The following is a 115,343-nucleotide window of genomic DNA, read 5'->3' as shown; positions in this document are numbered from 1 at the left end:
TGTTCCCGAGAAGGAAGACCGCATTCCCAAAACTCTGAACTGGGATTTGTTCACCGGTCCTGCCAAGATGAATCCGTATAACGAAATCTATCATCCCTGGAACTGGCGCGGATGGTGGGATTATGGTACGGGTGCTTTGGGCGATATGGCTTGTCACATCCTGCACCAGCCGTTCAGAGCTTTGAAGTTGTTGTATCCTACCAAGGTAGAAGGTTCGTCTACATTGTTGCTCAATGCCTGCGCTCCGCAAGCACAGCACGTGAAGCTGACTTTCCCCGCACGTGAAAATATGCCGAAGGTGGCTATGCCCGAAGTGGAAGTTCACTGGTATGATGGTGGCATGATGCCCGACCGTCCGAAAGGCTTCCCCGAAGGAAAGCAACTGATGCAGAGCGGTGGCGGTCTGACTATCTTCCACGGAACGAAGGATACGCTGATTTGCGGTTGCTACGGACAGAACCCGTGGTTACTTTCTGGCCGCGTGCCCAATGCACCGAAGGTTTGCCGCCGTGTACCGAAGGCTATGAATGGCGGTCATGAGATGGACTGGGTACGTGCTTGTAAGGAAAGTCCTTCCAGCCGCGTAATGCCTAAGTCTGACTTCTCCGAAGCAGGACCGATGAACGAAATGGTGGCAATGGGTGTATTGGCCATCCGTCTGCAGGGCCTGAACAAGACACTGGAATGGGACGGAGCCAACATGCGCTTTACCAATATTGGCGACGACGAGACATTGCGTACAGTCATCAAGGACGGCTTCAAGATACACAACGGCCATCCAAGCTTCGACAAGACATGGACAGATCCGGTAAATGCCAAAGCTTTTGCAGAAGAGCTCATCAAGCATAACTACCGCGAAGGCTGGAAATTGCCTGATATGCCTAGATAAACATTAAAAGGGGCATCAGAACTTGTTTTCTGATGCTCATAAACGAATACTAATCATTTAATTTTTCAGATTATGAAGAAAATATATTATCCTTTGGCTTGTTGCCTTATCGGAGGTATGCTCGCCTCTTGCGGTGGCGGTGCAAAGAAATCGAACGCTACGGAAGAAGCCACAGCTCCTACTACTACTGCGGTGTCTTACTCCAAGTCTTTGAAAGCGCCTGAAACGGACAGTCTGAATCTGCCGATTGATGCGGACGGTTATATTACTATTTTTGATGGAAAGAGCCTGGACGGATGGCGTGGATACGGTAAGGATAAAGTGCCTTCCAGGTGGATTATTGAGGATGGTTGCCTCAAATTCTGTGGAACCGGTACCGGTGAAGGACAGACCGGTGAAGGTGGTGACTTGATTTTCGCCCATAAGTTCAAGAATTTTGAGTTGGAACTGGAATGGAAAATTTCGAAAGGTGGTAACTCCGGTATTTTCTATCTGGCTCAGGAAGTTACTTCAAAGGATAAGGACGGCAACGAAGTGCTGGAACCCATCTATATCTCTGCTCCTGAATTCCAGGTGTTGGACAACGCCAATCATCCGGATGCCAAGCTGGGTAAGGACAACAACCGTCAGGCTGCTTCCTTGTATGATATGATTCCTGCTGTTCCGCAGAACGCCAAACCTTTCGGTGAATGGAATAAGGCCAAGATTATGGTATACAAAGGCACTGTAGTTCACGGACAGAACGATGAAAATGTACTGGAGTATCACTTGTGGACCAAGCAGTGGACTGATATGCTCCAAGCCAGCAAGTTCAGCGAAGAAAAATGGCCTTTGGCTTTTGAACTGTTGAACAACTGTGGTGGCGAAAACCATGAAGGCTTTATCGGTGTACAGGATCATGGTGATGATGTTTGGTACCGCAACATCCGTGTAAAGGTTCTCGACTGATTCCTTCTAAAAAGATAGTACTATGAGAATCAAACATATGATGATTTTGTCAGCACTGTGTTTATCCATGATGGCCACAAGCTGTAGCAGCCAGAGTAGGGAAACGACGCCGGAAACGACGAAAAAGGAAGTTGCCATACAGCTCTACTCTGTGAGGGACTTGGTGAAGGACGGCAGTAACCTCGACCAGATTCTGAAGGATTTGGCTGATATGGGCTATACCAGTGTGGAGGCCGCCAACTACAATGACGGTAAGTTCTACGGCAAGACTCCCCAGGAGTTCAAGCAGATGGTGGAAAAGAGCGGTATGACCGTGCTTTCTTCGCACACTACCCACGGGTTGTCGGACGAGGAACTGGCTTCGGGCGACTTTACGGAAGCCTTGAAATGGTGGGATCAGTGCATTGCTGCCCATAAGGAGGCCGGTATGGAGTATATCGTGACTCCGTATCTCTCCGTTCCCAAGACATTGAAAGATTTGCAGACCTACTGCGACTATTACAATGAAGTGGGCAAGCGCTGCCAGGCTGCCGGTTTGAAATACGGTTACCACAATCATGCCCATGAATTCCAGAAAGTGGAAGACAAGGAGCTGATGCTGGACTACATGCTGCAACACACCAATCCCGAATATGTATTCTTCCAGATGGACGTTTACTGGGTAGTGCGCGGCCAGAACAGCCCGGTGGATTACTTCAACAAGTATCCCGGACGCTTCACCATGCTCCATATCAAGGATCACCGCGAGATTGGGCAGAGTGGTATGGTAGGTTATGATGCTATCTTCAAGAATACGGATACTGCTGGCGTGCGCCACATCGTAGCTGAGATTGAGAAATACAGCTGCCCCGTAGAAGAGAGTGTGAAGCAGAGTCTTGACTACTTGCTTGATGCTCCTTTCGTGAAGGCATCGTATAGCAAATAAAACATGATGGCGGCTATTCATTCATAAGCTCGGCCGCATCATTTTCTTGACGCGGGCACAACCGGATGAAGAATCCAGGGTGCTCGCGTTTTTTTACTTCCTTCCGAAGTCGGCCGGAATTTCCCCCCATTGCTTTGTCTCCCATTTTAGGATGCGGGTGGTGTAGGTGTTTTCGCGCAACCACTTCTCCGCACGTTCTATTAGGTGGAAAAGCTCTTCGGTCTTGGCGTCACGCGGCAGTTTGGTTTTGCATTTTTTCTGTTTTATCCAGTTGATGGCGTTTACGCTGTCACTGTAGATGGACATGTCGAAACCTTTCTGTTTCAACAAGGCAAGTCCGTGGACAATGGCGAGGAATTCGCCGATATTGTTGGTTCCATACATCGGCCCGAAGTGAAAGATTTCCTGACGGCTGGCGACGTGTACTCCCCGGTACTCCATGGCACCGGGATTTCCACTGCAGGCGGCGTCTACGGCAAGGCTGTTTTCTGCGACGGCGGCAGGAAGGGGAGCGTCGGCGCCGGGAATAGTCTTGGCAGGAGAAGGGGCCGACCGCTTGATGTACGCGTACGGCGAAGAGGCAAAGGCTTTTTCCGCTTCCTCGCGTGATTCGAACGACTTGTATTTTGCTCCTTCGTAGCCTTTGGTCTGCAGTTGGCAGTCTGTCCAGGAAGTGTAGATACCCGGGCTGACTCCCGCCCATACGACGTAATATTTTTCTTTCTTCATAACTGCGGACAAAGGTAAAAAAGAAAATCCGAACAACTTAACTCTTTCATTTGTTTCTTTGTATGGCGGATATAAAATAAAGAAGAGAAGACTCAATAAAAAAAGAAAGGACAAAAAATGAAGAGAACATTTGCAGAGGCCATGGCGCATCGCTGTAGTTATTACTCTATCGGCAGCGATTCGCCAGTACTGGATGAAGAAATAGTACACATTATTCGTGAAGCCGTAAAGAATGTGCCGTCAGCTTTCAATTCACAGTCTACAAGAATTGTATTGCTGCTGGGCGACGAACATAAGAAATTGTGGAACATTGTGAAGGAAACCCTGAAAGCACGTATCTCTGCCGAGGCTTTTGCCAAGACGGAAGCCAAGATTGACGGCTGCTTTGCCAGCGGACACGGTACTGTGCTCTATTTTGAAGACACTTCTGTAGTCAAGAAGCTGCAGGAAGCATTCCCTTCCTATAAGGATAATTTCCCCACTTGGTCACAGCACACCTCCGCTATGCACCAGTTTGCCATCTGGACTATGCTGGAAGATATGGGGTTGGGCGCCTCCCTGCAACACTATAACCCCTTGATTGACGACGAGGTACGCCGCACCTGGAACCTGCCCGGCGACTGGATGATGATTGCACAGATGCCCTTCGGTACACCCACCGGTGAACCGGGAGAAAAGGAATTCGAAGATTTAAGCAAGCGTATCAAAATTTTTCTCTGATACAGAGGCGTTTTCAGCTTGGAATTGCTACCTTTGCAGGAAACCTGTAACTCGTAGCAGATATGATGCGTATTTTCTTGACCGGCTACATGGGAGCCGGTAAAACTACTTTAGGAAAGGCTTTTGCCCGCGAAATGAATGTGCCGTTCATTGATTTGGACTGGTACATCGAAGAACGTTTTCACAAATCAATCCGTGAATTGTTCACCGAGCGGGGAGAAGCCTCTTTTCGTGAATTGGAGCGAAACATGCTGCATGAAGTAGGGGAATTTGAGGATGTCGTGGTTTCTACCGGTGGCGGTACTCCTTGTTTTTTTGACAATATGGAATATATGAACGGTTGCGGGCAGACGGTGTTCCTGGATGTACACCCCGATATTCTGTTCCGCCGGCTCCGGGTGGCGAAGCAGCAGCGCCCCATCCTGCAAGGCAAGACGGACGAAGATTTGCGCACCTTCATTGTGGAGGCGCTGGATAAGCGTGCGCCTTTCTACTCGCAGGCCCGTTATCGCTTTGATGCCGGTTATCTGGAGAGTCGCAGCCAGATTAGCGAATCCGTGCAACGGTTACGCCAACTTTTAGGACTTTAATCCCTTGTAAATGTGTATTTTTCAGTCCGATGAGCTGGATGTATTAGATTTATGTGTATTTTTGTCGCCCCTTTTATAAAACACACTATAGTGGGAAAATAGTAAATTGTAAATAGTCTAATAGTAAATGTACTGATGAGAAAATGGCGTATTGAAGATTCAGAAGAGCTGTACAACATAACTGGTTGGGGCACTTCGTACTTTAGTATCAATGACAAAGGTCATGTTGTGGTGACACCGCGTAAGGATGGGGTTGCCGTCGATTTAAAAGAGTTGGTGGACGAGTTGCAGTTGCGCGATGTAGCGGCTCCGGTATTGGTGCGTTTTCCCGATATTCTGGACAACCGAATCGAGAAGGTGTCCTGCTGCTTCAGACAGGCCGCCGATGAGTATGGGTATAAAGGAGAGAACTTTATTATCTATCCCATCAAAGTGAATCAGATGCGTCCTGTGGTGGAAGAGATGATTAACCATGGGAAGAAGTTCAATCTAGGTCTGGAAGCGGGTTCAAAGCCGGAGTTGCATGCTGTGATAGGGGTCAATACAGACCCGGACTCCCTCGTGGTCTGTAACGGATATAAGGACGAGAGCTTCATTGAATTGGCACTGTTGGCGCAGAAAATGGGCAAACGCATTTTTCTTGTTGTAGAGAAACTTAATGAGTTGAATCTTATTGCCAAGATGGCGAAGCAATTGAAAGTGAAACCCAACATTGGAATTCGCATAAAATTGGCTTCCAGTGGAAGTGGCAAATGGGAAGAAAGTGGGGGAGATGCCAGCAAGTTCGGACTGACATCCAGTGAACTGCTTGAAGCGCTGGACTTCCTGGAGAAAAAGGACATGAAGGACTGTCTGAAGCTGATACATTTCCATATCGGCAGTCAGATAACCAAGATACGCCGCATCAAGAATGCCTTGCGTGAAGCTTCGCAATTCTTTGTGCAGCTGAACAAGATGGGATTCAACATCGAATTCGTGGATACCGGTGGCGGTATGGGAGTTGATTATGACGGTACACGTTCTTCAAGCAGCGAAAGCTCCGTCAACTATTCCATCCAGGAATATGTCAACGATGTGGTGTCGACATTTGTTGATGCTGCCAACAAACACGGCTTTCCTCATCCCAATATCATTACCGAAACGGGACGTAGCTTGACTGCCCATCACTCCGTGCTTATCTTTGAAGTACTGGAAACGGCTTCCCTGCCCGAAATGGATGACGACTGGGAACCGGGAGAGGATGCCCACGAACTGGTGAAGGAACTGTATGACATCTGGGACAACCTGAGTCAGCGCAGCATGCTGGAACCCTGGCACGATGCACAGCAGATACGCGAAGAGGCACTCGACCTTTTCAGTCATGGCATCGTCGACTTGAATACGCGCGCGCAGATAGAGAAACTCTATTGGAGTATCTGCCGCGAAATTAACTCCATTGCCAGCGGCATGAAGCATTGCCCCGAGGAATTCCGCAAGTTGAGCAAGCTGCTTGCCGACAAGTATTTCTGTAATTTTTCGCTGTTCCAGTCATTGCCCGATTCCTGGGCCATCGACCAGATGTTCCCCATCATGCCCATACAGCGGCTGGATGAAAGACCCGACCGCGAGGCTACTTTGCAGGATATGACTTGCGACTCTGACGGTAAAATAGCTAATTTCGTCAGCTCGCGTGCCGATACGACGACCCTGCCGCTGCACTCGTTGCGCGACAAGGAGCACTATTATCTGGCGGTTTTCCTCGTAGGGGCCTATCAGGAGATTCTGGGAGATATGCACAATCTGTTCGGTGATACGAATGCTGTGCATGTGTCTGTCAATTCCAAAGGCTACACCATTGACCAACTGATTGATGGAGAGACGGTGGCAGAGGTGCTGGACTACGTGCAATATAATCCTAAGAAACTGGTACGTACGCTGGAAACTTGGGTGACGCAATCCGTCAAGGAAGGGCGTATCTCTGTGGAAGAAGGAAAGGAATTCTTGTCTAATTACCGTTCCGGACTGTACGGATATACTTATTTGGAATAAAATGGAGAAACTGACTGTAATAAAGGTGGGTGGCAAGATTGTAGAAGAGGAAGCCACCCTCTATAAGTTATTGGATGACTTTGCAGCCATCGAAGGCTACAAGGTCTTGGTACATGGAGGCGGACGCTCAGCTACGAAGCTCGCCGCCCAACTGGGGATTGAAAGCAAAATGGTGAATGGCCGTCGTATCACTGATGCCGAAACGCTGAAAGTGGTGACAATGGTGTATGGCGGGCTGGTGAATAAGAATATCGTCGCTGGCTTGCAGGCGCGCGGTGTCAATGCACTGGGCTTGACGGGAGCCGATATGGATGTAATCCGTTCGGTTAAGCGTCCCGTGAAGGAGGTGGACTATGGGTTTGTGGGCGATGTGAAGCAGGTGAATGCTGCTTTTTTGGCAGACCTCATTCATAAGGGTGTGGTTCCCGTGATGGCTCCGCTGACGCACGATGGAGAGGGGCACATGCTGAATACGAATGCCGACACCATTGCCGGAGAGACTGCCAAGGCTTTGGCGGGCTTGTTCGATGTTACTTTGGTATTCTGCTTTGAGAAGAAAGGGGTGCTGCGTGACGAGAACGACGATGATAGCGTGATTCCACAGATAACACCGGAGGAATTCAAGCAATATGTAGCCGATGGAGTGATTCAAGGTGGCATGATTCCAAAATTGGAGAACTCTTTCGAGGCGTTGAATGCGGGTGTGTCCGAAGTCGTAATCACTTTAGCATCAGCCATCAACGGGAACAGTGGAACCCGTATCCGAAAATAATTCAAAAAAAACGGCAATAGGCTGTAACTTTCTGAATACTTAACCGTCAATTTATTAGAGATGCAAGAACTCAGCTTTCGCAATGACATTCTCCCGCTGAAGGATAAGCTTTTTCGGTTAGCCTTAAGAATTACGTTTGATAGGGCAGAGGCAGAGGACGTTGTGCAGGAAACGCTGATAAGGGTTTGGAACAAGCGTGACGAGTGGTCGCAGTTTGGTTCTATTGAAGCCTATTGCTTGACTGTGGCAAGAAATCTGGCGATAGACCGTAGCGAGCGAAAAGACTCCCGTACCGTGGAGCTACTCCCCGAAATGGAGCAAGTCTCCGATGCATCGAGCCCTTACGAAAAGCTGGTGAACAAGGAACGGATGGCGTTGATACATCGGTTGATGAGCAAGCTTCCCGAAAAACAGCGGTTGATTATGCAGCTTAGGGATGTGGAAGGTAAGAGCTATAAAGAAATAGCAGCGGTCCTGAACTTGACCGAGGAGCAGGTAAAAGTGAACCTCTTCAGGGCGCGGCAAAAAGTAAAACAAACGTTTATTGATATAGAAGGTTATGGACTCTAAATATATAGAACAACTCTTGGAACGCTACTGGCAGTGCGAAACTTCTTTGGAAGAGGAAGCATGCCTGCGTGCTTTCTTTAGCGGTAACGATGTTCCCGGACACTTGCTTCGCTACAAGGACTTGTTCGTATATCAGCAGCTTCAGCAGGAAGTGCATTTGGGTGAGGATTTTGATGCCCGGGTGCTTGCCGAAGTAGAAGTTCCGGTGGTCAAGGCAAAGCGCATGACATTGACCGCACGTTTCATGCCGTTGTTCAAAGCCGCTGCAGTAGTGGCAGTGGTCCTTTCTATGGGGAATGTGATGCAACATTCATTTTTCTCGGATGTAGAGGAGGTGGCCGCAGCCGATACTATCGGTAAACAGATTTCCGCACCGTCGGTAGCTCTTTCGGGAGATGTGCCCGTGTCTCATGAAAAGCAGGTAATGGATAGCCTGCGTCGGGTGGACAAGGGTCTGGAAATCAGTGAATAGATATTTTCATTTGCTTTTAAAATAACATTTTCATTTGCTTTAAACATAATAGTTAGTGTGCTTTATTAAAACAACTTGAGGCTGTGAAGTTTCAATTCTCTCAAAATCTTATAAAAACTAACTAAAATAGAAGGGACGCTGCGTGATGCAGCGTCCCTTTATTGTTTGTACGCCCAGCATGGGTGGATGCACAAAGAACGAAGAACTTCCTCGCGGGAGTCCTTCGTCATCTTTATAGGTAATTATTTGAGAGAGAATTTAGTTTAGGTTCATTAATCTTAAAGTCTATATTTTCCAATGTTAAAGCTTATACAGTCCTTTTTTCGGATAGTCCAGTTCCGGATTACCCTTGTAGCCCACACTGCCGCTTCCGCTAGTGCGTACTTTTAGGAAATCTGTGGCATGGCACTTGATGTCGCCTGAACCAGCAACACTGGCGGATGCTTTCTTGGCAACGAAATCGGAAGCAAACAAATCACCCGAACCTGCCACGCTGTATTCAGCTTCTTGGGTGCTGCCGCTCAGGATGGCGGTACCCGAACCGGCAACGGATGCTTTGGTGAAGTTAGCCGTTACGTTGTTCAGCTTCATGTCACCTGAACCTGCAACGGATACTTGGAGGTCATTGCAAGTGATGTCGCTGCTGTTGATGTCTCCTGAGCCTGCGATGGAAATATCGAGGTCTGTGCAAGAGATGTTGTTCCCATTGATGTCACCCGAACCTGCCACAGAGATTTTGAGGTTGTCTGTCTTCAGTCCGTTTTTCAGTTCCACGTCTCCCGAACCTGCAACAGCAATGCCGTTCAACTTTTCTGTGGACACACGTACTTCCAGTTTATTATAGGATACGTTGACATTCTTCTTGAAGCCGATGTAGAGGGTATTGTCCTTGACACGGATATCCAGTAAGTCTACAATGTTGTCCGAGGTGTATACTTCCACTGTCGGTTTGCCGGACTTCTGTGTGTAGGTCACGTCGGGGCTGCCGGCTACACTCAGCTTGGTGAAGTTGTCCACTTTTATGTCTTTGGTTACATAGTTCTTGCTTGCCTTGACTGTTTTGCTGCCGAAGCCTCCGGAACGGTATGTGTGTTGTTGTGAACAAGCGGTTGTACTGAATGCCAATAAGGCGATTGCGATAAATGTTGTTAGAGCTTTCATATTCTTTTGTTTTTTGTGATTTAGTGTTTATCAGTTAGACGTGAACTGCCTTGAAAAAGTTGCATGTAGAAATGCTTTTTTCAAAAGAAACCAGTTCAGCATACTTTAATCAATTATTGTGCCATAAGTGTAAAATGGTGATTGTTAAAGGATAGCCGTTTTTGTGCAGTGTTCATTATCGGACACTCCGTCCGCTTTTGTCAGGTATTTGCTTGCGTTTTTGGATGATTCTTTGTTCATTTGCAAAGCCTCTTCCCACCCCTTTCCTATGGGAGAGGCTTTGATTTATGACAGTAAACTGCATTATAGAAGATAAAGAGCTTGGCCCTTTGTTTGTCCGGGTCAATGCCCGGGCACGGCGTCTTACTTTCCGTACAAAGGAAGATGGAATTTACGTGACTGTGCCTCCCCGGACTTCTCTTGCCGAGATAGAGAATGCCATCGAGCAGCTTCGTCCGCGTCTGAAGGCTGCCAGACAGAAGCAGGTCAGAAAGCTGATTGATTTGGATTACCGCATTGATACGGAGTTCTTTAAACTGACATTGGTCAGCGGACAACGGGAACGGTTTTTGTCTCGTTCGGAATTGGGGGAAATGCAGATAATCTGTCCTCCTGATGCCGATTTCTCGGATGAGAAGTTGCAGGCCTGGCTACGCAAGGTAGTTGAGGAAGCTTTACGGCGAAATGCGAAAATTGTTCTTCCGCCCCGTTTGTATATGCTTTCCATGCAGCACAACCTTTCTTACAAGAGTGTGAAGATAAATTCCAGCAGTGGGCGTTGGGGAAGCTGTTCGGCACAAGGCAATATCAACCTTTCCTATTATCTGGTACTTCTTCCCAAGCATCTGATAGACTACGTGCTACTGCACGAACTGGCACATACCCGCGAGATGAATCACGGGGAGCGTTTCTGGGATTTGCTCGATCGGATGACTGATGGAAAGGCACAAGCATTGAGAGCGGAGCTTCGGAAATATCAAACGAAAATAAATGATTAGAGATTAGTATGGGTGTATCACGGTAAGTAGTTCCTTGTTTTGCAGACAGTGATACTGCAAAACCACTGCATACCTTTTGCACTGTCACTGCACTCCTTTTGCAGTGCTGCTGCAACACCTTTGCAGTGACACTGCAACTGTTTTGCAGTAACGCTGCAAAAGGTATGCAGTATCGCTGCAGTGTCACTGCAGGAGTTGTGTAATGTCTTTGCAGTGCCACTGCAAAAGTTATGTGGTGTCTTTGCAGTGGCTGTTGGTAAGCCAGGAAACAGCTTGTCGACTCCGAAATATGAGAGCAAAATGCCTCAAACTTTTTATCCCTAATTTTTTGCTAACTGCTTTACCTCTTCCCCTTCCTTCTCGAACCGGTATTCTCCTCCTTTTTCGCTTAGCTCAAATAAGGAAAGCTTTTCAGTTGCATTGTTTACAATCATGAGTGCGTTTTGCTCGGCAAAGCGTTTCACTTCGATGGTGAAAGGTTCTTCTGCAATGGTACGGTTCACCAGCAGGCTGTCGTTGATGAATATGGAAGTGGAATCTCCGGCAAATCCTTTCGTCAGTGTGATGGTGTATGTCTCAATGAAGTTGCGTTCTCCTTCTTTTCGTTGTTGCAGCCTCATGCTCATGTAGACAAAGATGACAACTACAAAAATCACGGCAAAGGCAAGGATGCCGTTGCCTATCATAAACTGTTTGTTGGTGTTCAGTCGGTGTGCCATGGATAAAAAGGTTTTTTAAGAATGGTACAAATGTAATGAATAAATTTGAACCGACCGGCTTTTTACTTGCTGTATTCGCTCGGACTCACACCGAACTGTTTCTTGAAGCTTGTCGAGAAATGGGACAGCGTACTGAATCCCGTCATGTCCGCTATCTCTGAAATAGTGTATTTTCCTTCTTTGAGCAATTCGGCGGCACGGTTCAGCTTGTAGGTCTTGAAGAATACGCTGGGGTTCTCACCCGTCAGCCCCTTTACCTTATAATAGAACTTGGTACGGGAGATTTTCAGTAGCTCGGTCATGCGCGCCACGTCCAGCTCCGGATTGGAGAGTTCGTTCTCCATCAGGTGGTAAAGCTCGGTCATGAAAGTGTTGTCCTGCGGCGAAAGCACATTTCCCTCAATCTTATCCGTTTGGGTGGACTGGCTCAGGAGGCTGCGCACTTTCTCGCGGTTTTTCAGTTGGGATTTGATAAGCGCCAGCAGGTAGTTGGGCTCGAAAGGTTTCGTCACGTAGGCATCTGCACCGGTATTCAGACCTTCCACCTGATTCTCTACAGTAGCTTTGGCCGTTACCAGTATCACGGGGATGTGGCATAGTTGCAAGTCCTCTTTTATCTGGCGACAGAGGTCGTAACCGTTTCTTCCGGGCATCACTACATCACTCAGTACGAGGTCGGGCGCTTCTTCGTTCATGGCTTTGAAGGCGCTGTCGGCATCGAAGCGGCAGACGATTTTGTAGATGGGAGAAAGCAGGGCTTTCAGGTAGTGAGCCACTTCCGTATCGTCGTCTACTACCAGAAGAGTTTGCTTTTGCTGCCGGATGCTCTCTGTATTTTCCAGTTGATATTGTTCTTCCGTTTGTATCGGAAATGCCTTGTTCTGTTCCTCTTCGGGGAGATTGCATTCTTCGGGGGTATAAGAGAGGTCATTCACCGGTAGCAGTAGGGTGAAGACGGCTCCGTTTCCTTCGGTACGGTTGCCGGCTTTCAGATAGCCATGATGCAGCAGCGCCAGGCTACGGGCATAGTACAGACCGATACCGGTTCCCCAGTTATAGGTACCTTTGGATTGATTGTCCAGTTGGTAATAGCGTTCGAATACTTTCTCCAACTGTTCCTCGGGGATTCCGTGGCCACTGTCTGCCACGGCAACTTTGACGTACTGTGTGTCGATGTCTTTGTCCGTCAGCGTAAAGAGGCGTGCAGCCTCTTCGCGGGTAATGACGTCGAAGCACAGTTCCACTTTTCCGCCGTTCGGAGTGAACTTCAAGGCGTTTGAAAGCAGGTTTCCTACAATCTTGTCCAGCTTGTCCACGTCCAGCCACATGAGGAAAGTATCCTCCAGGCCATAAGTGTTCAGTGCGATGCCTTTCTCGTTGGCGTTGATGCGGAAAATGTCTACAAAACGTTGCAGTTGCGAGATGATGTCGGTCCGTTTCACCCGCAGTTTTAGGGTGTCATTCTCCAGCTTGTTGAAGTCCATCAGCTGGTTCACCAGACGGAGCATGCGCCCCACACTGCGTTGTACGATGTAAAGCAGTTGTTTGTTTTCTCCCTCTATTTGGGGACTTTCGCAAAGTTGTGTTACCGGACCCGAAATCATGGTGAGTGGGGTGCGGAACTCGTGCGAGATGTTGGCAAAGAAACTCATGTTCATGCGGTTCACCCGTTGTTCCTGCTCCTTCTCAAGTTTGGCGCGTCGGGCGGTTTCTTTTTCCTGCTTAATGCGTAGCCAGGCACGGATGAAGATACCGATGATGGCGGCGGCAATGAGCAGATAGGTGCACCATGCCCACCATGTTTGCCAAGGGGCGGGCTTTACGATGACGCGTATGGAATTCTCCCTTTCTACAATGCTCTTGTCGTTATTGGTTATTTTAACTTTGAAAGTGTAGGTACCGGCAGGCAGATTGGCATAGTAGGCCTCTCGGTTGTTGCGGGCATCAATCCAATATTTGTCGAAACCATCCATCTTGTAATAATAATGTACGCGTTCGTATTCGCAGTAGTCCAGTGCGGCAAAGGAGATGCTGAAACCATTCTGATTGTGGTCCAGGCAGATGTCCGGCCGGTAGGAGAGGTGCTTGTCTACACTTTTGCTGTCTTGTGGGCGTGCCAACCGGTTGTGTATCTTCAAATCCTCGAAGAGCAGTGGAATTTCCCGTTTGGTACTTACGTCCATAGGGTTGAAGAAAGTCAGCCCGTGCGTACCGCCAAAAACCAGTGTCCCGTCGGGCAAGCGGCATGAAGAACGGTCGTAAAACTGATTGCCGCCTATGCCGTCGGCGGCATAGTAGTTGGTAAATTTCCCTACGGTGCGGTCATATTTGCCCAGCCCGTATTGTGTGCCTGTCCATATATTGCCTTGTGCATCTTCCTCAATGCAAGAGATGTCCCGGCAGGGTGTACCCTCTATGGTCTTGATTTTTCCGGTGGCGGCAGAATAGTGCAGCAGTCCGTTGCTGACGGTTCCAATCCACACATCTCCACGACTGTCTTCGAAGATGTCGGTAGGGATGAATACTGAACGTTGGATACAAGCTTGCCAGTCGGTGTTCTCGAATGGTACTTCAGCGCTTTCCCAATTGTCGGGATTGATTTGCATAACTGGGTTCATGAAGGCAGTGGCCCACATCTTTCCGTTGTTGAGTGGAAGGAGTCCGGGTATGAAGGTTCCTGTCCAGGAAAATACTTGTGTTTGGACAAATTCTTTTTCTTCACGCCTTTTGGCATAAAGTTTAGGGCTGTATGTACCCACCCAAATTGTTCCACGGCTATCTTGTGCAAACGACAGCGGTAGGAAGATGTCATGAATAGCCTCTGTCTTCAGTATGCCGTTTTTATAGCTGCATTTCATCACCTTGCTCGCATAGAGGGCCGCCAGCCAGATGTAGCCCTCGTCATCTACGAATACGCGTGTGATGTCCGGTTTGTCGGTAGCGCTTTTCCCCGGAAGTCCAGGCTGGTCCACTTCTTTCACTTCGTGGCTGTCCATGTTGTAAACGTACAGCCCGTCTATCATGGTGGCCATCCAGAGATTTCGCTCCTTGTCCACTGCCACGGACAGCACTGACTTCCGGTTCAGGTATGAGCTGAGATGGTTGTTGGTGTTGAAACGTTCTTTGTAGTTATAGCGCACGACATACCCTTGGTCTACAGAGCCTATCCATAGGTTTTTCTGTGAGTCGGTAAACATGGTGCTTATCTTGAAGTGAGGTACTTCGAAGGGAAAACCGTTTTCGCTTTGATGTATCATGTATTCTTCCACGTAGTTGTAGAGGAACATTCCTTGTTGGTCGGTATTCAGTAGCAGGCTGTTGCTGCCGTAGGGATGGATGTAGTTGACGTTGGCATGCAGCAGCAACGGATGGCTTCGGAGGGCTTGGGGTGTTTCCTTGAATTTGTGCGTATGTGTGTCGTACAGTGCTATCTGGCGGTTTCCTGCCAGCCATAGGATTCCGTTAGCCTGCATGAAGAAGTAGGTGGGAGAAAAGCCCTGCATTGGGATGGAGTCTTCCAGCGCCAGTGTGGAGGAGTTGTAGCGGCGCAGAGACAGCGGGGTCACTGCCCACAGTTTGTTGCTCTGGTCTATGAAACAGCGGTTGTTGAAGGTATAGTTCGGGTCAAATATCTTGATGGGTACGTCAAATTTGTGTGTTTGTGGATTATATACGGCAAGGCTGTGCATCATGTTCAGAAAAATCTTTCCGTCTTTGTTCTCGAATATTTGGATGCCGTTTTTATTAGGGAAGTCCAGTGGCATATTTTGGAAATTATCCTTGTCTGTGTATAGGCTAGTCCCATTTACGGTGACTACCCACAACCGGCCTTGTGAATCGCGGAAGAGGTCGTTGATTTGATTATCGGGTATATCCAGTGAGTCATCCGTACAGTAATACTGATGATATTCGTGTACATTATATTTGTTTACCCCTCGTGAAGTTCCTATCCAAATGTGTCCTTGTGCATCTTCGGCAAAGGCGGTGACCTTCTGGTTGGAGAGGTCATTGGTGATGACAGGGCTTTCGATGCTGCCTTCCGGTGTGGGCTTTGTGTCCGACGGATTGCATGCGGTGATTAAACACAATAGAAGTAAATATTTAATGTATTTCATAATATATAGTGTAGACTAAAAGCATTGGCATGTGCCATCTTTTTGTTTTGGCATTACGATGCGAAAATACTCATAAAAATTGAGAGAGAGACTGCTGGAGAGCATGTTTTGAACAAATCTGCAAACATTTGAACATTGGAGAAAGCTGTTTTGAACATCGGGGAAAGCCGTTTGGATAACGTAGAAAATCCTTTTGGGGAGAATGTGCTAATATTGCAATCATAAAAACATAAAACTAATACATAATATGAAAAAGCAATTCTTGTCAGTGTTAGCATTCTCCGCCATCCTACTTTCCTCGTGCGGAGGGACAGCTAAAATGGAGAGAGTACCTGCTTGCGGGCAGAAGGGGGAGATAACGGCTTCCTCTACGGTTGCTGTTGCCGAAACCGAATCGGGCAAAGTAGCCGGATATGTGGAGAACGGTATCTATATATATAAAGGTATTCCGTATGCCAAAGCCGAACGTTTTATGCCGCCCGTGGCAGTTGACAAATGGGAAGGTGTCCGCAGCAGTCGTGCCTACGGCCCTACTTGTCCGCAAGGCAAGCGCATGGGATGGTACAGCGACGAACAGGCGTTTGCCTTCAACTGGGATGACGGTTATCCTGACGAGAATTGTCTGCGGGTGAATATCTGGACACCGGGACTGAAAGACGGGAAGAAACGCCCCGTCATGGTGTGGCTGCATGGTGGAGGTTATTCCGCCGGCAGTGGTCAGGAGCTTCCTTCGTATGACGGAACAAATCTGGCAAAGAAAGGGGATGCAGTGGTTGTGACACTGAATCATCGTCTCAACGTCCTGGGTTTTCTCGACCTTTCCGCCTATGGTGATAAATATGCAAAATCGGGCAATGCCGGACTGCTTGACTTGGTGGCGGCACTGCAATGGGTGAATAAGAATATAGAATCTTTTGGCGGAGATGCCCGGAATGTTACCATTTTCGGTCAGTCCGGTGGGGGAGGCAAGGTCTCTACGTTGCTTGCCACACCGTCGGCGAGAGGCTTGTTCCATAAAGCCATTGTACAAAGCGGATCTATGCTTCGTACGATGGAGCAAAAGTATTCTCGTCGCATTGGCAGTGCGGTTATGGAGGAGCTGGGACTGAATGCTTCGCAGATAGATGAATTACAGAAAGTACCTTACGACAAATTGCTTGCCGCAGGCGAAAAGGCCGTTGCCAAAATGCGTGTAGAGGCTGATAAAGAAGGAGTGGCTTCTTTTATCTTTGGCTGGGCTCCCACGGTAGATGGCGATGTGCTGCCAGCACAGCCTTTCGACCCTCAGGCTCCGGTGCAAAGCAAGGACATTCCGGTGATGATAGGCACTACCCTGCACGAGTTTACCGCAAGCACTTACTTCCCGCCTTTGCGGAGCATGACGAAGGAGCAGGTTGTGGAGCAGATTAAAAAGAAATATGGTGAACGTACGGATGATTTTCTGAAAGCTTTTGAGCAGGCCTACCCCGGTTATCAGCCCAAGGACCTGGTGGATGTGGACTTCATTTTCCGCCCTGGCGCAGTGGAGCAGGCCAAACTGAAGTCGGCACAGCAAGGTGCACCGGTCTATATGTATATGTTTGCTTGGGAATCGCCCGTGATGGACGGAATACTCCGCAGCACGCATTGTATGGAGATTCCTTTTGTGTTCAACAATGTCGTGCGTCATGCTTCGATGACCGGAGGCGGAAAGGCGGCACAAGTGCTGGCGGACAAGATGAGCAGTGCGTGGCTGAACTTTGCCCGTACGGGGAATCCCAATACTGAAGGTTTGCCCGAGTGGGAACCTTATACAGCTGATAAGGGAGCAACGATGATTTTCGATAATGATTGTGGCATGAAGTACAATCATGACAAGGAACTGCTTGAGGTGGTGATGGCCTTTCCGGTACGCGGTTTCTGATGCAGGTATCCGATGAAGAATGAATATAACCCTTTTATTAATAAATCTAATTAACAACTAATGAAAAGCATTATGAGAAACAATGCAGTGAAAAGGCTGGCGATGTCAGCACTTTTCCTTTTGGCTGGGATGCCTTTCCTGCTGGCACAGAACCAGATAAAGGTGTCGGGTAAAGTGACAGATGACCTGAAGGAGTCTATGATTGGTGTAAGTGTATTCGAAAAAGGTACAACGAACGGTGTGATTACCGACTTGGATGGTAACTATATGCTGTCCGTCAAGGAGGGTGCTGTTATCGTTTATTCCTATATCGGCTACGTTACACAAGAGAAGAAAGCCGTGCCTGGAGTGATGAATGTCACATTGAAGGAAGATACCAAGACATTGGACGAAGTGGTGGTAGTGGGCTACGGTGTACAGAAGAAGAGCTCCGTTACGGGTGCCATTTCCCAGGTGAAAACCGAGGATATGCAGAATCGTACCATTAGTAATGCGCCTGCTGCCTTGCAGGGCAAGACTGCTGGTGTGCAGGTTATCCAGACCTCTGCCGCACCGGGCTTCTCGCCTACGGTACGTGTGCGCGGCTACTCGTCCAATGTGTCCTCCAATCCGCTTTATGTGGTGGATGGTGTCCGCCTATCCGACATTAGTGGCATTGATCCTAATGATATTGCCTCCATGGAAGTGCTGAAAGACGCCGCTTCTGCTGCCATCTACGGTGCTGAGGCCGGCAATGGTGTGGTACTTATTACCACGAAAAAAGGTAAGTCCGGCCAAGGTAAAATTACGTACGATTTCCAATTCTCCTCCCAGTCACTGGCACGTGTACCCAAGATGCTGAGTGCTGAACAGTACATAGACTACATGGTAGAGGCGAATACCTTCACGGAAGATTATCTGTTACAGAATTGGGACGGTGTGACCAATACGGCCTGGACTGATGTAGCTTTTGAAAACAGTCGCATGCAGAAGCATAACATTGCGTTTACTAATGGCAGTGACAGAGGGAACTATTATCTCTCCCTGACCTATCTGGACGATAATGGTATCGTGAAAGGTAATGCCGATACTTATAAGCGCTTGACTGCTACTATCAACTCTGAATATGAAATCAAGCCATGGCTGAAAGTGGGAACCACCAACCAGATAGAAAAATACAACGTACGGAGTGTCTCCACCAATAATGAGTATGGCAGCTTGCTGACTTCCATATTGCAGCTCGACCCGCTGACTCCGGATACTTATACATACGAAAACCTGCCCACCCATATGCTGACCGCCCTGAATAGTGGCAAGCACTTGTTGCAGGATGACAATGGAAACTATTATGCTGTTTCCAAATTTTTTGCAGGTGAGCAATATCATCCTATGATTATGCGTGACAATAACATTGGTAAGAACAGTGGTTTTAACGTAAACGGTTCTGTGTATGCGGACTTCAAGCCTTTCAAGGGATTCACTTTTACTTCCCGTTTCGGTTACCGCTTGTCTGGTACCCGTAGCTCTACAACAGACCTTCCTTTCTATGGCAATGCCACGCAAAGCCGTGACTATGTCGGTCAAAGTAATACTTCGTCAACTACTATTTATTATCAGTGGGAGAACTTTGCCAATTATATGAAGACCTTCGGACAGCATACGGTGACGGCCATGGTGGGTATGTCATATCAGGAATCCACTTATGACTACGTAAACGGCAGTCTTTCTCCCAATGAAGAGGATGCACTGAAAAAAAATGATCCGTTGTTCTACTATTTGAATTATGCTTCAGCTTCTGCCATTAAAGGGGTGGGTGGTGAGAAGACGCGTTCAGCCAAGCTCTCTTATTTCGGCCGTGTAGGTTATGAGTTTGCAGGACGTTATTTGTTGCAGGCATCTCTACGTGCAGACGCAGCCGACCTTTCTCTGCTTCCTGCCACGAACCGTTGGGGGTATTTCCCCGCAGTATCCGTAGGGTGGACGGTTTCCGAAGAAAAGTTCTTTGCACCTCTGAAGGATCATGTCAGCAGTCTGAAACTGCGTGCCAGTTGGGGACAGAATGGTAGTTTGGCTGCATTGAGCGGATATGCTTATAGTACTGACATGGCATTGGGAGGCCTTTATCCTTTTGTAATGGGGAATTCGTACATTACCAGTGCTGCTCCTTCCACAATGGGCAACGATGAGTTGAAGTGGGAAACCTCCGAACAAATAAATGTGGGTATCGATGCACGTTTTTTGAATGACCGTCTGACCTTCAGTATGGATTATTTCGATAAAAAAACGAAAGACCTGCTGGTGTCCGGCACTACTCCATCATTGATTATCGGTGGTTCAACCTCTCCGATGAATGCCGGTAATGTAAGCAATAAAGGCTGGGAGTTCGAGTTGGGATGGAGGGACCGTATCGGTAATTTCAACTATGGTGTGCGTGCTAATCTTGCAACTCTGAAAAACAAAGTAACCTATATAGACCCATCCATCACCCGTCTTTCGGGCGTGAATTTCCACACCAGTACCATTACTTATTTTGAGGAGGGATATCCGGTATACTATTTCCGTGGATACAAGTTCAAAGGCGTTGACCCGGCAACCGGTGATCCCACATTCTATGACTTGGATGAGAGCGGTGACCTGAATGATGGTGACTTGGCATATATCGGTGATGCCATTCCTGACTTTACTTATGGTATTACTTTGACAGCCGGATGGAAAGGCTTTGACTTGACTGTGTTCGGAACGGGCTCGCAAGGTAATGACATTTTTAATTGTATCAACCGGCCTGACTTTGCCGCTTCCAATAAAATGAAAGAGGTGTTTTATGACAATCGTTGGACAGCTTCCAATCCCAATGGGTCGGTACCCCGTGCCGGTGCCACCAATATGGATAAATATCAGATTTCTGATGCATTGGTCTATGACGGTTCTTTCTTCAAAATCAAGCAGATTCAGCTGGGATACACATTCCCAAAGAATTGGATGAAAAAACTTTGTGTCGGTAATCTTCGCATCTATGGTTCTTTGGATGACTTCTTCACGTTCACCAAGTACCCGGGCTTTGATCCAGAAGCCGCTGCCAATTCTACTTCAGGTATGGGAATCGACAAAGGCTCTTATCCTTGTTCCAAAAAAGTGGTGTTAGGCTTTAACATTGAATTTTAATAAACCTCAAATTGATACTGATAATGAAAACTAAATATGTTTATATACTGATGCTGGGGTTACTTTCCGTATTCAGTACCGGTTGTGAAGATCGCCTTGATATAGCAAAACATGGAAATATGGGTAGTCAGGAAGATTTTTATAAGACTGATGACGATGCCATACAAGCTTTGGCTTCTCTGTATAGTAGTTGGGGAGGCAATTACTATAACTGGTTTTTCACAAAGAATCTGTTGGCCGATGATGTTTGGGCTGGAGGTGGCTCGCGGGGTGACAACTCTCAAATGGAACAGTTGAATGAATATACATTTGACACGGACCATGGCATGGTACAGGGGCTGTATTCGGGTATGTACGGCATAATTTATAAGTCGAATCTGATTATTGATTTGTTGGAGCCGGATACGGAAGTCAAGAAACGTGCTGTTGCCGAAGCCAGGTTTTTCCGTGCATGGTCGAATTTTGAACTGGTCACTCTGTTTGGTACGGCTCCGGTGGTGGACCATTTGTTGACTCCGGGAGAATATCGCCTCGGCAACAGTACGCCGGAGGTTATGTGGGCATTGATAGAGAGCGATTTGACGGAGGCTATAAATTCTAATGCGCTTCCTTCCAAATCGGATGTAAACGACAGTGAGACGGGTATTCGGATTACGAAAGAGGTGGCGCAGGCCATGTTGGGTAAAGCTTATTTGTTTCAAGGGAAGTATGGCGATGCTGCCGGTATTCTGGATGAAGTCATAGAGTCTGGTAAATACGCGCTCTATACGGGTGATTATGATAAACTGCTGCACGTTGCTGCCAATGGCTGTTGCGAGTCTATGTTGGAAGTGCAGAAACGCAATGACTCTGAGCAGGCCTGGAACCAGATGACAATGACCTTCATTATGCAGGGGTGGCGTACGGAAAAACTGACACTGAGTAGCGAGGCCTCTTCCTACATTGCTACGGGTACTTATGGTTTCATGAATCCGACAAAGGATTTATATGAAGCTTTTGTTGCCATGGAAGGTGAAAATGGCTATCGTTTGAACAGCTCCATCCGTACGGCTGCCCAATTGGAGAATCTTGGTATTTCTTTGCAGGCAGGAGCGAACCTGGTGGGACACGAGGGGTATTTTATGTGGAAGAATCGTGCTCTGAAAGAGGACTGTGTATATGATGCTTCCTACTTTCAAGCCTTGCAGTACATTAACCTGCGCGTGATGCGTTATGCTGAAGTGTTGTTGCTGGCTGCTGAAGCACATGTGCAGAATGGCAATAGCGGTAAAGCATTGGAATACGTCAACCAGATACGTTCCCGTGCCCAACTGAACGGTCTGACTTCTGTAACATTGGATGATGTGAAGAAAGAAAAACGTCTGGAACTTTGTCTGGAGAGTGTACGCTTTCAGGATTTGGTGCGTTGGGGCGATGCCGAAACAGTAATGGCCAATCAGGGTAAAGAAATACCGAGCTATTCTTCCAAGGGTACGGAATTCCAGTACCGGAATTCCACTTATGGCTTCAAACCGAAGCATAAGTTGTTGCCTATACCGCGCAAGGAGCTTGAACTGAATCCGAATATGGTGCAGAATGAAAATTGGTAGGAAAAGAAACTGATATATATCATGACAAAAGAAATCATAAGTTTTTATTTTTGCATAACCGTTTCTGATACCTTACCCTTGATGTATCATAAATATGAGAAACATTAAAATCTAAAATACCATGAAGAAAGTCTTATTTACTTTTCTGGCTATTTTCACCATGCTGACGGCATATGCACAATTCTCCGGTTGGGGACCGCAGAGCAAAGTGGTGACGGACAGTATCTACAGCAAGATATTGGATGCAAACCGGCAGTTTACAATTTATTTACCTCAAAGTTATGAGGTGGATGCTACGAGAAAATACCCGATTCTCTATCTACTACATGGCATGTCGGGGGTGAATACCAGTTGGTTTACAGACCAACGTGTGAAGGACGTGATGGACCAGTTGGTGGCATCGGGCGAGGCTTGCGAGATGATTATCGTCAGCCCTAATGCCGGAGGTAATCCAGCTACTTGCTGGAACGGCTACTTCAATATGCCGGGCTGGGCTTACGAAGATTTCTTCTATAAGGAGTTCCTTCCTTATATAGAGAAGACCTACCGGGTGAAAGGTGATAAGCAGCATCGTGCCATTGCCGGACTTTCTATGGGCGGAGGCGGAACGGCAAGCTATGCACAGCGCTATCCGGATATGTATTGTGCCGCCTATGCCATGAGTGCTTTGATGAATATCCCCGTCAGTGGTGAGGAGGCGGGAAAAGATCCCGACCCCACAAACAAGATGGCTGTGCTGACGCGTTCTGTGCAAGAACATAGTTGCATCAGGTATGTGGCCGAAGCGGACGATGCGCGTAAGGCACAGCTTCGTACAGTACAGTGGTTTGTGGATTGCGGAGACGATGACTTTCTGCTGGATCGTAATATCGAGTTTTTCCAGGCGATGCGTAATGCCGATATCCCTTGCCAGTTCCGTGTGCGGGATGGCGGACATACCAGCGAATATTGGCATTCGGCGCTTTATATGTGCCTGCCTTTTGTAAGTCGTAACTTTGCTAAATAATAAAAATCTAATTCATTCAATATAAGAAATTATGAAAAGATTATTAAGTTTGGCAGCTATGCTGCTGGTCTGCTGTGTCACCCTTTTTGCACAGCAAGCTCTTTGGGGAGGTGCGGCAGTTGTCTCTCCTGATATTCATGAAGACAACACGGTTACTTTTCGCTTGAAAGCTCCTAAGGCTGTAAGGGTGCAGATTACCGGTGATTTTCTGCCTCCACAAACTATTAAGACCCCTCGTGGCGATTATGATGCACCGGGCATTGCCGATTTGACAGAGGGGAAGGACGGCGTTTGGGAATTTACTACTCCCGAACCGTTGAAGCCGGAACTTTATGGATACTCCTTTATTGTAGACGGATTGAGAATGATGGACCCGAGCAATGTTTACATGATTCGGGATGTGGCTACCGTGACCAATGTATTTATCATCGGTGGGGACCGTGCCGATTTGTATAAAGTGAATAAGGTACCTCATGGAACGGTAAGTCGCATGTGGTACAATAGTCCTTCGCTGGGAATGGACCGCCGTCTGACGATTTACACTCCGGCTGGTTATGAAACCAGCGGCAAGCGTTATCCGGTATTCTATCTGCTTCATGGTGCAGGTGGTGATGAGGAAGCTTGGATTGCTCTTGGCCGTACTTCGCAGATATTGGATAATCTTATCGCACAGGGCAAGGCTCAACCTATGATTGTAGTGATGACCAACGGCAATGCTTGGCAAGATGCTGCTGCAGGTGAGTCTCCCAAGGGGTTTGTTGCCCCATCCATGCGTCCCGACGAAAGAGCGAAAGTGGCAGAAGGTGCTTTTGAACTCTCGTTCCCCGAAATCGTGAAGTTCGTAGAGAAGAATTTCCGCACTCTTGCCAATAAGAAGAACCGTGCCATTGCCGGGCTTTCTATGGGTAGTTTCCACTCTTGCAATATTTCCAAGTATTACCCGGACATGTTCGACTATGTAGGTCTTTTCTCCGGTGCAAGTACCGGAAACGATAAATCAACTTGTCCGGTCTATACCGACTTTGAAGGTAAGCTGAAGACTCAGTTTGCCAAGAAACCGGCCCTTTACTTCATCGCATGCGGCAAGACGGACTTTGTTTATAAAGGTGTGGCCGACTTTCGCAAGTTGCTTGATGACAATGGTTATAAGTACGAGTATCTTGAAACGGGCGAGGGCCATATCTGGAGGAACTGGCGCATCTATCTGACGGAGTTCGTGCCGAAGTTGTTCAAATAAGAGGATTCGGTATAACTAATTGAATAACAAAATAACATACGTATCATGAAAAGAATTTCTATTTTGTCAGCTCTGTTGCTGATGTGTGCGATGACTTTCGCGCAACAAGCTCTCTGGGGAGGCGCTCCTGTGGTCTCACCTGAGATACACGACAACAATACAGTAACTTTCCGCTTGAAGGCGCCGAAAGCCGTAAAGGTGCAAGTAACCGGCGACTTCCTGCCTACGCAGAAAATCAAGACTCCTTTTGGTGAGTTTGATGGTCCGGGTGTGGCAGATTTGAAAGAGAACAAGGACGGTGTGTGGGAATTCACTACTCCCGAACCGCTGAAACCAGAACTCTACAGCTACACTTTCCTGGTAGACGGACTGAAGATTAACGACCCTGCCAACGTCTATATGATTCGAGACGTGGCAAGCGTGACGAATGTATTCATCATCGGTGGTGACGAGCGCATCGATCTTTACAAAGTGAATAAAGTTCCTCATGGAACGGTGTCTAAGGTATGGTACAACAGCCCTACGCTGGGTATGGACCGCCGTCTGACTGTCTATACGCCTGCCGGATATGAGACAAGCGGCAAGCGCTATCCTGTCTTCTACCTGCTGCACGGTATGGGTGGCGACGAGAACGCATGGAGCGAACTGGGACGTACGGCACAGATTCTGGATAACCTCATCGCCCAAGGCAAGGCCAAGCCGATGATTGTAGTAATGACCAACGGTAACGCTGCGTTGGAGGCTGCTCCGGGTGAATCGTCACTGGGTTTTGCCGCTCCCAGCATGAATCTGCCCAAGACGATGGAAGGTTCTTTCGAAACGGCTTTCCCCGACGTGGTGAAATTCATTGATAAGACTTACCGTACACAGGCCAACAAGAAGGGGCGTGCCATTGCTGGTCTCTCTATGGGAGGTTTCCACTCCATGCACATCTCCAAGCAATATCCGGACATGTTCGACTATGTAGGGCTGTTCTCGGCTGCCATCATGCCCAACAAAGATGTGAAGTCTCCGATTTATGACAACCTTGAAGCCAAACTGAAAACCCAGTTTGCCAAGAAACCGGCACTCTATTACATCGCTATCGGTAATAAAGACTTCTTGTTCCAGGCCAATAACGACTACCGCAAGATGTTGGACGAGAAGGGTTACAAATATGAATATTATGAAACCGGAGAAGGTCATATCTGGAAGAACTGGCGTATTTACCTGACTGAATTCGCACCGAAGATATTTAAATAAGATTATGAAGAAGAATATCATATCCATGGCAGCAGCAATGGCTGTTTTGTCAGCTTGCGGACCGGGTGTGCCGCAGCTTGGAAAGTCCTCTCTGGATGAGGTGATTGGCGCCATGACCTTGGAAGAAAAGGCGCATCTGGTAGTGGGTACCGGTATGGCAGGTTTCTCGGGTGACAGTGCCGTAATCGGTGCAACGAGAAAGCTGGTGCCGGGTGCGGCAGGAACCACATATCCGATTGAGCGCCTCGGCATTCCCGCTGTGGTGCTGGCTGATGGTCCCGCTGGACTGCGTATCGACCCCAAGCGTGAGGGAGATTCTGCTACGTACTATTGTACTCATTTCCCTATCGGAACTTTGCTCGCCTCTACCTGGGACCAGGAACTGGTGGAAAGTGTAGGTCAGTCTATCGGTAACGAAGTGCTGGAATATGGTGCGGACGTGCTGTTGGCTCCGGCGCTGAACATTCACCGTAACCCGCTTTGCGGACGTAACTTCGAGTATTATTCCGAAGACCCGTTGGTGTCGGGTAAGATTGCCGCCGCCTACGTACGTGGTGTGCAGAGCAACGGTGTGGGTACCAGTATCAAGCACTTTGCTGTGAACAACCAGGAAACCAACCGTATGGCTACGGATGCGCATGTATCTCCACGCGCCTTGCGCGAAATCTACTTGAAAGGATTCGAGATTGCCGTGAAGGAATCCGCTCCTTGGACCGTGATGTCCTCATACAACTACCTGAACGGTGTCTATACTTCGGAAAACAAGGAGTTGCAGACAACGATGCTGCGTGACGAATGGGGCTTCAAGGGTATGGTGATGACCGACTGGTTCGGTGGTAAAGATGCTGTGGCACAGATGGTGGCGGGCAACGACATGTTGCAGCCCGGTCTGCCCAAGCAGTACGAAGCCATCGTGAAGGGTGTGCAGGACGGAGCGTTGGACGAAGCCATTCTCAATCAGAATGTGAAGCGCATTTTGGAAATGATTCTCCAGACTCCCCATTTCAAGGGATATAAATATTCCAACAAGCCTGATTTGAAAGCACATGCTGCCGTTACCCGCCAGTCGGCGACAGAAGGTATGGTATTGCTGAAGAACGATAACGGTGCTCTGCCACTGGCAGCCGACGTGAAGAACGTGGCACTCTTTGGTTGTACTTCCTATGACTTCATTGCCGGAGGTACGGGCTCGGGCAACGTGAACCGCGCTTATACCGTTTCGCTATTGGACGGCTTGAAGAATGCCGGCTATGTGGTGGATGAAGCGCTGAAGAATAGCTATGAAGCTTACCTGAAAGCAGAGAAAGAACGTCTGGCCAAAGATAAGAAAGAGTGGTTTATGCCCGACGAGCGTCCTGCTGAGATGGCTGTGTCCGCACAAGTTATCCGCGAGCAGGTTGCCAAGGCCGATGTGGCACTGGTGACGCTGGGACGTACCTCTGGTGAGTTCCTCGACCGTATGGTAGCCGACTTCAACCTCACCAAAGAGGAGCAGAGCATGTTGAAAGCAGTGTCCGATGCTTTCCACGCTGCCGGAAAGAAGGTAGTGGTGGTACTTAATATCGGTGGTGTGATTGAAACTGCTTCTTGGAAGTCTGTTCCCGATGCCATCCTTTGTGCATGGCAGGCAGGCCAGGAGGGAGGAAACAGTGTGGCTGACGTGCTGAGTGGCAAGGCTTCTCCTTCGGGCAAGCTGACAATGACTTTCCCGGTGAAGTTTGAAGATGCCGCTTCTTCCGCCAACTTCCCGATAGACATGCGCGTAAGCACCGACCTCGTGAACAAGGGCGGGAAGAAGAACGACGTGAAGGATGTGGATTATACCAATTATGAGGAGGATATCTACGTAGGTTACCGTTACTTTGACACCTTTGGCAAGCAGGTTTCCTATCCTTTCGGTTACGGTCTTTCCTATACCACTTTTGCTTATGACAAGGCTGCTGTTAAGGCAGACAACGGCGTCTATACCGTATCTGTGGAAGTGAAGAACACCGGTAAGGTAGCAGGTAAGGAAGTGGTTCAGCTTTATGTATCCGCTCCCGATGCTGCAGACGCCAACAAACCCGAAAAGGAACTGAAAGCTTTTGCCAAGACTAAGGAACTGAAACCGGGCGAAACTACTGTGGTGACGCTGAAAGTGAATGCTGCCGACCTGGCTTCCTATGATGAGGCTGCATCGGCATGGGTGGTAACTCCCGGAAACTACAAGTTCCTCGTCGGGGCTTCCTCACGCGACATCAAGGCTACGCTGGAGGCTGAAGTAGCTGCCGCAACGCAGAAGACGAACGACATCCTGAAACTTCAGGAACCGATGAACCTCTTGAAGAGATGAGAGTAGGATTGTCTGAAAAGATAACAAATCATACCCTAAAAAACATCCTGTTGTATCCTTTGGTATGGCAGGATGTTCTTATCTTTGTGCCTCGTATAAACAGATAGTGCAACTATTATAAACCAATATCACAACCATGAGTAAAAAGTTAATCTTATCTTTAGCCCTATCAGGGTTAGTACTTACTGCTACGGCGCAGACCACTGTTGCGCCTGCCATTCCAAGAGACGAGAAAATAGAACAGCAGATTGAGACTTTGCTGAAGAAGATGACGCTTGACGAGAAAGTCGGTCAGATGTGCGAACTCACTATCGACCTCCTGCAGAAACGCGCCAATCCCTTTGCCGGTCTCGACCCGAAGAACATCACGGTGAAGGACCTGCAAAAAATCATCAAGAGATACAAGCTTGAAAAGGAATTCAAGCTGGGCAAGGAGATGCCTTCGCAGGATGTGATGATGAAGCTCTATATGCGTATCCAAGGCATTGAGAATGCCAAGGGTTTCCAGTTGGACGAGGCGATGCTCGACTCTGTCATCGGAAAATACAAAGTAGGCTCCATCTTGAACGTGCCCAACGGTGTGGCACAGAGCGTGGAGAAGTGGCAGGAAATCATCAAACGCATTCAGGAGAAATCCATGGAGGTGATGGGTATTCCTTGTGTGTACGGTGTAGACCAGATACACGGAACTACCTATACACTGGGCGGTACTTTCTTTCCGCAAGGCGTCAATATGGGAGCTACCTTCAATCGTGAACTGACACGTAAGGGTGCACGTATCTCTGCCTACGAAACAAAGGCGGGAAGCATCCCCTGGACGTATGCCCCGGTGACCGACCTCGGACGTGACCCGCGCTGGCCGCGTATGTGGGAAAACTATGGTGAAGACGCCTACGTCAATGCCGAAATGGGACGTGAAGCCATTATCGGTTTCCAGGGAGAGAACCCCAACCTGATTGGCGGGAACAACGTTGCCGCTTGTATGAAGCATTATATGGGTTATGGTGTCCCCGTTTCCGGTAAGGACCGTACGCCGTCTTCCATCACCGAGCAGGATATGCGTGAGAAGCATTTTGCTCCTTATCTGGAAATGGTGAAGGCAGGTGCCCTCTCCGTGATGGTGAACTCCGCCATGAACAACGGCCTGCCTTTCCATGCCAACTATGAGCTGCTGACCAAGTGGCTGAAAGAAGACCTCAACTGGGACGGTATGATCGTGACCGACTGGGCGGACATCAACAACCTTTATAGCCGCGACCACATTGCCAAGGACAAGAAGGAAGCCATCAAGCTCGCCATCAATGCCGGTATCGACATGTCTATGGACCCGTACGACTGGAAGTTCTGTACACTCTTGAAAGAACTGGTGGAAGAAGGTGAAGTTCCCATGAGCCGTATAGACGATGCTGTGCGTCGTGTGCTGCGTTTGAAATGCCGTCTCAACCTATTTGAAAAGCCCTATTATGACTTGAAAGACTTCCCGTTGTTCGGTAGTGCGGAACATGCCGCTGCTGCATTGCAGGCTGCCGAAGAGTCTTTGGTACTCCTGAAGAATACAGACGGTATATTGCCGTTGGCAAAAGGCAAGAAACTGCTGGTTACCGGTCCGAATGCCAACTCCATGCGTTGCCTCAATGGCGGCTGGTCTTATTCATGGCAGGGCGACAAGGCCGACGAGCATGCAGGTCAATATAATACCATTCTCGAGGCTTTCACCAATAAATTCGGTGCGGACAATATCATCTACGAAGCCGGTGTCACTTATAAGCAAGGTGGCAACTGGTGGGAAGAAAACACTCCGGAGATAGAGAAAGCTGTAGCAGCCGCTGCCGGTGCCGACTACATCGTTGCCTGCATCGGTGAGAACTCTTACTGCGAGACTCCGGGTAACCTGACGAACCTCTTCCTCTCCCAGAACCAGCTCGATTTGGTGAAGGCTCTTGCCAAAACCGGGAAGCCCATCATTCTGGTGTTGAATGAAGGCCGTCCTCGCCTGATTGCTGACATCGAGCCTTTGGCTAAGGCTGTTGTCAATACTATGCTTCCGGGCAATTACGGCGGTGATGCGTTGGCAAACCTCATTGCCGGCGACGCCAACTTCAGCGGAAAGATGCCTTTCACTTATCCGAAGGAAATCAACTCTCTGATTACGTACGACTACAAACCGTGCGAACACATCGGAAAGCAGATGGAAGGCGCTTATAACTACGATGCGCAAGTATCTGTACAGTGGGCGTTCGGTTATGGATTGAGTTATACTACTTTTGCATACAGTAACCTCAAGGTGGATAAGTCGGACTTTACCGCTGATGATGTGCTTACTTTCACTGTAGATGTGAAGAATACTGGTGACCGTGTCGGCAAGGAGAGCGTGTTGCTCTTCAGCAGTGACCTCGTTGCCTCCCTTACTCCCGATACCCGCCGTCTTCGCGCTTTCGAGAAAGTGGAACTGAAACCGGGCGAGACAAAGACCGTGACTCTGAAACTGAAAGGCTCCGACCTTGCTTTCGTAGGCTATGATGGCAAGTGGATTCTGGAGAAAGGTGACTTCCGCATCCAGACGGGTGACCAGACTGTGAACGTGGTTTGTACGGATACCAAGAAGTGGGAGACTCCGAATAAGTGATACGACAAGGTCTTTTAGACCTTTAGAACCATAGTAAAAGGGCCGATAGCATGAAACAAGCTATCGGCCTTTTATTTTTCCGCGTTGTCTTTCAACAGTATCTTTTTTCCGCTTGTACCTCCTTACTTCTTTTCCTGAAACAATAGAGATTGTACGCATGAGATGTACATCTCATGTTGTTCGAGATGCACATCTCGTTGTGCTTGACATGTGCATCTCATGCAGTATGGAACGTGATAATTCATTTCATAAAGTATAAGCTTCTGTCTCATAAGATTATATGTTTTACCCCTTATCTTGAAGTGTTGAAAGGGCGTGTCTGTAATATAATTCCCGTTTGAACCGTTAAATCAATCTTTTTTTCTCTAATATTTTGTAGTCGAACAGATTATTTATATCTTTGCAAGCGAAAACGGATGAAAGGTGGAGGGGCGATTAAGCTCCTCTTTTTTGTTCCTAATGGTTAATCTATGATAGAAAAGAAAACTGTTTGTCAGATTGTTGACGAGTGGCTGGCAGGAAAGGACTACTTCCTTGTGGAGGTGACAATCAGCCCGGATGACAAGATTTTGGTGGAAATAGACCACAAAGAAGGTGTTTGGATTGAGGACTGCGTAGAGCTGAGCCGCTACATCGAGTCCAAGCTGAACCGTGAGGATGAGGATTATGAGTTGGAAGTCGGTTCGGCCGGCATCGGACAGCCCTTCAAGGTACTGCAGCAGTACATTAACCACATCGGCAAGGAAGTGGAAGTGCTGACAAAGGACGGCCGCAAGCTCAGCGGCGTGTTGAAGGAAGCCGACGAACAGCATTTCGTCGTGACCATTCAGAAGAAAGTGAAAGAGGAAGGTGCCAAGCGTCCCAAGCTGGTGGACGAGGACTTGACCTTTACGTATGAAGAGATAAAATACACTAAATACTTAATCAGTTTTAAATAAGACTATGGCCAAAAAAGTAGAAACTGTCAGCTTGATAGATACATTTTCGGAATTTAAGGAACTGAAGAATATCGACAGAACCACGATGGTAAGCGTACTCGAGGAGTCGTTCCGTAGTGTGATTGCGAAAATGTTCGGTACCGATGAGAATTACGACGTAATTGTAAACCCGGACAAGGGTGATTTCGAAATATGGCGTAACCGTGAGGTAGTGGCAGACGAGGATTTGGAAAACCCGAACCTGCAGATTGCATTGTCCGAAGCACAAAAGATTGATGCTTCTTATGAGGTGGGCGAGGAAGTGACGGATGAAGTTATTTTCGCGAACTTTGGTCGCCGTGCCATCTTGAACTTGCGCCAGACGTTGGCCTCCAAGATATTGGAACTGGAGAAAGATAGTATTTACAACAAATACATTGATAAGGTGGGTACCATCATCAATGCGGAAGTCTACCAGATTTGGAAGAAGGAGATGCTGCTGCTCGATGATGAAGGCAACGAACTGTTGCTGCCCAAGACCGAACAGATACCGAGTGACTTCTACCGCAAGGGCGAGACTGCCCGCGCCGTAGTGGCACGTGTGGACAACAAGAATAATAATCCGAAGATTATCCTGAGCCGTACGTCGCCCGTCTTCCTGCAACGTCTGTTCGAGATGGAAGTACCCGAAATCAATGACGGACTGATTACCATCAAGAAGATTGCCCGCATCCCTGGCGAGCGTGCCAAGATTGCCGTTGAGAGCTACGATGACCGTATCGACCCGGTAGGTGCCTGCGTGGGCGTGAAGGGTAGCCGTATTCATGGTATCGTCCGCGAGCTTCGCAACGAGAATATCGACGTTATCAACTATACGTCGAATATCCAGTTGTTTATACAGCGTGCCTTGAGCCCTGCCAAGATTTCTTCTATCCGCTTGAACGAGGAAGAACGCAAGGCGGAAGTGTTCCTGAAACCCGAAGAGGTGTCGCTGGCTATCGGTAAAGGCGGTTTGAATATCAAGCTTGCCAGTATGTTGACTGAGTACACCATCGACGTGTTCCGTGAGTTGGATGAGGCCATAGAGGATGAAGACATCTACTTGGACGAATTCCGTGATGAGATAGACGGTTGGGTTATCGATGCCATCAAGGCTATCGGTATCGATACGGCAAAGGCTGTGTTGAACGCTCCCCGTGAGATGTTGATTGAGAAGACGGACCTCGAAGAAGAGACGGTGGACGAGGTATTGCGCATTTTGAAACAAGAGTTTGAAGAGGAGGAGCAGTAATGTGGTAATGTGGGTAGTATGCTAATGTGCCAATGCAGATAGCATATCGGATGAAGTGCACACTCCTTTTTTCTCAGCCAATTAGCACATTAGCATATTGGCACATTAATTCATTAAATTAGTATGACGATAAGGTTAAACAAAGTAACAAGAGATTTAAATGTAGGAATTACGACGGCTGTCGAGTTCCTGCAAAAGAAGGGATTTACCGTTGAGGCAAATCCGAACACAAAAATTACGGATGAACAGTTCGAACTGCTCAAAAAGGAGTTTAGTACAGATAAGGACCTTAAGATAAAGTCGGAGCGTTTCAGCCAGGAACGTCAGAGCAAGGACCGCAACAAGGCGTCCGTGTCTATTGACGGCTATAAGGAAACGCAGGAGAAAGCGAAGCCCGAGGAGATTAAGACGGTTGTTCCGGAAGACGTACGTCCGAAGTTCAAGCCGGTAGGCAAGATTGATTTGGACAAACTGAACCGTAGACCTGCTCCTGCTCAAGAAAAAGAGAAAGAAACGGAAAAAGCAATAGAAGAGAAAAAGGTGGAGGAACCGGCAGTTGTAGAAACGCCGAAACCGGAACCAGCTCCTCAACCGGAGATACAGCCGGCATCTGAACCCGAACTGCAGTCCGTTTCGGAACCGCAGCCCCAACCCGTTGTCAAGGAAGAGCCTGCTCCGGTGTCAGAGGCTCAACAAGAATCTAAAAAGGAAGAAATGATAGAAGCGCCTGCTCCCGCACCGGCGGCTGAAGAAGCACCGGTTGAAAAAGAGGGGAAAGAAGAAGGAGAAGAAATCTTCAAGATACATCAGCCTGAGTTTGTTTCGAAGATTAATGTCATCGGACAGATAGACCTGGCTGCCTTGAACCAGTCCACACGTCCGAAGAAGAAATCGAAAGAGGAGAAACGCAAGGAGCGTGAAGAGAAGGAAAAGATTCGCCAGGATCAGAAGAAGCAGATGAAGGAAGCTATCATCAAGGAAATCCGCCGTGATGATAGCAAGCTGAAGGATACCGCTGCCGGCGATGCCAATGGCAAAAAGAAACGTGTCCGTATCAATAAGGAGAAAGTGGACATCAACAATGCTTCCAACTTCCAGCGTGGTGGCAACGATCGTGGACACGCAGGTGCCCAGCAAGGTCAGGGGGGCCGCCCGCAAGGTGGAAACCAGCCTGGTGGAAACAATGCCAATAATAACCGCAACCGCAATAAGGACCGCTTCAAGAAGCCGGTCATCAAGCAGGAGGTTAGCGAGGAAGATGTAGCAAAGCAGGTAAAGGAAACTTTGGCACGCCTCACTTCCAAAGGAAAGAACAAAGGTGCCAAGTATCGTAAGGAGAAACGTGACATGGCCTCCAGCCGTATGCAGGAATTGGAAGACATGGAGATGGCAGAAAGCAAGGTACTGAAAATTACGGAATTCGTGACGGCCAATGAGTTGGCAAGCATGATGGATGTTTCAGTTACTCAGGTTATTGCCACTTGCATGAGCATTGGTATGATGGTATCCATCAACCAGCGTTTGGATGCCGAGACCATCAACCTGGTGGCTGAGGAATTCGGTTTCAAGACAGAATATGTAAGTGCAGAAGTGGCGCAGGCCATCGTAGAGGAAGAGGATGATGAGGAAGATTTGGAACCTCGCGCTCCGATTGTAACGGTGATGGGGCACGTAGACCACGGTAAGACTTCATTGCTCGACTATATCCGTAAGGCGAATGTGATTGCCGGTGAAGCGGGTGGTATCACACAGCACATCGGTGCCTACCACGTGTCGCTGGACGACGGGCGTAAGATTACATTCCTCGATACTCCGGGTCACGAAGCGTTTACTGCCATGCGTGCCCGTGGTGCCAAAGCTACGGATATTGCCATTATCATTGTGGCTGCTGACGACAACGTGATGCCGCAGACAAAGGAAGCCATCAACCATGCCATGGCTGCGGGTGTTCCCATCGTATTTGCAATCAATAAGATTGATAAACCGACTGCCAATCCCGACAAGATTAAGGAAGAGCTGGCTGCCATGAACTTCCTGGTGGAAGAGTGGGGCGGTAAGTATCAGTCGCAAGATATCTCTGCCAAAAAGGGTATCGGTGTACCCGAGCTGATGGAGAAAGTGTTGCTCGAAGCGGAAATGCTGGAGCTGAAAGCAAACCCGAACCGCCGTGCTACGGGTTCCATCATTGAGTCCTCATTGGATAAAGGACGTGGCTATGTGGCTACGGTGCTCGTTTCCAACGGTACTTTGAAGATGGGCGACATCGTGCTGGCAGGTACTAACTACGGTAAGGTAAAGGCTATGTTCAACGAGCGTAACCAGCGCATGAAGGAAGCCGGTCCTTCTACACCTGCCCTGATATTGGGCTTGAACGGTGCGCCTGCTGCTGGCGACACGTTCCACGTAATCGAGACGGAGCAGGAAGCACGCGAGATTGCCAACAAGCGCGAACAGTTGCAGCGTGAACAAGGTCTGCGTACGCAGAAGATGCTGACGCTCGACGAAGTGGGCCGCCGTCTGGCATTGGGTGACTTCCATGAGCTGAACGTGATTGTGAAGGGTGACGTGGACGGTTCTGTGGAAGCGTTGAGCGACTCTTTAATCAAGCTGTCTACGGAGCAGGTGCAGGTAAACGTAATTCACAAGGGTGTCGGTCAGATTTCCGAATCGGATGTCTCGCTGGCTGCCGCTTCGGATGCGATTATCGTCGGTTTCCAGGTACGTCCTTCGGGTGCTGCCGCCAAGATGGCAGAGCAGGAGGGGGTGGATATCCGCAAGTACTCCGTCATCTACGATGCCATCGAAGAGGTGAAGGCTGCCATGGAAGGTATGCTGGCACCAACATTGAAGGAGCAGGTTACAGCAACCATCGAGGTGCGCGAGGTGTTCAACATCACGAAGGTGGGACTGGTGGCAGGTGCCATGGTCAAGACCGGAAAGGTGAAACGCAGCGACAAGGCCCGCTTGATACGCGACGGTATCGTAATCTTTACGGGTGCCATCAATGCCTTGAAGCGCTTCAAGGACGACGTGAAGGAGGTAGGTACCAACTTCGAGTGCGGTATCAGCCTGACAAATTGCAACGACATCAAGGTGGGCGATATTATCGAATCTTACGAAGAAATAGAAGTGAAGCAAACATTATAATTGAATAATGTGCAAATATGCTAATGTGCCAATTGGCTGCGCGTAAAGAAAATGCCGCAGGGCAATTGGCACATTTTGCATATCAGCCATTTGCTCATTAGCATATTGGCACATTACCACATTATCACATTAATCTATGGCAATTATAGATATCATCATATTGGTAGCTTTTGGCTTGGGCGCAATCATTGGCTTCATGAAAGGTTTTGTGAAGCAATTGGCCTCTCTGCTGGGGCTGATTGTCGGTCTGCTGGCAGCAAAGGCTTTGTATGCCTCGTTGGCAGCGAAGCTGTGCCCCACATTGACAGACTCTATGACAGTGGCGCAAGTACTGGCATTTGTCCTCATCTGGCTGGCTGTTCCCTTGCTCTTCTCCCTGGTGGCTTCTCTGCTGACCCGGGCAATGGAGGCCGTCTCGCTGGGCTGGCTCAATCATTGGTTGGGAGCCGGTCTGGGGGCTTTGAAGTACCTCCTGTTGACGAGCCTGCTGATTGGTGTCATCGAATTTATAGACGGAGACAATACGCTGATTGGCAAAACAAAAAAGAAAGAATCAGTGTTATATTATCCTATGGAAGAGTTTGCCGGGATATTCTTTCCCGCGGCAAAGGCGGTTACGGAGCAGATTGTAAACGGAGACTTTGACTGATACCGTGAGCCGTGATTTTGTAATTCATAATTTGTAATTATAGAAGTGATGCAACAAGAAGAACCCAATAAATATGTAAAGGAACTCACTCAGGAAAAGTATAAGTATGGTTTCACGACCGACGTGCATACGGACATCATTGAGCGTGGGCTGAATGAAGATGTTGTGCGGCTTATCTCTGAGAAGAAGGGAGAACCGGAATGGTTGCTGGAGTTCCGCCTGAAGGCATATCGCCACTGGCTGACGTTGGAGATGCCTACATGGGCACATCTCCGCATTCCCGAAATAGATTATCAGGCCATATCCTACTATGCTGACCCTACGAAGAAGAAGGAGGGCCCGAAGAGCATGGATGAGGTGGCCCCTGAGTTGATAAAGACTTTCAATAAACTGGGCATTCCGCTGGAAGAGCAGATGGCATTGAGCGGTATGGCTGTGGATGCCGTTATGGACTCGGTGTCTGTAAAGACTACCTTCAAGGAGACGCTGATGGAGAAAGGAATCATCTTCTGCTCATTCAGTGAGGCTGTACGCGAGCATCCCGATTTAGTACAGAAATATCTCGGTTCGGTGGTGCCTTATCGCGACAACTTCTTTGCGGCACTGAACTCGGCGGTGTTCTCCGACGGCTCTTTTGTCTATATCCCGAAGGGGGTACGTTGTCCGATGGAGTTGTCCACCTATTTCCGCATCAATGCCCGCAATACGGGGCAGTTCGAAAGAACCTTGATTGTGGCGGATGATGATTCGTACGTTTCCTATCTGGAAGGGTGTACGGCTCCGATGCGTGACGAGAACCAGTTGCACGCGGCCATTGTGGAGATTGTGGTGCACGACCGTGCAGAAGTGAAATACAGCACCGTGCAGAACTGGTATCCCGGTGATGCCGAGGGCCGGGGTGGTGTCTATAACTTTGTGACGAAGCGTGGCCATTGTAAAGGGGTGGACAGTAAACTGTCTTGGACACAAGTGGAAACAGGTTCGGCCATTACCTGGAAGTATCCGTCTTGCATCCTTTCCGGTGACAATTCGACAGCGGAGTTCTATAGTGTGGCAGTAACCAATAACCATCAGCAGGCAGACACGGGAACAAAGATGATTCATCTGGGCAAGAATACCCGTAGCACTATTGTGAGCAAAGGTATCTCTGCCGGTAAGAGTGAGAACTCTTACCGTGGTCTGGTACGCGTGGCACAGAAAGCGGATAATGCCCGTAATTACAGCCAGTGCGACTCCTTGCTGCTTGGCGACAAATGCGGTGCGCACACTTTCCCTTACATGGACATCCGAAACGAAACGGCCATCGTGGAGCATGAAGCCACCACCAGCAAGATTAGTGAGGACCAGATATTCTACTGCAACCAACGCGGTATCTCTACAGAAGATGCCGTGGGGCTGATTGTGAATGGTTATGCCAAGGAAGTGCTGAACAAGTTGCCGATGGAGTTTGCCGTAGAAGCGCAGAAATTGCTTGCCATTTCGCTGGAAGGAAGCGTGGGGTGATTAAATTGTAAATTGTAAATAGTCAAATAGTAAATATAAAGATGTTAGAGATAAAAGACCTACATGCCAGCATCAATGGCAAAGAAATATTGAAAGGCATCAACTTGACCATACGTGATGGAGAAGTACATGCACTAATGGGACAGAACGGTGCCGGTAAAAGTACGTTGAGTAATGTGTTGGTAGGCCATCCGGCTTACGAAGTGACACGCGGCTCCATCACCTTTAATGGCAAGGACTTGCTTGCCATGAGCCCTGAAGACCGTGCGCATGAAGGAATTTTCCTTTCTTTCCAGACTCCGGTAGAGATTCCGGGTGTTTCGATGGTAAACTTCATGCGTGCTGCCGTGAATGAGCAACGCAAGTACCGCCATCTGCCTGCTTTGTCGGCCAGCGAGTTCCTGAAGCTGATGCGCGAGAAACGTGCCATTGTGGAACTGGACAATAAGCTTGCTAACCGTAGCGTGAACGAAGGTTTCAGTGGCGGTGAAAAGAAGCGCAACGAGATATTCCAGATGGCTATGCTGGAACCGACTTTCGCCATTCTGGACGAAACGGACTCTGGTCTGGATGTAGATGCCCTGCGCATTGTGGCCGATGGTTTCAATAAACTCAAGACAGCGGAAACCAGTGCTATGGTCATTACCCACTACCAGCGCTTGTTGGACTATATCAAACCCGATACGGTACATGTATTGCTGGGCGGACGTATCGTAAAGACCGGTGGACCGGAATTGGCGAAGGAGATTGAGACACGTGGCTTCGATTGGATAAAGAAAGAAGCAAGTGAATTATAAACTCATAATCTGAAAACATGAGTGTAGAGCAACAATATATAGACCTTTTCTCCCAAACGGAGGCGATGATATGCCGGCATAGTGCCGAGGTGCTGAATGCGCCGCGTGCAGCTGCTTTTGCCGACTTTGAGCGCTTGGGCTTTCCTACCCGTAAGGAGGAGAAATATAAATATACGGATATCAGTAAGTTCTTTGAGCCGGATTATGGCTTGAACTTGAACCGGTTGGAAATCCCGGTGAATCCTTATGAAGTGTTCAAGTGCGATGTTCCCAATATGAGCACTGCTCTTTATTTTGTGGTGAACGATGCTTTCTATGGCAGAGCTTTGCCCAAATCCCATCTGCCTGAGGGGGTTATCTTCGGTAGCCTGAAGGAAGTGGCCGAACAGAATCCTGAATTGGTGAGGAAATACTACGGTAAGCTGGCTGATACGGCAGAGGATGGTGTGACGGCGTTCAACACTGCTTTTGTACAAGACGGCGTTCTGTTTTATGTTCCTAAGAATGTGGTGGTAGAGAAACCTATTCAGTTGGTGAATATCCTGCGTGGTGACGTCAATTTTATGATAAATCGTCGTGTGCTGGTTATCCTGGAGGAGGGGGCGCAAGCCCGCTTGCTAGTATGTGACCATGCAATGGACAGTGTGAACTTCCTGGCAACGCAGGTAATAGAAATTTTTGCCGGTGAAAATGCTGTTTTCGATTTTTATGAACTGGAGGAGACCCACACCAGTACGGTGCGTATCAGCAATATGTATGTAAGGCAGGAAGCCAATAGCAATGTACTGCTGAATGGTATGACCCTGCACAACGGAACTACGCGGAATACAACCCGTGTGACGCTCGCCGGTGAACATGCGGAACTGAATCTGTGCGGTATGGCCATTGCAGACAAGAACCAACATGTGGACAATCATACGACTATCGACCATGCTGTGCCCAACTGTACCAGCAATGAGCTTTATAAGTATGTCCTTGACGAGCAGGCTGTAGGTGCCTTTGCCGGTCTTGTTTTAGTGCGCCCTGACGCACAGCACACCAGTTCGCAACAGACCAACCGCAATCTTTGTGCTACCCGCGATGCGCATATGTACACCCAACCTCAGCTGGAGATTTATGCAGATGACGTGAAGTGCAGTCATGGTGCTACGGTGGGGCAGCTCGATGAAAGCGCTCTCTTCTATATGCGGCAGCGTGGTATCCCGGTGCGTGAGGCGCGCCTGCTGCTGATGTTCGCTTTTGTCAACGAAGTCATCGACACCATCCGTTTGGATGCTTTGAAGGACCGTCTGCATCTGCTGGTAGAGAAGCGTTTCCGGGGAGAACTGAACAAATGCCAGGGATGTGCCATCTGCAAGTGATAGCTTATAATTTCGATTCATTATGAACAACGATATAAATAAGAGTAGTATCTTGGCTCCCCTCCCTACGGGGGAGGGGCTGGGGGAGAGGCTTCGAGCTGATTTCCCCATCCTTTCCCGTGAGGTATATGGCAAGCCGTTGGTCTATCTGGACAACGGCGCGACTACGCAGAAACCCCGCCAGGTAGTAGATGCCATTACGGACGAATACTATTCGGTGAATGCCAATGTGCATCGCGGGGTGCACTTCCTTTCGCAGCAGGCTACAGAGCTGCACGAGGCCTCGCGTGAGACGGTGCGACGTTTCATCAATGCCCGTAGTACGAATGAGATTGTCTTTACCCGTGGTACGACGGAGAGTATCAACCTGCTTGTCTCCAGCTTTGGTGAGGAATTTATGCAGGAGGGGGATGAGGTGATTCTTTCTGTGATGGAGCACCATAGTAACATTGTTCCCTGGCAGCTGCTTGCCGCCAAGCGTGGAATAGCCATCAAAGTGATTCCGATGAATGACAAGGGCGAACTCTTATTGGACGAATATAGGCAGTTGTTCTCCGAACGTACCAGGATTGTCAGTGTGGCACATGTTTCCAATGTGCTGGGCACGGTCAATCCCGTCAAGGAGATGATTGCTTTTGCCCATGAGCAGGGTGTTCCGGTGCTTGTGGACGGTGCCCAGTCCATTCCCCACATGCCGGTGGATGTGCAGGACTTGGATGCCGACTTCTTCGTTTTCTCCGCTCACAAGGTGTATGGTCCTACGGGAGTAGGCGTACTTTATGGTAAAGAGGAGTGGCTGGATAGGATACCTCCCTATCAGGGTGGTGGAGAGATGATTCAGCATGTCTCTTTTGAAAAGACTACCTTCAATGAATTGCCGTTCAAGTTTGAAGCCGGTACGCCGGATTATATCGGTACTACCGGACTTGCCAAAGCTTTGGACTACGTTTCGCTGGTTGGGATGGACAAGATTGCCGCCTATGAACACGAATTGACCCAGTATGCCATGCAACGGCTGAAAGAGATTCCCGGTATGCGTATCTTCGGCGAGGCAGAAGACAAGGGTAGTGTCATATCGTTTCTGGTAGGTGATATCCATCATTTTGATATGGGTACATTGCTCGACCGTCTTGGCATTGCCGTACGCACGGGACATCATTGTGCCCAACCATTGATGCAGCGTCTTGGTATCGAAGGAACGGTGCGTGCATCTTTCGGACTTTACAATACCCGGGAGGAGATAGATGCGCTGGTGGCAGGTATAGTTCGTGTCAGCCGGATGTTCTGACCCAAGCAAAGCTTTGCAACCTTTCTTCCATTCCTTGCGTCTAATATATCAACAACTAAAAAAAATGAATTATGTTAGTAACAACAACCCCGACTATTGAGGGTGGACGTATCACCCGCTATTATGGCATCGTTTCCGGTGAGACGATTATCGGTGCCAATGTATTCCGCGATTTTTTTGCCAGCATCCGTGACGTGGTAGGTGGGAGAAGCGGCTCTTATGAAGAAGTGCTACGCGAAGCTAAGGAGACAGCTTTGCGTGAGATGCAGGAAAATGCCCGTGCTATGGGTGCCAATGCCGTGATTGGTGTAGATCTGGATTATGAAACGGTAGGAGGTAGTGGCAGCATGCTGATGGTTACAGCCTGCGGTACGGCTGTAACGGTGGAATAATAAAATACATCATCTATTTTAATCGAACAGATGATGTATTTGACCTGAACAGATGATGTGTTTCCCAAGAATGAACGATACATTTTAGGGGGATACATCATCTATTTTTTTATAGATAGAGGTCTTTATTATTTATAGAAATGGAACTAGTGCATAAAATAGCCTAATTGTTTGCATATTTCGCTTCAAATCAATAATTTTAGGCTTTCGTTCAACCTTTTAATATGAATAAATGCTATGGACCAAATCCTATTTTGGCTGGTTCCAGCCGCTTCCGTTCTGGCACTTTACTTTGCCTGGTATTTCCATTGTCAGATGATGAAAGAAAGTGAGGGTACCCCTCAGATGATTAAGATTGCCGCTGCTGTGCGCAAAGGTGCTATGTCTTACCTCCGCCAACAATACAAGATTGTGGGCTGGGTATTTCTGGGGCTGGTTATCCTTTTCTCCATTATGGCATACGGTTTCGGAGTGCAGAACTCTTGGGTGCCGGTTGCTTTCCTTACCGGAGGATTCTTTTCCGGACTTTCCGGTTTTCTGGGTATGAAGACGGCCACTTACGCATCGGCTCGCACTGCCAATGCGGCACGCACATCGCTGAATGCCGGACTACGCGTGGCTTTCCGTAGCGGTGCGGTGATGGGACTGGTAGTGGTTGGCCTTGGCTTGCTTGATATATCTTTTTGGTATCTGTTGCTGAATGCTGTAATTCCGGAAGATGTAATGACTCCCACCCATAAACTCTGCATCATTACCACTACCATGCTGACTTTCGGCATGGGCGCTTCCACGCAGGCATTGTTTGCACGCGTAGGTGGCGGTATCTATACAAAAGCTGCCGATGTAGGTGCCGACCTTGTGGGAAAGGTGGAAGCCGGTATCCCCGAAGACGACCCGCGTAATCCTGCCACGATTGCGGATAATGTAGGCGACAATGTAGGCGACGTGGCAGGTATGGGGGCTGATTTGTACGAAAGTTATTGCGGTTCTATCCTTGCTACGGCTGCCCTCGGTGCTGCGGCTTTTATCCACTCGGGTGATACGCTGATGCAGTTCAAGGCCGTAATCGCTCCGATGCTGATTGCAGCCGTTGGTATATTGCTTTCCATTATCGGTATCTTCTCCGTGCGTACCAAAGAGAATGCGAAGATGAAGGACTTGCTGAACTCACTGGCTTTCGGTACTAATCTCAGCTCTATTCTGATAGTCATTGCCACTTTCTTTATCTTATGGTTGCTGAAACTGGACAATTGGCTGTGGATTTCCTGCTCCGTGATAGTAGGTTTGATAGTAGGCATTATTATTGGGCGTTCTACGGAATACTATACTTCCCAATCCTACCGTCCTACCCAAAAGCTGAGTGAAAGCGGAAAGACTGGTCCGGCAACAGTTATAATTTCCGGTATAGGCTTGGGAATGCTATCTACGGCTATTCCGGTGATTGCCGTGGTGATGGGTATTATTGCTTCTTATCTCTTTGCTTCGGGCTTCGACTTCTCTAATGTGGGTCTGGGGCTCTATGGTATTGGCATTGCTGCGGTAGGTATGCTTTCTACATTGGGCATCACGCTTGCTACAGATGCTTACGGACCGATAGCCGACAACGCGGGTGGCAATGCGGAAATGTCCGGTCTGGGTGAGGAGGTGCGTAAGCGTACCGATGCGCTCGACTCTTTGGGTAATACTACAGCTGCTACGGGCAAAGGCTTTGCCATCGGTTCCGCCGCTTTGACGGGATTGGCTTTGCTGGCCTCTTATGTCGAGGAAATCCGTATTGGGCTGACCCGCCTCGGGGCTACCGAATTGTCGCTTCCTCATGGCGATGCCGTGGCTCTTCAAGATGCCACTTTCTTCGACTTTATGCATCACTATGATGTGACGTTGATGAATCCAAAAGTTCTTTCCGGTATGTTCCTGGGTTCGATGATGGCATTTCTTTTCTGTGGATTGACGATGAATGCGGTAGGTCGTGCGGCGGCCCATATGGTAGACGAAGTGCGCCGCCAGTTTCGCGAAATTAAGGGAATCCTTACGGGAGAGACGGAGCCTGATTATGAGCGTTGTGTGGCAATCTCGACGAAAGGGGCGCAACGCGAGATGGTGGTTCCGTCACTGATAGCTATCATTACTCCGATTGCGACGGGACTTATTTTCGGTGTTCCCGGTGTGCTCGGCCTGCTGATTGGCGGATTGAGTAGCGGTTTCGTGCTTGCTATCTTCATGGCAAATGCCGGTGGTGCATGGGATAATGCCAAAAAATATGTGGAAGAAGGCAACTTTGGCGGCAAAGGCAGTGAAGTCCACAAAGCTACAGTCGTGGGTGACACCGTAGGAGACCCGTTCAAGGACACATCCGGTCCGAGTTTGAATATCCTGATCAAGCTGATGAGCATGGTAGCCATTGTGATGGCAGGGCTTACGGTTGCGTGGAGTCTGTTCTAAAAAGAGTTTTTCCCCGTATCCCACCAAAGGCGGGTGGCGCCATTGTCTGCGCCACCCAGTTTTTCCGTGAGGGTAGCGTATTGTGCCGGGTCGGCAGTGGCGGCGTCCGTCGAGAACGGAAGGCGGCGGATCATGATATCCGTATCAATCACTTTTCCGGTGTTGCTTTGGACCTTGAAAAGTTTTGGGTATCCGGTACGGCGTTGCTCGGCCCATGCCTCATAACTTTCGGGCCAGCATGCCAGCCACTTCTGGGTAATAATCTTTTCGAGTTTTGTCTCTATGTCTGCATCTTCTTCCCATTTTGGGGAGATGGTAATCAAGGCTTTCATGTCCTTGCCCACCTTGCCGCCTGAGACTACATCTTTATAATCGGCAGGGGTTTTGTCGCTTTCCAGATATTCGGAAGCACCGGCACAGTCCCATTGTGTAAATGAAGTACTTACACCGTATTCATAGCATGTGCGGGGATTTTCTTTGGTATAGCCGCGGAGGGCTGCTTCGGCCCTGAGTAGCCAGACTTCTGCCGCACTCATCAATACGGCTCCGGTCTTTTCGCCGATGGTGCTTGTGCTGAGGGAAGAGCAGGAACTGTAAATGTTGGCGTCACCGTCTTTCATGGGTAAGCCGATGGGAATGCCTAACAATTGCTCTCTACAACCTTCGAGCAGGGCGGTGTTATACCATTTCTTGCCACGCGGGTCCTCATAACCGTTGACAATGGATTCCATCGAGGCATTCATGTAGACTTCACCCCAACCGGCAACGGCACACAAAGGATTGATATAGTTCTTGCCCATTACAGCGATGGTTTCCCTTGCACCTTCCAGTACACCTTGATTGTCATTCAGTGCTTTGGTTGCTTGGTCTTTGGCAAGAGTTGCATCCACATTGGAGATGCGCATGGCAAGGCGCAAACGCAGTGAGTTGGCAAACTTCAACCAGTCCTTCAAGGTCTTGCCGTTGGTCAGCATATCATACTCTTTGAATTTGTTGTTGTCACCTCCTTCGTCCAGGTATTCCTTTATCAATTGCTGCCCTTCGTCCAGGTCTGCAAAGAAACGTGTATAGGCTTCCTGCAGTCCGTAAACCCGGGGTACCTCACCCAATTGGTGGTAGACCAGCGGACCATATGTATCGGCAATGCGGTGCATCAGTTCTACTTTCAAGATTTCAGTAATGCCGAGATAGCCTTTCAGGTTGTCATTGCCATAAAAGTTCTTTTCTGCCTTCTGCACTTCCGTGTAGACATATCCGTAAGTACATTGCCATGCAGCATTGGTCCAGCCGGAGTTCAGGTTGTAGCAGGCGTTGGATTTCATGAATTTAGGAATAGGGTCCATGAAGTAGCCGGAGAACATGTCGTGGTTTAGGGATTGTGTCATCTGCCATACCCAGTTCAAGCCTACAGAACCTATATTGAAGTAGATACCCGACTGTATGGGTTCGAATGGAGCAGTCAAGTTCTGGAAGTCTATTTCCTTTTTGTCATCCGAGAAACCTCCTTTGATTTCGTTGTCATTCTCAAAACCACCGGTACAAGCTGTAAGCAGCAGCATGCTATGGCAGAAAAGGAATATGATGCACTTGTTTTTCATAAGGTATTCATTTTAAAAGGTAAATCTTAGGTTAAAGCCGATATTCCGGGTAGTAGGCATGCCAAACACGTCTACTCCTTGATTGTTGTTGCCTACGGACATCACTGCATCGGGGTCGAACGGTGCTTCCTTCTTGAAAAAGCACAAGTTGCGCGCTGCCAATGATACGTCGATTCCCTTTATGAATCTGCTATTTTCCAGTATCGTTTTCGGGAAAGAATAGCTCAGTGATACTTCACGGAGTCTGATGCAGGTTGCGTCGTACATATAATATTCGGAGATGGCATTTCTGCCGCCTACTGCACTGTAGAATGCTCTCGGGTCGTTGAACTTCTGTCCTTGGTATTCTACATATCCCCGGGTTCGGGCCTCTTCGGTGACTTTGGTCACGCCGTTGGCATCCAGTTCGGACTGTGTCAGTGACATGACTTCGCCGCCGAAGCGGAAATCTATCAGGAAATAGAGCTCCAGGTCTTTGTAGGTAAGTGTATTGCTCCATCCCATCGTGAAGTCAGGATTGGCATTCCCAAGCAAATCCTTGTTTCCGGTATTTCCCAAAGGCCTTTTGCTGGTTTCATCAACCATGATGCTGCCATCCTCATTACGGCGGAAAGCATTTCCATAAATATCCCCCAGGCTACCTCCTTCTTTGACGCGCATCTGATAGCCAGCGTTGAAACCTTCTTCGTAGTAGGAAAATTCCGGATAGTCAGGATGCAGGGTCACTACTTTGTTTTTGTTGGCGGACATGTTGATGAGACTCTTCCACGAAAAGTTTCTGTATAGTAGCGGAGTGGCGTCTACCGTCAGCTCAAAGCCTTGGTTGCGTATTTTTCCGGCATTGACATACCGGTATTTGTAGGTGGAGCCCGTGGGGTTGTCCATTCTCAATAACTGATTCTTGGTATTGGTCTGATACCAAGTGAAGTCCATCCCGAATCGGTGGTGGAAGAAACGCCATTCTGTACCGAATTCGATGGAGCTGCTGATTTCCGGTTTTAGGTCACCACGCTGTTCTACGGTATTTACATTGATACTGCCGCCTACCATGATGATGTCTACCGGATTGGTGATTCCTATCGGAAGGTCATTACCGACTTCCGCCCACGAAGCGCGCACTTTGGCAAAACTTATCCATTGGGGTAGGGAGCAGGCTTTGTTAAGAATCCAGGTAGCCCCTATGGAGGGATAGAAGAATCCGGTATTCTTGCTGTCCGTGTAGGCCAGTGTGGATGACCAGTCGTTACGTGCGGTAATGTCCAGGTATAGTAATCCTTTCCAGCCCCACTGCATGGTGGCAAATACTGATTGGAGCGTGCGTTTGCTGTCGATGCTCTGGTTTACGGCTGCTTTGGAGTCCATCACTACATTGGGGACGGTAAATACATTCGGTTTGTAGAGGGAAGCAAGCCTTGAGTCTATTGTCAGGGAGTTGACTTTACTCATGTTGATGCTGGCACCCAGTGCCGTGTTGAGGGAGAAGTCATCAAATTCCTTGTTGAACAAGGCCATTACGTCACCGTAGACTTGGATTTCTTGGCTGTCCGACCAGATGTAACGTCCGTTTTCCTTGTCCTCGTATTTGCCGGCGATGTTGGGAGCTGTAGTGGCATACATCTTATTGTCGAATTTATCACTGATATAATCCACATTACCCCGTGCCTGCAGGCTGAAATAATCCGTAATGTGCAGATTGGCGCTGGCCGATGCGATAGCGCGATATCGCTTGTTGCTACTGAGCACGCGGTTTTTCAACCAGTAGGGATTCTGTCCCCATTCACTGACGGTACCATCTCCATTCTTTTCAATCCAGTTTTGTGTCATCATATTGCGGTCGGCATTCCACGTTTCAAAGTTTTCTCTGTAAGTGCTCATATCTACGCCACGTGGGAAACTGTACAAGCTGACCAGCGGATTCAGATAATAGCCGCCGGTAGCAGGGGAGTTCTTGACGGTTTGGGTCATTAGTGTTGCAATGCCGTCCAGTTTCAGCTTGTTGTTGAAGAGGCTGGCCGTTTCGTGTAGGTTCAGGTTATTCTTCTGTAGTTTGTTATTGTCCACAATTCCTTTAGCCGTGGCGTTGGCGTATGAGAAATAAGTTTGTACCTTTTCATTTCCGGTAGTGATAGCCAGCGAATTGAAAGTGGTGATGCCATTGCTGAAGAACTCGCCTATGTTGTCATAGTCCGTTACATTGCCTTTTGTACCCCAGCTTGCCGTACCGCCATCTTCGTTCCGGCCGTATGTATTTTGGAATTCGGGGGTACTGATGGCGTGACTTACGGTCAGGTTGGAGGAGAATGTAACGCGCTGCAGTCCGGCCTTTCCCTTTTTAGTGGTGATCAGAATGACGCCATTAGCTGCCTGCGAACCATAAAGCGCGGCGGCAGAAGAACCTTTCAGGATGTTGATGCTTTCTATGTCGTCCGGATTCAAGTTGGAAATCCCGTCACCGGCATCACGGTTCAATCCATCGTAGTTACCGCCGATTACGGTGGAGGTGGATTCTGTTGAGCTGTTCAGCATAGGAACACCGTCAATTACGTACAAGGGCTGGTTGTTGCCGCTGGCAAATGCAGAGCGTGCACCGCGAATGACGACTTTGGCAGAACCTCCTAAATTGGCGGTTTTATTGATTTGTACTCCGGCCGTCTTTCCTGCCAGTGTATTAATCATGTTCGGCTCTTTGGCACGGGTCAGCTCATTGCTGCTTATCTGTTGGGTAGAATAGGTCAATGAGGACATTTTCTTCTGGATACCCATGGCGGTTACCACTACTTGCTCCAGGGCGAGGTTCTTTTCTTCCATCCGGATGTGGAGATTATTTCTACCGTTCAGGGCAATGGTTTGCGGCTCATAACTGATGTAGGATACGACAATAGTGACATAAGGAGGGATATTCATACTAAATTCTCCTTCGGTATTGGTGATAACACCATTGGCGGTCCCTTTTTCAAGAATGTTGGCACCGATAATCGGTTCGCCTTTGGAGTCCGTCACCTTTCCTCTTACAGTAGCCATTTCCTGCAGAGTGTCTGTCTTATCCTCAGCACTCCTGCTGTTTTTGGTTAAAACGATGTTTTTGCCTTCCATCACATACTTGATGTCTGTCCCTTTGAACATTTGGTCAAGTACTTCGGAAACAGTTTGGTTGCTTGCATTGATGTCGACGGTACGGCGTACATCGACGTTCTGTTTGTTATATACAAATAAGTATTCTGTTTGCGATTCAATTTGCTCGAGAACTTGCCCTACCCTCAGCCGGGCATTTTGAATGCTGACCCTGGCATTCTGAGAGTAGCAGTTCCCGCTGTACACCTGAAATATAACAAGCAGGAGAAGGAATAATGTGATTTTCATAGGTTTGCAATAATTGCTTAAAATCTAATTTTTTTAGATAAAAAAGCCTCATCAACAAAATTTTTCTCATATCTTTGTCACTGTGTTAAGTTAATAAATTGATTAAGGTCGATTTTTGACTGTTTCGGATCGGAAAGTATGGGGGTACTTTCCGATCTTTTTTTCTTACTCATATATAACAATTGAATCCTTTTCTTCGTTGATGCGGAACTTGAAAGGATGGTCTTTCGAGATGGTCCGCAGTATATGTTCGATGCCGTCCTGCTCTCTGAACTTGCCGGTAAAGCTGCCGTAGTTCAGCAGTTGAGGACTGGCAACGGTTATCTTTACATTATAGTATTTCTCCAGTCTACCGAGGATACCGCTGAATGGAGCGTCGTCAAAACAGTATAGTCCCTCTTTCCAGCGTAGATATTCATAGGAAGGAAGGACGGCCTTTCTACATTTTCCGTTTTCATTGAGAAATACCTCGTCTTTCTGCAACCTGGTGATTATCTGGCTGCTGTTGGCCGGATAGATATCGACGATACCTTCCACCAATGTGGTTCCGAACTCATGGCTCCCACTGTAGGCACAGACGTTGAAACTCGTTCCTACAACTTTTACCTTGTTCGTTTCTGTATGTACATAGAATGGGATATTCTTGTTTTTGGCTACTTCAAAGTAGGCCTCTCCGTCCAATTCCACATTTCGTTCGTTGCGTCCGAAGTTGGCGGCATATTTCATGGTGGACTTGGAGTTCAGCCATACGCGTGTTCCATCGGCGAGGATAATTTGGGCCCGTTGTCCGGCAGGCACAGTGACTGTTTGCAACTGCACCTCCTTGTTATATAAAAAGTCGGAGGTGATGAAATAACCGGCAATGGCGACAATGGTGACGGCGGCTATACGGGCCGCCCAGCGGAGCATCGGCATGATGTGCACCGTTTTCTTTTCATTGTTTTCCTGCTTGTCCGAGAACAAGGAAATGTCGTATATCATGCGCTCTTTCAGGAAGATGTCCCGGTTTTCATCCGAGGCGTCTATCCAGTCGAGTATCATCTTTTCTTCTTCAACGGAAGTAATACCTTTGAAATATTTATATAATAGCTCTTGGTTCATTGTCAATAATTTATTTCTTTTCTAAAACGTGCTCTTTTTACCTTTTGTATATATAACCGGAAAGTGGGCGGTAACCCTATTCCGTAGAAGCATTTTTTAGGATATTAATATTATGAGTATGGTAACAAGATAATCTTTCAGTCTCAGCCGGAGAATCCGCAGCACTTTGGTGATGTGTGCCTCTACGGTTTTAAGTGATATGTCCAGACTATCGGCAATCTGCTTGTTTGCCAGGTTCTGGTATCGGCTCAACATGAATATCTTCCGGCTTTGCTCGGGCATTTCCTGTAAGGTCTTATTTACGATATGCTGTATTTCCGTGTTGAATATCTGGTCCGGTTCGCAGGCTTTCAAGGTGGAGATGCGTAAGTCCAGTTCGCGCAGGTTGTGGCTGCTGATGGTTTCTTCCGCTCGCAGACGCACCTGCTTGTGCTCGAGTACGTGCAGGGCTTTGTTCTTTATGATGGTCAGCAGCAGGGCATGCAGGTTACTGTTTTCTTCCCAGCGGTCTCGGTTTTCCCATAAGGCAATCATGGATTCCATCACAACGTCTTCCGCTTCTGCTTTATCCCTGAGATAAGAATAAGCAAAAGCCAAAAACTTTTCTTGGTTTTCCTGGAAAAAGCGTGAGAAAAGATTCATAGTATGTAGGCTCCTTAAACCGGACATTAATTGAGGTTCTTTATGGAATATAAGGCTTTACATAGCAAAAAAACATAATCTTTTTGGAATATGCAAGCATTATGCCTTGTTTTTTCAGAGCCATTTCTGGCAGTATTGACAAAAAGAAAGCCTGATGGGGTTCCACCAGGCTTTATATACTTAAAGAATAAGAAATTTCTTATTTCTTTTCCGGTCTTTCTTGTCTTTCCGGTCTCGGAAGCAATACTTTGCGTGACAGCTTAAATTTTCCGGTCTTCGGGTCGATGTCGAGAAGTTTTACGTCAATTTCATCACCTTCCTTGATACCGGCTTCTTCTACTGTTTCCAGACGTTTCCAGTCGATTTCGGAGATATGGAGCAAGCCGTCCTTACCCGGCAGGAATTCAACGAATGCACCGTAAGGCATAATGGAGCGTACCTTGCCTTTGTAGACTTCGCCTACTTCGGGGACAGCTACAATCCCTTTGATGATACGCATAGCATCATCGATGCTCTTCTTGTTGGTACCGGCGATTTCGATTCTACCGATGTTGTCCACTTCTTCAATAGTAATGGTAGCACCGGTTTCTTCCTGCATACCTTGGATAATCTTTCCACCAGGGCCGATGACAGCACCGATGAATTCCTTGGGAATGGTCATTGTCTCGATACGCGGAGCGTGAGGTTTCAGGTCTTCGCGAGGCTCGGCAATGCACTCGGTGATTTTGCCCAAGATATATTCGCGGCCTTCTTTAGCCTGCAGCAATGCCTTTTCGAGGATTTCGTATGACAGACCGTCCACTTTGATGTCCATCTGAGTGGCGGTGATACCGTCTTTTGTTCCGGTCACCTTGAAGTCCATGTCGCCCAAGTGGTCCTCATCACCGAGGATATCGGACAATACGGCATATTTGTCTTCGCCTGCATTCTTAATCAATCCCATGGCGATACCTGATACCGGTTTCTTGATTTTCACACCTGCATCCATCAATGCCAGAGTTCCGGCACATACGGTAGCCATGGAAGAAGAACCGTTTGATTCGAGGATGTCGGATACTACGCGTACTACGTACGGATAGTCTGCGGGAATCTGCCCCTTCAAGGCACGCCATGCTAAGTGCCCATGACCGATTTCACGGCGGCCTACACCGCGTTGTGCCTTAGCTTCGCCTGTAGAGAACGGAGGGAAGTTATAGTGCAGAAGGAAACGTTCTTTTCCGTGTTCCAATACGTCGTCGATAATCTTCTCGTCCAACTTGGTACCTAAAGTCACTGTAGACAAAGACTGTGTCTCGCCACGTGTGAAAATAGCGGAGCCGTGAGGACCGGGCAGGTAGCTGGTCTCACACCAGATAGGACGGATTTCGGTGGTCTTACGTCCGTCAAGGCGCTTGCCTTCGTCCAGAATGGAACGGCGCATCGCCTCTTTTTCCACATCATGATAGTAACGGTCGATGAGGGCTGCCTTTTCTTCCAATTCTTCTTCGGAGAACTGTGCCTTGAATTCTTCGCGGATGGCATCGAAAGCATCCATGCGTTCGTGCTTGTTCTTGTTTCCGGAAGCGGCGATGGCATAAGCCTTGTCGTAGCAAGCGTCGTGAACGGCTTTACGAAGTTCTTCGTCGTTCACTTCGTGGCAATATTCGCGTTTCACGGTAGAGCCTACTTCCTCTGCCAGTTCCATCTGTGCCTTACACTGAATCTTAATGGCTTCGTGTGCGGCCTTCATAGCTTCCAGCAAGTCCTGCTCGGAAACTTCGTCCATTTCGCCTTCCACCATCATGATGTTTTCATAAGTGGCGCCCACCATCAAATCCATATCGGCTTGCTCCAGTTGCTCAAAGGTAGGGTTGATGACAAATTGTCCGTTGATGCGTGCTACGCGTACTTCGGAAATAGGTCCGTTGAAGGGGATATCTGAAACTGCAAGTGCGGCAGAAGCAGCGAGTCCGGCCAGAGCATCGGGCATATCTACGCCGTCTGCCGAGAAAAGAATGATGTTTACGTATACCTCTGCATGGAAATTATCAGGGAATAAGGGGCGGAGAGCACGGTCAACGAGGCGGCAAGTGAGGATTTCGTAGTCAGAAGCGCGTCCTTCACGTTTTGTGAAACCGCCGGGGAAACGTCCGAATGCGGAGAATTTTTCTTTGTACTCTACTTGTAATGGCATGAAATCTGTTCCGGGAACTGCGTCCTTGGCGGCACAAACAGTAGCTAAAAGCATGGTATTGCCCATACGAAGCATTACAGAACCGTCTGCCTGTTTTGCCAGCTTTCCCGTTTCGAGCGTGATGGTTCTGCCATCAGGAAGCTCGATCGTCTTAACAATTGGGTTAATCATAAAAAATGTTTTATATCTAATTTTCTTTCAAAATTCGTGCAAAGATACATAATTTATTCATGTAAAATGGTGGGAATGAGATAAAAAGTTTGTATTTAGTTGTTTTTTGCTGTTTTCTATATGTAAGAACGTGGGAAAATGCTTTGACTGAACTTGAAAAGAAGTATATTTGCAGGCACGTTTGCAAAACAAAACTGAAGATACGATATGAAGAAAATCTTTTTTATGGCACTTGCTGCAATAGCATTGGGTGCATGTAATTCCGAACCTAAATTCAAAGTAGAGGGTGAAGTGTCTGGTGCCGACGGCAAGATGCTTTATTTGGAAGCCTCGGCATTGGAAGGTATTGTTCCTTTGGATTCTGTAAAACTGAAAGGGGATGGTTCTTTCCACTTCAAGCAGGTACGTCCGGTGTCTCCGGAATTCTATCGTTTGCGGGTAGATGACAAGGTTATTAATTTCTCGGTAGATTCGACGGAAACGGTTTTGGTAAGGGCACCTTATACCGATTTTGCCACTGCCTATACGGTCGAAGGTTCTCCGAACAGCTCGAAGATAAAGGACTTGACGTTGAAGCAGATGAAGCTTCAGGACAATGTGAATGCATTGCTGCAGTCGGTGCAGGCACATAAGATAGGCGCTGATGTTTTTGAGGATAGTCTCGCCTCTTTATTGAAGAACTATAAGGATGAAGTGAAAATCAGCTATATTTTTGCCGCTCCCAATACGGCTGCCGCCTATTTCGCCTTGTTTCAGAAGTTGAATAATTATTTGATTTTCGACCCTCTGAACAATAAGGAAGACGTTAAGTGTTTTGCAGCCGTGGCAACCAGCCTGAACAATTATTATCCGGATGCAGACCGTTCCAAGAACCTCTACAACATTGTAATAAAGGGAATGAAGAATACCCGTACTCCGCAACAGAAGGTGGTGGAAATCCCTGAAGAGGCAATTTCCGAAACCGGCATCATCGACATTAACCTACGTGACATGAAGGGCAATACACGTAAGTTGAGCGAATTGAAGGGCAAGGCTGTTATTGTGGACTTCACTGTTTATCAGAGTGCCGTTTCTGCTACACATAATTATATGTTGCGTGACTTGTACGACAAGTATGCTGCCCAGGGATTGGAAATTTATCAGGTTTCTCTGGATGCAGACGAGCACTATTGGAAAACAACTGCCGACAATCTACCTTGGATTTGTGTGCGCGACGGCAATGGAATTTATTCGTCTATAGCGGCTTCTTATAATGTGAAGAATGTGCCTTCTGTGTTCCTGGTTAACAAGAACAATGAGTTGAGTGCCCGTGGAGAGAGTGTTAAAGACTTGGAGGCGGCAGTGAAAGCATTGCTGTAACATGTTATAAATAAGAAGTTTTCGTTTAAATATGTTACAAAGCAGCCTTTTATGCTTGACACGCATTGCATAAAAGGCTATCTTTGCAAAGGAAAATCGGAAAGAGGGTTCCAGCATGCTGACCATGTTGGAATTCTTTTTTGTTTATAGTACCATTAAAAACTAACATAACATTTAAGGAGGAAAAAGTATGGCTTATATGTCAGAAGACGGCTACAAGAAATTAATGGCCGAATTGAAACACCTGGAGACGGTGGAACGTCCCAAAATATCGGCTGCCATTGCCGAAGCGCGTGACAAAGGTGATTTGTCGGAAAATGCAGAGTATGACGCTGCCAAGGAAGCTCAAGGTATGCTTGAGATGAAAATTAACAATTTGAAGCTGACCATTGCCGACGCCAAGATTATTGATGAGTCGAAGTTGAAAACCGATTCTGTACAGATTCTTAATAAAGTAGAGCTTAAGAACGTGAAGAATGGCATGAAGATGGTTTATACCATCGTTTCCGAAAGTGAAGCCAATCTGAAGGAAGGAAAGATTTCCGTGAATACTCCGATTGCACAAGGTCTGCTTGGCAAGAAAGTAGGTGACATCGCAGAAATCAAAGTTCCGCAGGGCATGATTAACCTGGAAGTAGTGAACATATCATTTTAAAGGAAGGCAGGTCCGCATACGGGCTTGCCTTATTTTATAATTTATAGCTATGGCAACAATATTCAGTAGAATTATCGCAGGTGAAATACCTTGCTACAAGGTGGCGGAGGATGACAGATTCTTTGCGTTCCTTGACATCAATCCGTTGGTAAAAGGTCATACATTGGTCATTCCCAAGCAGGAAGTAGATTATATTTTCGATTTGAATGATGAGGATTTGGCGGCGATGCATGTTTTCGCCAAGAGAGTGGCGCTTGCCATTGGCAAGGCCTTCCCGTGTAGAAAGGTAGGAGAAGCGGTATTGGGGCTGGAAGTGCCTCATGCGCACATACATCTGATTCCTATGCAGAACGAAAAAGATATGCTTTTTTCCAATCCCAAACTGAAACTGACGGACGAAGAATTCAAAGCTGTGGCGGAAGCCATCCGTGCAGCGCTTTAACCGGTTTATTTTCCTCCCCTAAATAAACGGAAGCGGGAGTTGGATGAGTTCCAACTCCCGCTATTTTTACCTTCGGCACCTATCCTTTAATTCTTAATTTAAATGTATTTTTCTCCCAATTTTATCTGGGCGTCATTCACATATTTGCGGATGGTATGTTCTTCATCCTTCTTGCAAATCAGTAATACATTGTCCGACTCGGCTATGAGATAACCTTCCAAACCGTCGATAACTGCAAGTTTGTTGTCGGGCAGCACCACGATATTGTCCTTGCTGTTATAGATGAGTGATTTACATTTTAGAGCTACATTGCCTGCCTCATCTTTAGGAGACAAATCATACAAAGACCCCCAGGTTCCTAAATCAGACCAACCGAAATCGCCTAATGATACATATACATTGTCAGCCTTTTCCATGATGCCGAAGTCTATAGATACATTGGGGCAAGCCGGGAAGTTCTCATCAATGAATTGTTTCTCCTGGGCTGTTCCGTACACATCTTTGCCAGGGGCCAGTTTGGATGTCAGCTCGGGCAGCAGGGCTTCGTTTGCCTTAATGATGGTATTTACGTTCCACATGAACAGACCGGAGTTCCAATAGAATTCTCCGCTTTCCACGAATACTTTTGCCAGTTCCAGTTCGGGCTTTTCAGTGAAGGTTTTTACCTTGTAGAAGTTATCACCAGCGGTTTCGGCTATTTGTATATAACCATATCCAGTTTCTGGACGGTTGGGCTTGATACCGAGTGTCAGCAGATTATCGGATTGGGAAACGAAGTCCAGTCCTTTTTCGATAGCGGCCAGAAATTCGCCTTCCTTCAGAATTAAGTGGTCCGAAGGAGCTACCACTATATTGGCGTCCGGATTCAAGGCGCGGATATGATAGGAAGCCCACGCGATGCAGGGAGCTGTATTCCTGCGTGTCGGCTCCAGTAGAATCTGTTCGGGTTTAAGTTCGGGAAGCTGTTCTTTTACAAGGTCGGCATATAAGTCATTTGTTACGATAAGTATATTTTCCATGGGGATTACCTGCTTGAAGCGATCGAAGGTTTGCTGCAGCAAGGAACGTCCCGTACCAAAGAAATCCAGAAACTGTTTTGGAAGTGTCTTGCGGCTGAATGGCCAGAAACGGCTGCCGATTCCTCCGCCCATAATTACACAGAAATTATCCTTATTGGTTACCATGCTATTGATTTTAAAAGTTTCTGCTAATGTACTGCATATTTTACAAACAAGGAATGATTCAAGTCGGTTTTATCGTTTTTTTCGCCTTTTTTTAGGAAAAGTATTGCAGGTTTAGAAAAAAGCTGTATCTTTGCACCGCATTTGAGAAATCAAACATGCCCAGATGGCGGAATCGGTAGACGCGCTGGTCTCAAACACCAGTGGATTCACTTCCATCCCGGTTCGACCCCGGGTCTGGGTACGAATAAACCCTGATAATCACCTGATTATCAGGGTTTTCTGCTTTTATAGGGCGTACTAAATGTGTACTGAATGACGAATACAAAGAAAAGGTGTACTTTAATAGTTTTCTTCCCCATATCTTTATAATTTCTTAACGCTTATCCTATCTTTTCTTCCTTATTATTGCCGATGTTTTCGGGAAAAGTGAGATTCTTACCTTATATTTGTAGTAAGAACGTTTAAAGGCACACGATTATGGAAAATCATATAGAAACCAATTTCAGAGAAATACAGAAGATATTAGATAGTTGTATAGCTCATGACTATAAAACTAAAGTAGATGCACTATTTTTAAAACGTGAATATTTGACGCAAGCCCAGCTAAAGGATTATTTGCGACAAGAAATTTTCCGTGTGACTGAAAATATTGTAGCCATCCAACAAAAATACCGTGTCGTGCGTAACATTGTATTGGACATGGATATTCCCGATTTTTTGTGGGAAAGTGGTTATTTTGAGGACTTGAATTCTGATGAAAGAAAAAAGTATATCGGTTTCCGCTGCTCTGATTTTGATATGGATGCATATTTGCATGAACCGTCCTGTTATGATGGGCGGCTTCCTTATTTGTCCATTATCGTTAATCTTGTCGTGCTTTCCAAATATTTGCGCTATCTGCAAGAACAGGAAAGCAATTACCATACAGATGCGGTTGCCATCCAAGAGCAAGCCTTGCCAAAAGAGAAAGAGGAAAGTGCAGATACTAATCCAACCAAGATTGTGGGCAAAAGCAATCCTTTCAAGTCCACGTTGAAAGCTAATGAAATCAAACTTCTGACCGACTGTGTGAATGAAGCGAATATGTTTACTACTACCGTCAGTGCCAAAATACTTACCGATTTTTTCAACTGCAAACTGAATGGGGTATTGAAAGTTAATAATACCCGTCTGTTAGCCTATCTTATGATGCAACTTAGCTGTTATAATTACATCGTTTATGAATGGCAGTCTGTCATAGCAAACAATAAACTGATATTGAAGAAGATAAAAGGTGAACCGCTTACACGTACTGACCTGTCGAGTGCGACAGACCAAGCGAAAAACATCTATCCGAAAGGATATGAAATCATAGACAAATACATCAAACAACTGCAAAAAGGTTGAGCATAGATTGAACGCTCAAACAAAGGTCAATTAGACTTCATTTTCAAGCTCTTAACTTTGCCCCCGTTAACAAAAAAACGAGGGTGCGCACCTTCATATTGTTTCACCTAAATTCCTAAACAATATGGAAAAAAATTTAGAGTTAAGAGTTTCCGAACTCGAAAAGATGTTGTTCCTTTCAAAGAACGTGCTTAGCTTCGATGAAGCGAGCAAGTTCTTGAACCTTTCTAAAAGTTACCTGTACAAGCTGACTTCGGGTAACTTGATACCCCATTACAAGCCGCAGGGCAAAATGCTTTATTTTGAGAAAGCGGAGTTGGAAGCATGGTTGCGTCAGAACCCGGTCAAGACGCAGGCGCAGATAGAGCAGGAAGCGCAGAAGTATATCCTTAACCGTCCTCTAAAGAAATAACGGCTATGGAAAATAGAAAAGCGACAGAAGCCGGGCAGGACATCACCATGCAGAAAGAGGATTTCGCAGCCCTTTGGAAAACCATTCATCTAAAGGTGACGGACACTTACGAAGTGCCGCCCGAAATACTCTGGGTGAACGGCTCTACCATTGGCACGTTGGGTAATTTCAGTGCATCCACGGGTAAAGCCAAGAGCAAAAAGACATTCAACATTTCCGCTATCGTTGCGGCAGCGTTGAAGAATGACGAGGTATTGAAGTATTCGGCATACCTGCCACCGAACAAACGGAAAATCCTCTATGTAGATACCGAGCAGAGCAAATACCATTGCCACAAGGTCATGGAGCGTATTTTGCGGCTTGCCGGACTGCCTACCGACAAGGACAGGGACGATTTTGTTTTCATCGTGCTAAGGGAGCAGACACCCGATAAGCGGAAACAGATTATCGGTTATATGCTTGAAAATATGCCCGATGTGGGGTTGCTCATCATTGACGGAATCCGTGACTTGATGTATGACATCAACAGCCCCAGCGAATCGACTGACCTAATCAACCTCTTGATGCGCTGGTCAAGCGGATATAACCTGCATATCCATACCGTACTGCATTTGAACAAGGGGGATGACAACACAAGGGGGCATATCGGTACGGAACTGAACAATAAGGCTGAAACCGTCCTGCAAATTACCAAAAGTACGCAGGACGGCAACATAAGCGAGGTAAAGGCGATGCACATACGTGACCGGGAGTTTGACCCGTTCGCATTCCGTATCAACGACAGCGCATTGCCCGAAGCCGTGGACGGTTATGTATTCAAGCAACCCAGCCAAGACAGGGGCTTTCCACTGGCAGAACTGACGGAGCAACAGCACAGGACAGCTTTGGAAAACGGTTTTGGCAAACAGGTCATATATGGTTACGAGAATGTCCTAAAGACCTTGAAACAGGGTTATGCAAGTATCGGCTACAAGCGTGGACGCAATATCCATGTGGATTTGAACAAGTTCCTTGTGAACAAGCGCATGATTGTGAAAGAGGGCAAGGGCTACCGCTATAATCCCGATTTCCATTATTAAAAGTCAGTTTGGTTTAGTCCGGGTGTATATATAAGAGGAACGGACTTACTATTTCCCTGTATCGGAACAGGCAGGTTTAGTATGGTACGGGTATATATATAACGGACTAAACAGGACTGGCGCACTTTTCAACTATTTTTTAATCCCCAAAAAAGAAAATGTTATGAACATCGAAGATGTGAAACAAATACCCATCGCAGACTATCTGCATAGTTTAGGTTACTCTCCTGTCAAGCAGCAGGGTAACGGCTTATGGTACAAATCACCGTTAAGGGAGGAACACGAACCGTCTTTCAAGGTGAACACTGACCGCAACCTTTGGTATGACTTTGATGCGCCCATATAGGCTACACAATAAATATCTCTATGGCAAGAGATTAGGTTAGAGTTCAACAGACCTATCCTCAACGACTTAGCTGGAGGAGAAATCCAAAGGTGACAAAAGCATGTCGGTAAAGTCATTAGTCAGCTAAATACCAAGCTGCGACTGCATGGCGAGAGGAAAAGACAGACACAAGGATGAAGCCTGATTGGTTGAACGATAGTTCTGCTGCACACGTACCAGCCCCGACGAAAGGTATTTGATTCACGTCGGGCTGAAGCACCCCATGTAAACCGAAATTACAATGGAGCAGGAGCTGGCTTCAGAGCAACCACAATAAGTGGAATAGGAACGTAAGTCGCATCCGACAGTCTGCCGAGCCAAACAGTTATTGTGAAAGCAAATGGGGATTCCCTAAATCAGAATGCCGTAAGGCTATGGGCATAGGACCCTGAATATCTGACATGGGAACGGAGCTTCCGTAGTAGTCCGAGCAAGGGAAAGCCTTGTACATGGCGAAGGGAAGCAGTTAGATAACTTAATACAAATAATGGAAAATGTGTGAGACATTATGAGAAGTCCTGAGCAAGTATTAAAAGCTTTAAACAAGCATGGTAAAGTTTCGGATTACAAGTTCGAAAGGCTGTACCGTATCTTATTCAATGAGGAGATGTTTCATGTTGCTTACCAGCGTATTTACGCCAAACCAGGCAATATGACACCCGGTACGGATGGGAAAACCATCAATCGGATGAGTCTTCAAAGAATAAACAAAGTCATTGCATCTTTGAGAGATGAGTCTTACAAGCCTAATCCGGCAAAAAGGATATACATACCCAAGAAAAACGGTAAGAAAAGACCGCTTGGAATTCCTTCCTTTGAGGACAAACTGGGTCAGGGGATGGTGCGGAGGATTCTCGAAACCGACTATGAAGAGGTGTTTGCAAACACGGCGAATGGATTCAGGCCAAACAGAAGCAGCCATACCGCATTGACCCATATCCAAAAGACATTTACAGGTACAAAATGGTTTGTGGAAGGAGACATTAAAGGATTCTTCGACAACATAGACCACAATGTATTGATTGCAACTTTGCGGAAACGGATTGCCGATGATAGATTTCTAAGGCTTATCCGCAAGTTGTTGAATGCGGGATATATTGAAGACTGGAAGTTTCATAATACAAACAAGGGAACTCCACAAGGCGGTAATATCAGTCCTATACTGGCAAACATTTATCTTGATAATTTTGACAAGTATATGGAAGAATACGCCCTACGCTTCAATAAGGGAAAAGAAAGACACATCACCAAAGAATACAAGCAACTTAGCGATAAGATGCAACGCATCCTTAAAAGCATCAAGAACATACAGGATGCAGATGTCAGATTACAGCTTAGGGATGAGTATGAGAAACTGAGACGTGAAAGGCAAAAGATTGAGAGCAGAGACAGTATGGATGAAACATACAGAAGGCTTCGATACGTAAGATACGCAGATGATTTCCTCATTGGTGTTATCGGAAGCAAGGCAGAGTGCGTTAAAATCAAGTCGGACATTACCAAGTATATGGAAGAAAACCTCAAGCTGGAACTGTCACAGGAAAAGACATTGATAACAAACGCACAAAAGCCCGCGAAATTTCTTGGCTTCGATGTTTCAGTCCGTAAGTCTGATGCTATCAAGCGGGACAAGAACAATGTGCCAGCCCGTTATTACAACGGTAAGATAGTCCTAAAGGTCGCCATAGAAACGGTGCGGAACAAACTGGAAGAATACAGCGCCATCAGATACAAGGTAGAAAATGGCCGACAAGTTTGGTTTGCAAAGTTCAGAGGCAATCTTATGAAGAAGAAAATCGAGGACATAGTGGCGGCATATAACTCTGAAATCAGAGGGTTCTACAACTACTACTGCATTGCCAACAACGTGGCATACGCGCTCTCAAAGTTTGGATACATCATGGAGTACAGTATGTACCATACCATTGCAGGAAAAACCAATAGCACTGTAAGCAAAGTCATTGACAAATATAAGGTTGGGAATGACATTATAGTGCCATATCAGGATGCAAAAGGTAAATTACGGTACAGGAAATTCTATAATGAGGGATTCAAACGTAAACCACCAATGTACTATACGGAGGTAAACGACTTATCCTACACAATCGCAATTCCACAGCCGACACTTACTGAGCGATTGGATGCGAGAACATGTGAATTATGTGGAAAAGTCGGACCTGTAGTCATGCGTCATGTCAGAAAGCTAAATCAGCTTAAAGGAAAAACTGAATGCGACAGGCTGATGCTTGAAAAGCATAGGAAGACATTGGTTGTCTGTGAAAAGTGTTATGCCAAAATACACAGCCATGCTAAATAAAGTCATGTTATCAACGGAGAGCCGTATGCGTGGAGACATGCAAGTACGGTTTGGGGGCAGGTACGGGAAAACCTACTGCCGAAAGGCAGTAAGGCGTTCTGTACCGAGCCTACGCGCAGGCAAGGGCGGCAACATCATCGCACTGGCAAAGGAACTCTATTGCTCCGACAGCCTGCCATACCTGTTAAACCGGATAGCGGAACAGACACCGCACGTCCGCCCGGTCAGTTTTTCTTTTCCCCAGCGTAGGACAGAACCGAGTTTCCAACATTTGGAAGTCCGTGACTTGACCCATCCGGCATTGCTCCGTTACTTGGAGGGACGGGGTATCAATATCGAACTGGCAAAAAGAGAATGTAAGGAACTCCATTTTACCAATAACGGCAGACCGTTCTTTGCTATCGGTTTCCCGAACATAGCAGGAGGTTACGAGGTTCGCAATTCCTTTTTCAAAGGCTGCATCGCCCCGAAAGACATCACCCATATACGGCAGCAGGGAGAGCCGAGAGAGAAGTGTTTGGTATTCGAGGGTTTTATGGACTATCTTTCTTTCCTCACGCTCCGGATGAAGAACTGCCCGACCATGCCCGACCTTGACAGGCAGGATTATGTCATACTCAACTCTACTGTCAATGTGCCGAAAGCTATTGACGTGCTGTACCCGTATGAACGCATCCACTGTATGCTTGACAATGACAAGGCAGGATATGAAGCGACACGGGCTATCGAATTGGAATACTCCTACCGTGTGCGTGACTTCTCGGGCAATTACAGGGGGTATTCGGACTTGAACGATTACCTGTGCGGCAGGAAGCAGGAACAGAAGAACAGCACCAGCCAAGCGCAGGAGATAAAGCAGGAAACCGGACAACGTGCCGCCCCAAGACAGAAAAGGGGCAGGGGCATTTAGTCCGGCAGGATTACCAGCGACAGGCGGTTTAATTTGGAGAGCAAGGTTATGTTTCGGTAAACCGAAACTACCTTGCTTTGCTTGACAGCAAAGAAAATTTCTCCCGTTGGTCGCAATTTTTAAGATACCATTTAAATGTAAAAACCTATGACGAATATAAAGGATAAGCCGGGGGGACGTCCGGCAAAGAAACGGATAGAGAAGCAGCAACGGGTAGTCAGCACGAAGCTGACCGAGTTGCAGTATTATGCCATCAGGAAGCGAGCCGGGGAAGCCGGGTTGCGTGTCAGTGAGTATGTCCGGCAGGCGGTTGTTTCGGCAGAGGTCATACCCCGGCTGAATAGGCAGGATGCGGACACCATCCGCAAGCTGGCAGGGGAAGCCAACAACATCAACCAACTGGCGCACCGAGCGAATGCCGGAGGTTTCGCACTGGTGGCGGTGGAACTGGTGAAACTCAAAAACAGGATTGTCGAAATTATAAATCAGTTGTCGGATGATTGGAAAAATAAAAAAGGGAAGCGGGTTTAAGGGCTGTGTGAACTATGTGCTTGGTAAGGAGCAGGCGGTTTTGCTTCATGCGGACGGGGTTCTGACTGAAAGCCGGGGCGATATAATCCGCAGCTTCTGTATGCAGACCGGGATGAATCCCGATTTGAAGAAGCCTGTCGGACATATTGCGTTAAGTTATTCGGCAGTGGATGCACCCAAATTGACAGACGAGAAGATGGTACAGCTTGCGCAGGAGTATATGCGTGAAATGAAAATCACCGATACGCAGTATATCATCGTGCGCCATCAAGACCGGGAACACCCACATGTGCATATCGTGTTCAACCGCATAGACAACAACGGCAAGACCATTTCGGACAGGAACGATATGTACCGTAACGAGCAGGTATGCAAGAAGCTGAAAACCAAACACGGGCTTTATTTTGCTGGTGGAAAAGAACAGGTAAAGCAGCACCGCTTGAAAGAGCCGGACAAGTCGAAATACGAGATTTACACGGCTGTAAAGAACGAAATCGGGAAGTTCAAGAACTGGCGGCAGTTACAGGAGCGGTTAGCGGAAAAGGGTATTACTGTCCGGTTCAAGTACAAGGGGCAGACGGGCGAGATACAGGGCGTTTCCTTTTCCAAAGGCGAATACACGTTCAAGGGTTCGGAGATAGACCGCAATTTTAGTTTCTCCAAACTGGATAAATGTTTCGGGGATGCAGGACTGAATACGGTCGGAAATCAACGGCAGACAGCTTTTACACCCGTTCGGGAGCCATTGCCGACACAGGGAAAGACTGACAGTCCGTTGATAACTGGCTCACTCGGTCTGTTCACCGCTTCATCACCCCCTGCGGATGAAGAACCAAACTTGAATTTAAGAAAGAAGAAGAAAAAGAAAAAACAACTTAATTTGTAAACACATGGAGAAAAATTTGATTTTAGAGGGGCTTCTCTCAATGGTTACTGAATTGAAAGAGAAGCAGGAAGCACAGGTAACGCCAGCCAGTCGGGAGGAAACTCTTGAAAGACTGAACGCAATCGAACAGGCATTGTCGGAATTGCACAGTAACCCGGCTGTTCCCGAAAAGGATTTGCAGGCTATCCGAAGCCAGCTTGACGAGATAAGGAATAGGATGCAAGGTCAGCAGAAACATATCGAGGACACCAAGAAAATAGTATTGGAAACCTACCGTTGTTTCAAGGTAATGCTTGATGCTTTGGGCTCTTGCAAGACGGATAAAGAGGAAGCTATACCCTTACCGCTCTATCAACGGATTTGCAACAAGGTCGCTTCTTGGATTCGTCCGGGATTGTTCCTTTTTTCGGCAGTGCTGGTTATCTGTTCCGTTTCCATATTCTTGAATATCCGTTTGGCTGAACGTATGCAGCAGTTACAGGACAACGATATGAAATACCGCTATTTGCTGATGCAAGGACAGGCAGACGGGGAAACTTTTGATATACTGGAAAACAAGTTCAAATGGCAACGGGATAACGGCTTTATCCGAAGTCTGACCGATTCAGTGATGGATTTTGAATACCGCATCCAAAAGCAGGCGGAAGCACTGGAACGTGCAAGGCTGTTGAACGAGCAAGCCGAACAGCTAAAGAAAGAAGCTGATAAGCTGGGTAAGCCATAAACGGGGAAAGCCGGGATGGATGAAGCACATTCACCGTTCCGGCTTTTCAGATTCACTTCTTTTTCTTCGTACAGTGTTCTTTCTCGAACTGGCGTAGCGTGGTGACGCTGAACCTTTCCTTGATGAACTCCCGGACATCGGAAGCCTTGTAATACACTTTTCCGCTGATAGTGAAGTATGGCAACGCACCGATAGCCCGGTAGCGTTGCAGGGTTTTGATGCTTACTTTGAACAGCAGGCACAAGTCTTGATTATCCAATAGGTTATCATCTTCGGGCAGTACCCTGTCTGCATTGCGTAGTACCCGTACATCTTTGCAGAGTTCTTCCAGTTTGGCATACAGCTTCTGCATCCATCCACCAAATTCGTCATTGTCTATATACATAATTGCTTCATTTTTCAGATTATACATTTTGTTTGTCAATCGATTGATGAAGCAAAGTTCTAAAAACGGATACAAAGAAATTACAGGAGAACTAATGGAGTCCCCTATAAATAAATCATAAGTTGCTGATTATCTATATCCTTTCTTATCATGTTCATTTTTGATTAGGTTTGCCAGTCCATTAAGAAATTCGGTGAGTTTGCCCGGCTTCCGTTTTATCACGTCCTCATGTTTTTGGTGGCAGTCGCTTATCTTAATGTTAAACAACCATTCAAAACCTTTGGATAAGTCCACTAAATAGGCAGGTTTACCGTTCTGATAAACGATGTCTTTGGAGAGGAATAAGCCGCTTACCACTTCCATGATATTGATAAGGGTTGTTTTGTCGGCGAGGTAGAGAGGGGAAAGGGGCTGTTTATTGATGCGTTGCTGTAGTTGTTCCGGGTATTTGATGCGCCATTCAATAAGGCGTATTTCAGTGTTCAAAAGTCCTATCGCTTCATCAATTAAATGCAAATAGGGCATTTTTTTCTTGCTCAAACCGTACACGATACGATTTAAGACGGTGTAAACCAAAGGAAAAATAGCGAAGTAAAATACTGTAATCCTGTTCGTTGATACCAAAATCGGCTACATGCGTAGCCAATTCCTCAATAGCTTCTGTAAACTCCGATGCAGAAACTTTACGTTGTGAATATTCCGACAATAAGCGGAAAAATCGCTGTTCTAAAATTAGATTCATGTATGTATTCATATAAAAAATAAGCCTTAGCGAGACTTAGGAAAAGGCTTATTTCAATTCATAATATTGTAATCCGCAAGTTGTTGTTTTGGGGGAATTTAGAAAAATAGTTTATAGCAAAGTAATCCCAATAAAAATAGCACTAAAAGGCATATTGTAAGAAATATATATATCCTAAACATATATATTTGGTCTGATTGCTCCTTTTCTATGGTTTTTTTACGGATTTCTTCTATCTTTTCAATGGAAACATTGGATAAATCAGCATTTTTACCTTTGCCTACAAGATATTTGTGATGTTCTTTCATCCTGTCTCTATTCAACTTGCGAAGCTCACGGTTCTCTTTGTCCCGTTGTAGCATATCATTTATGCAACCTAATGTTCCCATTTTCCAGTTAACATTTAATTTCCAAACCTTGATATATCAATTTCTTTTTGTAGTTCCCTAAAGATACGTTCCAAATCATATCCATGCGGATTGGAAATTTGGAAACATCCGCTTTCTATGGGGCTATTAACCTGAGGAGCAGTTATCACCGTGTCATTGAAAACGAAAGCGATGTACTTTCCTACACTCTTTGTTGTGGCTTCTCTCCATATAGGCAATTTATCTTGGAGGAAGACACCGGTAATGACCGAGTGTCCAAAAGCATCAGTTTCCAAACGTAAAGAATCGAAATCCATAACAGTAAGGAAAGGTGTTTGTGAAAGGCTGTCTGTAGTCTGTGATGTTACGTAGTACCAGCCGTTTGTCCGGTGAAAGGATTTTGTCTGCATACAAGCTGTCATTAGTAGGCAGAAAAAGAGAATTGTTGAAATCTTCATATCCGCTATTTTTAGGTTAATACATCTTCTCCAACGTCCACACCATCTTATTGGGATTATAGGCTTCCATTACGAGATGTGTTCCTGTGTATTCCATCACTGTCCACGGACCTGCTATGTTGTCGAACGTGATGATTTTTCCATTTACTTGATAAGTAAAATCTGTGTTCCACATATATCCGTCTTCTTCGTTCGTCCTTGTATAAATGCCTTCTGATTCGTTAGTAAACTGAAGAATGGATTGTTTTGTGTAGTCTATCTCATCTTCGATATTGTACACGGTCATTTGCGCTTGCCAAGTAGTTTGCTTCAGGGCTTCGGGGGTGAAGACAGAAGTAGGGGCATCATCGTTACTACAATTTGTCAGACATAACATGGCGCAAATAATGAATGTGGAAAGCACCATACATAAAGTAATTTTCTTTTTCATCTTATCTCTATTTTAAGTGATTGACAATAATTATATATTTCTCTTCATAGGGATACTAACAATACCTTTATTAATCTCTTTTTTACCCACTTTTTTGAAGCCTAAAGATGTATAAAAAGTTTCTGCATAGGTTGAAGAATTAACTGTTATATAAGTAAAATTACAATTGCTCATCATATAGTCAAATAACGATTTTCCTATTCCTTGCCGATGATAGTGTGGCAAGACAAAGAAGAGGGATATATGTTGCCTTTCCCGATGTACACCGATTATTCCTATCAATAAATGATTGTCAAAAGCCCCATATATGTCAAGCGTATTCATCAACGATGTGTCATACACGAAACTTTTAAAGGTTTCAATCCCTTCTTCCGTAAAATCGTTAATGCCACACTCTATACATACTTGATAGGATAAGTTTATAGCATTTTTATATTCTTCTTTCATTAATTTCCGTATCATACTAATAGTTTTTAATCAATGTGTGCAAAGTAATGAAAGGTGGAGGAAAAAGGTCTTGACAATTATCAAGACCCCAATATAACAATTGTTAAAAGGTGAGTTATATCTCTAACTTGCGGCGTATGCGGCTAATGGTTTCCGGTGTAACCCCTAAGAATGAAGCGATGCTTTTCAAAGGAACTACTTCTTTCAAGTTAGGACAACGTTCCATCAAGTTCCTGTATCGTATTTCAGGCGTACAATATGAATCAAGTAATCGTTCATATACCATTTCAAATAGACTCTCTGCCACATGCCTTCCGAATCGTTGAGTTTTCATATCCGTTTCCCAATATTCAATAATGTCATGACGGGATATTTCATATACAGAACACTCTGTTATGGCTTGAATATTTACTAACGATAAGCCACTTCTCATTAAAGAAGAATAGTCACATACAAACTCGTTGGTGAAAGCGTATCCAACAATGTGTTCTTCACCCTCTCCATCAATATATGTATATTGGAATGTACCGTTTTCTACCCATTCGGCAAAACGTGATATTTCATTCTGACGAATAAAGAAATCTTTTTTGTGGTATATACGTTGCTTCCCTTTTTCATGAAATAAATCTTTTACGAGGGAATAGTCTAAATTGTCGAGGTATGAATTAAAATCTTTCATTGTCGTAAGCTATTTATTCAGTCCACGGCGTATGCGACTGATTGTTTCCGGTGTGACTTGCAAGAAAGAGGCAATCTCCTTTAACGTAATGTACTCTTGAATATCGGGGCATCTATTCAATAAGTCAAGATACAGTTCTGCCGTAGTCTTGCAGTACATATCTATTAATCTATGATACATTAATAAGTATGATTGTTCAATAAGAGTACATTTTACTTGCATGGTTTCTACATTTGTGGCAAAGAATTCCTCTACTTTTAAATAGGGTATATAACAAATCTTTGTATCGCAAACGGCTTCAATTGTTACTAATGACGGTTGATTAGGCTCTATAAGTGTGCATAAACTTCCTGTAAACTCTCCGGAGAAAGTATATCCTACTATATGTATATTCCCTTTTTCATCCACACGAGTATATCTCAATAAGCCGTGTTCGATATAAGCTCCCCGATGATTCACTTTGCCTTGAATAGTGAATTGTTCACCCTTTTTGAGTTCGATATAAGTACCATGTTCCAAAATGAACTGCTTTAGCTGTTCTAATTTCGAATGGTTGGCATATTGTGAGTTAAAATCTTCCATACTATAAACTAATTGCAATTAAAATATAGAATAACCTCGTGAGTTGTTCTCTTAAAAAGGGAAAATAGATTCCTGACTTTATCAAAACATCTTCTCTTTTTTTTAATCTACTTTATTGTGAGTTTAGTTTGTGCTTTTGTATATATATCCAAAACGTACCAAACTAACTTTTGTAGCCTGCAAAATATATGTGCTGGCGAAAGAAGAAACAATCTTTTTTCTTTTCGCCAATTTTAAAGTTTGTAACTCTCATAGTTTGAGGAAGAAATGAATACTTTTATTTCTTCTTCTGTTGGAAGTTCTATCCTATACTTTTGCACAAAAATATTTGGGTCTAACCCGGCAGTGGCATACTTAACCAAGGTATCTCCCTTTTCGGTGCAGAGCAAAATGCCGATAGGTGGGTTATCATCCGGCTGCATCACTTCCGCTTTAAAATAGTTCAGATACATATTTAGTTGCGAAGCGTACTCATGGCGGAACTTATCTATCTTCAATTCTACAATAACATGGCATTTCAAAATGCGGTGATAGAACACAAGGTCGGCAAAGAAATAATCCTCGTCTATCAAGATACGTTTTTGCCGGGCTTCAAAACAGAAGCCATGTCCCATTTCTAACAGGAAGTGTTGCAGGTTGTCAAGAATGGCTTGTTCCAAATCAGTTTCTGTCACCAATGCACGTTCATTCAACTCTAAGAACTCCAAAGTAACAGGGGTGTTGATAACATCTTTAGGTTGTAATAAGGTTGCTTGTTGCTGGACTAAAGCGGAGAGGGCTTCTTTGTTTTTGGATAGTCCGCTACGTTCGTAATATAAAGATGCGATTTGTCGCTCCAACTCCTTTACAGACCAGCAGCCACGAATGGTTTCCATTTCATAGAAAGCACGTTTTACCGGGTTCTCAATTCCCGATATAGTGTTTAAATGGGTGGAAGATAATCTATTGAATAATCTATCAGCCGGAATCATCCATGTTTCGGTTTGTGGGTATTCTGTTGATAGTTTCCAAACTCCATTTTCAGATTCGGCGGTCACCAACCGCCGAATTGGTTCAGTGAATTCGGCGGTCAATGACTGCCGAATTTGAATTTGTGATGCAATGTATTGTGTAACAGGTTCTTTTAGTTGTGGATAAACAAGGTACAACCGTCTAAATTCCCTGAATCTACGTTCATTCAGACCTTTTGTTTTCAGTCGTTGTTCCAGCTTCTTCAACAGTTGTTCACCGTAGGCGGCACGGTCTTCTCCGTTCTGCTCAAATTCTACAATATAGCAACCCATAAGCCAGTTACGGGAAGTAAGGGCAAGGTTTACAGCATGTGCGGCTTGTGCCTGCAACGTGTTCTGTATCGTGCTGATATGTTTTACTAATGCTTCAAAGTTCATAGTTACAAAGATAAGTCTTTTATGGTTAAAACTTTAGTTCGGGCAAGCTGTTTATTGCTTCCTCTTTCAATTTATCCACCGCACGGGTGTACTTCTCCGTATGCTTCAATCCGCTATGCCCTAAAAGGCTGGCTACGGTTTTGATATTTGCCCCATTGTTCAGAATGTTCACGGCAAACGAATGCCGGGCACAATGCCAGCTTATATGTTTGTCTATCCCGGCTCTCTTTACCCAACGCTTTACTGATTTACAGCAACTTTCGTAAGTAGGTAAATCGAATATCAAACAGTTTTTATCTGCCGGGGCTTCACCAATGATAGACAATAGACCATCATTCAGGGGAATAACCACACCACTACTGGCAGAATGTCCCTTTGTCTTGCTTTGTTCAAATTTCAATAACCGATTAGCGTAATCCACATTCTTATAGGTAAGGTCTTTTACATCACAGAAACGCAAACCACTGTATAAACAGAAGATAAAAGCCCGTCTGACATTCGGGTTCTCGTTGTCATAATGGCAAGCCGCCAACTTTTGTATTTCTTCGGGAGAAAGAACATCTTTTCGAAGCATTTGGCTATCCACTTTACAGGTAACACTTTTACATGGGTCTTTCAACATTACATCGTGGTCAATCGCATATCGAATAACTTTCTTGAAACGCTGGTAAATGCTTTTAGCACCTTCACCCACACTTCGGGATTGCAAATAGGCTACAAACTGCTCCATCATTTCTTTGGTGATAAGTTCCGGTTTGATACTAAACTCATTCATGGGGTATTGCTCTTTTAAGAAGTCCTTAAAACGGCTAAGCGCAATTTGTACCATGCGAATATCTTTCTTGGTATAACTGTTGATATAGGCTTGGAAATAGTCTAAGAAATTGACCGTTCTATCTTTTTTCAACCGATAGCCCAACATACTTTCTTTAAATTCCTGCTCACGCTCCGCACGTATCTTTGTGGCAAGCTCCAATGTTTCTTTGTTCTGCTGGCGTTCCGCAGGGGTACGGGGCTTATCTATCAGATACAGACTAAGGTTTTCTTTTCGCCTGTTATGCTTTACTGCAAACTTGGGCTTACCTTGCATCTTTCCACTATCATAGTACACTTGATTGCCGTTTTCATCTAATACGGGCTTTTCCTCTCTACCTAAATAATACTCTAAGTAAAGGCTGATTCTACCATCCGAGAGCTTATTTTGCTCTAACTTGGGGTTTTCTTTCGTTTTATTTTCTAACTTTGCCATTGTTTAGAGGTTTTATCCCGATTTAGGTACCATAACCGGGTGATTACGCTAAATAGTTGATTTTCTTTTGTTTTCCAATATTGCAAAGGTACAAAAGAAAATGATATTTCAAAGTGTACTAAAAGTGTACTGAATAACGGAAAATGGGCAAAATATGGCAAAAATAGAGAAAATAGGAAATATTCAAATAGTTGATAATAAGGAAGATAAATTCTTTTATTTTCCTATGATTTCTATGGCTTGTACCGGGTCTGGGTACTGAAGCGGAGAAAGTTGAAAAACTCTCTCCGTTTTTCTTTTCTACTCCTCGTAACTCGTTGGTTTGCTGATGGGGGGCAAGGGTCAACGTAACAATCTGAGGGATTTTATATTTAAGCCTATAATTTAGCAAGTCTATATAAGAAAAAAGCTCTATCTCTTACTCCTCTGAACTGTGCTCTAAATGCTTTGATTTTAGCATTGAATGACTCTGTTGCAGCATTGGTTGCCCTCCTTTCAAAAAAATTGATTATATTCAGATAATGTGTTTGTATAGAACGTGCGACCCTTCCAAAGGTGAGGAACCCTGATTTATCTACCTCATCATACCACCTTGCCAGCCTTGTCAAAGCAATATCCTTAAACTTACACTGATGATAGATTAAGCCTAACCGCATAGACAGATAATATCCTTTCTTTATATCGGGATATTCCTTGAAAAGAATTTCAGCTCGTATTTTTTGAGACTGAGTCCATAAGGCTTCCTTCTTGTAAAGCAGATAAATGCTTCTCGCTAACAACTGCTTTCTTGTATCTCCATTAACGAAAACAGGTGCATGATACATCTTTCCACAGGCCTTTGCATAAGCAATCTGAGTGGACTCTTCATCCAAAGCCTCCCAGCGAGCTTTTACACGCATCTCCTGCACCGCTCATAAGCTAACTTCTGTACGTGAAAGCGATCGGTAACACGTTTGGCCGCAGGAAAGCAGATGCGGGCAATCTGCTCCATGTTAGGAGCCATATCCAAAGTAATCTCGCGCACTTGGTAACGGCGGCGACGGGATAGCTTAAGCAGGACAGAAGTGACCGTATGAACGTCCGTACCTTTAATGATAGCAATCATACTACCTTTACCACCGTGAGCTTCTTTATTGATCAGTACAGTATAGAGTTCTCCACGCGAGAGGGCTACCCCATCAATACAGATATAAGCACCGATATTCTTTTCGGATAGTAGCCAATCCTCTGCATGAACAAGTTGGTCCCAATGGAGATAACCACTTAGATGGTTACGGTATTGACGCTCCAATAAATCTCCGTCAACTCCATATAAAACACCTAAGAGCTTGCAACTGATCGGATAGCTATCAATATAGTTCTTTTAAAAAAGACGCAAAATCTTGCGTCATACGAGTACCTTCAGCCACCATACGCCAGTTACGAGAGATATACTCATTATGCTTCTTTAAGAGCCAGCGACGACGACGAATATTAAGGAAGACCTTCTTGCCACGAAGAGGGAAATCCTGAACAATAACAGGATCATAAAAGCCTTTACTCTCAGTATCCTGATCTGTATACTTCTCAGGAACGATATTTTTTTCCTCAAGGTAGATCACAACTTCATTCACGTTTTCCTTCACATCAACAAGATCAAAGTACTCTAAAGTGCCTTCAGGAAGAAGAAGGCGATAACCGTTTAACTCCATAAGCTATGAATTTGGAGACAAAGATAATAATTTATAAATTTACCCCTCAGGTTTTTACATTGACCCATCTTATCGTTGTTGTACAGTCCCATATTGGTATAAGTGCGCTGTATGCGTACTATTTCGGAAACTTCCTGTTCAAGCAATCCATTGGTGTATATAATAACTTAACTCAAGTTTCGGATTTAGACTTAGGCTGTCATAGCGTAGGCTTTAAGAGCAGCCAACCTCTTGTCGTTTTCAATGACCTGCATATTCAAATCTTCAGATTCAGCCCCAGCCTCAGTGATTTCAGCCACAACCGTCACGACTTCTAAATACTCAAATAGAACTTTGTTTCGTATGGTGTACATGTGAGAAAATTTTTCTAATGTCTTCCATGTGAAAGCCTGCCTTAGGAAGGTCTGTGTCATCTGCTATCAGTACTGTCGGCAATTTGCTTTTCTTGTGATCGTTCCGCATTGTCACTTTCATTAGAAGCCAATTGGTTATGCGGTATATCACCTTTCGCCAGTTGATGTCGTCTTGTGACAAATAGGAATACAGTGCATCCTTTTTTCGACCAAACATCCGGCTTAGGACAGAACCATCGTAATGTGAGAGCCCTTTTATTGCAAAGAATGGAAGCAACACTAATATTGGGAACACCTGGTGGTTTGTGAGCTGACAGTTGTCACGCTTCATTCCACCAAGACTACGACAGTCCAAGTTGACATTTTCAAGTAGGTGTGTAAATGAGTCCATAACGGCACTGCGACGTTTCTCACTGAAAAAATTGCGGATTTCTAACGGAATTTTTGTAATTTTGCTCATGGCTTTGAGTAATGTTTTTTATCACATCTAATTTGCTCATTTCCCATGATATACGGAAATACTCAAAGCCTTTTTTATGCGATATACTCAACCTCAAAGTCTAAATCATTAAATAAATAAGACGATTATGGATTTATATGCAGACGATTTGGCGGATTACATCTATCAAGAAAATGATGTGGACAAGAAACGGGCATTGTTATTGGAAGTGGAAGCGGAAATCAAAAAGCTCATGGGCGAACAGGAAAAGGGTAGCCTTGATTTAAGGCACATTGGTGCAGTACAGATAGAAAAGATACAAGATCTGATAGGTACAAGAAGTTTGCTTCTCAACCAGATGTTTCAAGCCACTTCGCAGGAAATCAAACGCTTTGAAGCGGTAAACGAATTGCTGAATAGTTTGACCAAGAAGATGTATCATCGCATGGCAAATCTCTATCGTACATTGATTAATAGCCCCAAAGATGAATCTTTTGATGACGATTATGTCATTTGTGGTACACTGAGGTATGTGTTCTGTGGGGTGGAGTCTATATTGAAATTGCCGGAAGACAGCTATTATGGCTCCGATTTTGCTTACATGATAGAACTAATTTGTTGTTGTTTACTTGAAGAATACAATGGGGGACTTCCCGAAATCGAAGAATGTTCTTGTAATTATTCACCCAAAAACACATCGGATATGACAGATGAGCAGTTACAATGTGTGGATGTATGGGATGATGGAGTGACATGGGCAGAAGGACATTTACGCCGTCCGGAACTGAAGCATATTATCGTGTGTCATGCCATACATGACATTTGCACTCACAAACCTTACTCCATTCCGGACTTATTGCGGTTAAATGATTTTTGGGTAGAAGCCCATCTGGTATGTCAACATATTATAGACCAAAACGGGAAACGCTATAACTCGGATTAATCATTTGTTTTGCAAAGTGCCTGAAAGGTGGAGACATTGCCAAACTTTGTGCTCCACTTTTCTTCCCATAGTCCTCCTGTATAATGCACATGGCCGAAAAGATGATATTTCGGTTGGCGCTCTAAAATTATTTGTTTCAATATCTCGCTACCCGTATCTTCATCCAATATACCTTTCGGGGGAATGTGGGTAATCAAAAAATCCGTTTTATAAGACAATCCACATTCTTCTCCCAACCATTGCATTTGCTGAATCATCCTACAGGAAATAGCGTAGAAGGTAATGCCGTCATATTCTATGCCGCAATCTTCAAGCAAAGTTATATTTGCAGGTATCAACCGGCGGGCTTCTTCCGGACAAAGGTCATATGAGAATCTTTCTCTTTGGATTTCAATTTCAGGATAATCTTCACGAGATTTTCTGCGCTTTTTGTAGAACACGTTTATTTCCAATACAAATAATGCTTCTATAATTGATAGTTTTAGTAAAAAAATATCCCGATGCAAATGAATGAACCGGGAGTTTGACAAATAAAATAGATTACAAAATCAGTAGGGAGGTGCCCAATCTTTTTCGGATAATCCAATGTACTTGGGCAAAATTGTCTTGCTTCAAAAGTAAAGTCAAGCGTCTTTTACCTATGCGTTTATCGCACGCTATCAGTATGGGTACTAAGTGCCATCGGTCTTCAAATGAATGAGTGAGTAATTCCCAATCAGGACAATCAATATATTCTCTAATTAAGCAAGAAATATCGGATGTATCTCCCATCCAAGGATAAAACTGTTCTCTCAGTTCTTCTTTGGTGAATATTTGGGGATAGTCCCATATGATTTTTTTTCCTATGGTAATCCAATAACGTGGCATGTCGTCGTTAGCATATCCAGTCTTGCTACGCATTGGGTATGTTATGCAATGTATCTGAAATCCTACATTTGGGTCAATTATGCGGTATAGAGCTGTTTGGAGTTTGCTCCAGGGACGGTATCGTATTCTCATTTTCTTGTTGTTTTGATATAAAAAACGGTTTAATCTGTTTCAATCGTACAATTATTTCTTTTTTGAAACGCGATTCGGAGTACTCATCTTCTGTCCAGATAAGCCACGAAAAGTAGTCCCACGAATTGTTAGGATTGAGCGTAAATCCTTCTATATCCAGTTGGCTTACATCGCGTCCATATATATACGTACAAACAGCATATATATTATTGCGGAAATAGAACCCAGCTCCTACGATGTACCCGTTCTTTCGGGCTTCAATGGTGTATTTGCGGCTGTAATCCCAATTGGGTTCACTGAACTCAAACTGAGGAAGCTCTGATTTTATGTCAAGCAGGCAATGTTTCATGCTTTCCCAGTCCAGTTTCTCTAAGTCTTCAGGGGGAAACCGCTTCAGGGCTTTTTCTCTACAGGAGCTCTTTATTGCAGATGGTATATAGACCAAAAAGGCAATGCCCATGATTATTATAACTAAAAGCATCGGTAAATAAGGGATTAATATAAACTTCCACGGCATGACAATCAGATTGTTATAGCGTAGAAACATTAAGGGAAATGTAAGAAAATACGGCAAGGAAGATATATAACTTTCACCATCAAATATTTCATCTACAGAAGTATCTCTTGAAGTTAATACATTACGTATAAATATAAAAAGACTGGTAATTATAAAATATGCAGGTATTGCACACCATATAGGGATAAATACCTCCCACCATTCCCTTTGTATTGCACCATCCAGTTTTTGAGTTACCAGAAAAGCGCTTAAACATCCTGCGCTGGCTACAATAAATTTATAAGATCTTTTCATGCTATTCTTTTAATATCATGTTTATATTTTCAATAATATCTTTGCTTATGCTTTCTATCGTTTCCTTCATCCTACTTAAATGTCGTTGGCTATCTCCGTCATTCAGATTTCGGAAATTGATAGTCGGATGGGTATATTCCCATAAAAGCCAAGAATCACTCGAATGATATCTGTTGTCATTATGAAAATCTTCTATAATCTTATTAATTTCATTTATAACTTTCTGTATTTCTTCGTTTTGTATTTCTTTGGCGATTGAGAGTCTGACTGTTTTCCCCTCTTTATCTCTCAGTATAACACCGCTATATGTACGCCAGTCAACTTGAACGGCATACATCAATTGGTAATCATCACCGATTGTCTTTAGCTTAAATTCAAGAGACTGGTATTTATTGTTACTTTCATAATATCTGCGTATGTAGTCTTCATGATTGTCGAGAGCATATTTGTAGTCACTAAAAGATTCTTTAATTACTTCATAACCTTTTTCTTCAATGACCGCTTCCAGTTGACTCCAAAAATCGATTTGCAGACTAATTTCTACTTCTCGTATGGCATCCTTGTATTGAGATATACAACTGATATACTTCGGGTTACTTTTAATCAAATTGATTAATTCATTCTTTTCTTTATCCATTTGGTGTGTCAATATTTTGATTAAGTTCAAATAGTGTGCTATTCCTTCCCGTATCAGAGACTTGTCTATTGCTTTGTGGCGACAATCAGTCAGCCAGTTTAATATAAAATCGGCATAGGATATGGTAAAGAAAGTTATTTCTTCGCCACCTGTGGTTTTATCAATATCGTGTACTTCACCGTCTAAAGACAAGTATAGCAACAGTGTATCATTCTTATTTTTTGAACATCGTTTCAGAAAATTATGATACCGAAGAAGTTGATTCTCTTGGTCAGTCGCATAAATCTTGTTTTCAATGACAATATGGTTTATCCCGTCCGTGAGGTAAATGTCGAGTCTTCCTCCATCTGTATCTGTTTTAGGACCGATATATTTTTCACATTCCACTTTGGCATTATCGCAAGTGAAAGAAACAATATGGTCTGTTTGCCCATTCAGACGCTCAATGAATAATTTGAGAAACACATCTTTCATTTGGTGCTGTCCATTCGGATTCAGCAAATCCGCTATCATGGCTGAATGTACTCTTGTTTCGTCACTGGTCATATTGATTACTTTGAAAAGATTATAATTGTCTCCTTTCTCTTTCCGTATATATTCATGTTTTTCAATGATTAGATGTATTTCATTGAATAGTTGTATCAATTTCTTCATTTTCTCCTGTAGTTTTATACTTATAAAATTCAGATGTTTGTCTTTTGTACATTCTTAATTGGCTGATAAGAGGATAACTTATTCTTGCTTCTCTGAAAAATCAGCAAATGCAATTACATCTCCCTCGATGTCTATAATTGATTGTGTATAATTCTCACATAAGCAATAAGAGTCTATTTTTAATATCATGCAGATGTCTTTCATGATAGAAGTAACTTCTAAGTGTTTTCTATTTTTGAAAGTTATATATATTCCATGAAACCATTTTCTTCCTGTAAGTGTGGCGTAAAATTTCCATTCAACCTTTTGAGAAAAAAGATAATCCAGTAATTTATCAAGATCCTTTTTGTCTGAAGGCATTTCTACACAATATCCATTTCCAAAATCCAAAAAGAAATAGTTGATGTTAAAGCAGTTCAAAATCATATTGTGGCTCATAGCTTTTAATGAATATGTGGTTGATAAATGTTTTGTTTACCTCTTTAATTTATTTCAGGAGTTTGTCGGATATGAATAATACATGGTTAAAATGTTTGTGTTTGTTTTATTTTTATGTTTTAACATAATTAACATTGAAATACAAATAGGAGTCCTCAATGAAAGATTAAAAATTTACTCCTAATATAAACCTCTTGATTTCTTCCTCGCTCGGCAATTCTATCATATATTTCTGTACGAAGATATTCGGGTCTAATCCGGCAGTGGCATATTTTACTAATGTATCTCCCTTTTCCGTACAAAGCAGAATACCGATAGGTGGATTGTCGTCCGGCTGCATTATCTCTGCCTTGAAATAATTAAGGTACATATTCAGCTGTGAAGCGTATTCATGGCAGAACTTGTCTATCTTTAATTCCACAATGACATGGCATTTCAAGATGCGATGATAGAATACAAGGTCGGCAAAGAAGTAATCTTCATCAATCAAGATACGTTTTTGTCGGGCTTCAAAGCAGAATCCATGCCCCATTTCCAGCAGGAAGTGTTGTAAGTTATCAAGAATAGATTGCTCCAGATCGTTTTCTGTTACTAAGGCACGTTCATTCAATTCTAAGAACTCTAAGGTAACAGGGGTGTTGATAACATCTTTAGGCTGTAATAAGGTCGCTTGTTGCTGTACTAAAGCGGAGAGGGCTTCTTTATTTTTGGATAGTCCGCTACGCTCATAGTATAAAGACGCTATTTGTTGTTCCAATTCTTTGACAGACCAGCAGCTACGAATTGTTTCCATTTCATAGAAAGCACGTTTTACCGGGTTGTCTATTTTTGCGATATGTTTTAAGTGGGTATAAGGTATTTTATTGAATATCTTTGTTGCTGGATTTATCCATTTATTATACTCTTTATCAGATTGTTGTAATTCGGCACTTGCCGAGTGCCGAATTTCATTTCCTGCCATGATGTAGTGTAATACTTGTTCTTTCAGATGTGGATAAACAAGGTATAACCGTCTAAATTCACGGAATCTACGTTCATTCAGACCTTTTGTTTTCAGCCGTTGTTCCTGCTTTTTCAACAGTTGTTCACCGTATGTGGCACGGTCTTCTCCGTTCTGTTCGAATTCCACGATATAGCAACCCATAAACCAGTTACGGGAAGTAAGGGCAAGGTTTACAGCGTGTGCGGCTTGTGCCTGCAACGTGTTCTGTATCGTGCTGATATGTTTTACTAATGCTTCAAAGTTCATAGTCGCAAAGATAATCTTTTGTGGTTAAAACTTTAGTTCAGGCAAGCTGTTTATTGCTTCCTCTTTCAATTTATCCACCACACGGGTGTATTTCTCTGTATGCTTCAATCCGCTGTGTCCTAAAAGATTGGCTAAGATCTTGATATTTGCCCCATTGTTCAGAATGTTCACGGCAAAAGAATGCCGGAAGCAATGCCAGCTTATATGCTTGTCTATTCCGGCTCTTTTTACCCAACGCTTAACCGATTTGCAGCAGCTTTCGTATGTAAGCAAATCGAATATCAAACAGTTCTTATCTGCCGGAGCTTCACCAATGATAGACAATAGAACGTCATTCAAAGAAATAACCACACCTACTGGCAGAATGTCCCTTGGCCTTGCTTTGCTCGAACTTCAATAATCAGTTAGCATAATCCACATTTTTAAAAGTAAGGTCTTTTACATCGCAGAAGCGCAGACCGCAATACAGGCAAAAGATAAACGCTCGTCTGGCTGTAGGGTTTTCGTTGTTATAATGAAAAGCCACCAACTTTTGTATTTCTTCGGGCGAAAGCACATCTTTCCGAAGCATCTGACTATCCACTTTGCAGGTAACATCTTTGCAAGGGTCTTCCAGCATTACATCATGCTCTATTGCATAGCGAATAACTTTCTTGAAACGCTGGTAAATGCTTTTAGCACCTTCACCAATGCTTCGGGATTGCAGATAAGCTACAAACTGTTCCATCATTTCTTTGGTGATGAGTTCCGGTTTAATGCTACACTCATTCATGGGGTATTTCTCTTTCAAGAAGTCTTTGAAACGGCTAAGTGCAATTTGCACCATGCGAATGTCTTTCTTTGTATAACTGTTTATGTATGCTTGATAATAATCCAAGAAATTAACCGTCCTGTCTTTCTTTAAGCGGTAGCCAAGCATACTCTCCTTAAACTCCTGCTCACGCTCTGCGCGTATTTTTGAAGCGAGTTCCAAAGTTTCCTTGTTCTGTTGTCATTCAGCTGGAGTATGTGGCTTGTCTATCAGATACAGGCTAAGGTTTTCTTTTCGCCTGTGATGCTTGACTGCGAACTTTGGCTTTCCTTGCATCTTGCCACTTTCGTAATATACCTGATTGCCGTTTTCATCTAATACGGGCTTTTCCTCTCTACCTAAATAATACTCCAACTAAAGGCTGATTCTGCCATCCGAAAGTTTATTTTGCTCCAATTTCGGATTTTCTTTCGTTTTCCTATGATTTCTATGGTTTGTACCTGGTCTGGGCATGAAAGGATGTAGACAAATCTATTATAAATCAAAATTTTACAAGGGTTTTGTCTTTTTCTACTGAAACATAGCTGAAACATTTTTGTTTTGGGTTTCAATCCCAGTAGATGGGACCAACGTAAAAAGAGGCGGATGAAAAAAATGAGGGAAAGGAACCGGGAGAGGGGTATCCGCAATATTGGAAGGCATTCTTGATAATCTTCTCATTACAACAAAAGTGAAGAATGTAAATGATGAGATGCGCTATACTTTTGGGAATAAAAAGGCAGAGGAACTCTTTGAATATTCGGCCAAAGAGGCTATAGACTAGACGGATTTTGAAACAATGCCAGAGGCTGTAGCTTTAATTAGGAAAGAGGATGAAGAGCAGCTGGTCAAGGCGGGGATTCCGCAAGAGGGTATACGACGTTTTTTTACCAAGAAGAGCAAGGAGTGGTTTTCCTTCCAGAACAATAATTTTGATGGTCGCAAGTGGATTGTTTATACTGCTTAGGACATTACTGATTTGAAAATCATGGAGTGCAAGCTGTGTCTGGCCGAAGAGGAGGCTGAGGAATCCAACCAGATAAAATCGACTTTCCTAGCCAATATAAGTCATGAGATGCGTACTCCGTTTAATGCAATAGTCGGTTTTTTGAGTATTCTGGCCACGGGAGTGTCCGAGGAAGAACGGGTGGAGTATCTCAATATTATAGAACGGAATAATGAACTGCTGTTGCAGCTCATCAATGACATTCTGGATTTGTCGAAGATAGAAGCCAGCACATTGGAATATCTCTATACCAATGTGGATATCAATAAAATGGTGTTCGAGATAGAGCAGGCCACAAGTATTAGGCTGACCAATAAAGACGTGCGTATGGCCACGGTTACGCTATTGCCCGGTTTGCTGCTGTATACCAACCTGCGCAGAATTATGTAGGTATTTAATGACTTCATCAGCAATGCGTTGAAGTTTACTGCTGCCGGTAGCATTACTGTTGCTTACGGGATGCCCGAAAATGGGTATATCCTTTTTTATGTTACTGATACCGGGACGGGGATATCATCTTATAATGCGCAGGGGATTTTTAATCGCTTTGTAAACTGGCTTCCTTTAAGCAGGGTATCGGACTGGGAGTGGCCATTTCGCAAAACATTGCGAGGGAACTGAAAGAGGAGATAGGGGGACGCAGTTAGGCACGGGCTCCACTTTCTGGTTCACGTTGCCTTTTTATAAGATGGGCGCACACCGTTCTATCTTTCCTTGATGCGGTAAGCTCAATCCAATGAAGGGACATCGATTGTCTGGCTTTCCTCGTTCCAGTTGTCAATGGTGAATTCTCCGGATGATTCTTCGGAAAAGATGTCTCCCAGAGTAAGGGTCAGAGTCAGTTTGGAGTTTGCTTTCAAAGGTTCGTTCAATGTTTGTTTGAAACTTTTTACGTTTCCGTTTTTCAGTATGATGTTCATCTGGAATTCTGATTTCCCGAAAGAAGGGAAAAGCATGACGGTGGCATTGCTCATTTGCGTACCGTCGATGGAACGGACTAGAGGGAAGGCTACTGTGCGCGGGCTTCCCTGAGGAACGGCAGTGTAGAAATTTAGTTCTCCGGCAATATTAGTGATACGCACCACCATGCTGTCGATGCTCGAACTGAGGATGCCGTTATTCTTGTCCTTGATGATTACCTTCAGTCCGGTCACTACCCGTTTAAGGGATGCTTTCAGGTTTTCACTTCCGACGTTGGCAGGTTGGACGGTATGTACCAAGTCGAATACCGGATAATAGGTTGTGTCCGCTTCCATTTTGAATAAGGAAAAGTGTTGCTGGGACATGTCTTCGCCTAAGATGTAGGCCGGGTCCCTCATAAGAGGATGTGCATAAATCGGCTCCTCGTATTTAGGGGTTCCCCAGTAAATCATGTTATAGGGACCTGCGGGTAAGGATAATTCCCGATTGACGCCATCGTTATAGAAAGTTCCGTCTTTAACTTGGTAGTAACCGTAAAAAGGTGTCAGCTTTCGGTTTACATAGTTCCCATAATAAATAGAGGTGCCCGCTTTACAGGGCATGATGGTCAGTATGCCGGTCAGCGGGCTTTGTCCGCTTTCTGTGGACACGTCCATCAAGAGTCGTGGTGATACCAACTCACTGCTTTTTTCTATCTGGGGCGGATTGTCATTGGTGCAGCTTGCCACGATTGCGGCAAGTACTGCAAATACTACTAATTTTTTCATTATCTGTTAAGTTTTAGGTTGTACTTTCCTGAGAACGTTTTTAGAAAGAAATGGTTCTTTGTATTCCGGAGAAAGTATATTGGGGATGGAAAAGTGAGATGAAATCAATTCCAGCATTGAGGGGGATGGGAAGAATCTCCCCCCCCCCCCCCTCTTTAAAAGGTTTAGAGAAGGGATGGAAAACAAATTATACCTTTTTTAGTAACATTTTAGAAGCCTTGATTAACGAAATCATATACTTTTCGTAACAATTTCTCGACACTCTTTCCTTGTTCCTCCATACTTTTGTGTCCAGGTTCTTTGCATTGACAAAGAGCGTTATAAAATCTTTGATATTAACTATTAAACAATGTACAATGAGAAAAACATTCTTGGAAAAGTGCATAAATTTGCATTTGTGCCGCATTGCATGGGTACTGTTGCTATTGGTACCTGCAATCAGTAGCCTTCAGGCTAATCCTTCTCAAAACAAGGCCGTTACAGGAGTTGTGACATCGGCTACGGACAATGAACCGTTGATCGGTGTCAGTGTGCAGGTGAAAGAAACTGCTACAGGTGGTATTACCGATATTGACGGTAAATTCTCTGTGAATGCAGAACAAGGGCAGACGCTGATTTTTTCGTATATCGGTTATCAAACCCAGGAAATTCAGGTTGGTGCTTCATCCGTTATCAACGTGGTTCTGAAAGAAGATACGGAAATGCTAGATGAAGTAGTAGTAGTAGGTTACGGTGTCCAAAAGAAGAAACTGGTAACTGGTGCTACGGTTCAGGTAAAAGGTGATAACATCGCCAAACTAAATACAAACAACCCGTTGCAGGCTATGCAGGGACAAACTCCGGGTGTGAATATCACTTCAACTTCAGGACAACCAGGTGCTGATATGAAGGTGACCATTCGTGGTTTGGGAACTGTAGGTAATTCTTCTCCTCTTTATTTGATTGATGGTGTAGGTGGCGATATCTCCACGCTAAATCCTGCCGATATCGAGAGTATTGACATCCTGAAAGATGCTGCCTCTGCAGCTATTTATGGTGCGCAGGCGGCCAATGGTGTAGTGTTGATTACTACAAAATCGGGTAAGGAAGGTAAGGCTGTAGTTTCATTGGATGCTTATTATGGTATTCAGAATGTGGCACGTAAAGCAAATATGCTGAATGCGGAACAGTATATGGCCATCATGGATGAACAAGCATTGAATAGTGGCAATGCCGCTTATGATTGGAACAGCTTCAAGTCAATTCGCGATGCTAATGGTAACATATATGACACGGATTGGATTGATGCTATGCTCAAGGATGATGCCAAGACGCAAAGTTATACATTAGGTGTGACAGGGGGAACTGCCACTTCTACGTATGCACTTTCTTTAGGTTATATGCAGCAAGAAGGTATTGTTGGTGGTGCTGACGTATCCAATTACGAACGTTATAACTTCCGTATCAACTCCGACCACCAGGTCATCAAAAACCTTTTGAAGGTGGGTGAACAAGTGAGTTTCGTATATAAGAAAAATAATGGTACAAATGTAGGTGACTTGTATAACAATACGTTGCGCAGCGCATTTGCCACTTCCCCGCTGAGTCCTATATATAGTGATAATAATCTGTATGATAGTCCTTACAATGACACTAGTAGTAGCGATTGGCACAATTCTGATGGTAACCCTTATGGTTCCATGATGACCAACACTAATAATGAGAACAAGGCTGCCACTTTCGCCGGTAATGTATATGCGGAGTTGACTCCGATTAAGAATTTGAAGATACGTACTGTATTCGGTGCTACTTATGGTTCCAGTGAGTATCGCAGTTATACTCCCCTTTATCAGTTTGACATCTATACTAAGAATACGGAGAATACAAAAGTAAACCAGAACATGACTCATGGTTTGACGATGGTTTGGACAAATACTGCACAGTATGATTGGACCTTGGGTGAACATTCCTTCAATGCCTTGATTGGTATGGAATCCAGCCGCTATGAAGGCACTTATGTAGGGGCGAGAAATGGTATCCTGAAAGAAGGATTTGATGATTGGGACCACGCTTTTGTCAGCAACGGGTCAGCCACTACTCCCGAGCAGGGATTGGGTGCAGATGGTAAACCGAATGATGAAACACGTACCGTTTCCTACTTTGCCCGTTTGGGATGGAATTGGAAAGAGACTTATATGATTAATGCTACTGTGCGTGCCGATGGTTCTTCCAAATTTGCCAGTGGTCATCGCTTTGGCTACTTCCCTTCTGTATCGGCAGGTTGGACACTGACGAACGAGGCATTTATGGAAAGTACCCGCGAGTGGCTCGACTTCCTGAAACTCCGTGTCAGCTGGGGACAAGTAGGTAATCAGAATATTGATAACTACCAATATACAGCTCCTATCAAGAGCTCTACTACCAATTACTTGTTTGGTACGGGCCTTGGCTCTGCCAATCATGTCTGGGGTGCTTATCCTAGCCGTCTAGCCAACGAGAATGTGAAATGGGAAACTTCCGAGCAATATAATATCGGTATCGATGCCCGTTTCCTCAATGGATGCTTGGGTATGAATGCAGATTTTTATATAAAGACAACCAAAGATTGGCTGGTACAGGCTCCTATCCTTGCCACTGCCGGTACAGGTGCTCCTTACATCAACGGTGGTGATGTAAAGAATACCGGTATTGAACTGGCGCTGACTTGGAATGATGAAATAGGTAAGGATTTCCACTACAACATTGGTGTCAATGGTACTTACAATAAAAATAAGGTAGGAAATATTCCTACTGAAGATGGCATTATTCATGGTAATACAAACCAGCTGTATGACAACTCTCCTGAGTTCTATCGCGCTTCCAACGGCCATGCCATCGGTTACTTTTGGGGGTATAAAACTGCCGGTATCTTCCAGAACCAGCAAGAGATTGACGACTGGATTGCTGCCAAGAACGGTGTGTTGCAAAGTGATGTGAAGCCGGGTGATGTGAAGTTTGTAGATGTAGACCATAACGGAATTATCGATGACAACGACAAGGTGGACTTAGGTAATGGTATGCCGGACTTTACTTATGGTTTCAATTTGGGCTTCGACTATAAAGGTTTTGACTTCTCGCTGAATGCTAATGGTTCTGTAGGTAATAAGATTGTGCAGAGCTATCGTAACCACACTAATAAGAAATCAAATTATACAACTGCTATCCTCAACCGTTGGACCGGAGAAGGTACAAGTAACCGTATACCGCGTGTGACTGATACTAACGTCAACTGGCAATTCTCTGACCTTTATATTCAGGATGGTGACTTCCTGCGTATTAGTGCCATTACGCTGGGTTATGATTTCTCCCGTCTTTGGAAGGGCAAAGCTATTTCGCAGTGTCGTGCCTATATACAAGTACAGAATGCACTTACTTTCACCAAATATGATGGTATGGATCCTGAAATAGGTTTTGGTCCGGAAGACAGCAATAAAAAGAGTTGGGTATCGGGTATTGACTACGGTTATTATCCTCGTCCGCGTACTGTGCTTTTCGGCGTTAATCTTAAGTTTTAATAGAAAAGAGTTCTTATGACTCATAAACCCAAAAACAAGAAAGAAATGATGAAATTCAAATTAAATATACTGGCTTTGGCATTGTTCGGCTTTGGGCTGGCATCCTGCACAAACAGCTTCTTGGATGTGGAATCGAAGACGGAATCTTCCACCGGAAACTATTACAAGACAGAAAGTGACGCTTATCGCGCTTTGGTAGGCTGTTATGACGGATGGCAATGTACTACATCTAATAAGGGAGTAGGTTTTTATCTGGCTTCAGAGATGATGTCGGATGAGTGTTTTGGTGCTACCGGTGTTGCTGATGGACGTAATTATCAAGTAATCGATCGTTTTGATCAGGCACAGTCTACATCTGATTTGAACATATACGAAACAGATTGGAAAAATTATTATGCCGCTGTTTATCGTTGTAACGAGTTGATTTCCCGTGCAGATGACATTAACTGGACGAGTGAAGCAACAAGAGGCACTTATATAGGAGAGGCACGTGCTATCCGTGCACTTTGTTATTTTGATATGGTTCGTCTATGGGAAAATATCCCTTTGTTGGATATTCCTACTACTGATAATATTTTGCAAGCAAATCCGGATGATGTTTACCAGCTCATTATCAGTGATTTGAAATATGCTGCCGAGAATATTCCGGCCAATGCCTATCCGAAAGCACAAGCTGCATCTAACGACGGACATATTACGAAGTATGCTGCTGAGGCTCTTCTGGCACGTGTTTATCTGTTCTATTCCGGTTATTATGGTAAAGAACCTGCTGGGCTTACTAGAGCTGAAGCTTTAGCAGGAGTGGAAGATGTGATTGCTTCCGGGGAATTTGGTTTGATAGATGAGTTCAAGAATCTTTGGCCTGCTGCTTCCGTGACTTGGACAACTAATAATGATGGTAGCCATACCAAGACAAATACGTATGCAGGGCGTGGCAATGTAGAGACAGTACTGGCTCAAAAATTCAACTATACATCAGACTATAATGGTAATGCTGATGGTAATGCTTGGCAGGTGATGATTGCACTCCGTAATTTGATTGCGGTGCCTTATGGACAAGGCTGGGGAGGCTGTACAGTCAATCCGAAATTGGTGAATAGTTTTCAATCTGGTGACACTCGCAGTACGGCGTCCATTATTGACTGCGAGGCTGAGGGCCTTGTAGATCACGATAATTTCTCGTTGCTCTATAATGACCAACGTGAGTATACGGGTTATGCTATCAAAAAGTATTCGCCACTTGCTATTTGGCAACAAGCTGAAGATGGTACTTGGAGTGAAATAAATGAAGTAATGGGAAAGGACATAGGTGCAGGCGAGTATCAACTTAGTCCATATCAGGATTTCATTGTAGTTCGTTATTCGGATGTATTACTGATGGCTGCAGAGCTCGGTAGTCCTAATGCCCAGAGTTATTTGGATGCAGTGCGTGATCGCGCTTTTGGTGGTGATACCAGCAAGCGCGTGACAGCAACAAAGGAGAACATCCTGAAAGAACGCATGTACGAGTTTGCTTTTGAAGGGTTGCGTTACTGGGATCTGCTTCGTCAGGGTGTGGAAGTTGCTGCTTCCGAAATTGCCGAAACTCGTACTGTGCTCAGTGGTGGCGTGGAAGACGTAGTGACTATACAGAGTAGTAAGGTTGTATCAACAAGAGGTTTGTGCCAAATACCTTATAACCAGATAAACCTTTCAAACGGTGTGCTGAAACAGAATGCCGGTTGGTAAATGGATGTATAACAAATAAAAAAATCTAAGGTATGAAATTAAACTATTATATCTATTCGCTTATAGCAAGTGTGATGCTAATATTCAGCGCTTGTTCCCCCGATGAATATGATCTGGGTGACAAAGGAGTGACATCTGATGATCTTGTGGAGGGTATTGCCTATACGATTACTCATGACTCGAAGAATCCGAACATTGTTTATTTGGAAAGTAAGTTAGGTGCCAATTACACTGCTTTGTGGGAGCATCCCCAAGGACGCAGCCAAGAACAGAAAGTGACACTAAAGATGCCTTTTGAAGGTACTTATACTGTGAAATTTGGTGTAGAGACACGGGGTGGTGTTATTTACGGTGAACCTACAACTTTTGATATCAGTACTTTTTGTGCGGACTTTGTAAACGATGAATTGTGGTCATTCCTTACCGGAGGTGTAGACAGTGAGAAAGTTTGGATATTTGACGATGGTTCCTATGGCTATGCGGCAGGTGAGATGACTTATGCTGACCCTTCAAAAACTACTGAATGGAATAATTGGGAAGCTAACTGGGATCCGGGCAAGGGACATACTGGTGATGATGCTATTTGGGCAAGTACAATGACCTTTGACTTGAAAGGTGGAGCTAATGTAAATGTACATTCCGAGTCGGTTTCAGGTACTACGGACAGTAAAGGAACCTTTATGCTGAACACAGAGAACCATACCATCACTTTCACAGATTGTGATTTACTACACACTCCTGGCTGGACTGATAGAAGTACAAACTGGAGAAAAGACCTGAAGATACTGGAACTGGATGAAAACCATCTGCGTGTGGCTGTCATGCGTGATAATAGTGAGGGTGCTTGGTGGTTGATATGGAACTTTGTCTCTAAAGAGTTTGCTGACAACTATGTACCCGAGGATCAGCCTGATCCGGAGCCCACATTGCCCGACGGATGGAAAGATGCTGTATCTCAAACAGTAAGTACCACTATTCAGTGGAATATGTCTGCTGATGTTCCTTTTGACTGGGCAAATCTGGATGGTAGTTTGATGAATAACTTTACAGCAGGCAATTATCCTGACTGGGCAACTCCAGTAGCAGACCTTGATAAACTCTCTCTGACTATGGATTCAAAGGCTATGACCTATGAATTCTCCATGCCCGACGGAACAACTGTAAGTGGTACATATACACTGGATGAAAAAGGTATTTATTCTTTTGAAAGCGGTGTGCCTTCTTATCATATCGGTGGTGGAGACATCATGTTCTTTGCCAATTCTGATAACCAGCTCCGTATTCTTCGCCTGGAGACTATGGCAGGAAATGTGACAAGTATGTGGTTGGGAGTACGTAATGGTGATAAGGAGGAATATGTTGCCTATCATTTTATTCCCAATACAACAGGAGGCTCTTCTACTCCCGAACCCAAGGTGGTGGTAGTAGATAACAGTAAGCTGGTGTTCGGACATCTCGAAGGAGAGAAGAATAACTTCCGTATTGAAATCTACAATGATTTTGGTAGTACTAAAAATGATAGTCCGGTAGACCTTTCTGCTCTGACGTTTGATTATTCTATGAAGCTGACTTTCAGTATCAGCGGATTGAGTGGAGATGCACTGACAAAAGAGTATAATGCAGGGTTGATGTACACTGCTCCTGGATGGTGGCCTTCTTACAGTGGTGAGTCCGATGTTAAAATTAAAGGAGATGGTACTTATACTATTACTTATAAGCCGGAAGCAGCCATTAATGGTGCAATCGTATTTGTGATTGATATCTTTGATATCTTCAGTGATATTGCCGAACCGGATGCTGTAAAGATAACAATAGATAACTTGGAGATTTTGTAATCTCCTATGGTGGACGATGCTTTCGTGGCGTCTGTTGTAATAGGTATAAAAGGAAAGGCTACCCGTGAAGGGTAGCCTTTCCTTTTAAATGGAGGATTATTGATCAGTTCAATTTCTGAAAAACGGGTATATGCTTATTTCTCGTAGTCGAAATATTCAAAATCTGCGTACGCCTCTGATCCAGTCGAGCCGGAAGCTGCATATAGGCCCAGCGTGATTCCCGTAAAGTCACCTGGGGTTTCGGTACTGATATAGCAGGCATTCATGCGTCCCATCTCCTTGAAATTCTTTCCGTCCGTAGCATATTCAAAGGAATATATGTCTTTGTCGCCTTTTACACGGAGTTGCACTTTACCTTGAGGCAAAATCACCTCCTTTTCTATATGGGTCATTGCTCCGAGACGGTAGCGTAATACTACAGCTTGTTTCCCGTCTTCCTGCTGTTTGACGAAAAGGTCATAGTGTGCAGGTTTAAACATATAGACCGTCAATCCGGTTTCATCTCCTGCAGAGGCTTTCTGTAGCCGCATGGAAGTAGTAGCGGTAAAATCGATATGTTCTTGTCGGCGGCCGACGAAGATGGGGCTTTCCTTGCTGTTATCCAAATTGACGGGAGTCGCTTTCAGCCGTAACTTGCCGGATGAGAAAGTGTAGTGTTCCGGATGTGCACCCATTCGGCTCCTAATTTACCATCTTTGAATTCTGTGCGGGTAGGTTTTTCTGCAAACGTTTGTTGCGGCAGGGTGGGAACATCCATTTGCAGGGCAATGGTCCCGTCTCCATTCACTTCAGGCCAGGCGTTGGTGGCCCAGCGCACGGGAGCGAGGAAGGTTTTGCGTCCTAATAGATGGTGGGAACCCGTTTGCGGGCGGAATGCCAAGTAGACCATCCACCAGCTTCCGTCGGGAGCCTGAACAAGGTCAGCATGCCCGGTGCCTTGAATGGGGCTGTTCTGGGCGTTTTTGTTAATGTGTGTCAGAATCGGGTTGGTGGGGGTGCTTTCGTATGGGCCGTCTATCGTGCGGCTGCGGGCAATCGTCACCTTATGTCCATATTCCGTACCGCCTTCAGAAATCAGCAGATAGTACCAGCCGTCTTTCTTATAGATATGCGGACCCTCCGGACGGCGTCCTCCCGTACCGTTCCAGATGTGCTTGGATTTACTGAGCTGTTCGCCGGTCATCGGGTTGATTTCGCATAGAAAGATACCTATGTCGGGGTTGTTGACCAGATAACATTTACCGTCTTCGAAATAGAGGGAGGGGTCAATGCCACCTTGTTTCAGCCAGATAGGATCAGACCATTCACCAAGCGGGGCGGTGGTATGGACGATGAAGTTGCCTTTGTCCGATACATTGGTGGTAATCATGTAGAATGTTCCGTTGTTGTAGCGGATGGTTGGCGCATAGATACCTCCCTACTGTTGACCAAGTAGAAGTCATCGCCTACGCGGCAAACGCTTGAGTCGGGATGGTAGCCCGGAATAACCGGATTTTGATATCCCTGCTTGTCTTGTGAATTCCAGGATGGACAAACAGGCTAAGCCTGATGTCAGCTATTGATTACTTTCTGACCCTATTCGGTAACAAATCATACTGTTTGGCATAACATGCTGTTTGGCTATTTCTCACTTTTTCCGCTACTTTTGCTATTACTTTTAACCATTATTTAATACCTAAAAACAACATGAAGAATATTATTAAAAGATTCCAGATTAGCTTGGTGCTATTGGCACTTTTCCTCTCTTCTTTTGTGAGTGCGTGCTCCAGTGATGACGAAACAGTGACTCCGGAAATTACTATTCCTGAAAAAATTCTGATGAATGGAATGACTTTCTCCAAGGTCGGAGGAACAAGTACATTGAACATCAAATCGAATGTTGCGCTGGAAGTAACCAGCAGTGCGCCGGATTGGTGTAAAGTCACTGCCGAGAACTCCACATCGAGCACTATCCTTAAATATGCGGTTACAACTGAAGCCAATACGGAACCAAGTGACCGGGAAGCAAATGTGATGGTGAAGTCCGGAGATAGTGAGGTTGGCCATTTTATTGTGAAACAGACGGCTGCGGATGGACTGGTAGTTGAGTCGACTACTTTCCCGGAAAAGGTACCGGCTGAAGGAGGCAATTATATTGTGACACTGATAACAAACGGTGATGTACAAGTGGCGGTCGATAGTGATTGGATAAAAGAGGTCAGTACACGTGCTGCAATGTCAGAAGCTGTTAAGAGTTTTATCGTTTCAGTTAATTATGGAACTGCTCGTTCGGGACTTATCACTTTGACTTTAGGAACTTTGACAGAGACGGTTGTTGTCAGTCAAATGGCCGGTCAACTGCCTGATGAGGGTATGGAAAGTGATGCAATGACATTGGCGGCAAAGATGTATGCAGGCTGGAATCTCGGAAATACGCTGGAAGCTATTGGAGGTGAAACTGCATGGGGAAACCCGAAGGTTACGGCGGAACTTATCAAGAGTGTGAAAGAGCTTGGTTTCAATGCGGTACGCATACCTTGTTCCTGGGATCAGTATATAGAAGACGGAGGGACATACAAGGTAAAAGATGAATGGCTGAACCGTGTTTATGAAGTGGTAGGCTATTGTGTATCCAATGATATGTATGCCATTGTAAATATCCACTGGGATGGCGGTTGGCTTGAAAACAATTGTACTGCCGACAAGCAGGAAGCTAATAACAAGAAGCAAAAAGCTTTATGGACTCAGATAGCGAATAAATTAAATGTTTATGATGAGCATTTGCTTTTTGCCGGATGTAACGAACCCAATGTGGAAAATACTGCCCAAATGGCTGTATTGAAATCTTATGAGCAGACTTTTATTGATGCTGTGCGTGCTACGGGAGGTAACAATGCTGTGCGCAATCTTATTGTACAAGGACCGTCTACAGATATCGGCAAGACCGACAATCTCTTTGGCGACATGCCTACTGATGTGGTGAAGGACCGTCTAATGGTCGAGGTACATTACTATACCCCTTGGACATTCTGTGGTTTGGAGAAGGATGAAGATTGGGGGAGGATGGCCTACTTTTGGGGAGACTATAAAGTCGAAGGTTCCAACCGTAATGCTACTTTTGGTGATATGACTGAGATGAGTGGATTATTTGCTAAAATGAAATCTCAGTTTGTGGACAAAGGAATTCCCGTTATCCTTGGCGAGTATGGTGCAATGGTGCGTACTGGACTTGGAGAAAATCAAGAGGCTCATAATAAATCTCGCGAACAATTTAATGAGGTAGTAACTCGTGAAGCGAAAAATCATGGTATGGTTCCGTTTTTTTGGGATGGTGGTACGTTCGCTATGATTAAGCGTGCTGATGGAACGATAGGTGATAAATATACCTATGATGGCATTATGAGAGGTGCTAAAGAGGGTAAGTATCCATTTTGATAGAATATAGAACAGTTTTCTAAGTTTCATATAGATAGTTTTTATTAGGTTACAAAATTGTTAATATAGTTTTTTTTTGATTGGTTATGGAGAAGTCTGTCCGTGAGGAATGTACTTCTCCTTCTTTTTTCTGCCCATGAAACAAATGAGGGGGATAAAATGATAAAAAAAGACGGGCTTTTCTTGTTTTTTTATCGGCTTTTTGCTTCATTTGCAATAAAATATGTGTTCCTTATCTCCGATAGAATGAAAAGATTGCTATTACTTGTCTTATGGGTTTGGGTAGCTTGCTTCACTGCCGCTTCGCACAACTACATGTTTAAACATTTGGAAGTAAAAGACGGGCTTTCCAATAACCAGGTTAATGCCATTTATAAAGATTCACATGGATTCATGTGGTTTGGCACAGCTTCCGGGCTGAACCGTTATGACGGCTATGATACCAGGATATACCGCAGCCTGAAGGATGACGGCAATTCGCTGCCGGATAGTTATATTGAGGACATTCAGGAAGATGCTACTGGAAATTTGTGGGTACGTACAGGAGCGGGATATGCCATTTATAACTCTGTATCCGATATTTTCGACCGCAATGTGGAGGGCTGGATGTGGCATATTGGGATAAGTGGGAATCCTTCCACTGTGTATATTGATAGCGAAAAGATTTTCTGGATTTATGTGGCGGGTAAAGGTATTTACTGTTATAAGCCGGGACAAGAGAATGCGGTGATGGTGGCTGGTACTGATACCTTGTTGACAGAGATGAACATAACAGACATGACGGAATGTAGTGAGGGAATCTTGTTGGCTTTCGGCAATGGAGTTCTGGCTTGTCTGGATAGGGAGAAGTTGAATGTAAAATGGACTTTCGACGGTATTGCCAGTCAATGGGGGAAAAATCAATCAGAAACTTTCACTTTGTTCGTTGACAGTCATGAACGTGTCTGGATGTATAGCGTTGAAGGAATGTGGGTTTACCATCTGCCGAAGAAAAGCTGGGAGGTGCGTTCTGTCAGGAGCGATCGCTCTAACATGGTACGGGCCATTTCGCAGGATAAGTATGGAAACATTTGGATTGGTAGAGACCAGGATGGAATTGAAGTGATAGGTCTGGATGGAGAGAGCGTGCGATTGATGAATGACCCTAATAATGAGCGTACGATTTCCAACAATACGGTGACTGTTCTCTATGAAGATAATGTTGGTACCATGTGGGTGGGCACTTATAAGAAAGGTGTTTCATTTTACAATGAAAGTAGCTTCAAGTTTGGCATTGTCGATTTGGGTGACATTAATTGTGTGGAGGACGGACAAGGGGATATTGTGTGGTTGGGGACCAATGACCGTGGACTGGTGCGCTGGAATATGGTGACGGATGAACGGAAAACCTTTTCGCATACGGCAGATCCCCGTTCCATTTCAAGCGATGTGATTGTCTGTCTTCTTCAGGGTCGTGACGGCCGGTTGTGGGCAGGAACTTTTTGGGGCGGACTGAATTGTTATGACGGTAATCGCTTTATCCATTACCGTGCCAACAAGGATGACAAGAACTCACTGGCTTATGACAATGTATGGGCACTGGCCGAAGACGCTGACCGGAATATCTGGGTGGGGACTTTGGGGCAGGGATTGCAATGCCTGGACCCTAAAACGGGAATTTTTACAACCTATTCTACTGGGAATTCCAATCTGGTGTCGGATTATATCTCATCCCTTTGTGTAGGGCGCAACAATACATTATATATTGGAACTGCAGCAGGCATAGCTGTCATGGATTTGTCCACCAGGAAAATTGCGAACTTTACCGGTACAAAGTCCGGTAAGACCACTCTCTCAAATTTGGTCATCAATCAGGTGTATGAAGACAGTAGAGGACTGCTTTGGCTGGCTACACGCGAGGGACTTAATGTATACGATCCGCAACGGGATGAAATACATGAAGTCCCCATAAAATCCGATTTCTCGAAACTACTGATATTAGGTATCACGGAAGATGATAATAAAGGAATGTGGGTCAGTACGGGAGGGGAGCTGATAAATGTGGTTCTGCTGTCGGACAATAAGACGGGACAGATTTCTTTTCGTTGTTATACTTATAACGATAAGGACGGGTTGCAGACTTGTGATTTTAATCAGCGTTCTCTTAAACGCCTGCATACGGGTGAAATCGTAGTAGGAGGACTGTATGGACTGAACCGTTTCAGACCTGATAACATAAAGTACAACCGTACACTACCTAAAGTAATGTTTACCGGATTTCAACTGTTCAATGAGGATGTAAAGGTGAACGAAGAGTATGCAGGCCATGTGATATTGAAGGAGGCGCTGAATGAAACGAAGGAAGTGGTGCTGACTTATAAGCAGAACGTATTTACGGTGTTTTTCGCTTCGGACAATTATGTGTTACCGGAAAAGACGAGGTATCTTTATAAGTTGGAGGGATTCAATGAGGACTGGTTGACGAGCATGTCCGATATGCACCGTGTGACCTATACGAATCTGGCTCCCGGTACGTATGAGCTGAAAGTAAAGGCTACGAATAGCGACGGATATGCAGGTACTGAAGAGGCTTGCTTGAAGATAGTGATTCTTCCGCCTTTTTGGATGACTCCATGGGCATACACTTGTTATGTGCTGTTATTGCTCGGTAGTTTGTTTCTGGCTTTCTATACGGTGCAGCGTAGGGAGCGTAACAAATTCAAGATACGCCAGATGGAGCGGGATGCCAAAAAGAACGAGGAAGTTAACCAGATGAAATTCCGTTTCTTCACGAATGTCAGCCATGAATTGCGCACTCCGTTGACGCTGATTATCTCGCCGTTGGAGAGTATGATGAAGGAGACGGCAGATGAAAAATGGCAAGACAAACTGGGTATGATTCACCGCAATGCATTGCGTCTGCTGAATTTGGTGAACCAGCTGCTTGATTTCCGTAAGAATGAGATGGCGGGTTTGCACCTTACTCTTTCCGAAGGAGACATTGTGGCGTATGTACGTAATATCTGTAGCTCTTTTCTGATGCTTTCGGAAAAAAAACATGTGCACCTTACTTTCTTTTCGGCGGTGGAATGGCTGAATATGTCCTTTGACGAAGACAAGGTGGGCAAGATTGTGATGAACCTTCTGTCCAATGCCTTTAAGTTTACTCCTAATGGCGGGAGGGTGGATGTTTCGTTGGAAGTGCTGAAGGGCTCTCCGGAAACTCTGGAAATCAAAGTATCCGATACGGGGATAGGAGTCAAGGATGAAGACAAGGAAAGGATATTCGAACGGTTCTATCAAGCGGAGCACGAAGGGGAGGATAATCATTCCACCGGAAGCGGTATCGGGCTAAGCTTGGTGCGTGACTTTGTGACGCTCCATGGTGGTGCTGTGCGTGTGTTCGACAATGTGGGTTCGGGCAGCGTATTTGTAGTGGATATTCCTATCAAGCATTCGGTGGTGAATGTTGCTACGCCTTTGTCGGAAGAAGCGGCCGAAGAAGATGCGGTTGCGCTGGAAGTGATTGGGGGGACAAATCGGGAAAAGGAAGAATCGGCCGGAGAAAAGAAGAAGCCCTTGGTGCTTATTGTGGATGATAACGAAGATTTTGTTGCCTTCATGAAAGACAGCTTGAGTCTTTATTTCTCCATTCAAGTAGCTGCCAACGGACAAGAAGCATGGAATGTCATCCCGGAGCTGAAGCCCGACCTTATTGTCAGTGACTTGATGATGCCCGTAATGGATGGCAACGAACTTTGCCGCAGGGTAAAGACGGACAAGCATACGGAGAATATACCTTTTGTGTTGCTGACTGCCAAACAGTCGGTAGAGAATAAAGTAGAGGGCTTGACTATCGGTGCGGATGATTATGTGACGAAGCCGTTTAATATGGAAGTGCTGATATTGCGTATGCGAAAGCTGATAGACCTTAGCGGTAAGAATAGGCTGCGTACAAAGATTGACCCCGAACCAAGTGAAATAGCCATTACTTCGTTGGATGAAAAGCTGGTGGAAAATGCTATCAAATATGTGGAAGCGAATATTGCACGTAGTGATTTGTCCGTAGAGGAGCTGAGCCATGAGTTGGGTATGAGCCGGGTACATCTTTACAAGAAACTCTTGCAGATAACCGGTAAGACACCCATTGAATTTATCCGTGTCATCCGTCTGAAAAGAGCGGCGCAGATGCTGCGCGAGAGTCAGCAAAATGTATCGGAGATAGCGTATCAGTTGGGCTTTAACAACCCCAAGTATTTCAGCAAATATTTCAAGGATGAATTCGGTGTTTTGCCCTCTGTTTATCAGGAAAGAGAGGGTAAATAACAAAAGATACCCCTTACGGAAACATATTGTCTTTTAGGGTAATCAAAAGCGCCCTTGTGTTTCAACATCGGGGGGACCCGTTTTTGAAGGAAACTTTCTATTTTTACATCGGAGAAAATTCACTTTAAAAACAGTAATATGAAATTGAAAAACACTTCAGTTTATTTGCTTGCCGGATGGATGCTCGCCGCATGTTCCGGAGGCGGATTCCAAAAGACCGAGAACGGTGTTGTTGTGGAAGTCAAGCAGCAGCAACCGACGGATGTGCGTAAAGTAAGATTAGAAGTAATGGGCGAGAAGCTCATTCATGTATCGGCTACTCCTGAGAAGGAATTTTCAAAGGAGCAGAGTCTCATTGTGATCCCTCAACAGAATAAGACCGACTTTAAGGTCGAAGAGCAGGGCGATGAAGTGACTGTCAAGACATCGGAATTATGTGCCATTGTGTCCAAGACAACGGGTGAGGTACGTTTCACGGATGCTGACGGCAAGCAGATTCTGGCTGAAGACTCTGACGGGCGGACCTTTACTCCGGTGGAAGTGGAAGGTACGAAAGGATATACAGTACGTCAAGTATTCCAGTCGGCAGGCAATGATGAGGCTTTCTATGGCTTGGGCCAGCACCAGGCGGATGAGTTCAACTATAAAGGTAAGAATGAGGAACTGTTCCAGTATAATACAAAGGTGTCTGTACCCTTCATTGTGTCTAATAAGAACTACGGTGTGCTTTGGGACAGCTATTCGCTCTGCCGTTTCGGTGACCCGCGCGATTACTCACAGCTGGGTGATGTCTTCAAACTTTATGATAAAGAGGGCAAGGAAGGTGCTTTGACCGGTACATATATTCCGGGCAAGAAAGACGTGGAAACCCTTGTACGTCGTGAGGATTCTCTTTATTTTGAACATCTGGACCGTGCCGCACATCTGAGTAAGGTGATTAATTTGCCTGAGGAGTTCCCGTTCGGAGGGTCCGACGTAGTTTATGAGGGAGAAATAGAACCGGCAGAAAGCGGCTTGTTCCGCTTCATCCTTTACTATGCAGGCTACATGAAAGTATATATTGATAATGAGTTGGTGGTTCCCGAACGTTGGCGTACGGCTTGGAATCCTAATAGCTATAAGTTTGCTGTCAATCTGGAAGCGGGCAAGCGCGTTCCGTTGAAGATAGAATGGAAGCCTGACGCCGGAATTTCTTACTGCGGTCTGCGGGCATTGAGTCCGGTGGCTGATGAAGAACAGAACAAACTCTCCTGGTGGGGTGAAATGCAGAATGAAATAGACTACTATTTCGTTTATGGTGATGATATGGACGATGTGATTAGCGGCTACCGTACATTGACAGGTAAATCCCAGATTATGCCGAAATGGGCGATGGGTTACTGGCAGAGCCGTGAGAAGTACAATACGCGTGAGGAGGTTCTCTCCACCTTGAAGGAATTCCGTGAACGTCAGATTCCTATCGACAATATCGTAATCGACTGGCTGCATTGGAAGCAGGATTCTTGGGGAAGCCATGAGTTCGACCCCGAACGTTTCCCCGATCCGAAAGGAATGGTCGACTCCATCCACGCCATGAATGGACGTTTGATGATTTCCGTATGGCCCAAGTTCTATGCTACGACCGAACACTTCAAGGAATTTGACGAAAAAGGCTGGATATACCAGCAGGCTATTAAAGACAGTATTAAAGACTGGGTAGGTCCCGGCTATCTGGGCTCTTTCTATGACGCATACGATGCCGATGCACGCAAGCTCTTCTGGAAGCAGATGCAAGACCATTACTATCCTCTCGGCATAGATGCCTGGTGGATGGATGCCAGCGAACCGAACATACGCGACTGTACGGATTTGCAATACCGCAAGGACCTTTGCGGTCCGACAGCACTCGGCCCCTCTGCCAAGTTCTTCAATGCATACGCGCTGATGAATGCCGAAGCTATCTATGACGGACAGCGCGGCGTGGAACCGGATAAACGCGTCTTCTTGTTAACACGTTCCGGCTTTGCAGGATTGCAACGCTATTCTACTGCCACCTGGAGTGGTGACATCGCTACCCGTTGGGAAGATATGAAAGCACAAATCTCTGCCGGCCTGAACTTTGCTGTCAGCGGTATCCCTTATTGGACTATGGACATCGGCGGATTCTGTGTAGAGAACCGTTATGTGGCTGGTCAGATGGAATTCAACAAGACTGGACGTGAAAATGCTGATTATAAGGAATGGAGAGAGTTGAATACCCGTTGGTATCAGTTCGGCGCTTTCTGCCCGTTGTTCCGTGCACACGGCCAGTATCCGTACCGTGAGGTTTGGAATATCGCTCCGGCAGGACATCCGTGCTACAACTCCATCGTTTATTATACGAAGTTGCGTTACAACATGATGCCGTATATCTATTCTTTGGCAGGTATGACTTATTTCAATGATTATACCATCATGCGTCCGCTCGTAATGGACTTCACAGCTGATGCAAACGTCAACAATATAGGTGACCAGTTCATGTTCGGTTCTGCCCTGATGGTGGCTCCGGTTTACGAATACGGTGCACGCAACCGCGAGGTTTATTTCCCGGCAAGCTGCGGTTGGTATGACTTCTACTCCGGCAAGTATGTGGACGGTGGCCAGAAGCTGACAGTGGATGCTCCTTATGAACGTATTCCGCTCTACGTTTGCGAAGGTGCCATTGTACCTTATGGTCCGGATATGCAATACAGTGATGAAAAACCGGCTTCGGAAATCACACTCTATGTCTATACGGGTAAGGACGGTGCATTTACACTCTATGAAGATGAAGGTGTGAACTATAATTACGAGAAGGGACAATATGCCACTATACCCTTTGCTTATAACGATGCTGAAGGTACACTGGTTATCGGTGACCGTACGGGTGACTTCCCTGGTATGCTGAAGGAACGTACTTTCAATGTAGTGAAGGTAAGCAAAGATCAGCCGCAACCGTTCGATTTAAAGGCGAAAGGCACAACAGTGAAGTATGCCGGAAAAGCGCAAACTATAAAATTATAATCAGAATGATAGACGACGGTGCCAGGGAGAGAAATCTTCCGGGTGCCGGTCTCGTTGTTCCCCGGTGCCAGAAACTTCCCTGCTTCTGAATAGCTGTAAGAGAGGAATAGGCACTCGATAATCTTTTAGATATTTATTACCATGAATAAAATCATATTGTCTTTGGCCATCGGGCTGTCCCTGCTGGTTGGTTGCAATGCTCCTAAAGAGGTAGCTGGCGATGACCGTAGCTTGGATTTTACTGCCGACTGGGCCTTTCGCTTGGGAGACGATACAGCGGCATCCCGTTCAGATTATAATGACGCAGACTGGCGGAAACTGAACTTGCCCCACGATTGGGCTGTTGAAGGAGAGTTCAGTCGGGACAATCCGTCAGGAACAGGGGGAGGTGCTCTGCCTGGTGGTATAGGTTGGTATCGTAAGACTTTTATTGCCGATAAGGTCGATGAGGGCAAGCGCTATCGCATAGATTTCGATGGTGTCTATATGAACTCCACCGTTTATATTAATGGGCATGAACTGGGAACACGCCCCTATGGATACATCTCGTTTAGTTATGATTTGACTCCTTATATTAAATGGGGGGAGAAGAATGTGATTGCTGTAAGAGTGGACAATGCCGAACAACCCAATTCACGTTGGTATTCCGGTTGCGGTATCTACCGTAATGTGTGGTTGACGAAACTGAATCCGGTGCATGTGGCACAGTGGGGTACCTACGTGACGGCAGAAGAAGTGTCGAAGAACAGTGCCCGGTTGAAGATACGTACCAGTTTACAGTACGATGTAGAGACGCAGACGGAAGATTCCGTGCAGCAGGCCGACGGTACATATGTTGTGTTCGATTCGGAAATTATTCCTCTGATTGATGTCGTCCTGCAAACCCGGTTAGTGGATGCCGACGGTCATGTGGTAGGTGAGGCTGTGTCGGAAGCTCAGCTGATGCCTGTCGCTCCGGCAGAAATGGAGCAGGAAATAGAATTGAAGAATCCTAATCTCTGGAGTATTGATGCACCTTATATGTATAAGGTAGAAAGCATCCTCAAGAATAAAGAGACCGGCGAGGTACTCGACCGTTATTATACTCCTACCGGCATCCGTACTTTCCGCTTCGATGCACAAAAAGGATTTATCCTGAATGGTGAACAAGTGAAGATAAACGGTGTCTGCATGCATCATGACCTGGGTTGCCTGGGAGCTGCGGTGAATACGCGCGCCATCGAACGCCAGTTGGAGATTCTGAAAGAAATGGGTTGCAACGGAATCCGTTGTTCTCATAACCCTCCTGCACCGGAGCTGCTCGACTTTTGCGACCGTATGGGCTTCATCGTGATGGACGAGACTTTCGACATGTGGCGCAAGAAAAAGCCCCGCCACGACTATTCACGCTATTTCAACGAATGGCACGAACGTGATTTGACTGACCTTATCCTGCGTGACCGCAATCATCCTTCCATCTTCATGTGGAGTATCGGCAACGAAGTGCTGGAGCAGTGGACGGATGCCAAAGCCGACACCTTGAGTCTGGCAGAGGCCAACCTGGTCTTGAACTTCGGCCATAGTGCGGATATGCTGGCAAAGGACGGAGAAATGTCCGTCAACTCACTGCTGACAAAGAAACTGGCGGATATGGTGAGAAAGCTCGATGCCACGCGCCCCGTGACGGCAGGCTGCAACGAGCCGAATCCGAACAATCATTTGTTCCGTTCCGGTGCGCTTGATATTATCGGCTTCAATTACCATGACGACTGGTTTGCAGGTGTTCCCGAGAACTTCCCCGGTAAGCCGTTCATCGTAACGGAAAGTGTTTCCGGCCTGATGACACGCGGTTACTACCGGATGCCGAGTGATTCGATGTTCATCTGGCCCGAACGTTGGGACAAGCCTTTCTATGATGCCTCGTTCTCTTGCTCCTCCTACGACAACTGTCATGTTCCTTGGGGCAACCGTCACGAAGGTACTATGCGCCATGTAAAGAACAACGACTTTATCAGTGGACAATACGTCTGGACGGGCTTCGATTATATCGGTGAGCCTACTCCTTACGGTTGGCCGGCACGTAGCTCTTACTTTGGCATTATCGACTTGGCTGGCTTCCCGAAGGACGTCTACTATATGTATCAGTCCGAGTGGCGTCCGGACAAGGCGGTGTTGCATCTTTTCCCACATTGGAATTGGACGGAGGGACAAGACATAGATTTGTGGGCATATTATAACAATGCCGACGAAGTGGAGCTTTTCGTGAATGGAAAGTCGCAGGGTGTGCGCAACAAGGGAAAAGACGATTTCCACGTCATGTGGCGCGTGAAGTATGAGCCGGGTACGGTAAAGGCTGTTTCCCGCAAGGAAGGAAAGACTGTGGCCGAGCAGGAAATCCGGACAGCGGGTGAACCTGCACAGATTCGTCTCAGCCCTGACCGCAGTACCATTCAGGCAGATGGCAAAGACTTGAGTTTCATTACGGTTGAGATTCTGGACAAAGATGGAAATTTGTGTCCGAATGCCGAAAACGATGTGACCTTTGCCGTAGAAGGTGCCGGCTTCATAGCCGGAGTGGACAACGGAAGCCCTATTTCTATGGAGAAGTTCAAGGACAACCACCGCAAGGCTTTCTACGGGAAGTGCCTGGTGGTACTGCAGAACAACGGTGAACCGGGTGGTGTCAAGGTGACGGCTACGGCTGATGGACTGGAGAAGGCGACGACAACGATTAAAATTAAATGATAATTTAATGTGCCAATTAAGATATGAAGAATAAATTTTTAGCAACCCTATTATTGACATGCTCCATCAGTACCGTGTCTGCACAGACACCGGTCTATATGGACGATGCACAACCTATTGAAGCACGTGTAAAGGATGCCCTTAGTCGGATGACGCTGGAAGAGAAGGTAGCCCTTTGCCATGCGCAGAGTAAATTCAGCAGTGCGGGTGTTCCGCGACTCGGCATTCCCGAGCTTTGGATGAGCGACGGCCCTCACGGTGTCCGTGCCGAAATCAACTGGAATGACTGGGGATATGCCAACTGGACCAATGACAGCATTACCGCTTTCCCGGCCTTGACTTGTCTGGCCGCTACCTGGAATCCGGACATGTCTGCCAAGTATGGCAAGGCCATCGGTGAGGAAGCGCGCTATCGTGAAAAGGATGTGTTGCTGGGCCCCGGCGTCAACATCTACCGCACTCCGATGAACGGGCGTAATTTTGAATATATGGGCGAGGACCCTTATCTGGCCAGTGTGATATGCGTACCTTACATCCAGGAGTTGCAGAAGAACGGAGTGGCAGCTTGTGTCAAGCACTATGCGCTGAACAACCAGGAACTGTGGCGCGGACATATTGATGTGAATCTTAGCGACCGTGCTTTGCATGAAATCTATCTGCCTGCATTCAAGGCTGCGGTAGAAGAAGGAGGTGCCTGGAGCATTATGGGCGCTTACAATAAGATTCGCGGCCAGCACGCCTGCCATAACGATTTCACACTGAACAAGATTCTGAAAGATGACTGGAAGTTCGATGGCTGTGTCATTACCGACTGGGGCGGTGCCCACGACACCTATGAAGCTGCCGTCAACGGTCTGGATATTGAAATGGGTTCTTACACCAACGGTCTGACGTCCGAGAGTGTATTTACCTATAACGATTATTACCTTGCCAACCCTTACCTCCAGATGTTGAAAGATGGCAAAGTGCCGATGTCTACAATAGACGACAAGGCTTCCCGTATTCTTCGTCTGATATTCCGTACGGCGATGAACCGTCAGAAACCCTATGGTTCGGTAGCTACGGAAGAGCATTATGCCGCTGCCCGCGAGATAGGCAATGAGGGCATTGTGCTCTTGAAGAATGTTCCGGTGGTAAAGAAAGGTGCTCCGTTGCTGCCGATTGATGCAGCCAAGTATCAGAATATCCTGGTGGTGGGCGATAATGCCGTACGCTTGCTGAATCAGGGAGGAGGCTCTTCCGAACTGAAAGTGAAGGATATGGTATCTCCGCTGGATGGCTTGCGTGCCGCTTATGGCGATAAGGTAGCCTATGCGAAAGGCTATGCCGCCGGTCGTCCGATGTACGGCCGTGCAGATGAAATTCCGCAGAATGTGGTAGACTCACTCCGTGCAGAAGCTGTGGAAATGGCGAAAAAGGCAGACTTGGTGGTATTGGTAGGCGGATTGAACAAGAACCACTTCCAGGATTGTGAAGGCGGCGACCGTCTGGAATACGGCTTGCCTTTCGGGCAGGATGAACTGATTGAAGCTTTGCTGGGTGTAAACAAGAATCTCGTTTTGGTACTTCTCAGCGGCAATGCGGTGGAAATGCCGTGGGTATCCCGGGTCCCTGCCATTGTGCAAGGTTGGTATTTAGGCTCCATGGGTGGCAAGTCTCTGGCTGACATCTTGAGTGGTGCGGTAAATCCAAGCGGAAAGTTGCCCTTCTCTTTCCCTGCCAAGTTGACGGATTGCGGTGCACATGCTTTCGATGAACTCAGTTATCCGGGCGACAGCATTAAGCAGGAGTACAAGGAAGATATTCTGGTGGGCTATCGTTGGCATGACACCAAGAAGATTCCGGCACTCTTCCCCTTCGGTCATGGCTTGAGCTATACTACTTTTACATATGGCAAACCGGTGGCTTCTGCCAAGACCATGGCTGCCGACGGTACGCTGACGGTGACAGTTGCCGTGAAGAATACGGGTAGCATTGCCGGAAAAGAGATTGTACAGCTTTATGTAGGCGATGATAAATGCAGTGTGCTTCGTCCTGTAAAGGAGCTGAAACATTTTGCAAAAGTCGCTCTGGCACCGGGCGAGGAGAAGAGTGTGACTTTCACCCTTACTCCGGATGATTTGAAGTTCTACGATGAGGCTTCCGCAGCTTGGAAGTACGAATCGGGTAAGTTCAAGGCATACGTTTGCGCTTCGTCTGCCGACGTCCGTGGTGTAGTTTCGTTCGAAATGCAATAAACTTATAATCAGTGCGTAACCACTGCAAAATCAGTGCAACTATTTTGCAGTGGTACTGCATACCTTTTGCAGCGCTACTGCAATTGCTTTGCAGCGTCACTGCAAAAGGTATGCAGCAATGCTGCAAAGTGTATGCAGTAATGCTGCAAAATGTATGCGGTAAGTTTGCAGCCTGAAATCAGAATCAAAAAACAATATGAAGACACTTGCCACTCTATTTCTGCTTGCAGCCTCGTTGCTGCTTCGTGCAGCCGATGCGCCTGCCGACAGTTGTAATCATCAGCTATACTATACATCGCCCGCCGCTATCTGGGAGGAGACTCTTCCTTTGGGTAACGGACGCTTGGGCATGATGCCCGACGGAGGCATTCTCCGTGAGCACATTGTGCTGAATGAAATTTCATTATGGAGCGGAATGGAGGCGGATTATAGCAATCCGGATGCCTCGAAGAGTCTGCCTGCCATTCGGCAACTGTTGTTTGAGGGAAAGAACCGAGAGGCACAGGAACTGATGTACAGCAGTTTTGTTCCGAAGAAGCAGGAGACTGACGGGAGATATGGAACCTATCAGGTATTGGGTGATTTGGATATAGATTTTACCTACAATTCTTCATTATCCATTCTCAATTCTCCATTAAACAACTATCGCCGTTGGCTCAACTTACGCGATGCGGTGGCATACACGGCTTTCAGGCTGGAAGATGTCGATTACCGCCGTGAGTATTTTGTTTCCCGTGACCGTGATGTCATGCTGATTCATCTGGTTGCCGGACATGAAGGGACTCTGAACTTCTCTGCCCGTTTGAGCCGTGCAGAACATAGCCTGGTGACTGTCCAAGGGAACACCCTTTTGATGGACGGCATGTTGGAAAGCGGTAAACCCGGTTTGGACGGTATGAAATACCGTGTGGCGATGCAACTCGTGCAGAACGGTGGTGAATCATTTGTCAGCCCGGGAAATGGTATCTGCTTGAAGAACGGGCAGGAAGCCTGGTTGATACTTTCTGCCACTACCTCCTATGCCGCTGCCGGTACAGACTTCCCGGGCGAACGCTATGCGGAAGTCTGCGACAGCTTGCTCCGTCCTTTCACCACCCCCGTTAATTCTCCATGTTCCATTTTCCATTCTTCATTATCCAACCATGTCACTGCCCACCGTTTCCTCTACGACCGTGTTTCCTTGACGCTTCCTGCCACGCCGGATGATACGCTCCCGACGAACGAGCGCATCCTCCGCTTCACACAGCAGGAGTCGCCGGCATTGGCTGCTTTGTACTATAACTACGGACGCTATCTGCTCATCAGCAGTACACGCCCCGGCAGTCTGCCGCCCAATCTGCAAGGACTCTGGGCAAATGGAGTATCGACTCCTTGGAACGGGGACTATCATACGAACATCAATATCCAGATGAACCACTGGCCTTTGGAACAAGCCGGTCTTTCCGAACTCTATCAACCGTTGACAACGTTGATGGAGCGCCTTGTCCCTTCGGGAGAAGCAAGTGCGCATACTTTCTATGGCGATGAGGCAGATGGCTGGGTACTCCACATGATGACCAACGTATGGAATTATACCGCTCCCGGTGAACACCCCTCCTGGGGAGCTACCAATACCGGTGGCGCTTGGTTGTGTGCCCATTTGTGGGAACACTATCTGTATACGCAGGACAAGAATTATCTGCGTCGTATCTATCCCGTCTTGAAAGGTGCCGCCCGGTTCTTTAGTTCCACCACCGTGCAGGAGCCTTCGCATGGCTGGCTGGTAACTGCTCCCACTTCTTCTCCGGAAAACAGCTTCTATGTGCCGGGTGACAGCGTGACTCCCGTCAGCATTTGTATGGGTCCCACTATGGATGTGCAACTGCTTACCGAGCTTTATACCAATGTCATTACCGCCGCCCGCCTGCTGGATTGTGATGCGGACTATGTGGCGAAGCTTGAGGCAGACCTGAAGAAGTTTCCGCCCATGCAAATCAGTAAGGAAGGATACTTGCAGGAATGGCTGGAAGACTATAAGGAAGTGGATGTGCAACACCGCCACGTTTCCCATCTCTACGGCTTGCATCCGGGAAACCTGATTTCGCCGGAGTCCACCCCTGAGCTTGCCGAAGCCTGCCGGATGACCTTGAACCGTCGTGGAGATGAGGGTACCGGTTGGAGCCGTGCTTGGAAGATAAACTTCTGGGCTCGTTTGGGCGACGGAAACCGTGCTTGGAAACTCTTCAAGAGTTTGCTGCATCCTGCTGTCGATACTGCGACGGGAGGTCATGGTAGCGGCACTTTCCCTAATTTGTTCTGTTCGCATCCTCCTTTTCAGATTGATGGCAACTACGGTGGCGCGGCGGGAGTCGGCGAAATGCTGCTGCAAAGTCATGAAGGCTTTATCCATCTGCTTCCTGCCCTGCCGGATAGCTGGACTACCGGCAACTTCCGTGGAATGCGCGTACGTGGCGGTGCTTCCATAGACCTGGACTGGAAGGATGGACGGGCAACGAGGGCTGTTGTTACCGCTCTTGTTCCGGGTAAATTCATCCTAAAGATGCCCACAGGCGCCGTCCGTGCCCAAGTGAAGATAGGAGGACGTACGCATACTTACAAAGAACCGGTATTTCCGTTGGATTTGAACAAGGGAGAGGCGGTGACCATACATTTCTTATAGGAACGTTCCCCTCCGACAAAATTATCAAGTTATTTGTCTTTCGCGTCCGAATACTGTACATTTGCAGTGCATGTAGAACAAATATCTTAGATAATTATGAAAAATAGAGTACGTTTTTTCTTCTTGTTTCTCGGCTTGCTGGGAGCGTTGGCAGTTCATGCACAAATCAATGAGTTGCCACGTTCCACACCCGAGGCAGAAGGAGTCCCTTCCAAGGCTGTCACTGCCTTGTTTGATTCACTGATGGCATTGCCGAAAACAGACATCCACAGCGTGGTGGTGGTGCGTCACGGCAAGGTCATCGGAGAAATCTATCCGGCTCCGTTCGCACCGGAATATCGCCATACCATGTATTCCTGCTCCAAGACCTTTGTCGGGGCTGCCGTAGGGCTGGCCATTGCAGACAACCGCTTGCGCTTGACAGACCGTGTCGGTGCTTTCTTCCCGGAGCTTCTTCCGGATTCGGTTTCCGCTAATCTGGCAGACATGACTGTCCGCGACCTGCTTACCATGACATCGGGTGTCACTCCCGACTGGAATATGCGCAATCTCACTCCCGACTGGATACGTACCTTCCTTGCCAAACCGGTGAAAACTCCGGGCAAGAAGTTTGAATATGATTCGATTAGTACCTATATGCTTTCTGCCATTGTGCAGAAGGTGACGGGCATGACCTTGCTGGATTATCTGAAGCAGAAGCTTTTCATCCCAATGCATATCACGGACGTTGCGTGGGAACTAAGCCCCGAAGGCATCAATACCGGTGGCTGGGGGCTGCATATCCAGAGCGAGTCATTGGCAAAATTCGGATTGCTGCTGCTGAACCGGGGTGTTTGGGAAGGCAGGCAGTTGCTTCCGGCTTCCTGGGTGGAGCAGATGATGACCAGACAGATAGGAGATTATGGCTATCAGATGTGGCTTTGCGAATATCCGGGTGCTGTACGTGCTGACGGGGCTTTGGGACAATACATTCTGATTGTTCCGGATAAGGATATGGTAGTGGTCATTACCGAATGTACATTGATAGACGGTCGTCGGCAGCGTCGTTTGGTCTGGAACCGCTTGTTGCCGGAGGTCGGTGACCAGGTATTAGCGCCCGGTAAGGACTACAAGCGCCTGCAGAAGAAACAGCGTTCTTATCAGCTGCCGTTGGTGCAAGGAAAGGCTGCTTCCTCCCTTTCACAGAAATACGCAGGCAAGCGCATCCTGCTCGGAGAGAACAAATACGGATGGCAATCCATCGAGCTGCAATTCAAGCAGCAAGAAGTAGTGATGACTGTGGTGGAGAAAGACGGAAAGACATACAGTCTTCCGTTTGGCTATAAGCAATGGTCGAAAGCGGCAATTGATGGCTATCCTCCGTATTCGGTTGCTGCAAAGGGGCGTTTTAAGGGTATAGAAGGCCCTTTCCAGGTGGCAGGCAGTTATGCGTGGTCGTCACCAGATGCTTTGCAGCTGAAAGTACATTATGTTAACTGGATAAGCGCTCTTGGGCTTACACTCCGCTTTGAGGATAACAAGGTACTCTTGACTGTTACGGAGAATTATTCTTCGGGTGAAGGGGTGACTTTCGAAGGTACATTAGCACATTAAAATAATGAATCGTATTTTGCTTACTCTAAAACGGCCTTTTATCTGGCTGTACCGTTTTCGGCACCGTTGCGGCTACGGTGTACATTCTCCTTTTGCCTTTAACCTGATTACGCATGTCATTTATGAAAGTACGGCTTATTATAAATATGAAGAGCTGGCCAAGGCACAGAAGCAACTGGAGCTGGAGAAAGATAGACGTTGGAAGTACGAATCGAAGAAAGTAAAACGTCTTCTGTTCCGTCTGGTAAACTATACCCAGCCGGAGACCATTGTAGATGCCGGTACGCTTGCCGCTTCTGCCCTCTATCTGAAAGCGGGGAAGGAGGGGGCGGATTATACCTCGGCTTCCGACCTTTCCGAGCTCTTTCTGGAGAGTGGCGTTCCCGTTGATTTTCTTTATTTGCACGATTATCGTCGTCCCGGTTTTGTAGAGGAGGTCTTCCGCATCTGTTCCGCCCGTACCAGGGGAAAGTCTGTTTTTGTGATTGAGGGTATCCGTTACACTCCGCAGATGTCTGCCCTCTGGAAACGTATGAAGCAGGACGGGCGGGCGGGTATTACGTTCGACCTTTATGACCTTGGTATCCTATTCTTCGATAAAACAAAGATAAAACAAGACTATATTGTCAACTTTTGATTATCTTTAGGCGTTTCAATAGTGATTAGCGGTTAGTGATTAGTGCTTAGCTCCACTTACTGGCTGCTAAACATTAATCCCTAACCCCTAAACATTAATTCCTTATGAAGATATACACTAAAACCGGAGATAAAGGAACCACCTCTCTTGTAGGTGGAACCCGTGTACCCAAAACCCATATCCGCCTTGAGGCGTATGGTACGGTGGATGAACTGAATTCCAATCTGGGTCTTCTCATCACGTACCTGCCTGACGGGAAGGATAAGGATTTTCTGCAGCAAGTACAAGACAGACTTTTTGCCGTAGGCTCTCATCTGGCCACAGACCGGGAGAAAATGGAGCTGAAAGAAGCCAGTATCATCGGCCCGGAGCAAGTGGAAATGGTGGAGCGGGAGATAGACCGTTTGGATACTCTTTTGCCCCCTCTTTCGGCTTTTATTCTTCCCGGTGGAAGTCGCGGTGCGGCAGTTTGTCACGTTTGTCGTACGGTTTGCCGCCGTGCAGAGCGTCGGATTCTTGCTTTGGCCGAGCAGGTGGAAATCGCTTCGGAATTACTGGCTTACGTGAACCGCTTGTCTGATTATTTGTTCGTCCTTTCCCGTAAAATGAATCAAGACGACAAAAAAGGTGAAATATTTTGGAATAATAGTTGCAAGTGAAATAAATTGTTATACTTTTGCCGAAAAATAGAAATAGGACTTAATATTCACAATTTTAATACTAGAGACTATGTATTGGACATTGGAATTAGCATCTAAACTGGAAGATGCTCCTTGGCCGGCAACTAAGGATGAATTGATAGATTATGCCATGCGTTCGGGTGCTCCGCTTGAAGTGATTGAGAATCTGCAGGAAATGGAAGATGAAGGCGAGATTTATGAAAGCATAGAAGATATTTGGCCCGATTATCCCAGTAAAGAGGACTTTTTCTTCAACGAGGAGGAATATTGATACGCTTTAAAAGAAAAAACTTACCGGTATGTCTGGTAATATTTTGAAACATAGGGAGAAGTAATTCCAAGACCGATAACTATGGTTGAAGAATTACTTCTTTTCTTTTAATACCCCCCTACAATAATAATGGATGTACAAGAAGCAACAACACGTCGGTTGCCGGATTTGAAGGAAAGGCATCTGCCTGAAAACTGCCGCGAAGCCGTGAACACGATTTTAAAGGAGACTTACGGCTACGAACAGTTTCGTAATCTTGAGATTTACGATGATTTGTTCAAGGGAAAGGAAAAGCTTTGCATTTCGCAGGGACAGCTGATAGAGAACGTTATACTGGAGGCTGAAGAGGCTTGGAAAGGTGAAACGAAGATAGACAATATATTGTTGACTGCCCCTACCGGTTCCGGAAAATCCATGTTGTTCCAGCTTCCTGCTATCTATCTGGGGAAAGAATATAATCTGCTTACCATCGTGGTCTCCCCTTTGAAGGCGTTGATTGTAGACCAGGTGGAAAGTCTGCAAGAACTGGGGTATATGCGTGTGGCATATGCCTCGTCCGATTTATCGCCGGAACAGAAGATGGAGGTTTATCGGCAGGTGCGTGAGGGGGAGATTGATTTGTTCTATCTCTCGCCGGAATTGCTTCTCTCTTACGACATCAAGCATTTTGTAGGCGAACGCCGCATCGGTCTGGTAGTGGTCGATGAGGCACATACGGTAACGACATGGGGCAAGGAGTTCCGTGTGGACTATTGGTTCTTGGGACGTTACTTGAATACGCTGAAACAGACTCTCGGTTATAGTTTCCCGTTGTTTGCATTGACTGCTACGGCTGTCTGGAACCCGAAAGGGGGTAATGACATGATATTCGAGACTATCCGTTCTTTGCAGATGGAGCCTTGTGTGCTTTATGTAGGTACGGTGAAGCGCCGGAATATTGGCTTTGACATCCATCAGATGGAGATGGAGGACGGGGAGACATATGACAAGGCAAAGCAGCGCGTAGTTGCTGCGCGGGTCGAAAACTTCCTGGACGGTCACAAGACACTGCTCTATTATCCTTTTGCGGGTGGCATCGACATGCGCTTGAAGACGTGGGTGAAGCCGGCAGACTGGCGTCTGGTCGCCTCCTATTATGGCAAGAAGGACAAGGAACAGAAAGCTGCCATTGTGCAGGAGTTCAAGGAAGGAACCAAGAAACTGATTGTGGCTACGAAAGCCTTTGGTATGGGAGTAGATATCAGTGATATAGACCGTGTATATCATGTGGCGCCATCCAGTACGTTTGTCGACTATATTCAGGAGATAGGGCGTGCCGCGCGTGATACGGAGATACAGGGTATTGCCGCTACCGACTACCATGAGCGTGACTTCTATTATATGAAGCGTCTGCATCAGACGGGGAACATTGCCCAGGAACAGCTGGTGCTTATTCTGAGAAAGCTCATGGAAGTGTACCGCATGAAAGGGGAAAAACCGGAAATCATGGTGTCTTTGTCTGATTTCGAGTTTGTGGTGAAACTGCCGCGTACAAAGAACAAGTTGGAGTATGAAGCAGAGTTGGGACAGCTCATCAAGACCGCCTTGCTTTGGCTGGAAGACGATTTGATGCAGCGTTATGGAAGGCATCTGCTTGAAATCAGCCCCAAGAATCTGTTGACAGAAGGATATGTCCAGGACAAGACGGGTGATGTCTTTGCCCGTGAATTCCAGAGCTATCTGACAAAGGTAGAAGGGGAGGACGGGGTTTACGTCGCACGTCTGGAAGCGCTTTGGGAAGAGCGTTTCCCGGAGCTTGGCTACAAGGAGTTCAAACAGAAACTGAATAATGGAACGTTGTGGGAGGGAGCCCGTGCCGTGTCTGTAGGCAAGCATGAGGTGCTGTTGAAGGAAGATGCCTCCGTCATCCGTGAACGGATGGATGCCTTGTTCAAGAGCTTGACAACGATGCTGAAAACGGCATTGATAAAGTCGAAAGGACGTTTTGATGAAGAAGAACTGCGGGCTGTCTTTGCCGAGCATGGCATGGACGTGCGCTCTGCCAAACGCTTTATCGGTTCTCTGCTGGAGAGTCGCACGGAGGAAGGCCGCAGTGTAAGCTATATCAGCAGCGTGAAAAAGAAGGATTCCAATGAACTCTCTTTTACGGTGACCAAAGGCTTTGATTTGCTTTTGTCGCGCTATCAAAAAATGTTTAGCCAACGTATAGTGGGCAGTAAGGGAGACCGCCTGCTGTTTTATTGCACTCCTTTCTCGGACTTGAATATGCTGCTTAATCTGCTTTCTATGCTCGACTGCCTTTCGTTCAGTGTGGAGGGGGGCGGTACGCCTTGCGTATTTGTCCGTTTCAATGACCCCGAAACTCTGCAGGAACTTGCGCTTGGCGATGATTACCGCAATCTGATTCTGGACACCAACGAGCAGGTATTCCAGGAACAGATAGATTTATTCTCCTTCTTCTTTGGA

At 45.9% G+C, this 115,343-nt stretch carries 85 protein-coding genes, 1 tRNA gene and 4 pseudogenes (2 of these 90 cut by a window edge); 58 read left to right on the top strand and 32 right to left on the bottom strand.

Going from position 1 to position 115,343, the window contains the following annotated elements; translation table 11 throughout:
* From HUX74_RS08270 to HUX74_RS08260, 3 genes are all read left to right on the top strand, one after another.
* Positions 1 to 889: the 3' portion of a Gfo/Idh/MocA family protein gene (locus HUX74_RS08270; protein ID WP_005825899.1), read on the top strand. The gene continues 599 nt to the left of window position 1, outside the view; the window shows 889 of its 1,488 coding nt (coding positions 600-1,488); its start codon lies off the left edge, out of view; its stop codon occupies positions 887 to 889.
* Between the two features lie 72 nt (positions 890 to 961).
* Positions 962 to 1,837, top strand: a complete 876-nt coding sequence (locus HUX74_RS08265) for a DUF1080 domain-containing protein (RefSeq protein WP_119961734.1) — start codon at positions 962 to 964, stop codon at positions 1,835 to 1,837.
* A 22-nt stretch (positions 1,838 to 1,859) separates the two neighbouring features.
* A complete protein-coding gene (locus tag HUX74_RS08260) occupies positions 1,860 to 2,762 on the top strand; it encodes a sugar phosphate isomerase/epimerase (RefSeq protein WP_117599802.1) in 903 nt (300 codons plus the stop codon).
* Between the two features lie 93 nt (positions 2,763 to 2,855).
* Here HUX74_RS08260 and HUX74_RS08255 read toward each other — a convergent pair whose 3' ends face one another.
* The gene (locus HUX74_RS08255) at positions 2,856 to 3,491 is read right to left on the bottom strand and encodes a viroplasmin family protein (RefSeq protein ID WP_174646475.1); all 636 of its coding nucleotides are present in this window, start codon (positions 3,489 to 3,491) and stop codon (positions 2,856 to 2,858) included.
* A gap of 117 nt (positions 3,492 to 3,608) precedes the next feature.
* Here HUX74_RS08255 and HUX74_RS08250 point away from each other — a divergent pair, with 117 nt between their 5' ends.
* The 6 genes from HUX74_RS08250 to HUX74_RS08225 all read left to right on the top strand — a co-directional run bounded on the left by HUX74_RS08250 (position 3,609) and on the right by HUX74_RS08225 (position 8,643).
* Positions 3,609 to 4,211, top strand: a complete 603-nt coding sequence (locus HUX74_RS08250) for a nitroreductase family protein (RefSeq protein WP_174646474.1) — start codon at positions 3,609 to 3,611, stop codon at positions 4,209 to 4,211.
* 62 nt (positions 4,212 to 4,273) lie between these two features.
* Entirely contained in the window at positions 4,274 to 4,801 is a 528-nt protein-coding gene (locus tag HUX74_RS08245; RefSeq protein WP_117599800.1) for a shikimate kinase, read from the top strand.
* Between the two features lie 135 nt (positions 4,802 to 4,936).
* Positions 4,937 to 6,829 carry a biosynthetic arginine decarboxylase gene (gene speA / locus HUX74_RS08240; RefSeq protein WP_117599799.1) on the top strand — a complete coding sequence of 631 codons (1,893 nt, stop codon included), beginning with the start codon at positions 4,937 to 4,939 and terminating at the stop codon, positions 6,827 to 6,829.
* Position 6,830: 1 nt separating this feature from the next.
* The gene (argB, locus tag HUX74_RS08235) at positions 6,831 to 7,601 is read left to right on the top strand and encodes an acetylglutamate kinase (RefSeq protein ID WP_117599798.1); all 771 of its coding nucleotides are present in this window, start codon (positions 6,831 to 6,833) and stop codon (positions 7,599 to 7,601) included.
* A 60-nt stretch (positions 7,602 to 7,661) separates the two neighbouring features.
* Complete coding sequence (locus HUX74_RS08230; protein ID WP_117599797.1) at positions 7,662 to 8,171, top strand: RNA polymerase sigma factor; 510 nt, start codon at positions 7,662 to 7,664, stop codon at positions 8,169 to 8,171.
* Positions 8,161 to 8,643, top strand: a complete 483-nt coding sequence (locus HUX74_RS08225) for a hypothetical protein (RefSeq protein WP_117599796.1) — start codon at positions 8,161 to 8,163, stop codon at positions 8,641 to 8,643. The genes HUX74_RS08230 and HUX74_RS08225 overlap by 11 nt, the downstream gene beginning before the upstream one ends.
* Positions 8,644 to 8,943: 300 nt before the next feature.
* Here HUX74_RS08225 and HUX74_RS08220 read toward each other — a convergent pair whose 3' ends face one another.
* A complete protein-coding gene (locus tag HUX74_RS08220; protein WP_119961733.1) occupies positions 8,944 to 9,804 on the bottom strand; it encodes a head GIN domain-containing protein in 861 nt (286 codons plus the stop codon).
* A 287-nt stretch (positions 9,805 to 10,091) separates the two neighbouring features.
* Here HUX74_RS08220 and HUX74_RS08215 point away from each other — a divergent pair, with 287 nt between their 5' ends.
* Positions 10,092 to 10,802: a SprT family zinc-dependent metalloprotease gene (locus HUX74_RS08215; RefSeq protein ID WP_174646473.1), complete on the top strand. Its 711-nt coding sequence runs from the start codon at positions 10,092 to 10,094 to the stop codon at positions 10,800 to 10,802.
* 320 nt (positions 10,803 to 11,122) lie between these two features.
* Here the strand turns inward: HUX74_RS08215 and HUX74_RS08210 are convergent, their stop codons facing one another.
* Both HUX74_RS08210 and HUX74_RS08205 read right to left on the bottom strand, forming a co-directional pair.
* The gene (locus tag HUX74_RS08210) at positions 11,123 to 11,521 is read right to left on the bottom strand and encodes a hypothetical protein (RefSeq protein ID WP_005825862.1); all 399 of its coding nucleotides are present in this window, start codon (positions 11,519 to 11,521) and stop codon (positions 11,123 to 11,125) included.
* 62 nt (positions 11,522 to 11,583) lie between these two features.
* Positions 11,584 to 15,636 (bottom strand): two-component regulator propeller domain-containing protein, encoded by a 4,053-nt coding sequence (locus tag HUX74_RS08205; RefSeq protein WP_174646472.1) that lies wholly within the window; start codon positions 15,634 to 15,636, stop codon positions 11,584 to 11,586.
* A gap of 247 nt (positions 15,637 to 15,883) precedes the next feature.
* On the opposite strand from HUX74_RS08205, the gene HUX74_RS08200 reads away from it, so the two are divergent.
* The 18 genes from HUX74_RS08200 to HUX74_RS08115 all read left to right on the top strand — a co-directional run bounded on the left by HUX74_RS08200 (position 15,884) and on the right by HUX74_RS08115 (position 44,499).
* Positions 15,884 to 17,539, top strand: a complete 1,656-nt coding sequence (locus tag HUX74_RS08200; RefSeq protein ID WP_119961731.1) for a carboxylesterase/lipase family protein — start codon at positions 15,884 to 15,886, stop codon at positions 17,537 to 17,539.
* Positions 17,540 to 17,611: 72 nt separating this feature from the next.
* A complete protein-coding gene (locus HUX74_RS08195) occupies positions 17,612 to 20,680 on the top strand; it encodes a TonB-dependent receptor (RefSeq protein WP_254592846.1) in 3,069 nt (1,022 codons plus the stop codon).
* A gap of 23 nt (positions 20,681 to 20,703) precedes the next feature.
* Positions 20,704 to 22,269 carry a RagB/SusD family nutrient uptake outer membrane protein gene (locus HUX74_RS08190; protein ID WP_119961729.1) on the top strand — a complete coding sequence of 522 codons (1,566 nt, stop codon included), beginning with the start codon at positions 20,704 to 20,706 and terminating at the stop codon, positions 22,267 to 22,269.
* Positions 22,270 to 22,390: 121 nt separating this feature from the next.
* The gene (locus HUX74_RS08185; protein ID WP_174646470.1) at positions 22,391 to 23,275 is read left to right on the top strand and encodes an esterase family protein; all 885 of its coding nucleotides are present in this window, start codon (positions 22,391 to 22,393) and stop codon (positions 23,273 to 23,275) included.
* A gap of 31 nt (positions 23,276 to 23,306) precedes the next feature.
* A complete protein-coding gene (locus HUX74_RS08180; RefSeq protein ID WP_151882178.1) occupies positions 23,307 to 24,512 on the top strand; it encodes an esterase in 1,206 nt (401 codons plus the stop codon).
* 45 nt (positions 24,513 to 24,557) lie between these two features.
* Positions 24,558 to 25,754 (top strand): esterase, encoded by a 1,197-nt coding sequence (locus tag HUX74_RS08175; protein WP_119961726.1) that lies wholly within the window; start codon positions 24,558 to 24,560, stop codon positions 25,752 to 25,754.
* Positions 25,755 to 25,758: 4 nt separating this feature from the next.
* Complete coding sequence (locus HUX74_RS08170; RefSeq protein WP_138345708.1) at positions 25,759 to 28,086, top strand: glycoside hydrolase family 3 C-terminal domain-containing protein; 2,328 nt, start codon at positions 25,759 to 25,761, stop codon at positions 28,084 to 28,086.
* A 136-nt stretch (positions 28,087 to 28,222) separates the two neighbouring features.
* Positions 28,223 to 30,712 carry a glycoside hydrolase family 3 N-terminal domain-containing protein gene (locus tag HUX74_RS08165; RefSeq protein ID WP_138345706.1) on the top strand — a complete coding sequence of 830 codons (2,490 nt, stop codon included), beginning with the start codon at positions 28,223 to 28,225 and terminating at the stop codon, positions 30,710 to 30,712.
* A 470-nt stretch (positions 30,713 to 31,182) separates the two neighbouring features.
* A complete protein-coding gene (rimP, locus tag HUX74_RS08160) occupies positions 31,183 to 31,650 on the top strand; it encodes a ribosome assembly cofactor RimP (RefSeq protein WP_087332882.1) in 468 nt (155 codons plus the stop codon).
* Positions 31,651 to 31,654: 4 nt separating this feature from the next.
* Positions 31,655 to 32,920, top strand: coding sequence for a transcription termination factor NusA (nusA, locus tag HUX74_RS08155; protein WP_005824354.1), 1,266 nt, complete (start codon positions 31,655 to 31,657; stop codon positions 32,918 to 32,920).
* Between the two features lie 123 nt (positions 32,921 to 33,043).
* The gene (gene infB, locus HUX74_RS08150) at positions 33,044 to 36,067 is read left to right on the top strand and encodes a translation initiation factor IF-2 (protein WP_117964267.1); all 3,024 of its coding nucleotides are present in this window, start codon (positions 33,044 to 33,046) and stop codon (positions 36,065 to 36,067) included.
* A 136-nt stretch (positions 36,068 to 36,203) separates the two neighbouring features.
* Positions 36,204 to 36,716: a CvpA family protein gene (locus HUX74_RS08145; RefSeq protein ID WP_016272036.1), complete on the top strand. Its 513-nt coding sequence runs from the start codon at positions 36,204 to 36,206 to the stop codon at positions 36,714 to 36,716.
* A 48-nt stretch (positions 36,717 to 36,764) separates the two neighbouring features.
* Positions 36,765 to 38,219 (top strand): Fe-S cluster assembly protein SufB, encoded by a 1,455-nt coding sequence (gene sufB, locus HUX74_RS08140; protein WP_138345684.1) that lies wholly within the window; start codon positions 36,765 to 36,767, stop codon positions 38,217 to 38,219.
* Between the two features lie 41 nt (positions 38,220 to 38,260).
* Positions 38,261 to 39,016 (top strand): Fe-S cluster assembly ATPase SufC, encoded by a 756-nt coding sequence (gene sufC / locus HUX74_RS08135; RefSeq protein ID WP_117588596.1) that lies wholly within the window; start codon positions 38,261 to 38,263, stop codon positions 39,014 to 39,016.
* 17 nt (positions 39,017 to 39,033) lie between these two features.
* The gene (sufD, locus tag HUX74_RS08130; RefSeq protein WP_138345681.1) at positions 39,034 to 40,377 is read left to right on the top strand and encodes a Fe-S cluster assembly protein SufD; all 1,344 of its coding nucleotides are present in this window, start codon (positions 39,034 to 39,036) and stop codon (positions 40,375 to 40,377) included.
* 22 nt (positions 40,378 to 40,399) lie between these two features.
* Entirely contained in the window at positions 40,400 to 41,665 is a 1,266-nt protein-coding gene (locus tag HUX74_RS08125) for a cysteine desulfurase (protein WP_165491374.1), read from the top strand.
* 71 nt (positions 41,666 to 41,736) lie between these two features.
* Positions 41,737 to 42,057 carry a heavy metal-binding domain-containing protein gene (locus HUX74_RS08120; RefSeq protein ID WP_117599782.1) on the top strand — a complete coding sequence of 107 codons (321 nt, stop codon included), beginning with the start codon at positions 41,737 to 41,739 and terminating at the stop codon, positions 42,055 to 42,057.
* Positions 42,058 to 42,294: 237 nt separating this feature from the next.
* On the top strand, positions 42,295 to 44,499 hold the full coding sequence (locus HUX74_RS08115) for a sodium-translocating pyrophosphatase (protein WP_117599781.1): 2,205 nt from the start codon (positions 42,295 to 42,297) through the stop codon (positions 44,497 to 44,499).
* Here HUX74_RS08115 and HUX74_RS08110 read toward each other — a convergent pair.
* From HUX74_RS08110 to pnp, 5 genes are all read right to left on the bottom strand, one after another.
* A complete protein-coding gene (locus HUX74_RS08110; protein WP_174646469.1) occupies positions 44,496 to 46,097 on the bottom strand; it encodes a SusD/RagB family nutrient-binding outer membrane lipoprotein in 1,602 nt (533 codons plus the stop codon). The two genes, HUX74_RS08115 and HUX74_RS08110, sit on opposite strands and share 4 nt — an antisense overlap.
* A 12-nt stretch (positions 46,098 to 46,109) precedes the next feature.
* On the bottom strand, positions 46,110 to 49,457 hold the full coding sequence (locus HUX74_RS08105) for a SusC/RagA family TonB-linked outer membrane protein (RefSeq protein WP_174646468.1): 3,348 nt from the start codon (positions 49,455 to 49,457) through the stop codon (positions 46,110 to 46,112).
* Between the two features lie 165 nt (positions 49,458 to 49,622).
* The gene (locus HUX74_RS08100) at positions 49,623 to 50,558 is read right to left on the bottom strand and encodes a FecR family protein (protein WP_174646467.1); all 936 of its coding nucleotides are present in this window, start codon (positions 50,556 to 50,558) and stop codon (positions 49,623 to 49,625) included.
* A 96-nt stretch (positions 50,559 to 50,654) separates the two neighbouring features.
* Positions 50,655 to 51,227, bottom strand: a complete 573-nt coding sequence (locus HUX74_RS08095) for an RNA polymerase sigma-70 factor (RefSeq protein WP_005833682.1) — start codon at positions 51,225 to 51,227, stop codon at positions 50,655 to 50,657.
* Between the two features lie 172 nt (positions 51,228 to 51,399).
* Positions 51,400 to 53,544, bottom strand: coding sequence for a polyribonucleotide nucleotidyltransferase (pnp, locus tag HUX74_RS08090; protein WP_117599776.1), 2,145 nt, complete (start codon positions 53,542 to 53,544; stop codon positions 51,400 to 51,402).
* A 207-nt stretch (positions 53,545 to 53,751) separates the two neighbouring features.
* Between pnp and HUX74_RS08085 the strand changes: the two genes are divergently transcribed.
* The 3 genes from HUX74_RS08085 to HUX74_RS08075 all read left to right on the top strand — a co-directional run bounded on the left by HUX74_RS08085 (position 53,752) and on the right by HUX74_RS08075 (position 56,000).
* Entirely contained in the window at positions 53,752 to 54,903 is a 1,152-nt protein-coding gene (locus HUX74_RS08085) for a thioredoxin-like domain-containing protein (protein WP_117599775.1), read from the top strand.
* Between the two features lie 190 nt (positions 54,904 to 55,093).
* Entirely contained in the window at positions 55,094 to 55,558 is a 465-nt protein-coding gene (gene greA, locus HUX74_RS08080; protein ID WP_005824394.1) for a transcription elongation factor GreA, read from the top strand.
* A 49-nt stretch (positions 55,559 to 55,607) separates the two neighbouring features.
* Positions 55,608 to 56,000 carry an HIT family protein gene (locus tag HUX74_RS08075; protein WP_117599774.1) on the top strand — a complete coding sequence of 131 codons (393 nt, stop codon included), beginning with the start codon at positions 55,608 to 55,610 and terminating at the stop codon, positions 55,998 to 56,000.
* 98 nt (positions 56,001 to 56,098) lie between these two features.
* Here HUX74_RS08075 and HUX74_RS08070 read toward each other — a convergent pair whose 3' ends face one another.
* Positions 56,099 to 57,184: a mannose-1-phosphate guanylyltransferase gene (locus HUX74_RS08070; RefSeq protein ID WP_117599773.1), complete on the bottom strand. Its 1,086-nt coding sequence runs from the start codon at positions 57,182 to 57,184 to the stop codon at positions 56,099 to 56,101.
* A 157-nt stretch (positions 57,185 to 57,341) separates the two neighbouring features.
* On the opposite strand from HUX74_RS08070, the gene HUX74_RS08065 reads away from it, so the two are divergent.
* From HUX74_RS08065 to HUX74_RS08020, 10 genes and pseudogenes are all read left to right on the top strand, one after another.
* Positions 57,342 to 57,425: transfer RNA gene (locus HUX74_RS08065), tRNA-Leu, on the top strand.
* Positions 57,426 to 57,661: 236 nt separating this feature from the next.
* Positions 57,662 to 58,570, top strand: coding sequence for a hypothetical protein (locus HUX74_RS08060; protein ID WP_007479974.1), 909 nt, complete (start codon positions 57,662 to 57,664; stop codon positions 58,568 to 58,570).
* A gap of 124 nt (positions 58,571 to 58,694) precedes the next feature.
* Positions 58,695 to 58,982 carry a helix-turn-helix domain-containing protein gene (locus HUX74_RS08055; RefSeq protein WP_005944327.1) on the top strand — a complete coding sequence of 96 codons (288 nt, stop codon included), beginning with the start codon at positions 58,695 to 58,697 and terminating at the stop codon, positions 58,980 to 58,982.
* A gap of 5 nt (positions 58,983 to 58,987) precedes the next feature.
* Positions 58,988 to 60,061 carry an AAA family ATPase gene (locus HUX74_RS08050; protein WP_004323659.1) on the top strand — a complete coding sequence of 358 codons (1,074 nt, stop codon included), beginning with the start codon at positions 58,988 to 58,990 and terminating at the stop codon, positions 60,059 to 60,061.
* Positions 60,062 to 60,224: 163 nt separating this feature from the next.
* Positions 60,225 to 60,398: pseudogene (locus tag HUX74_RS08045) on the top strand (DNA primase); the annotation flags it as partial.
* A gap of 556 nt (positions 60,399 to 60,954) precedes the next feature.
* On the top strand, positions 60,955 to 62,763 hold the full coding sequence (locus HUX74_RS08040) for a reverse transcriptase domain-containing protein (protein WP_174646466.1): 1,809 nt from the start codon (positions 60,955 to 60,957) through the stop codon (positions 62,761 to 62,763).
* A complete protein-coding gene (locus tag HUX74_RS08035) occupies positions 62,753 to 63,673 on the top strand; it encodes a toprim domain-containing protein (protein WP_152635402.1) in 921 nt (306 codons plus the stop codon). Before HUX74_RS08040 ends, HUX74_RS08035 begins: the two co-directional genes overlap by 11 nt.
* Before the next feature lie 147 nt (positions 63,674 to 63,820).
* A complete protein-coding gene (locus HUX74_RS08030; RefSeq protein ID WP_004310825.1) occupies positions 63,821 to 64,204 on the top strand; it encodes a MobC family plasmid mobilization relaxosome protein in 384 nt (127 codons plus the stop codon).
* Positions 64,170 to 65,090: a relaxase/mobilization nuclease domain-containing protein gene (locus HUX74_RS08025; protein ID WP_008642636.1), complete on the top strand. Its 921-nt coding sequence runs from the start codon at positions 64,170 to 64,172 to the stop codon at positions 65,088 to 65,090. The genes HUX74_RS08030 and HUX74_RS08025 overlap by 35 nt, the downstream gene beginning before the upstream one ends.
* A 4-nt stretch (positions 65,091 to 65,094) precedes the next feature.
* Positions 65,095 to 65,814, top strand: a complete 720-nt coding sequence (locus tag HUX74_RS08020; protein WP_005944331.1) for a hypothetical protein — start codon at positions 65,095 to 65,097, stop codon at positions 65,812 to 65,814.
* A 52-nt stretch (positions 65,815 to 65,866) separates the two neighbouring features.
* Here the strand turns inward: HUX74_RS08020 and HUX74_RS08015 are convergent, their stop codons facing one another.
* The 14 genes and pseudogenes from HUX74_RS08015 to HUX74_RS07950 form a co-directional block, all read right to left on the bottom strand.
* Positions 65,867 to 66,199, bottom strand: a complete 333-nt coding sequence (locus HUX74_RS08015) for a helix-turn-helix domain-containing protein (protein ID WP_004323655.1) — start codon at positions 66,197 to 66,199, stop codon at positions 65,867 to 65,869.
* 129 nt (positions 66,200 to 66,328) lie between these two features.
* Positions 66,329 to 66,748, bottom strand: a complete 420-nt coding sequence (locus HUX74_RS08010; RefSeq protein ID WP_004323654.1) for a hypothetical protein — start codon at positions 66,746 to 66,748, stop codon at positions 66,329 to 66,331.
* On the bottom strand, positions 66,702 to 66,953 hold the full coding sequence (locus HUX74_RS08005) for a hypothetical protein (RefSeq protein WP_004323653.1): 252 nt from the start codon (positions 66,951 to 66,953) through the stop codon (positions 66,702 to 66,704). Before HUX74_RS08005 ends, HUX74_RS08010 begins: the two co-directional genes overlap by 47 nt.
* 86 nt (positions 66,954 to 67,039) lie before the next feature.
* Positions 67,040 to 67,330, bottom strand: a complete 291-nt coding sequence (locus HUX74_RS08000; protein WP_004323652.1) for a hypothetical protein — start codon at positions 67,328 to 67,330, stop codon at positions 67,040 to 67,042.
* 14 nt (positions 67,331 to 67,344) lie between these two features.
* Positions 67,345 to 67,767 (bottom strand): hypothetical protein, encoded by a 423-nt coding sequence (locus HUX74_RS07995; protein WP_005944333.1) that lies wholly within the window; start codon positions 67,765 to 67,767, stop codon positions 67,345 to 67,347.
* 16 nt (positions 67,768 to 67,783) lie between these two features.
* Positions 67,784 to 68,197 (bottom strand): hypothetical protein, encoded by a 414-nt coding sequence (locus tag HUX74_RS07990; protein WP_005944336.1) that lies wholly within the window; start codon positions 68,195 to 68,197, stop codon positions 67,784 to 67,786.
* 30 nt (positions 68,198 to 68,227) lie between these two features.
* Positions 68,228 to 68,659 (bottom strand): GNAT family N-acetyltransferase, encoded by a 432-nt coding sequence (locus HUX74_RS07985; RefSeq protein WP_005944338.1) that lies wholly within the window; start codon positions 68,657 to 68,659, stop codon positions 68,228 to 68,230.
* 100 nt (positions 68,660 to 68,759) lie between these two features.
* The gene (locus HUX74_RS07980) at positions 68,760 to 69,323 is read right to left on the bottom strand and encodes a Crp/Fnr family transcriptional regulator (protein ID WP_005944341.1); all 564 of its coding nucleotides are present in this window, start codon (positions 69,321 to 69,323) and stop codon (positions 68,760 to 68,762) included.
* Positions 69,324 to 69,332: 9 nt separating this feature from the next.
* A complete protein-coding gene (locus HUX74_RS07975; protein ID WP_005944344.1) occupies positions 69,333 to 69,905 on the bottom strand; it encodes a Crp/Fnr family transcriptional regulator in 573 nt (190 codons plus the stop codon).
* A 233-nt stretch (positions 69,906 to 70,138) separates the two neighbouring features.
* Positions 70,139 to 71,293, bottom strand: coding sequence for a YhcG family protein (locus HUX74_RS07970; RefSeq protein WP_005944347.1), 1,155 nt, complete (start codon positions 71,291 to 71,293; stop codon positions 70,139 to 70,141).
* A gap of 25 nt (positions 71,294 to 71,318) precedes the next feature.
* Complete coding sequence (locus HUX74_RS07965) at positions 71,319 to 72,542, bottom strand: site-specific integrase (protein ID WP_005944350.1); 1,224 nt, start codon at positions 72,540 to 72,542, stop codon at positions 71,319 to 71,321.
* Positions 72,543 to 72,919: 377 nt separating this feature from the next.
* Positions 72,920 to 73,833, bottom strand: a pseudogene (locus HUX74_RS07960) (transposase).
* 58 nt (positions 73,834 to 73,891) lie between these two features.
* Positions 73,892 to 74,233, bottom strand: a complete 342-nt coding sequence (locus HUX74_RS07955) for a hypothetical protein (RefSeq protein ID WP_138345667.1) — start codon at positions 74,231 to 74,233, stop codon at positions 73,892 to 73,894.
* 191 nt (positions 74,234 to 74,424) lie between these two features.
* Positions 74,425 to 74,586: a hypothetical protein gene (locus HUX74_RS07950; RefSeq protein WP_158562817.1), complete on the bottom strand. Its 162-nt coding sequence runs from the start codon at positions 74,584 to 74,586 to the stop codon at positions 74,425 to 74,427.
* Positions 74,587 to 75,173: 587 nt separating this feature from the next.
* On the opposite strand from HUX74_RS07950, the gene HUX74_RS07945 reads away from it, so the two are divergent.
* Entirely contained in the window at positions 75,174 to 75,968 is a 795-nt protein-coding gene (locus tag HUX74_RS07945) for a hypothetical protein (RefSeq protein ID WP_117599770.1), read from the top strand.
* On the opposite strand, the gene HUX74_RS07940 is transcribed toward HUX74_RS07945, so the two are convergent.
* From HUX74_RS07940 to HUX74_RS20710, 6 genes and pseudogenes are all read right to left on the bottom strand, one after another.
* Complete coding sequence (locus HUX74_RS07940; RefSeq protein WP_117599769.1) at positions 75,965 to 76,420, bottom strand: hypothetical protein; 456 nt, start codon at positions 76,418 to 76,420, stop codon at positions 75,965 to 75,967. The genes HUX74_RS07945 and HUX74_RS07940 overlap by 4 nt on opposite strands.
* A gap of 488 nt (positions 76,421 to 76,908) precedes the next feature.
* On the bottom strand, positions 76,909 to 77,778 hold the full coding sequence (locus HUX74_RS07935; protein ID WP_117964257.1) for a hypothetical protein: 870 nt from the start codon (positions 77,776 to 77,778) through the stop codon (positions 76,909 to 76,911).
* Between the two features lies 1 nt (position 77,779).
* Positions 77,780 to 79,069 carry a PD-(D/E)XK nuclease family protein gene (locus tag HUX74_RS07930; RefSeq protein WP_117599767.1) on the bottom strand — a complete coding sequence of 430 codons (1,290 nt, stop codon included), beginning with the start codon at positions 79,067 to 79,069 and terminating at the stop codon, positions 77,780 to 77,782.
* 78 nt (positions 79,070 to 79,147) lie between these two features.
* Positions 79,148 to 79,507, bottom strand: coding sequence for a hypothetical protein (locus HUX74_RS07925; RefSeq protein ID WP_117599766.1), 360 nt, complete (start codon positions 79,505 to 79,507; stop codon positions 79,148 to 79,150).
* Between the two features lie 166 nt (positions 79,508 to 79,673).
* Positions 79,674 to 80,756 (bottom strand): YhcG family protein, encoded by a 1,083-nt coding sequence (locus tag HUX74_RS07920; protein ID WP_117964256.1) that lies wholly within the window; start codon positions 80,754 to 80,756, stop codon positions 79,674 to 79,676.
* Between the two features lie 24 nt (positions 80,757 to 80,780).
* Positions 80,781 to 82,020, bottom strand: a pseudogene (locus HUX74_RS20710) (tyrosine-type recombinase/integrase).
* 514 nt (positions 82,021 to 82,534) lie between these two features.
* Between HUX74_RS20710 and HUX74_RS20705 the strand changes: the two are divergent.
* Both HUX74_RS20705 and HUX74_RS21025 read left to right on the top strand, forming a co-directional pair.
* Positions 82,535 to 82,942, top strand: a complete 408-nt coding sequence (locus HUX74_RS20705; RefSeq protein WP_254592845.1) for a sensor histidine kinase KdpD — start codon at positions 82,535 to 82,537, stop codon at positions 82,940 to 82,942.
* A gap of 27 nt (positions 82,943 to 82,969) precedes the next feature.
* Positions 82,970 to 83,173 carry a hypothetical protein gene (locus HUX74_RS21025; RefSeq protein ID WP_323802001.1) on the top strand — a complete coding sequence of 68 codons (204 nt, stop codon included), beginning with the start codon at positions 82,970 to 82,972 and terminating at the stop codon, positions 83,171 to 83,173.
* A 107-nt stretch (positions 83,174 to 83,280) separates the two neighbouring features.
* Here the strand turns inward: HUX74_RS21025 and HUX74_RS07900 are convergent, their stop codons facing one another.
* Positions 83,281 to 84,240: a FimB/Mfa2 family fimbrial subunit gene (locus tag HUX74_RS07900; RefSeq protein WP_117599765.1), complete on the bottom strand. Its 960-nt coding sequence runs from the start codon at positions 84,238 to 84,240 to the stop codon at positions 83,281 to 83,283.
* 356 nt (positions 84,241 to 84,596) lie between these two features.
* On the opposite strand from HUX74_RS07900, the gene HUX74_RS07895 reads away from it, so the two are divergent.
* From HUX74_RS07895 to HUX74_RS07885, 3 genes are read left to right on the top strand one after another with little or no spacing between them, the layout of a single operon-like run.
* A complete protein-coding gene (locus HUX74_RS07895) occupies positions 84,597 to 87,773 on the top strand; it encodes a TonB-dependent receptor (protein WP_117964255.1) in 3,177 nt (1,058 codons plus the stop codon).
* Positions 87,774 to 87,818: 45 nt separating this feature from the next.
* Positions 87,819 to 89,501 carry a RagB/SusD family nutrient uptake outer membrane protein gene (locus HUX74_RS07890; protein ID WP_174646465.1) on the top strand — a complete coding sequence of 561 codons (1,683 nt, stop codon included), beginning with the start codon at positions 87,819 to 87,821 and terminating at the stop codon, positions 89,499 to 89,501.
* 32 nt (positions 89,502 to 89,533) lie between these two features.
* Positions 89,534 to 91,336: a hypothetical protein gene (locus tag HUX74_RS07885; RefSeq protein ID WP_174646464.1), complete on the top strand. Its 1,803-nt coding sequence runs from the start codon at positions 89,534 to 89,536 to the stop codon at positions 91,334 to 91,336.
* A 134-nt stretch (positions 91,337 to 91,470) separates the two neighbouring features.
* Here HUX74_RS07885 and HUX74_RS07880 read toward each other — a convergent pair.
* Positions 91,471 to 92,821, bottom strand: a pseudogene (locus HUX74_RS07880) (glycoside hydrolase family 43 protein).
* 201 nt (positions 92,822 to 93,022) lie between these two features.
* Between HUX74_RS07880 and HUX74_RS07875 the strand changes: the two are divergent.
* From HUX74_RS07875 to HUX74_RS07825, 11 genes are all read left to right on the top strand, one after another.
* Entirely contained in the window at positions 93,023 to 94,750 is a 1,728-nt protein-coding gene (locus HUX74_RS07875; RefSeq protein WP_174646463.1) for a cellulase family glycosylhydrolase, read from the top strand.
* Positions 94,751 to 94,996: 246 nt separating this feature from the next.
* Positions 94,997 to 99,055: a hybrid sensor histidine kinase/response regulator transcription factor gene (locus HUX74_RS07870; RefSeq protein WP_117599962.1), complete on the top strand. Its 4,059-nt coding sequence runs from the start codon at positions 94,997 to 94,999 to the stop codon at positions 99,053 to 99,055.
* A gap of 138 nt (positions 99,056 to 99,193) precedes the next feature.
* Positions 99,194 to 102,076, top strand: a complete 2,883-nt coding sequence (locus tag HUX74_RS07865; protein WP_131225703.1) for a TIM-barrel domain-containing protein — start codon at positions 99,194 to 99,196, stop codon at positions 102,074 to 102,076.
* 141 nt (positions 102,077 to 102,217) lie between these two features.
* On the top strand, positions 102,218 to 104,800 hold the full coding sequence (locus HUX74_RS07860; RefSeq protein ID WP_174646462.1) for a sugar-binding domain-containing protein: 2,583 nt from the start codon (positions 102,218 to 102,220) through the stop codon (positions 104,798 to 104,800).
* A 23-nt stretch (positions 104,801 to 104,823) separates the two neighbouring features.
* Positions 104,824 to 107,037, top strand: coding sequence for a glycoside hydrolase family 3 C-terminal domain-containing protein (locus tag HUX74_RS07855; protein ID WP_174646461.1), 2,214 nt, complete (start codon positions 104,824 to 104,826; stop codon positions 107,035 to 107,037).
* Between the two features lie 196 nt (positions 107,038 to 107,233).
* Positions 107,234 to 109,696: a glycoside hydrolase N-terminal domain-containing protein gene (locus HUX74_RS07850; protein WP_174646460.1), complete on the top strand. Its 2,463-nt coding sequence runs from the start codon at positions 107,234 to 107,236 to the stop codon at positions 109,694 to 109,696.
* Between the two features lie 96 nt (positions 109,697 to 109,792).
* Entirely contained in the window at positions 109,793 to 111,289 is a 1,497-nt protein-coding gene (bas-suc, locus tag HUX74_RS07845; RefSeq protein WP_174646459.1) for a 3-succinylated cholic acid synthase, read from the top strand.
* 4 nt (positions 111,290 to 111,293) lie between these two features.
* Complete coding sequence (locus tag HUX74_RS07840; RefSeq protein WP_174646458.1) at positions 111,294 to 111,926, top strand: hypothetical protein; 633 nt, start codon at positions 111,294 to 111,296, stop codon at positions 111,924 to 111,926.
* Between the two features lie 104 nt (positions 111,927 to 112,030).
* Positions 112,031 to 112,585 (top strand): cob(I)yrinic acid a,c-diamide adenosyltransferase, encoded by a 555-nt coding sequence (locus tag HUX74_RS07835; protein ID WP_117964246.1) that lies wholly within the window; start codon positions 112,031 to 112,033, stop codon positions 112,583 to 112,585.
* Between the two features lie 70 nt (positions 112,586 to 112,655).
* Positions 112,656 to 112,877, top strand: coding sequence for a DUF2795 domain-containing protein (locus HUX74_RS07830; protein WP_002558131.1), 222 nt, complete (start codon positions 112,656 to 112,658; stop codon positions 112,875 to 112,877).
* A gap of 129 nt (positions 112,878 to 113,006) precedes the next feature.
* Positions 113,007 to 115,343: the 5' portion of a DEAD/DEAH box helicase gene (locus tag HUX74_RS07825; protein WP_174646457.1), read on the top strand. It continues 93 nt past the right edge of the window; 2,337 of the gene's 2,430 nt are visible here — the first part of the coding sequence; the start codon lies at positions 113,007 to 113,009; its stop codon lies off the right edge, out of view.

Origin of the sequence: Bacteroides sp. Marseille-P8574, from assembly GCF_902825465.1 — a bacterium.
Lineage (GTDB): Bacteria > Bacteroidota > Bacteroidia > Bacteroidales > Bacteroidaceae > Bacteroides > Bacteroides uniformis.
The sequence above is the reverse complement of the archived record's forward strand: the minus strand, read 5'-3'. Positions and strand labels throughout refer to the sequence as shown.

Bases quoted from the DNA above. Each gene is read 5' to 3' on its own strand.
- HUX74_RS08265 (WP_119961734.1), top strand. From the start codon at position 962: ATGAAGAAAATATATTATCCTTTGGCTTGTTGCCTTATCGGAGGTATG.
- HUX74_RS08260 (WP_117599802.1), top strand. From the start codon at position 1,860: ATGAGAATCAAACATATGATGATTTTGTCAGCACTGTGTTTATCCATG.
- HUX74_RS08255 (WP_174646475.1), bottom strand. From the start codon at position 3,491: ATGAAGAAAGAAAAATATTACGTCGTATGGGCGGGAGTCAGCCCGGGT.
- HUX74_RS08250 (WP_174646474.1), top strand. From the start codon at position 3,609: ATGAAGAGAACATTTGCAGAGGCCATGGCGCATCGCTGTAGTTATTAC.
- HUX74_RS08245 (WP_117599800.1), top strand. From the start codon at position 4,274: ATGATGCGTATTTTCTTGACCGGCTACATGGGAGCCGGTAAAACTACT.
- speA (WP_117599799.1), top strand. From the start codon at position 4,937: ATGAGAAAATGGCGTATTGAAGATTCAGAAGAGCTGTACAACATAACT.
- argB (WP_117599798.1), top strand. From the start codon at position 6,831: ATGGAGAAACTGACTGTAATAAAGGTGGGTGGCAAGATTGTAGAAGAG.
- HUX74_RS08230 (WP_117599797.1), top strand. From the start codon at position 7,662: ATGCAAGAACTCAGCTTTCGCAATGACATTCTCCCGCTGAAGGATAAG.
- HUX74_RS08225 (WP_117599796.1), top strand. From the start codon at position 8,161: ATGGACTCTAAATATATAGAACAACTCTTGGAACGCTACTGGCAGTGC.
- HUX74_RS08220 (WP_119961733.1), bottom strand. From the start codon at position 9,804: ATGAAAGCTCTAACAACATTTATCGCAATCGCCTTATTGGCATTCAGT.
- HUX74_RS08215 (WP_174646473.1), top strand. From the start codon at position 10,092: ATGACAGTAAACTGCATTATAGAAGATAAAGAGCTTGGCCCTTTGTTT.
- HUX74_RS08210 (WP_005825862.1), bottom strand. From the start codon at position 11,521: ATGGCACACCGACTGAACACCAACAAACAGTTTATGATAGGCAACGGC.
- HUX74_RS08205 (WP_174646472.1), bottom strand. From the start codon at position 15,636: ATGAAATACATTAAATATTTACTTCTATTGTGTTTAATCACCGCATGC.
- HUX74_RS08200 (WP_119961731.1), top strand. From the start codon at position 15,884: ATGAAAAAGCAATTCTTGTCAGTGTTAGCATTCTCCGCCATCCTACTT.
- HUX74_RS08195 (WP_254592846.1), top strand. From the start codon at position 17,612: ATGAGAAACAATGCAGTGAAAAGGCTGGCGATGTCAGCACTTTTCCTT.
- HUX74_RS08190 (WP_119961729.1), top strand. From the start codon at position 20,704: ATGAAAACTAAATATGTTTATATACTGATGCTGGGGTTACTTTCCGTA.
- HUX74_RS08185 (WP_174646470.1), top strand. From the start codon at position 22,391: ATGAAGAAAGTCTTATTTACTTTTCTGGCTATTTTCACCATGCTGACG.
- HUX74_RS08180 (WP_151882178.1), top strand. From the start codon at position 23,307: ATGAAAAGATTATTAAGTTTGGCAGCTATGCTGCTGGTCTGCTGTGTC.
- HUX74_RS08175 (WP_119961726.1), top strand. From the start codon at position 24,558: ATGAAAAGAATTTCTATTTTGTCAGCTCTGTTGCTGATGTGTGCGATG.
- HUX74_RS08170 (WP_138345708.1), top strand. From the start codon at position 25,759: ATGAAGAAGAATATCATATCCATGGCAGCAGCAATGGCTGTTTTGTCA.
- HUX74_RS08165 (WP_138345706.1), top strand. From the start codon at position 28,223: ATGAGTAAAAAGTTAATCTTATCTTTAGCCCTATCAGGGTTAGTACTT.
- rimP (WP_087332882.1), top strand. From the start codon at position 31,183: ATGATAGAAAAGAAAACTGTTTGTCAGATTGTTGACGAGTGGCTGGCA.
- nusA (WP_005824354.1), top strand. From the start codon at position 31,655: ATGGCCAAAAAAGTAGAAACTGTCAGCTTGATAGATACATTTTCGGAA.
- infB (WP_117964267.1), top strand. From the start codon at position 33,044: ATGACGATAAGGTTAAACAAAGTAACAAGAGATTTAAATGTAGGAATT.
- HUX74_RS08145 (WP_016272036.1), top strand. From the start codon at position 36,204: ATGGCAATTATAGATATCATCATATTGGTAGCTTTTGGCTTGGGCGCA.
- sufB (WP_138345684.1), top strand. From the start codon at position 36,765: ATGCAACAAGAAGAACCCAATAAATATGTAAAGGAACTCACTCAGGAA.
- sufC (WP_117588596.1), top strand. From the start codon at position 38,261: ATGTTAGAGATAAAAGACCTACATGCCAGCATCAATGGCAAAGAAATA.
- sufD (WP_138345681.1), top strand. From the start codon at position 39,034: ATGAGTGTAGAGCAACAATATATAGACCTTTTCTCCCAAACGGAGGCG.
- HUX74_RS08125 (WP_165491374.1), top strand. From the start codon at position 40,400: ATGAACAACGATATAAATAAGAGTAGTATCTTGGCTCCCCTCCCTACG.
- HUX74_RS08120 (WP_117599782.1), top strand. From the start codon at position 41,737: ATGTTAGTAACAACAACCCCGACTATTGAGGGTGGACGTATCACCCGC.
- HUX74_RS08115 (WP_117599781.1), top strand. From the start codon at position 42,295: ATGGACCAAATCCTATTTTGGCTGGTTCCAGCCGCTTCCGTTCTGGCA.
- HUX74_RS08110 (WP_174646469.1), bottom strand. From the start codon at position 46,097: ATGAAAAACAAGTGCATCATATTCCTTTTCTGCCATAGCATGCTGCTG.
- HUX74_RS08105 (WP_174646468.1), bottom strand. From the start codon at position 49,457: ATGAAAATCACATTATTCCTTCTCCTGCTTGTTATATTTCAGGTGTAC.
- HUX74_RS08100 (WP_174646467.1), bottom strand. From the start codon at position 50,558: ATGAACCAAGAGCTATTATATAAATATTTCAAAGGTATTACTTCCGTT.
- HUX74_RS08095 (WP_005833682.1), bottom strand. From the start codon at position 51,227: ATGTCCGGTTTAAGGAGCCTACATACTATGAATCTTTTCTCACGCTTT.
- pnp (WP_117599776.1), bottom strand. From the start codon at position 53,544: ATGATTAACCCAATTGTTAAGACGATCGAGCTTCCTGATGGCAGAACC.
- HUX74_RS08085 (WP_117599775.1), top strand. From the start codon at position 53,752: ATGAAGAAAATCTTTTTTATGGCACTTGCTGCAATAGCATTGGGTGCA.
- greA (WP_005824394.1), top strand. From the start codon at position 55,094: ATGGCTTATATGTCAGAAGACGGCTACAAGAAATTAATGGCCGAATTG.
- HUX74_RS08075 (WP_117599774.1), top strand. From the start codon at position 55,608: ATGGCAACAATATTCAGTAGAATTATCGCAGGTGAAATACCTTGCTAC.
- HUX74_RS08070 (WP_117599773.1), bottom strand. From the start codon at position 57,184: ATGGTAACCAATAAGGATAATTTCTGTGTAATTATGGGCGGAGGAATC.
- HUX74_RS08060 (WP_007479974.1), top strand. From the start codon at position 57,662: ATGGAAAATCATATAGAAACCAATTTCAGAGAAATACAGAAGATATTA.
- HUX74_RS08055 (WP_005944327.1), top strand. From the start codon at position 58,695: ATGGAAAAAAATTTAGAGTTAAGAGTTTCCGAACTCGAAAAGATGTTG.
- HUX74_RS08050 (WP_004323659.1), top strand. From the start codon at position 58,988: ATGGAAAATAGAAAAGCGACAGAAGCCGGGCAGGACATCACCATGCAG.
- HUX74_RS08040 (WP_174646466.1), top strand. From the start codon at position 60,955: ATGAGAAGTCCTGAGCAAGTATTAAAAGCTTTAAACAAGCATGGTAAA.
- HUX74_RS08035 (WP_152635402.1), top strand. From the start codon at position 62,753: ATGCTAAATAAAGTCATGTTATCAACGGAGAGCCGTATGCGTGGAGAC.
- HUX74_RS08030 (WP_004310825.1), top strand. From the start codon at position 63,821: ATGACGAATATAAAGGATAAGCCGGGGGGACGTCCGGCAAAGAAACGG.
- HUX74_RS08025 (WP_008642636.1), top strand. From the start codon at position 64,170: ATGATTGGAAAAATAAAAAAGGGAAGCGGGTTTAAGGGCTGTGTGAAC.
- HUX74_RS08020 (WP_005944331.1), top strand. From the start codon at position 65,095: ATGGAGAAAAATTTGATTTTAGAGGGGCTTCTCTCAATGGTTACTGAA.
- HUX74_RS08015 (WP_004323655.1), bottom strand. From the start codon at position 66,199: ATGTATATAGACAATGACGAATTTGGTGGATGGATGCAGAAGCTGTAT.
- HUX74_RS08005 (WP_004323653.1), bottom strand. From the start codon at position 66,953: ATGAATACATACATGAATCTAATTTTAGAACAGCGATTTTTCCGCTTA.
- HUX74_RS08000 (WP_004323652.1), bottom strand. From the start codon at position 67,330: ATGGGAACATTAGGTTGCATAAATGATATGCTACAACGGGACAAAGAG.
- HUX74_RS07995 (WP_005944333.1), bottom strand. From the start codon at position 67,767: ATGAAGATTTCAACAATTCTCTTTTTCTGCCTACTAATGACAGCTTGT.
- HUX74_RS07990 (WP_005944336.1), bottom strand. From the start codon at position 68,197: ATGAAAAAGAAAATTACTTTATGTATGGTGCTTTCCACATTCATTATT.
- HUX74_RS07985 (WP_005944338.1), bottom strand. From the start codon at position 68,659: ATGATACGGAAATTAATGAAAGAAGAATATAAAAATGCTATAAACTTA.
- HUX74_RS07980 (WP_005944341.1), bottom strand. From the start codon at position 69,323: ATGAAAGATTTTAATTCATACCTCGACAATTTAGACTATTCCCTCGTA.
- HUX74_RS07975 (WP_005944344.1), bottom strand. From the start codon at position 69,905: ATGGAAGATTTTAACTCACAATATGCCAACCATTCGAAATTAGAACAG.
- HUX74_RS07970 (WP_005944347.1), bottom strand. From the start codon at position 71,293: ATGAACTTTGAAGCATTAGTAAAACATATCAGCACGATACAGAACACG.
- HUX74_RS07965 (WP_005944350.1), bottom strand. From the start codon at position 72,542: ATGGCAAAGTTAGAAAATAAAACGAAAGAAAACCCCAAGTTAGAGCAA.
- HUX74_RS07955 (WP_138345667.1), bottom strand. From the start codon at position 74,233: ATGGAGTTAAACGGTTATCGCCTTCTTCTTCCTGAAGGCACTTTAGAG.
- HUX74_RS07950 (WP_158562817.1), bottom strand. From the start codon at position 74,586: ATGTACACCATACGAAACAAAGTTCTATTTGAGTATTTAGAAGTCGTG.
- HUX74_RS07945 (WP_117599770.1), top strand. From the start codon at position 75,174: ATGGATTTATATGCAGACGATTTGGCGGATTACATCTATCAAGAAAAT.
- HUX74_RS07935 (WP_117964257.1), bottom strand. From the start codon at position 77,778: ATGAAAAGATCTTATAAATTTATTGTAGCCAGCGCAGGATGTTTAAGC.
- HUX74_RS07930 (WP_117599767.1), bottom strand. From the start codon at position 79,069: ATGAAGAAATTGATACAACTATTCAATGAAATACATCTAATCATTGAA.
- HUX74_RS07925 (WP_117599766.1), bottom strand. From the start codon at position 79,507: ATGAGCCACAATATGATTTTGAACTGCTTTAACATCAACTATTTCTTT.
- HUX74_RS07920 (WP_117964256.1), bottom strand. From the start codon at position 80,756: ATGAACTTTGAAGCATTAGTAAAACATATCAGCACGATACAGAACACG.
- HUX74_RS20705 (WP_254592845.1), top strand. From the start codon at position 82,535: ATGGAGTGCAAGCTGTGTCTGGCCGAAGAGGAGGCTGAGGAATCCAAC.
- HUX74_RS07900 (WP_117599765.1), bottom strand. From the start codon at position 84,240: ATGAAAAAATTAGTAGTATTTGCAGTACTTGCCGCAATCGTGGCAAGC.
- HUX74_RS07895 (WP_117964255.1), top strand. From the start codon at position 84,597: ATGAGAAAAACATTCTTGGAAAAGTGCATAAATTTGCATTTGTGCCGC.
- HUX74_RS07890 (WP_174646465.1), top strand. From the start codon at position 87,819: ATGATGAAATTCAAATTAAATATACTGGCTTTGGCATTGTTCGGCTTT.
- HUX74_RS07885 (WP_174646464.1), top strand. From the start codon at position 89,534: ATGAAATTAAACTATTATATCTATTCGCTTATAGCAAGTGTGATGCTA.
- HUX74_RS07875 (WP_174646463.1), top strand. From the start codon at position 93,023: ATGAAGAATATTATTAAAAGATTCCAGATTAGCTTGGTGCTATTGGCA.
- HUX74_RS07870 (WP_117599962.1), top strand. From the start codon at position 94,997: ATGAAAAGATTGCTATTACTTGTCTTATGGGTTTGGGTAGCTTGCTTC.
- HUX74_RS07865 (WP_131225703.1), top strand. From the start codon at position 99,194: ATGAAATTGAAAAACACTTCAGTTTATTTGCTTGCCGGATGGATGCTC.
- HUX74_RS07860 (WP_174646462.1), top strand. From the start codon at position 102,218: ATGAATAAAATCATATTGTCTTTGGCCATCGGGCTGTCCCTGCTGGTT.
- HUX74_RS07855 (WP_174646461.1), top strand. From the start codon at position 104,824: ATGAAGAATAAATTTTTAGCAACCCTATTATTGACATGCTCCATCAGT.
- HUX74_RS07850 (WP_174646460.1), top strand. From the start codon at position 107,234: ATGAAGACACTTGCCACTCTATTTCTGCTTGCAGCCTCGTTGCTGCTT.
- bas-suc (WP_174646459.1), top strand. From the start codon at position 109,793: ATGAAAAATAGAGTACGTTTTTTCTTCTTGTTTCTCGGCTTGCTGGGA.
- HUX74_RS07840 (WP_174646458.1), top strand. From the start codon at position 111,294: ATGAATCGTATTTTGCTTACTCTAAAACGGCCTTTTATCTGGCTGTAC.
- HUX74_RS07835 (WP_117964246.1), top strand. From the start codon at position 112,031: ATGAAGATATACACTAAAACCGGAGATAAAGGAACCACCTCTCTTGTA.
- HUX74_RS07830 (WP_002558131.1), top strand. From the start codon at position 112,656: ATGTATTGGACATTGGAATTAGCATCTAAACTGGAAGATGCTCCTTGG.